The organism is Nocardia sp. NPDC004860, assembly GCF_040609015.1.
Taxonomy (GTDB): Bacteria; Actinomycetota; Actinomycetes; order Mycobacteriales; family Mycobacteriaceae; genus Nocardia.
This window is the reverse complement of record NZ_JBEXJI010000021.1, coordinates 55,170-169,365: the sequence shown is the minus strand read 5'-3', so window position 1 is coordinate 169,365 and position 114,196 is coordinate 55,170. Positions and strand designations below refer to the sequence as shown.

Genomic DNA, 114,196 nt, shown 5'->3' with positions numbered 1-114,196 from the left:
GCCCGCGCACGACCATGGATCTGGGGCCGACCAGCCCCGAAACCCCGAACCCTACGCCGCCGCTTTGTGTACCACCTTTGAGGAACGCAGCACTAGTAATGACCGATGCCCGGCCGTCGGTATTGCGTTCGAGCGGCACACTCAACTCGGCCGCGAAGGTCGGAACACATCATCCGGGAAGCCCGTGTCACCCCGGAACACGCCACTACCGTTACCCATGGAACGTCCTCCTACCGCGATGGGACACCAAGCCCGACAAGCGCACCAGGAGGACGTTCCCCACGTCCAGACACCTGACGCACAGAACGTCTTTCTATGCCGCTGGTTGCGCTGACCAAACCGGCCAGCAGCACACCTCCGAACATCAACCAGCCGTTGCCGATCCCCAGCAGCAGGTGGGTGGGCACAGTGCCGGAGTGAACGATCCGCACCAGGATTTCCGCCGCCCGATCGAGGTTGCCGATCTGGGTGGTTGCCGCTGGTCGCGCTGACCGAACCAGTGGCCGGTGAACTATCTGACCGACCGGTGCAGCAGATTCTGTTTGGCGGCTCCGATGGCCCGTTTGCGTCGGAAGTAATCGTTGATGATCACTCGATACAGGTCCGAATCGGAGCGTGCCCAGTTGCGCATCAGCTCGCAGCCGAGGGCCAGCGAGGTGATCGGCTGGGCACCGGCCTGCACCATGCGAGTGATCGCCGTGTCGTGCGTCACCGCAGACACGCCGCCGACAGCGTCGACGACGGGGTAGATCTCGTAGCCCTCGCGCAGCATGTCGAGGGTCGGAAACGCGAGGCACACTTCGGTCCACAGCCCGGCCATGACGATCTTTCGCCGGCCGGTGGCCTCGACCGCTGCCCGGAAGTCGGCGTCCTCCCAGGCATTGACCCCGGTACGGTCGATCTCCGTGACACCGGGGAGTTCGTCCAGGAGTACCGGGTTGGTCGGCTCGTTGACGCCCATGTCCACCGCGACGGTCGTCACGACCGTCGGGATCGCGTAGGCGTGTGCGAGCTTGGCGAGGGTTACCGCGCCGAGGTCGACCTCCTCGGCGGTGGTTGATCCGACCGTGGCGTACTGGCCCGGTTGGAAGTCGATGAGGACGATCGCGCAGTTCTGGGGTGTGAGCAGGTGATCGGTCTCCGGGTCGCGGACGGGCTCGGGACGTGTTTTCGGCATTGGTCCTCGTCGATGAGTTCGGAAGGTCTGTACCCGCCCCGGGACCCGAGGCGGGACCGCTGCTCAGGATCGAATGAATGCGAGCAGGTCGGCGTTGATGGTCGCGGCCTCGGTGGTCGGCATACCGTGCGGGAAGCCCGGATAGGTTTTCAGCGTGCTGTTGGGCAACAGTTCGGCCGAGCGGATGCCGGTGTTGTCGATGGGGACCACCTGGTCGTCTTCCCCGTGCATGACGAGAGTGGGGATCGTGATCTTCGTGAGCTCTTCGGTGAAGTCGGTCTGAGAGAACGCGACGACGCCGTCGTAGTGGGCCTTGGCGCCGCCCGCCATGCCTTGGCGCCACCAGTTGGCGATCACTCCTTCGGAGGGGTCTGTGCCGGGCCGGTTGTAGCCGTAGAACGGTCCTTCGGCGAACGTGCGGAAGAAGTCCGACCGGCGGGTGGCGACCTGCTCCTGGATGCCATCGAAGACCGACTTGTCCAATCCGCCCGGATTGTCGGCGGTCTTCACCATGATCGGCGGCACCGCACTGATCAGAACGGCTTTGGCCGCCCGATCCTGTCCGTGCCGCGTCAGGTAGCGCACGACCTCCCCGCCACCGGTGGAATGACCGACATGAACCGCATCCGACAGATTGAGATGGGTGACGACGGCGGCCAGGTCATCGGCGTAGTGGTCCATATCGTGCCCTTCGGCAACCTGAGCGGAACGGCCATGGCCACGCCGGTCGTGAGCGACCACCCGGAAACCGTGGGACACGAAGAACATCAGCTGTGCGTCCCAGTCATCCGAGGACAGGGGCCAGCCGTGACTGAAGACGATGGGCTGTCCGCTGCCCCAATCCTTGTAGTAGATGTCGACGCCGTCCGACGTTGTAATGAAAGGCATGTGGGACTCCTTGTGATCGCGTGGTCGATGCGCTGTCCAAGGGCCTCGTTGAGACAACTGGAACTGGCTGGGCGACAACGCTTCGGAATGATCGGTGCCGGATCACTGTGCGTGACTTCGGGAGAGTTGCGCCCCGCTTTGCGCGCCATGAAAACCGCATTTTCGGCCATGGATTCGTGTCGAGTATCACTGGACGCTTGTGAATCACGTTCACTGCGATGAGGACACACGAGAGACTCTTTGACCCCTCTCGATTCAAAGTCGTCCGATCGCGCACGTTCGACCAGGTGCGCATCGGCGAGATCGTCAGCGCTCACTCGCCTATCTCTTGCCAGCCGCTGTCTATGGTGAGGGCGTAGCCGCGCTCGGGATTCTCGGTGTCCACCTTGGCTTCCGACCACAGGTTGAGATCGGCAGCGGCAGCATGCTGCGGAGGGGGGCGCGTCGATCGCGACCGAGACCGCCGACACGGCCCGCGACGATCTGGGTCAGCAGCCCGCCGAAGGAATGCCCGACCACCGCGGGCTTGCGCGCCAGCTTTCCGACTACGGTTTGACCGTCGGTGGCGACGACAGGAACGCCTGGAACAGGCGCTCACGCTCGACGCCGGGTTCATAGAGCAGCTCGTGCAGTCCCCTCTACTCACGCTCGTGCAACGAGCTGCGCGACGATCGGCGTGGCCGCCTGAACCGGCGCACTCGGCCAGACTGGCGAAGTGTGGCCTAAAGGATGTCGCTCCGGCGCAACGCCATAGCAGGTCGGCTCAGGCGTCGGTCGCAGTCGCGGTGTTGAAAGGTATTGGCGCAGTGGAAGCACCAGCCGCAACGTCCGCAGTAGCGGCGGCGACGACTGAATCGACATCGCCGCAGCTCTCACACACATACAGCCACGCCGGAGACCTGAGTCGCTGGCGCTGTATCAGGGCGATAGCTCTAGTTCGAATACCAGATCCCGGCGGAGTAGCTGCACGTCGATGGGTGCGGGTTCTTCATTGCGCGGCGGTACCCATGCCGATTTCGGTGATGCGGGGCCGGACTGCCCGGTCATCGGGTCCGCGCTGGTCGGCGCAGCGGTTGAAGCCGTTTCCGTTGATGAAGATCGGAGGCTCGGTGGTGGATTGCCAGATCGCTCCGTCTCGGCGCAAGGCCGATACATGTTGCGAGCGAGATCATCTCGCGTGCGTCGGCGAGCGCTCGATACCCACGCGGGGCCAGCGTGACACTGATGCGAATCCTTGTTCTCGTCGGGGGGATGATGTTCTCATGACCGCCTTGCTGATCTTGAACTATGACGTGACGGACCCTGAGCGCCTGGACACCTACCGTGCGGCGGCGACTCCCGTGCTGCTGGGGCCCGATGCCGGCGAACTTCTTGCCAGTACGGACCGAACAGTTCACCTGCCCGAAGTTGGTCCTACGCCAGGTGGCAGCCACACGGTCGTACTACGATTCCGCGACGCCGAGCAGGCCTACGCCGTCTACACCTCAGCCCGCTATCAAGAGCTCCTCGAGCAGCGCCTTGCTGCCACAGTTCCCGTCTCCGCGATGATCGTTCCGGAACTCGCCGATGAGTGAGTTCGTGCGAGGAGATCGCAGCGAACGTGCCCACGATGCCCTCTCCAGCGCCATCGGGGCCCGGGAGATCGCTGAGTAACGGGTTGCGTCCAATAGCGTGGTGTAGCAGCAGCGATCGGCTGCTGAGTCTGTCGTAATCCCGGACAGCAGGGTGGCCACCGCGTGATCCTCGAAGGACCTTCCACAGTCTCTCGTAGGAGATTTCACGCGATGACCGCTATTCAGCCTATCGACCCCAGCCAGCTGCTGTCCGACCAATTGGCCTCCACCAGCCCGGACCTGCTGCGCACCATGCTCTCGACATTCATCCAGACCCTGATGAGCGCCGAGGCCGACGCAGCCTGCGGCGCCGGCTACGGCGAACGCAGCGACGACCGCGTCAACCACCGCAACGGCTACCGACACCGCGACTTCGATACCCGCGTCGGCACCATCGACCTCGCGATCCCCAAACTGCGGTCGGGCAGCTATTTTCCCGACTGGCTGCTCGAACGCCGCAAACGCGCCGAACGCGCTCTCACCAGCGTGGTGGCGACCTGTTACCTACTCGGGGTCTCGACCCGCCGGATGGAGAAATTGGTCGAATCACTAGGAATTACAACACTTTCCAAGTCCCAGGTCTCGATAATGGCCCGCGAGCTCGACGCCCAGGTCGAGGCGTTGCGAACCCGCCCACTCGACCAAGGTCCCTACACGTTCGTCGCCGCTGACGCCCTGGTGCTCAAGGTCCGCGAGAACGGGCGCGTGGTCAACGTCCACGCCTTGATTGCCACCGGCGTCAACGCCGACGGCTACCGTGAAATCCTCGGCCTCACAGTCACTTCCGGCGAGGACGGAGCCGGATGGCTCGCGTTCTTCCGTGACCTGGTCGCCCGCGGCCTGACCGGGGTCGCACTCGTCACCAGCGACGCCCACACGGGCTTGGTGGCCGCGATCGGCGCGACCCTGCCCGGCGCGTCCCGGCAGCGCTGCCGCACCCATTACACGGTGAACTTGATGTCGGTCTGCCCGAAATCCTCCTGGCCCTGGGTCCGGACATTGTTGCATTCAGTGTTCGATCAAGCAGACACCGAATCAGTTGCCGCCCAATATGATCGAATGCTCGACGCACTCGCCGAGAAACTGCCGAAGGTCGCCGACCACCTCGACACCGCCCGCGCGGAACTGCTCGCGTTCACCGCGTTCCCCAAGCCGTCGGCATCCGGGGCCCGCTCCGAGGACATGCCTTCGGGTGAGGAGATCGGGCGGATCCGCCGCGATCGCGCGCATCACCGCCGAGGTTGAGGAACTCTCGGCGGTCGACCGGGCCAGCATCACCGACGCGGTCGGGGTTGTCCGTCGCTCCCGCAACGCGGTCACCTGGCTGGGGTTGCCGCGGGTCCGCCAACCCCTGCCCAACCTGCGTCCGGACAGGAGCGCCTGACCATGCCCAGCCCGATGATCCAAGGCCGCCAAGCAGATTCGGCGCGAGGGCGGCAACGGGTGATCAAAGCGGTCAACACTGCCCGCTGCAGCGGGGGGCGAGCTCAGCGTTGCCGCGATCGCCTACGCCGCGGACGTCGACCAGGTTCACGACACCCCCGACGCCGCAGTCGCGACCTCCATGGCCAAAGCCGTCACCTGCGAGGCAGCCGTCCGAATCGCCAGCTAGGAAATGCAGTTGCGCGGCGGCATCGGCTACACCTGGGAGAGCGGCACCCACGTCTACCTCAAACGCGCCACCCTCAACCGCTCACTCTTCGGCTCACCCGCGGCCCACCGCCGTCGAATCTCGGCCGGCTACACAGCCGGCCCTCCGTGTCCACGACATAGTTAGCGTCCGGCCGGATCGACTGATACCCAAGGCAACATACTGCTGCGGCGGTTGCGCTGACCGTCACGGGGATAAGATGGCTGTGGCGGAACCAGTCGATTGCCGCGGAGTCCCGATGCCCATGTTCATATTTCGACGGTGGGCGATCGATCGAGCACGGCGCAAGCAGCAACTGGCGGACGCTACCGAGCTCTACGAATCGGGTCGTTACCAGGAGGCCGCCCTCGCGTTCGAGAAACTCGGGGGCGCGTTCGATGACGATCGTGACAGCGTGGAGTACGCGTACTGGTGCGCGAACTTCGGTGCCGCACTAGCCGAGACGGGAAGTCTGAGGGTTGCCGAGAGCCTGATCCTGGAATCGATCGATGCCTTTCGGTCGCTGGGCATGGACCACGGCGTCGCTGTGAGCTACTTCAATCTGGGAAATGTGTACCGGTACATGAATTCCTACATGCCGATGTCGGATGCGTACGCCGTCGCTGCGCAGTATTTTCGTGAGACCGGTGACCGTCACAGCGAGGCCATGGTCATGGTCACCCGTGCGACCCTGCTGCCCCCGGATTTTCGCGGCGAGGAGCTCTCGCCGTTCGCCGACCTTGCGCACGACGATCCGAAATTGCGCTGGTCGCTGGCCTACCAGCGCGGCGAACTTGCCTTGGCCGACGGAGACGTCGACAGCGCGTTGCAGCTGTTCGGCGAGGCCCTCGAATGTGCGAACAGCATGAAAGACGTCAGCTACCAGCGGGAGACCGAGAACAGGGTCTTGCAGGTGATGGCTGCGGCCGGCATCCGAGTCGGCACCGATGACATCCTTGCGGCGATACGACGATCGGAGGGGCAGGAACCGAAACGCAGGCTCGACGCACTGTATGGTTTCGCATTGCTCTTCCGTGACCGCGGTGATCCGGATCAGGCTGCCGCGCTGTTCGAGTCCTGCCTCGGTCTGATCGACGAAACCAAGAGCCAGCTCAACTACTTCGAGCGATTCCACTACATGGAAGGTGTCGCGGACATAGTTCATACCTACGTCGCCATGCTGATGGTAGGGGGCAAGGTAGACAAGGCATTGGAAGTCTCCGAGCACGGCCAAGGGCGTGCGTTGCTGGATCTCATGTTCCGCCACCAGCCTCGCCGTCAGGGCGGGCGACGGGTGCGTATCGCCCATGGGAGATTGAGCCTGCAGAATCCGAGTGCCGACGAGATCCGCTCCTTCTGTCGTGCGGACGATATTCACATATTGAAGGTTCTCGTTCACGAGACCGGAGTGGCAGCATGGTTTCTCACTCCCGACGGCACTATCGATGGCTGGGACACGACCGCGGCTCTGGAACCTCTCACCGCGCTGATCGCTCTCACCCGCTGGACTGCTGGCGAAAGCGACACCAGCGCTACGGAATCGGATGGCATGGCGAGCGCCGCATCGGTGCCGTTGGAACCTCCCTGTTCGGATGAGCTTCGCCGGGCAGCCTCGGATCTGTACCTGGCGCTGCTACCGGAACATATCCGGCAAAGGCTGGAGAGCGGTTCGGGCAACCTCCTCGTCATCCCCCACGACCGATTCTTCGAGATTCCCTGGGGCCTGCTCGGTTCGGTGGATGTCGCTCTGGGTGAACGCTGGGACATCGGCCTCAGCGCATCCATTTCCGTTGCCCTACAACTCGATCGCCGCCGCGACGTGGATGCCTGGCGTGGGCTGGAAGGATTCGAGACGCCCGCCGTCGCCTTCGGCGGCATCCCTGGGCAAGATCTGGAAATTCCACTGTTTCCCCGCTCGGACGGCAGTGCCACCACTCCGAAAACCACTCTTACCGTCCACTTTCCGGCATTGCCCGCGACCGTCGAAGAGGCGAGTATGGTCGCTTCGATGACCGGCGGGGTGCTGGTGACCGAAAAGGACGCTACCCCCGAGGCACTGCTCGCCGCGCTCCGGTCGGCGGGAATGGTCCATATCGCGAGTCATGGATATGCGCACCCGCTCGGAGAATCGTTCACCCTGCTGGCGCCAAGCGACAATACCGGGAGCTCGATCCTCTATCCGTCAGACCTGGTGTACAAGGAGAGTATCGCCGACTCGGAGCTGGTAGTCCTGGCCGGTTGCGAGACCGGTATCGGCATGACGCACCCCGACAGCTATATCGGTTTGGCCAACGGTTTCCTCGTCGCGGGTGTACGGTGCGTCCTGATCAGCCTGTGGCCCGTGCGCGACCATGTCGCCGCCGCCTGGTTCGAAGCGTTCTACCGCCACCTGATCGACGGCAGGTCACCGGCGAGCGCGCTTCGAGCATCGAACGAGGAGTTCTCCGGAATGCTGGACCCGTGGGACTACGGAGCCTACGCACTGGTCGGCGCTCCCTTCTTCGACATGGGGACCGATCGCCCTGTCGACCTATACGACAGCGGCGCCATCTGTGGCGGCGACGTAGTGCCATTGGGCCGCCACGAATTCCAGTTCTGAACCGAGGTAGCAGACATGGCCGACGCTCTTGTGAAGACTCTCAACCGGGCCGGATTCCAGCCGATCTTCCTGCCGCAGACCGGGCTGCTGCCTCCGGATCTGTACAACCTCACCAGCAGAAACCGCAAACCCAGACTGGTGCGGCGCGGCCCGCTGGCCCGCTACCTCCCTGGCTGCGAATTCACGCCCGTGCGCAGTACCCTGCCCGACATCGCGAACCAGCGGAGCTCCGGCAAGTCCATCTCCGGCTCCGCGAGTTTCCTTGCGCGCTGTTTGGCCTGCCTCGGCATAGAGGCCGCCCCGGCGATCAATCTCAGCTTCGCGGGCAACACGAAGTTCTCGTTCTCCCTAGGCGGGGTGTTCAGTCTCCGCGTGGACCCCTCCGATATCGATCACGCATTGAAACGCCTGCGCCCAGGTGCGATCCCGGACGAATACGTGAACCGCGGCTTCCTGCACATCGCCTACGAGTACGCCTTCGCGACCAGCTTGGTCATGCAAGCCGAGGGCGACCACGAATTCGATCTGCGCACCGACGCCGACCTGCCCCAACTAGCCACGGTGAACGCGGGATTTACCCTAACCCGCGCTAACCGCAATACGATCACCTTCGAAGCCTGCGCCGACTCGGACGTACCGGCCTTCGCATACCGGGCAGGCAGACTAACCCGCGATTCGAAGTGGCGTTTCTATCCCGAGGAGACCTACCGCTCGGAGTCGGAGATCCCACCCCAGCCCTACGTACTCCGTAGGGGAGTCGTACTGGACACGGAGAGTCCTTCCGACACAGAGAATTCCGGTACATACCGGTGATCGAACGGGTCCCGCAATGCAGCGGGATCCGTTGCGCCCAGCCTCGCGAACATCCAACCGAAATTGCGCCAGACTTAGGCGTCGAGACAATTTCGGCCATCTATGACGCGGCGATGGCGGACCGTTTCCGAGATATCCGCCGGGCGCAGGGCGGCGAACTCGGGCCATTCGGTGGCAACGAGGATTACGTCCGCTCCCGCGCATCTGTCGACCAGCGTTGTCACGAAGTCGAGTGCCGGCTGGGTCTTGCGAGCGTTCTGCGCGGACATACTCATCGAACGTCCTCCTCCTGCGATGGGACACCAAGCCCGACAAGCGCATCAGGAGGACCTTCCCCACGTCCAGCACCACAATCCTGGCGGCTGCAGTGCAATCTCGAAGGTCGTAGGCGCGCAGTTTTTCGTACTCCGCTGCATCCCACGCCCCGCTCGGCACATCACGCCGATACGGGCACGAGCTGCATCCAATGTCATCAGACCCACGCGGACAGCGATGTGCGGCGGCGGATGTGCGCCGGCTGGGTCGGTTGCCACGGTGATGGGTTGTTGGGCCTGCGCTTGGCACTGGTGACGGGCCGTATCAGCCCGGCCACGTTCCAAGCCGCGGTTGACTATCGATCACCGGTTGCCCTGTTCCGGTCGGGCGCTGAAGCAGCCGATCACGGACAGGTCGATATCCATCACCCAAGCACGGATGCGGTGCGTGCGATAACCAAAATCAGCATGCGTAGGTCCGACCTCATCTAACCGTATCTGCGCTTGGCATCCTGCTCAGGTCAGTGGTGTCGCTGTGTCGCCTGACGCGGCGCGAGTCAGCGCAGTCCACGTTCACGAAGGACCTGACCCGAACTCTGCTGTGTCACAGCGGGAATGATGGATCGGGCATTATCTCGGCGCGTATCGGTTCGATCCAGCCGCCCTGCGGCGTTGGGGGCGGCCACAAGTACGGATCGCGCATCCGATCACAACCCGATGAATCCCTGGGTGAGCAGAGGCGTGGGGAGGACGATCGAGGTGAGTCTCCTTCCGCTCCTATGGTCAGCAGCTTACGGAACGGCGACTCGCCGGGAGTTCTTTCACGCATCACTCCCGGCTATCAGTCAGCTAACTTCTGGCTCTTGTCCGGCCTACGGACAGCGTCCAGGCTCTATTCCCGTGGGAGCCAGCAGCCCTTAGGGATTCGACGATGACTGCTCATCGCGGCCCTCGCGGTTTCCTCGCACCGAAACCCTAACCAGCCCAACGGATTGATCCAGCGGATGCCGGCAACGATCCAGACTTACGGAGGTAACAGATGGGAGGTCGGATCCCGAAGCCAGTGGGCACGTTCGGTGTTCCGACCAAGCCGAAGAAGCAGAAGAACGGGCGATGGCGCACGACCGTTCGCTTCTACGGCGCGGCAGGGTCTCATCAGATCGAACGTCTCGGCCTCAGTGCCGACGACGCCGCCAATCGGCTCGCCGAGGCGATGCGCGATTACCGCGAGCAGTTAGGATATCAACGAATCACACGCAGTACGAAGCTGATCGAACTCGCGGCCGAGCTCATCACCGAACTCGAGGCCGATGATGCGTACACGGCAGGGAATGTCGAGGATTACCGGCGCGAGATCTACGTGTCGTCCGACAAGCGCGCGGATCCGAAGACGATCAAGATCGAGAACTCGATCGGGAACCTGCAGGTGTGGCAGGCCACGGCCGGTGAGCTGGATCGTCATCTCGAGCGTCTGGTCGCGATGGGCCTGCGCCGTAAGGCCAAGCAGCACAAGATTATTCTGCAGGCGATGATGCAGATCGCGGTCCGGCACGGCGCTGTCGAGACCAACCCTGTCGACGGGGTGAGCTCGTTCACCCGGCGCAGCACCCGCGCTCGGGGCAAGGCCGGAGACCAGGATGCGTTGCCGGGCTTCAGGGCTCAGGTGCGTGCCTGGGCGTCCGGGGAGGCTGTTCCCGGTACGCCGGCCTACACGTCCGGTCCGCCGCGTGATTGGTCGGTGGTGTGGGTGACCGACCTGATCTGCGGCACCCTGCGCCCGCACGAGGTCTTCGCCGTCCTGCTCGAGGAGATCGATCTCGACGCCACGATCCCGTACGTCGACGTCACTGGGACGCTGGTAGAGGTGAAAGGCTCCGGCACCGGCGGGTGGATGCGCCAGCCGTTCCCCAAGTCGGCGAACGGGTGGCGCCGGATACTGCTGCCCGAGCACTCCGCGCAGGCCTGCCGCGAGGCGCTGAAAGATCTCGAGGTCACCGGGCAACCGAACCCCCACGGGGTCCTGTTTCCGGCACGCAACGGTTCCCTTCGCAACCCTAACAACTTCGGGCGCAGCTGGCGCGCCGCCCGTGGTGAGAACTACTCCTGGGTCACTCCGAGGACGTTTCGGCGTGGGGTCGGTACAGCGGTCGTGCAACCCGGGCACTAGATGAACCCGACCCTGCGACGCACTCGACCCCGGTCAAGTGCGTCCCGCTACCCCCGCCACACGCCAAGTACCAGCCGATTTGGATGTTCAGGGGGGTCCTGGGGTAATCTCATCGAGCACGAGCGAGAGCAAATGCAACGGGCTGTGGCGCAGCTTGGTAGCGCACTTGACTGGGGGTCAAGTGGTCGCAGGTTCAAATCCTGTCAGCCCGACCAAGAAAACCCCTTCCGACCAGGGTCGGAAGGGGTTTTCTGTTACTTGACCAATCGGAGTTGGGGACCATCTGGGGACCGATTCGGTGCTCGGAGGTGAATCGACAGGAGGTTGCCGTCATGCTGGAGCGCCTTCTTATCCGGGTGTAGGTACCGCTGGGTGATCCGAGGGTCGGTGTGGCCGGCGATCTGCTGGAGCCGATGCACCGGCACACCCGAGTCGGCGAGCCATGTGAGGCCCGTGTGCCGGAGGCTGTGCCTGCGCAGGTGCTCGTATCCGAGCCTGGCGACCACCTCGTCCCAGTGGGTTGCGCGCCGCAATGCGGTGACCTGAATCCGCCCGCCGCGCGGCCCGACGAACAACCGGGCATCGGGCTTTTTGCCGGCGGCCGCAATCCGCCTTTCCACCAATGGCCGCAGCTGTTCGATAATCGGGATCGAGCGGGCACGTTTTCCCTTCGTCCCTTTGTCCTGCAGCCCGCCGGGTCCCGGCGTTGTTTGGCGCCGGAGCGTCCATAGCCATTCCTCGGTGTCGATGTCACCGACTCGGCAGCCGGAGACCTCGCCGATTCTCGCCGCGGTACACGCGGCAAAGATAACGACGTCGCCCCAGCCTTGATATTCATCAGATGAGGCGGCGACCAGCGCGCCCGCGATGTCGGTCAGCGTCTGCCAGTCCGGCAATGCGAGGGCCCGAGGGTTGTCCAGCTCATCCTCGTAGCGCTCGTACTGCCGCTGCCACCCGGTGACGTCGACGCGGTTGCGATCGATCACCTCGTCGCGAACGGCCTGATCCATGACCCGTCCCAGCGCGGCCAGCGTGTTCTTGACGGTGGACTTGCTGTGCCCGTCGGCAATCCACCGGACGACCGCACGATCGGCGACACCAGTGGTGATCATCGTGACCGGTAAATGCCCGAGGGTGGGCACGATCCGCTGGCGCCAGCCGGCCCGGTACGGGTCCAGCGTCTTGGGTTCGAGACCACGCATGGCCATGTCCCAGTTGGTGTTCCCGTAATCCTTCAGAGTTGCGGTGGCGATCCTTGGGTCGACTCCCCGGGCGGCAGCCTGCTTGATCTTGTCGATCCAGTCCTGCGCGTCCTCCCGAGTCAGGAAGGCTTCGGACTTGGAGCCGCGGCTCTTTGTAGCTGGGTCCGTCCACCGCACACGCGCCCGAAAGGGCTTGGCTCGCTTGCGCTCCTCAATGTCTCCCCGGACCTCGACCCCGAGTGGGATGAGGGTGACCTCGTTACCCATCACGCGACCGCCGGATCCACGCGCTTACGCATCAAGTAGGCGATGACGTCCGCACCTCGGTATCGGGTCACGCGGCCGGAGATTTGGACGAATGCCGGGCCCTGTGGCGGTCTGGCCGTTCGCCATCTCCGCAAACTGGACGGGTCGATCTTCAGCATCGAAGCGACCTCCTCGGTTGTGTACCAGCCGGATTCGAGAATCTCATCCGGAGTCCATCCAGTAGCGGTCATGACGCGGTTTCCTCACCGTTTGCAGGAGTTTGGATCAGTCGCAATCCCGACAGGGTGTCGCGGGTGGTGTCGCTGCTGCCGTAGCGTGCGACGACTCGCGCGACAGTGGAGTGATGGACACCGATTTCGTCTGCGATCTCGCGTGTGGAACGACCCGCGGCATGCAATGCCAGGATGCGCTCGTCGCGCGTGACCGGATCGTCGCTGTCGCGGGCTGTCGCAGGACTGTCGCTTGGTGTCGCGCCCGTCGCGTCTGGCTGTCGCGGCGTCGCATCCTGGTGTCGCGCAGGCAATTCCGGCCCGAGAACACCCCCAGCAAACGCTTCAGGGCTGTCATGGTGGCTTACCGCGTTGACGGATGCGGCGGACGGTTCGCCAACCTCTGCAGCTGGAACTCTGCCGGGCGCGGTGTGCGCGGGGACATCGACCACAACCGCAGGAGTGAGTGCGGTATCCCTGCCGGTGGCGGGGGAACTGGATTCGGAGAGCAGAGCAAAGCCGCAGGCGACCATCAGTCCGTCCAGCACCAGCGGGCCGACGGCGGAGCCGACGGTGCCGTAGTCCCAGCTTTGCAGGACGTCGTGGACGTGGCCATAGGAGATCAGCGCCGAGCCAGCGGCGACGGTACCGACACCACCGTAGCGGGCCAGCGACCACGCCAGGCCAACCCTCCACCGTACGCGCGAGAGCGCTTCGACAGCCAGCAACAGCGTGACAGGCCAGACGGCGGAACCGATTTGCGGCCACACCCCCGGCGACCAGCCGTGCGGTTTCGATGCCGCGGGCAACCACGTGTGCAGCCAGTTCATCACGATCGACAGCACCGACCCGAAGATGAATCCGGCCCATGCGACGACCTTGCCGCCGCGGTCTGTCGCATCGGTGTCGCGGCTGTCGCGGGCGGTGGTCATGATCGCCTCCTCACGGAAGGTCGTGAGCGCCTCGCCTGGCTGAGGGAGGGGCGCGAATGGGTGGTGTCGCGTTCGCGCGGGCTGGTTGCTGGTGGTGCGACAGTGTCGACGCGGGGTGCGCCGTGGGACGCAACGGCATTGGTGCGCCCCACGATCGATCCGGCGTCGTTGCCGGTCACCTGCCACCACTGTTGGTGACGGCGGGGGTGTACTTGGCGGTGTAGAGGCGGGCCTTGTCGTTGTCGGGGTCGGGCCCGGTGTAGGTGACCGACAAGGTCGCGCCGGGATCGAAATCGGTGACGCCGGCAGCGTTCATCGCCTGCCCAATGGCCTGTTCCATGCGGCTGGTCGGGTACAGGTTGCGCGGCCCGTTCGGGGTCTCGATGGTGATGAACAGCTGCATGATCGGGTTGCCGCGCTCGTCGATGTCGACCTCGCCCGGCGCGCCGCCGTACTTGAGCTTGGGCTGCTCGCCGATGTTGGTGATGCGCCCGTAGACGGTGGTGCCGGGGGTGGTGTTTTTGCCGAACGCCGAGGGGATTTTCGCGGCGGCGCGGGTGAATCGCTGTCCGAAGTTGGTGCTGGCCATGACGGCTTTCTCCTTTGTGATCGAAGGTGTGGTTCAGCGGCTGCGGGTGATGTGCCGCTGCTGTTGGGTTCGGGGTTGGCGGTAGTGGCGGTCGAGGTAGGGCACCATTTCCAGGTCGGCGAACTGGTGGCCGGCGTCGAGGTGGTCGGACAGGTCCTTGCCCGCGGCCGCTTGGAGCACGCGGACCTCGCCGACGCGGCCGTGCAGGGTGTCGGCGACCTTGGCGGCGTGCAGGTAGCCGGGACGGTCGCGGTCGGCGACCACGATCACCCGCCCGGCACCGTGCAGCCATCGCGCGTGCTCGGCGGTCCAGGAGCCGGTGCCCATGGCGTTGCAGGTGGCGATCTGTCCTGCCTCGATCGCCCGCGTCACGTCCTTCTCGCCCTCGCACACATAGATCTCGCGGCCGCTTGCGACGCCGTCGAGGACTTCGGGCAGCCGGTACGGGATGGGTGCGAATCCGGTGGGTTCCCAGTCGGTTCCGTTCCAGTGGGCTTGGGTGAAAGACTTCTTGTCCCCGTGCTCGTGCGGGGTGGTCCTGCGGGTGACCGCGCCTTCGACGTGCCCATCGGCGGACCGGTAGACGTAGGTGCACACGGTTTCCGTTGGCCCGATCGCTTCTCCGAGATCGGGTTTGGACGGGATCGGCAACCGCGTGTAGTCGATCGCCTTGTCCACCAACGACACCCGCTGCTGATGCGCCCTTTGAGCACCCGATGGTGGGCGCCGCTGCCCACACTGCTCGCCCTGGCGCTGGGCGCGTTCGGGGAGCCGGTCCCACATGTCCCGCACGCGGAGCCCGATCTTGTCGAGGACGTCTTTGTCGTCGCAGTGGGCGAAGCAGCGGACGATGGTTTTGCCCTGGGTGGGGTCGTAGCGGACGCCGAGGGAGGGGGTGTGGGGTTGTCCGTCGGCCTCGTGGACCGGGCACAGGAACACTGTCCACCGTGCCCGGTCCCGGCCCGGACCCACCGCGGCGGTCAGGGCAGCGGTGATCAGCTGCCACGAACGCCCCGCAGCCGGATCATGATCCATGACCGATCAGCGCTCCCGCTGACCCCGGCCACGCGGGCGCACCCGATGCGGCTCGGTCAACTCGCGGGCCTGGTAGAGGCTGCGCCGCTGCACCTCGTCCAGACCGAAGTCCTCGCCCTTGGCCCGGTTGAACTCGATGTTGTCGATGAACCGGTCCATCGTCTCGGGAGCATCGCGCCAATCGGCGTACGCATCCGACAGATACCGCCACTGATCAGCGTGCGGACCCGAGTTCCACCGGTCATCGATCTGCCTGGTCTTGGCATAGATCTCATCGATCTGGGCATCGGTCACCCCCGGCTGATAGCCGGAGTGCTGCAATGCGGTCCGTTCTCGGAAGTCGCTGCGCATGGCTTCTTCATGCTCGCGTTCCATGGCGGTCACCGGTCCCTTCGGATCGGCAGCCGCTGCGCCGACGCGTCAAGTGCGTCGATGGCGCAGCGCTGTTCGTGGGCGATGGTGCGGGCCTGGTCCAGGCTGCGGCGCTGCACATCGGTCAGGCCGTAGTCGGTGTACACGGTCGGGTTGACGCGCAGGTCCTCGGCGAACTTGGCCATCAGCTGGGGCTGGTCGCGCCAGTCGGTGTAGGCGGCGTGCAGGAAGTCCCACTCCAGTGCGTGCGGGCCGGACTGCCAGCGCTGGTCGTATTCGCTGACCCGGCGCTCGATCTCGTCGGCCTGGGCGTCGGTGACTGCGGGCTGCAACGCTTTCCAGCTCAGGGCGACGCGGTCGTGGAAGTCGAAGCGCATGGCTTCTTCGTGTTCGCTGTGCATGATCACCGGCTCATCTGGGGACGGGGCTTGTCGGCTCCGTTGGAGGGCTTCGGGTCGCGGGCGGCGCGTTCGCTGCGGAGCTTGGTGACGGCCTCGTCGCGTTCACCGCGGTAGCGGTCCCGGTCGGCACGGGCCGCGTCGAGATCCGATCGCAGCTCGCGCATGTCCTGGTTGACGCGCAGCTGGCTGTTCTTCAACGAATCCAGCTCGGCGTGTACCGATTCCAGTTGCTTCTTATGCTGGTCACGGTCGGTGGTGACCGCGTCCAGGCCGCGCTGGAGCATCAGCACCCGGCGCTCCAGGTCCTGCGGATCGGTGGCGGTGTCGGGGTTTTCGCGGGTCCTGCCGTGGTCGGGAGGTTGAGTCTGCTCCGGATGGGTGTCGCGGTGCCAGTCGCTGACGCTGCGGCTGATGTCGGCCCGGTTGCCCTCGGCCACATAGAACGGGTGCCGGCGTCCGGTCTCGCGGGCCCGTACGGCCAGGGTGGTGCCCGGTGTCCAGGAGTGGATCTGCACCGCGTCGTGGGTCCAGGACGCGGCCTCGGTCTCGCTCGGGAAGTAGCCGCGCATCACCTGCTGAGTGCCGTTGGAGGCGTGGGAGGCGATCGTGACCCGGCAACGGGAATTGGTTTCGGCGTTGGCGAACTCCCACCGCACCTGCTCGACGCTCAACCCCGCCGCGGCAGCCTGCTCGGCCGCGACAAGGCGACCGTAGTCGGCGCGCCCGCTGGCGTGTCTGCTGGCCGGATTGGTTTGCAACCATTCCATCTGCGCATGCCGGATCGCCTGGATCGCGTTGTCACGCAGCAGGTCCCGACCGATCGCGGCTTCCCGTTCCGGCCCCGACAGCGACTGCGGCCCGGTCACCGGCCGCGAGGGTTCCGCCACGCTTGGGCGGGGGCTGGCCGGCTGCTCGTGCACGGTCATTCCGGCCAACCCGTGTTCGAGCTCCTGGGTGCGGGCGCTGACCCACTGCTCGGATTCGACCGCGGCCGCTCGGGCATCGCGCCGGTCGCGGTCGTTCATCGGCGCGAACACCGCCTCGAAGCTGGGATTCATCGTGTAGGGGTGACGGGTGGCCTTGTCCAAGGCCATCACGACCTGCCCACGCCGCTCGACACCCAACACCGAGGAGCCGAGGCTTTCCTCGATGCGCAGCCGCATCGCATCGAGGCGTTCGGTGTCGGCGGCGGCGTCGCGTTCGGTGTAGAACGGGTCGGCTTCGCGCCGGTACTGGGCCACCGAGTGTTCGGAGCGGTAATCGGCGACGCGTTTGGTGTACCAGGCGGCGGTGACCCGCTCGGCCTTGACCTGCGCCATGATCTGCTCGGCCAGCTCACGGCGCTGCTTACGGGTCAACTTGCCCGTCTGGCCATCGGCGCTGCGCAGGGTGCGCAGCCACTGGCCGGCGACAGTCAACACGTCGCGGAAGGTGCGGCCGGTATCGCGGGCGATCTCATCGATTTCGGACATGAGAGTGTGAATTCCTTTCGGTAATAGAGGATTTGGTCAGCTCAGTGACCAGTCAGGGTTGTCGGCGCGGCTGAGCACCCGGTTGACCGTGTCCAAGGTGTCGTGGGTGCGGCGGGGGGTGTCGACACCCAGCGAGCGCTGGTAGACCTCGGCAGCGAAGTCGTCGGGCGTCTCATCGACCGCGCCGTCGAGGTGGTCGCGGTCATCGGTGAGCCAGCGCAAATGCTCGGGTAGCTGCTGTTCGACCTGCAGCAGGCGCCGCCCCAGCTCAGCGTCAGAACCTGGCGCCCACCGCACGACGAGCACCAGTGCGACCCACAGGCCACGCAACATGCCGTCGGTGAACTCGATGGTGGCCACCGGGTCGAGCAGACCGAGATCGAAGGCTCGCCGCTCTTTCACCGTCACCTCGGCGAACTCGGCCACGAGTGTGGTGAACTGCGTGACCAGCTGCGCGGCATGGTCGCTATCGGTTGTCATGATGTTCGGATTCCTTTCCACTTCAGAGGTTTTCGTCTATCTGGTGCGTTCGATCGGTGGACGTGGCGCGGCGAGTTGCTGTTCGCGGTGCTCGACTGCGGCGTCGGTGAGGCTGATCCGGCTCGCGGGGCCGTGCGCCCAGCCGATGCCCTTCTCGACGGTTTCCAGGTCGCGGTCCACGGCACGCAACGCGGTGTGGGTGAGCACGACCGCCTCGTGCGGATCGGTCGGTGTGCCGAGCTCATCCGCTCGCAGGGACTTCGGGGACTTCGCCAGTTGCGCGTACTGGCTGCGGATACGGATGACCTCTTCGCGCAGCGCCCGTACCCGGTCACCGAGCTGACCGATCTCGTCGTACAACTCGCTGGGGACGGGCAGGATCGGCTCGTTCCGGGTCTTGAACATCGGGTTCCTCTCTGGGATAGGGGTTTGCGTCAGGACTGCGCGGCGACGGTGGTGTCGCCGTCGGGGCTGGGAGTGCTGGTGGTGACCTCGTCGTAGGCGTGCACGGAGCTGTAGGCGGCCTGCCAGCGCATGCGGTCCAGCAGGGACATGGCCTGTCCGGGGGCGGGGTTGTCGCGGCGGTGGTCGAATTCGCTGCGCAGGGCCTGGAGATGATCGGTCCAGGTGTTCAGCGCGGAGTAGTCACGTCGGCCGGTGGCGGGGTCGGCGGCCCAGGCGCGACGGACTTCGCGGCGGGCGTTGAGGATTTCGCAGATCAGCCTGGACGGCGAGAGTTCCGTCAATTCGCATCGGGTACCCGAGAGCAGGTCCGGGCGGAACTTCGACCGCTTGTAGATCTCGTTTCGTTCGCGCTGTTCGCGCTGCTGTTGGGCCTGTTGGACGATCAGGCGTTTGGTCGCAGCGAGTTCGGTGCGCTCGGCCGCGGTCATCCTCGACCGCGTGATGGCCTCCGACACCCGGGTGTCGAGATCCCAGTCGTCGATGGCGATGATCGTCGCGACGGTCGCGATCCCGGCGACAACGCCAGCGGCAACGCCGAGGCCGATCGCTTGGGAGGTGGTGGTGTGCATGGTGTTTCCCTTCCTTTAGTGGTCGTGGATCGAGGGGGTCAGTGGGTGCTGCGCTGGGCGCGGGCGGCCCGGTGTTCGGTGAAGGTGGCCAGCGCCAGCGTCAGGGAGGGGCGGCGGGCGGCGTTCCAGGTCAGGTAGGCGATCCAACCCAGCCCGTAGACAGCGACAGGGACACCGACCTCGGCGGGCTGTCCCCACGCCGCTACCGCGGACAGACCGACCACAACGAAGGAACCGGCCGCGCTCGCACGCCAGATCTGGCCCCGGGTATGGGGTTTGACCGCCGGTACCGGTGCGGGTTCGCCGGTTTCCACGGGCGCGGCCGCGGTGGCCTGCTCCGGTGTGGTGAGCGGCGGGACCAGTCGCAGGATCGGTTTGGCCGGCGGGCGCTGGTCAGCGGCGCCGGCGGTATCGGACAGGAAGTGGGCGATCTCGTCGGCCAGCAGATCGGCCTGGGCGGCGATCTCGTCGCGACTGAAGCCTTTGCGGGGCTGCTCGTCGTCGTGATCGTCGTGATCGTCGTCGTGATCGCGGAAGATGCGCATAGTGGTTGTGCTCCAATCGGATTCGCGCAGTCGGAAGGGTTTATGCGGTGGCGGGGGTCGGGTCGTCGCCGGTGCGCGGGGCGGGGGCGGGTGAGGTGCCGGGCAGGCGGGTCTGTTCGGCTTTGTTGAGTGGCACGACGCGGCCGAAGCGGGCGTGGCCGCGTTTGAAGAACACGAAGTCGCCGGTGTCGAATTGGCGGACCCGGTCGGGGTCGACCAGCCATTTCTCACCGACGGAAACCTGGCCCTCGTCGCCGTGGCGCTGGCCCTTGATCAGGTGCCGCGAGGGCAGCATGACCGGGATGGATCCGGCGTGTTTGCACAGCTCGCCCGCGTTTTCCATGTAGCCCAACAGGACTCCGCCGGCGCAGGTTTTGAGTAGGCGTCCCAGCGACCAGGCGTCGGGGGCCACCGATTCCGGGGACTGGCCGCAGAAGACCATGGCGATCTTCTGGGAGCGGCCGCGCTCGGCGATGTTCTCGACCCCGATCGATCCCTTCTTCGTGGTCAGGGCCGAGAGTTCGTCGATGAACAGGATCACGTTGCGCCGCAGGTCTTTCGCGGTGCGCCCGGCACGTTCCAGCAGCAGCTGCAAGGTGGTGGCGACCTGGGCGCGGGCGGCCTCCTTGTCGAGAGCGGGGACGGTCATGAAAAGCACGTCGAGGTCGTTGATGTCGTGGCCGCCGTCGAACACCATCCGCCCGCTGGTGTCTTTGAGGTTCTCGAACAGGTTGGTGCACTTGATCAGCGCGTCATCGAGCTGCGGCACCTTTTCGGCCTGCATCGCGTCGATCTGACGCACCACATCGGGGGCGTTGTTCCAGATCTCCTTGAGCTTGGTCTCCTGCAACCGCTCCAACAGTTCGATGTGGTTGCGCGGCTTACCGACCGGCGCATCGACGACCAGGGACGCGATGCGGGTTTGTATGCTCTCGAAATGCTGACCCTCGGCGGTGGTTGCCTCGGCCGACGCCGCCAACAGGGCGCCGATCATGGCCCGCAACTCCCGGGCGGGAGTGTGTTCCCAGATGTCGAGGGTGTCCATTTCTGGGATCACCAGGGCGATGCGTTTCGGGTCGACGCCTTGGGCGAGCATCGATTCGCGCAGGCTCAACCCGAGTTCGCGGTCGTCCTCGCCGCCCTTGCACGAGATCATCACCAGCAGCGGACGCGCATGCTTGCCCGCCATCCCCGGCACCCCGGTCCACTTCTGCCAGGCCCGCCACTCGTAATCGAACAGGGCCGCGGCGTAGCGTTCCATCGCCACGGTCTTGCCGCTGCCGGTCGTGCCGAACATGGCCTGCTGCTTGCGGGCATCGGCATGCGGGATCGAGAGCCAGGGTTCGTGACGCTTGGACAGCGTCCGCCACACCCCCGGGGCTTTGTGGCTGGTGGTGTCGGCGAGGGTGCCGAGCACGATGTCGTGCCCGCGGTGCAGGGGCGCACCGCTTTTCGCCGCGCGGGCAGCGGCCTGCTGCCGGCGGGCCGTCAGTGAGTCCCGGACGCGTGTGGTGCTGCGCAGCGACTTCAACCCGACGGTCTCGGTCTTGATCAGGAAATGCGCCCACCACAGCGACGCTGCGACCATGGTCGCCGGCAGTCCGAGGACCACCATCATCGACAGCCCGCCCAGCTGCCCGTGGGCGAGGTGTTCGGCGCCGCCCCACAACAGGCTCAAAGGGGTCGACCACGACCCTCCTGCCAGCACCGACGTCAACGGCAGCGCCCACGCCGCGGCGGCGAAGTTGCGCAGCCGGTGCGGCTCAACGGGTTTGGTCGCAGCGACGGCCACGATCAGCACGAGCATCGCGGCCAGCCCCGTCCCGCACACCAGGGCGGTCTCCGCGGTCGCGCCGACGTGGGACAGGCCGTGGCCGGACCAGTGGGTGAGTGGGTCGGTCACGTCCCGCACGACGGTCGGGGTTCCGGGCGGGGCGTCGGCGGTGATCGGCGGAATGGTCGTGGCCGGCGCGTCAGCCACGCCCGATGTGGTGGCGAGGGGGTCGCAGTCGGTGGGGGTGATCAGTGGGGTGCAGTCGGTGGGGCTCATGATGCTTCCTTGGAGATTTCGAAGATGGTGTGGCGCTGGCGTTTTGCCTCGCGCGCAGTGCGGCGGGCGGCCAGGAATGCCTTCCACTGCTTGCCGAAGTCCTGGATCTGCAGATCCAGCGGCAGCGACGCGAGTTCAGCCGGAAGCCGCCCAGCGGCGGCCTCGACGTTGTTCAGGACCGCGTCCGTCCGGCACAGATAGAGCAGGCCGACCATGGTGTAGGGGTGGGCGTCACGGGCAGCGCGGATCGCGCCCTGCAACGCGGTGTCCATGTGCGCCTTGTCCTTGACGCTGAGCTCGACCTCCAGCGCCCACCAGCCGTAGTTGCCGCCCACCACACCCAGGAACCGGCCGTCGTGCAGGTGCGGGCGCCCTGGCAGCGGGTCGATGCCGGTGGAGAACTCCAACACCGCTGTGCCGCGCCGCTTCTCAGCAGCGATACGGGCGGCGGTGGTGGCTTCGCGGCGCAGGGCGCGTTCGGAGATGAACGCGGCGGCGTCGTTGCCGACCAGCATGATCCGGGCTTGGGCGACCGCGCGGTAGTGCTCGGCGTACATCAGCGGCGGCGTCCATTCGGCTGGCCGCCACCCCAGGTAGCGGGCCTCGACCCGCGGCGGCGCGAATACCCACGCTCGCCCGCGCTGGACCTTCTCCAGCTCGCACAACAAGCCTTTGGCGATCAGCTCCCGCACGATCGCGTAAGCGCTGGATTCCAGGACGTTCAAATATTGGGCGAGCACGTCGACCTGCATGCCTCGCATGTCCGAGACCGCCCGCAGGACCTCGGACTGGCGTTCGGTGATCGTCGCGCGCCGCGCCGGCGGCAGGACCCGCCCCAGCGATCCCGCGGGCACACCGAGCTCGGCGGCGATCTCCTTGGCCCGGAAACCACTCGCCCGCAACGCTTGCGCTTCGCCGAGGACGGTTTCGACCTGGCGCAGGCTGACCCCGAGCAGGGTGCGGATCTGGGTGTAGGTCAGCCCGGCATCACGCAGACCAGCGATGATCTGGGTCCGGTGGCGGCGCTCCAACCCCGCGTACCGGGTGTTGTTCTCGTTGTGGTTCATCGGGTTCGCTCCAATCCCTGGCCCCGCCCGCGCTGACGGCGCGCCGCGATATCGACGCGGGCCTGCGCGGCGAGCGCGCCCATCGCTTCGACCTCGCTGCGCGAATACGGTTTCCGGGCAATCGATTCGGTCTTGGCCGCGCCTGTGGTGTTGGTGTGTCGTGTGGTGCGGTGGTGGGCTCGGTCTCGTTCGACCAGGCGGGTGTTGATTCCGAGCCGGTCGGCGATCTCGTCGTTGGTCAGCCCTTGGCGGACCAGCTCGTCGACGTGTTCTCGGCGTTCCTCACGCGCGGATGCCGGTGTCCAGCGCGCTTTTTCGGGGCGGCCAGCCGGGTCGTCGAGCGCGGTTTCGTCCCACTCCATCGGCAGCGGCCACCCGCGCCGTTTGCCCAACGCGCGCGCCTGCGCCGACGGGCCAGGCACCAGCTGCAAACGGTCGAACAGGTCCTTGACCGCCCGCTCCCGATCGGCGGCGATGTCGTGGGTGACGCGACCGTCCTTGTCGGCGCGGTTGCCCATCAACGACCGGATGGTGCGGCTCCGCTCCCCGGCACCCAATTCGCGCGCGAGCTGCGCTGCGGGATATCCCGACGCCACCAAGGCTTGGAACCGGCGTCGCGCCCCCAGGATCGGGACCAGCGCGGTGTCCGTGGTGACCTCGGCGGGACGCTCGGGCACTTCGACCGCCAGCACGGCCTGTTCCAGCCATGCAGCGACCTGTTTGTCCGGGCCGGCCGCCATGATCTGACTCAGCCCGGACTGACTGACACCGGCCAGCTTGGCCAGTTGGTTCGGGTTCACTCCGGCGGCGCGCATCGCTTCCACATGCGCCCGCACCGCATCAGCGGGAACTCTGGGATTCCAGCGCCCGTAGGCGATCTCGCGGCTGCGGAACGCGGCATAGTGCGTCGCACACAACCCGCGGCCCTGAGCCTCACCGGTCCCGCAACCGCAACTCACCGCGATCGCCTCCGATCACGCACACCAGCCGAACCGCTGGCCTGACGGCGGGCCGCCAGCTTGGTGCGGGCCGCCTCGATCAGCTCCCGCATATCGGCCGCGTCGATCCCCCCGCGCTCGCATGCGTCTGCTGAGCGCACCCAGCGAGCGATCCGCAGCGACTCCAGCTGCGCCTCGGTGCACTCCCGCTTGGGCACTGCGGTTGCCTCGTCATAGAGGTAGGCACGCACCAGGCCACGCCGGGTGTTGGCTATCACCTGCGCTTGTGCTTCGTCACCGGGGCGCCGATTGTTTTGGGCTAGTTGACGTTCGGTACGCAGGTGGGTCGGTGCCATCCGCCAGGGGTAGGTGGGGATGCCGTAGTGCTCCCCGTCGGGGTCGTGGTAGCGGGTGTTCATCGCGATCGCCGCCGATCCCGCTCGACGGGTTTGCTCGGCTGTCGGCGTGCGGCCAGATCGGCACGGGCCTTGTCGATCAGCGCACGCAGTTCTGTGTCGTGACCGAGGACATGGTCGCGTCTGGCGCGAGCCTCGGCGACGAACTCGCTGCCCCACTTGACTTCGTGGTAGGCATCAGCGGCGGCGGAATATTCTGCGAGCGCGGACTTTCGGACGGCGTTGCCGTGATCGAACTTGGCATCCTCGGCGGCATGGTCGCGGTCGCCCTTCTGCGTTGCGACGTCGAACGCGGCATTGCAGATGTCGTGCAGAACATCGGTCACCGTGCTCAGCCGGTCGCGTTCAGCGCGCAGTGCGGACAGCTCTGCCGGTTCGCGTGGCGGCGTGGTCATCTCGGCTCCGGGAAGTTCTCGGAGGTGAACCCGCCCTTGGGACGCTGCAACTTGGTCACCGCACGCCCGCGCCGCCACAAGTTCCATGCGGTGACGATCAGCCCGATCTGCTCGCGATCGCTGACACGCAGCCGGTTGACGCGGATGGAATCGAGGCGGTCACGCAACGCGAGGATCGGGGAATCGGCCGCCAGGCCGGCGCCGCTGTCCCACAGCCGCACGAACTCCGCCGCCGCGGCCGCATCGATCTCCGACAGCCGCATCGCGACCGCGCACGCCACTGCCGGGCGGGCTTTCAACCGCTTCGCGACGACGGTGAATCGGTCGGCGATGGTGACCAGTTCCGGGTAGGCGGTAGCGAATTCGACCACCCGCGTGGTGGACACACCGGCACCGCGCACGATGTCGCCGAAGAGGTTGCCCTCCATCCACACCATGTAGACGCGCAGCGCGGCGGCGACCATCGAGGTGTTGTGGCTGGTGATCCCGGTGATGGTGAGCTGGTCACTGGGGGTGCGCTTGGCGCCCTGGTCCATGGTGACCTGAGTGTCCCGGGACAGGCCGCGCACGATCAGCATCGGGAACCGCATGCCGGTGGTGCGGGCGATGGCCTGCAGGCGGTGCTGGCCATCCAGCAGTTCCCCGTCGGGACCGAACTTGATCGCTTCACCGTTGAAACGCCAACGGCCCGAGACCATGTCGTCGTAGTACTGCTGCACCCGCGCCTGCCGGATCGGCCGATTGTTCGGGTTACGTTCGAGCCAACGCCGCGCCAGAGCGCTATCGACATCCATGACCTGGCTGGTCACGGGAGTGTTATCGGGGTCGACCAAACGCATGGGTTATCCCTCCTCGGGACGAGCAGATGAATCGGAGAGCCGGTCGATGACCTGGTTCAGGGCATCGCGAGCACGCAGCAGATCAGCCAGGAACCGGTGTGAGAGCTGCCCGGCGTGCCTGTCGAAACGGTCATCACCGGTCAGCCGGACCAGCGTGTTCGCCTTGGTCAGCAGCTCGCCGCGGGCTGTGTCGAACGAATCGGTGATCGGACGCCGCCGACGCTGCGCCACCGCTATCTCGCCGTTTTCGGCGTGGCCCATGTCGGTGTCGCTATCGGTAATCGGTTCGCGTTCAATGGGTTTCGGCTGATAGGTCCGGCCGTCCAAACCGACCACGGGGTCAGGTGATTCATTTGAATCACTCGATGACAGTTCCCGAGACACTGTCGGCTGGCTCAGGCCCGTTGCGGCTGCGATGGCGCGGGTGCTCATACCGATGTCGCGCAGGGAGGCCACGACTTCGGCGCGGTCCTCCCGCGGGATACGCAGCTGGGCGCCGTCGAACTCGGCGGCACAGTAGGTGTCCCAACTGTCGTAGCCGAGCACCGTCCACACACGGCCGGTATAGGCGTGCCGGACCAGCTCCCATACCTGCGCCACCCGGGCACGGATGTTGTCGGTGAGCTCGCGCGCGGCTTCTTCGGTCAGCGGCTGCTGCTCGGTCGTGATCTCGATGCTCATCGTGACCGCCTCCGATCCGGCGCCACGGATACCTGTGCGGCAGTGGAATCCAGCTCGCGCATCCACGGCCGCACGCTCACCTGCGGTGTGACAGCACGGGCCTCACGGTCGACGGATGTGGGGTGCTGGGCGCGGCCCTGGCCGACACGGTCCATCACCGCCGCCGGTGTCAACCGCTCGTGCGGGGCCGACAACGAGTGCAGCTGCTCCCGGTCCAAAGCGTCGTCCAGCGCGGTCGACAGCTCGGCGACGCGGGCATTCCGCTCGGCAAGGGTCCGGCGCAGGCGTTCGTTCTCGGCCTCCAGCACCGCTTTCGGCCCGAACAACGCAGTCCAGTTCATCGCGACACCCCCGACGGGGCGGGCGCGATCGTGGAGGCGTGCACGCAGTCGATGCGCGAAACCTCGTCCGCGCGGCACACATTCGGCGAAACTTCCCGTGTGCTGCCCTCACCGAGCATCACCCCGACCACCACGCCGGCGCCGAACACCACAGCGACCCCGGCGAACACCAGCCGCCACCGCAACGACGCCGCGTACGCATCCGGATCGATCAAGCCAGCGGGGTCATACTCGCGACCCAACAGCGCCGGCATCCCGGACTGGTCGCGGGCGAAATCCAGAGGATTCATCGCCGCCACCCCCGCCGCGACGACCGGACGAACCAGCGCAACCCGAACACGATCACGCCCGCACCGATCAGCAGGCTCGCCACGAATTGCGGCGCACTCAGCAGCGCGACGCCCAGGACGACCAGAGCGAACAGGAAGACGTTGAACCGGGTCATGAGCGTTGCTCCTGCCCGACCACGCGGCCCAGGCATAAATGCCCGAGATCCGCACTCACCTCACCCAGGTCCCGCACAACCATCGACATGTCGTCGCGGGCCTCGACCAGCCACGACGCGATCTCTCCGGTCGCGGCTACGGCGCGGGCGGCGTCAGCCCGGTCGCGGTCATCGGCCAGCGCGGGGTTCTCGATGAGCCGCTGCGCCCAGTAGGACAGCTGCCCCAGCACCTGATCCGCCGACCGCATGCCGGCGGTGAAGTTCGCGACTATCACCGACACGTCGGCCGGATCGGTGAGCGCCTCCGCGATGCTGTAGCGGGTGGCGTGCGCCAGATACCGCCACAACTCGGCCACCGCCATCGACGCGGCGACCACCGACTCCGCGGTGTGCGGGCCCTCCAGCGGGAACAGCGCCTGCACCATGTCGGTGCGATCGATCTTCCGCAACCCGCTCATGACGCCACCGCCTCGCACTCGGGCTCGACTGTCGGAATCTCATGCGCCGCATCGTGTTCGGCAAGCACACCGGGCAGAGCCTCCAACAACCCGCGGGCGTGCTCCAAATGCAGCGCCAGGTAGCCGGACGTGCCCTTCAGCGACACGTACACATAGGCGGGGATCTCCAGGCCGGCGTCCGCGGTGTACGCGGCCTGGTAGCGAACCTCGACGCCTTCCACGGCGTAACCGGGAGACGAAACCGATACGTACGACATCAGGCCACCCCCTGGCCGTTGACCGGCGTAGCGAGTGCCAGCAGTTCCTCGCGGTCGACGCGGATGATCTTCGGGCCGAATCGGTATCCGGTCAGGAGACCGTTGCTGATCCAGTTGCGAACCGTGCGTTCGGTGACGCTAACGGTCTTCGCGGCCTCCTGGATGGTCACCAGCGGCGCGCCCCCAGGCGTCGGCTTGATGGGGACTTTCAGGGAACTTCTCGAACGGGTCATTGCCTCGGCTCCTTCGGTGCCAACGAGCGAAAACTGTTGGTATTCAGGAGAACTCGGAGACGATGTCTTGAATCAGCGCGCAAGGTGAGGCGCTAGGCGCACAGGGGGGCGCACGCGCCCTGCGTCCGTGCGCCCCCTGCGCGCCCCCATTGGATCGGCGATCCGAACAGAGGGGAACACGTATGTTGGTCAGGTGAGGGATCTGCTAACGACCGCAACGTCCGAAGATGTCCGGAACCTTGAAAGGCGCATCGCCGTGCTGCCTATCGGCAGCCTTGAGCAGCACGGCCGATTCCACCCTTTGACCACAGATACGGTCATCGCCTGCGCTATCGCACAACGCATCGCTGATGATTACGGTCTCTTTCTGCTCCCACCGATCACCTTCTCGTGCTCGCATGAGCACGCAGCCTTTGCCGGGACGGTCAGCATCAGTCCTTCGACGCTTATCGCCGTGATCGAGGACGTTTTCAGCTCGCTACGCACATCCGGCATCTGCAAGATCGTGATCGTGAACGGGCACGGCGGGAACTATGTGCTTCAGAACGTCGTCCAGCAGGTCAACGCCGGCGGACCACAGATGACCTTATTCCCCAGCCGGAGCGACTGGGACGGCGCGCGCACCGATGCCGGGATGCAGACGAACGGCCACGAAGATATGCATGCAGGTGAGCTGGAGACTTCGATCCTGCTCCATACGGCACCTCATCTGCTTCGCCCCGGCTACGAGACAGCGGATTGGCGTGCAGATGAGCGACAGTTCCTCCTTGTGGGAGGGATGCAGGAATACACCGACACTGGCGTAATCGGTTTCCCATCTCTAGGCACGGCCGACAAGGGAGAGAAGACCTTGAGTTCGCTTTCAGGGGCGTTCAAGAAGCATCTTCAGCGTTTGGTCGACTGAGCGGATAATAGATCGACTGCGGCAGCCTCGAACTCGCGAAGAGCCTCATTCCGCACAGGCCGTACCCGTTTCGATAGCTCGCGAAGAACTGCGATAGCACGTGCCGATGGGGCGCATCGAATCAAGCTAGCGGCCTTCATGCCAGTCTGGGCCGCCAGCTCAAATTCGTTAGCGTCGATGTACGCCGATGCAAGCCTGGCCGCGCAGAGCCCCTGATCACGACGCTGCGACTTCGGCCATTCGTCAAGCCCCATCGTGTAGGTCTCGATGGCACGGTACGGCTGACCAAGCCTGGCCCAGTTATGCGCGGCTTCCATCTCGATGTAGGAGGGCGTGCAGTACAGAGCTAACGGGCTTGGGTCGTCGATGGCTAGAACCTGCTCCATCGCTCGATCCAGCGCGTTGCGGCACTCGTCCGCCTCCCCGGTCATTGCATAGGCATTCGCCTGTTGACGCAATGCCAGCGCGCGCAGCTCTGGGGTGATTTCGTCCCATCCACGAAGTGCAGCATTGGCCAAGCCCAATCCCTGTGGCGCATAGCCGTTTTCGGTAGCGATGTTGCTTCGCCGCTGAAGGATGTACGACATGAGATGCGGGTCGCCGATTTCCTCGGCGTAGTCCATCGCGTTCATCGTCCAATGTCGCGCGCACTTCAGGTCACCCGAGTCTTGATACAGCCACCCGGCGAATTCACAGAACCGAGCACCCACTTCCAACAGCTCTGACCGCATCTCGCCGCGGGCCTTGCCGCACAAGTCCTGAACCAGCTGGAGCTCGCTCTGAAGCGTTCCAAGTACGTAGCGAGGGCCGGTCAGTGCGTCCATACGGGCACGCGCGTCCAACATCTCCTTGAGATGATCGACATACTCCGAATCAACGGTTTCGAAGGGCAATGCGATTAGCTCCGCCGGCGGTGCCGACGGCTTGACTTCGTCTTCAAGCTTCCCCGACGGCTCGTCGAGATATCCGATATCAGCGGCCGAAAGTGGGCGGCGGGCCTCGATACTGAGCACGCTGAGCATCACGTCCAGACTGCGCTGGCTCGGCCGATGCACACCGTCGATGTAGCGGCCGACATTGGTGTGCTTTGGATGCACAGGACGGCCGCCATCCTGCTCGCTGTACTGCCGCATCCTGTTGGCAAGCCCTTTGGGTCGGAGCCCTACCTCGGCCAACACGGCAGCCAACCGCTCGTTCTTTTGCCCTGCAGCAGATACGCCCCGACCTGCCGCCGAATCTCCTGTCGCCCAGGAGCGAATATCGCTGTCCTGCATAGGATTTCTCCAGGATTCCTGGCGTTTCCACCCGTTTCGGGCATCGTATCGCAGAAGGCCGACACCCGTGCGTAACCGCAATCGCAGACCCCCGAGAAGTCCCGCGCGACGTATTGGAGGTGGAATCCGCTGCAGGACAGTCGGTTCCCTCAACCACCGAGCCCAGGTACCTATGCATTGGTATGACGAACCCACCCAGCGGTCCCCGGAGGCCGTCGCGGACAAGCGGGCGCCTAGGAAGTTCGCCGGGTGGCCAACCTCCTAGGCGGAGCAGGTTCGAATCCTGCCGAGGACACATACTGACATGCACTTTTGCGCACAGTCGTGCTTCAATGCCAGATACGTGCCAGTTTCGCGTGTTCGACGGCCGCCGCCAGCGACACCAAGGCGTGGGAGATCTCGGGGAAGGCCGCGTTGAGGGAGTTGCCGTTGCGGCTTACCATGTGGCACACGCCGTCGGAAATCCATGCCAGGCAGCGGATTCCGTCGTACTTCCATTCGTAGGCGTACCGGGTGTCGTCGTCGGCGGGAGCGGGCCCAGGCGTGGCGAGCATCGGCGCCGGATGGCGCACCATACACCGAACGCTACCCGCGAAAGATACCGAACGGTCGCATCATCGTGAGGCTCCGGAATCCCGCATACCTGGTGGAATACGTCGTACCGTCCGTGCCGGGAACTACCGCTGTGTGCCGATCGAGGCGGCGCGCGCAGAGGTCGGGCTTCCTTCCCGCCAGGTTTCGTCACATTCCTTCCACGCCAACTCCCTGACCGGCCCACCGTGCGCAGGAGCTGGGACGCCCGCCATCCCGAATGGCGACCGGCGCCGCTGGAAACAACCGTGCCCGGCGTCTTCGCGGCGGGCGACGTCCGCAGCGGCTCGGTCAAGCGGGTTGCCTCCGCGGTGGGCGAGGGCGCTATGGCGGTGCGGCAGGTTCATGAATACTTCGAAAGGCGCTGATCTGTATGCGGTGCCGTGCGACAGGAGATGTCGACGGTTCTGCACTGACGAGTGAGCACCCAGCACACTCGATTGCCGCATCGGCCCACGCGCGACACGCCGATCGGTGTACTATTCAGGATGGGCGCGCGCAGCATCGCATCGGCACGCGGGAACCATGATCTCTAAGCAGTTCACGGGCTCGCGGTAGACAGACGCGATCGGTCAGCATTCGAGATTGGGCACCGAAGCCGCCGCGGTTTCGAGGTCGGCGCGCGACCTCGGCCGCCTAACCTCACGGACTCGATCCGCATGAACCAGCAACTGTTGAGTTCACACGTCAATGACCCGCTCGCCCGCGCCCAGTTGTCGTCGATGCACGCCCTGTGCGCCCTGTCGACGATGCTCTTCGCCGAACACCAGGACCTGGACATCCTGCGGATCGCCGCGGAGGCGGTGCCCTCGCTCGGGTGCTGCCGCACGCTGGCGAGTTATCACACCATCGACGGCGAATTTCTGCCCTACCCGCCGCTACCTGCGCGGCCCGACCTCGACACTCAGATCCGCGCGCAGGATGGTGAAGGCAAAGTCGATCTGTCCGACGGCCAGTGGGGCTGGGCGTTCACCCTGTCGAGCGTGACCGGAACATGCGGCTCGCTGCTTGTCGCTGCCGACCACGAACCACCGGCGGACGAGATCTTCCTGCTCACCGTGCTGGCTCAGTTGACCGGTGCGGCGCTCGCGAATGCCGCACTCCGTGAACGGTCGGTCGCCCACGCCATCCAATTAGCCGAGATCAACCAGCACCTATCCGACAGTGTGGTCCGACTGGAGAGCCAGATGCGGGTACACGAAGTGCTCGCCGGCGCTGCGGCGTACGGCGGCGGGGAGCACGGGATCGCGGACGCCCTCGCTCAGGTGTCCGGGCTACCCGTAGCGATCGAAGACCCCTTCGGCAACCTGAGGGCCTGGTCCGGGCCGGGTCTGCCGGATCGTTACCCGAAACCCTCACCGCAGCAACGTGAGCAATTGCTGCACCGGCTCGCCACAGCCAACGCGCCTCTGCGCATACACGACCGGGTAATCATCCTGGTGAAACCGCGCGCCGAAATCCTCGGCACACTCGCGCTGATCGACCCTGACCATCGGGTGACCGACGAGAACCTCTTCGCCCTCAGCTACGGCAGTACCGTTCTCGCGCTCGAACTCTCGCATCAACGCAATGTCGCCGAGATCGAGCTGCGACTGCGCCGCGACCTGGTCGACGATCTGCTGTCCGGTACCGACAACGACAACGACAGCGCCTTCGCCAGGTCCGAGGCATTGGGACACGACCTGCACGGTCAGCACTACCTCGTCCTGGTGCACAGCACTGACAGCGCGGTCACCGAGGCGGTAGGCCGTGCCGCGACCGCTCTGGACCTGGACTACATTCCGGGACGCCACGCCGGGATGGTGGTGCTGATCACCGACCGCCGACCCGATCCGGTGGCCCTGCACCACGCGATCCGCGAACAGCTCGACATGACACCGGTGGCCATCGGTATCAGCGGCCGCTGCGACCAGCCGAGCCATTTCGCCAGTGCCTTCGCCGACGCGCACCGCGCCATCAATATCCGGCTGCGATCCCGAATACCCGACGGCGCGACCGCATTCGACGAACTCGGCTTCTACCGCCTGGTCGACGCCGCCCATACCGACGGCCGAGTCGAAGAATTCATGTGTGAATGGCTCGGCGCGCTCCTCGACTATGACCGAACCCGCAACACCGACCTCGTCCACACCTTGAGCCAATACCTCGAATGTGGCGGCAGCTACGACGATTCCGCCGCCGCACTGCACATCCACCGCAGCACCCTGCGCTATCGCCTCGGGCGCATCCGGGAACTCACCGGCCTCGACCTGCGCGACGTCAACACCCGCTTCAACCTGCATGCCGCGACCCGTGTCTGGCAATTCCTGTCCGCCGTACACCTCCCAGGCGAGACCTGATATCAGCGCTGCAGACTCGGAGTCGGATCCGATGTCGCCCGGTCGGCTCCCGGCCGGGCGGTCATGCCGAGGCGATGATCGAGGCCGAGGTCGGCGACGCGGAGGGCGGCCAATTCGAGCGCGAGTTCGTTGTCGGCAGTGCCGTGGTCGCTCAGGATCTCGTCGAGGACCATTCCGTTCACCGCTTGCTCGCGTGTCACAATGCGATATTCGCCAGCCAGCTGAGTTCCCAGCTGCCGCCATCGAAGTCGGGCACGTAGCGCGCGATTTCCGGAGTGATGTCGCTGGTGGTGAATAGGTCGGTCGTGTCGAGTGCCATGATTCGCTCTCATTCACTCTGTTCGGGATGACCCGGACAGCGGTTCGCTGGATGGCGGTGGCCGTGTCGCTCACGGCCCGAACGCGCTGCGGTCGGGTACCTCCTCACCCTCTCCAGCGTCGAGAAGTTCCAGTCCTACGCACCGGAAGCGTTCCTGCGTCGCGTGTCTCCGACACCGCTGCTGATGATGATCGCGGATCAGGACCGCCAGAGACCCGGCGCCCGATCTCGCCAATCAGATGACCGAAAGTCACGCTGTGGTATAGATGTTCCGTGCCCGGCTGCCACTGTGGTGGCTGCGTCTCGAGTGCATTGATGACCGGGTCCCAGGCGTATGCTTGTTCAAAGGTCAGCGGACCGTCGATGATCTGCAGGCCGGCCTGGTGGGAAAGCAGCCAGCGCACCGGAATTCGGTCCTCGGCGTTGGCGCCGAACTCCGGCCAATACTTGGCCACCGGTCCGTCCAGATCCGGCTCACCACGTTGCACCAGCAGATGGGCGCAGATCGCGGTAGCGCCTTTCGTGGTGGAGGCGACCCGGACGGTGGTGCTCTCGTCCCACGGCCGGTTCGTTCGGCGATCGGCCAGGCCATCCCATAGGTCGACGACTGGACGGCCATCGACGTCTAATCCGGATCGCGTCAGGCCGCGATCGCATAGCGGAACGATTGCAGCGTCCAGGACAGTTTTGTTCGACCGCAGGTTAACTGGAGTCGAAGGTCCTGTGAATCAAGAATTTTCGGTTTCGGGGTCGAGCGCCAGGGGTATCGCCGGCAATCCGGGTGGTGTGGCGTCCTGCAGGACCACCCGGAAGGGGATGCCGCGGGCCGCCCAGATGGTCGCGCAGTCGGCCATGGCCTCGGCGAACCAGTCGCGCTCGTCGGGCTGGCGGTCGAGCAGGAGCGCGGCATTGCGGATCACCACCACGTATCCCTGTGCGGCACCGACGAATTCGTCGAGGTCACGGAGGCATTCGTCGAAGGCGTCCTTGTTCTCCCCGAAGTAGTAGGGGAATTGGAAGGCGGCGGCGAACTCGTCGAAAACCTCGGTGACCGTGCGCATCTTGCGGCCGCGCAGTTCCCGGGCGAGGTAGTCGTCCGGAATCCGGTAACGGACGCCGGAGAATTCGGCCGCGCCGAGCGGCAGCACCCCGAGCACCGGAGCGGGGGCCCGGCGCTCGGCGACATCTTCGGCGGGAGCGGAGAGGAATTGCGACAGCGGCATCGGCTCGTTCATTCAGCGCATCCAGTTGGAGCGATGGTGAGATCCTCGAAGTCGGCCTCGACATAGAGGCCGAGCGTGGCGAATTCCTCGACGGGAGACCAGCTTCCATCCTGGAACAGGCCGACTCCGACGCGCACCGCGTCGGGCTGGTGCCCGGACAGGATCGCCACGCCCGCCCGTCCCTTCAGGCCCGGTTCGGCATGGCTGAGGAACCATCCGGCGTCCAGCGCGGGCGCTAGCGCGCTACGCGTTTTGCTCATCGGTCGCCCGCGTCTCCTGCAGGCAGACGATATCGGCCTCGGTCACGGCCAGCCATTCGAGCAATCCCTTGCCCGCCGCGGCACGCACCCCGTTCACGTTGCACGTACTGACGATTTTCGCCACTTCACGACCGTACAATGCGGCTGCGTCGGGAGGAACGGGCGATGACCGTCATCATCGGGATGGATCCAGACAAACGCTCGGGGACCATCGCAATTGCTGATCCATGGCGGGTCTGACCTACGGCAGGTATCGAGGTCGAACCCGGCACTGCGGCAGCATCGGCCACGCCCACCCCGAAAATTTCGGCCAATTCACTCGGCGCCACACGCACCGATTCACCTCAATGACGGACATCCAGGTGGGGACTAATTCTGTGGACATTGGCCATTGACAGTACACCGACAAATCCGACATTTGCAGCCTGTGCCGAATATGCATCGTTGCTGCATCAAAGCAGCAGATGAAATATCTCGAACACCACGGACCATTCGGCGGTTCCCGGATTCTTGACCTTCGGTGCGATCGCCACGAACGTCTGTGCGAGCGCCACGCTGAGGCCACCGGCGATCAGCGGTAGTCGGCGCTCGGTGTCCGCCGAGAGGGCGAGGTCGAGTGGGGGGCGCGCGGCGAGTTGGTTGAGCAGCGGTTGCAGCTCGATCTCCTCGTCCAGCTTCTCGAACCGATGGATGCTCTGCTGCAGTCCCGCGGTGATAGGAAGATCCCACGATTCGATCACATCTCGCGAGTTCGCCTTCGCCGACGCCTTGGCAACCAGGAACAGGTCATAGATCTTGTCGTCGATGAATTCGGTGTAGCGCTTGAGATCATTGCGGTCCACCTGCAGCCCGGCCGCGGCACGGAAAAAACGCTGAAACTTGACAACTCCCATCACCGGCATTTCGGTCAGCTCCTATCGAAGTATTCGTGGATATGGCGCACCGCCATCGCGCCTTCACCAACGGCGGACGCGACTCGTTTGACCGAGCCGCTACGGACATCGCCCACAGCGAAGACGCCGGGCCTGCTTGTTTCGAGTGGTAGCGGTCGGCGGCCGGAATCGCGCTGCTGCTCGGACGGGTACACCGCGTCCGGGCCGGTACGGACAAAGCCGTGCGCGTCGAGCGCGACGGTGTCCGCCAACCACCCGGTGTACGGGGTGGCGCCGATGAAAACGAACAGGGCGTGCACCGCGAGCTGGTCCCGTTTCCCGGTGCGGATGTTCTCGACCACGATTGCTTCGAGGTCGTTGACGCCGGTGACCTCGCGCACCTCGGTGTTGCGGTGCACCGTCACGCGCGGGTGCTGCTCGATCTGCTCGACCAGATACCGGGACATGCTCTTGCCGAGATCGCCACCTCGGATGAGTACGTGCACGTGTTCGACACGACCGGCGAGAAACACCGTTGCCTGCCCGGCGGAGTTACCGCCGCCGACGATAGCTACAGGGTCCACGCCGCACATCGCAGCCTCTTGATGGGTCGCGGCGTAGTACACGCCGGTGCCCTCGAAATGCTCGATTCCGGTCACGGCGAGTCTGCGATAACGGGCGCCGGTGGCCAGGACGACGGTGCGGCCGAGTAGCGCGCCGCCCTCGGCCAGTCGCAGCAGATGGTGTCCATCTTCGGCTTCCAGCCCGACTACCTCCGCGGACACCAGCAATCGAGCACCGAACTTTCCGGCCTGGATGACCGCGCGCTCGGCCAGCTCGGTGCCGGAGATACCCGCGGGAAAGCCCAGATAGTTCTCGATCCGCGAGGACGTGCCCGCTTGCCCACCCGCCGCGATCGCCTCCAGCACCGAGGTGTCGAGCCCGTCCGATGCGCCGTACACCGAGGCGGCCAGGCCGGCTGGGCCGGCACCCACCACGATCAGGTCACACACCTCACGCAGCGTGGTCGGCACGGGTAGGCCGATGAGGTGCCCCAATTCGGCATTCGTCGGATTGCGCAGCACCCGCTCGCCACGCCAGATGACGACCGGGGTGTCCTCGGGTGCGACACCGAGATCACGCAGGAGTTGTTCGGCCCTCCTGTCGCGCTCGAGGTCGATCCAGGTGTGCGGCAGTCGGTTTCGTACCGCGAACTCGCGTAGTCGCTGGGTGTCGGGCGAGTAGCAGGAACCGATGATTCGGAACCCGGAGACGATACCGAGCAGCCGGCAGCGCCGGATCAGATACGCGCGCAGAATGAGATCGCTGAGCACCGGGTCGTGTTCGACCAGCGCGCGTATCCGCTGGACCGGGACGACCAGCACCTCGCCGTCTTCGGTCATCTCCGCGGTGTAGAACGCGACCTGACCTTTCAGCAGGCCCAGCTCTCCGAGGAATCGGCCGGGCCCGTGGATGCGTAGCACCCGGCGTTGCCCCGCATCGTCGTCGATGATCGCGACGGTGCCGGACAGGATCACGAAGAACTCGTCGCTCGGCGCGCCGGTGCGAACCAACGTCTCACCGGCGCGCACGGCTCGCTGGGTGCCGCCGACGGCGAGCGTCGCCACCTGCGCGTCCGACAATCGCGGATACGCACCGACATCGTCGGGGGTTTCGACGTTCATCAGACGAAGTTCTGGTGGACGTAGCACCAGCGCCAATTCTCGCCGGGTTCCATCGATTCGACGATGGGGTGGCCGGTCCCGGCGGCGTGGGCTCGCGCGTGCCGCATCGGGGACGAGTCGCAGCACCCGACGTTCCCGCAGGTCAGGCACAGCCGCAGATGCAGCCATGGTGTGCCGAGCCGAAGACACTCCTCGCAGCCCTGTGGTGTCCGCGGCGCCACTGGCCGGATCGCAGCGACGTGGGGATCGGTATTGATGGAGGTCATGCGGTCACGCCCTTATCTGCTCGATCGGAGAGGGCCTGGTCCAGCCATCTCCGCAGTTCCGGTATCGGAGCAGCGCCCGCCTGCCGGGCCAGCGCCTCGCCACGGTCGAGCACTAGCAAGGTCGGCACCGCCCGCACGACCAACCGCTCGGCGGTTCGCGGTGCGGCATCGATGTCGACCTTGACCAGCTTCAACCGACCTGCCCGTTCGGTCGCGAGCTGTTCGAGTGCCGGGCTGACCATCAGACAGGGCTGGCACCAGGTCGCCCACAGGTCGACAAGGACTGGCACCGAAGACTTTCCGGTCACCTCGGTGAAGTCGTCGTCGCCGGCCGTGACGACCCACGGCAGTGATTTGTGGCAGTTACCGCAGCGCGGTGTGCCCTCCGCCGCGGCCGCAACCCGATTGAACTTCCCGCAGTTGGGGCATTTGATCTTCGCGGTTTCCATGGTCGTACCTCGTTGTCATGCCGCGATCGCGGGCGTTGTGTACGCGACCGCGAGATCGGCACCGTCCACGGTGACAGTGACGGCGCCGCCCTGACCGATATCGCCGCGCATAAGCGCCCGGCCGATCTTCGTCTCGACTTCGTGCGCGATATAGCGGCGCAACGGCCGCGCACCGTAGACCGGATCGAATCCGTGCTGGGCGATGAGCCTGCGTGCCTGCGGGGTGATGTCGAGCCTGATCTGCCGTTCCGCCAGCCGACGTCGGAGTTCTTCGAGCTGAAGCTCGACGATGTGCTCGATCTGCGGCAGCGTCAGCGGCGTGAACAGCACGATGTCATCGACGCGGTTGAGGAACTCGGGGCGGAAGTGCCCCCGTAGCTCGGCGAGCACCCGATCCCGTGCGTCCGGCTTGATTTCGCCGTGGGCGGTGACACCGTCGAGTAGGTGCTGGGAGCCGATATTCGAGGTCATGATGACCACGGTGTTGCGGAAATCGACCTGTCGGCCTTGCGAATCGGTGATCCGACCGTCGTCGAGCACCTGCAACAGGGTATTGAATACGTCGGCGTGCGCCTTCTCGATCTCGTCGAACAACACCACCGAGTACGGCTTGCGGCGCACCGCCTCGGTGAGCTGCCCGCCCTCGTCATAACCGACGTAGCCGGGAGGCGCACCGATCAATCTGCTAACCGTATGCCGCTCCTGGTACTCGCTCATGTCCAGGCGCACCATATTGTCTTCGCTGTCGAAAAGCGCCGCGGCCAAGGTCTTCGCGAGTTCGGTCTTGCCGACACCGGTGGGTCCGAGGAAGATGAACGATCCGATCGGCCTGCGTGGGTCGCGGATTCCCGACCGGGCCCGGATCACCGCGTCCGCGACGAGTTGCACTGCCTCCTCCTGCCCGACCACCCGCTCGTGCAGGATTTCATCGAGCCGTAGCAACTTCTCCCGCTCGCCCTCCTGTAGCCGGGCCACCGGGATTCCGGTCCATGCGGCGACGATTTCGGCGATCTCGTCCTCGGTGACAACCTCGCGTAGCAGCGGCTGCTTGCCCTGCTTGGCCCGCAATTGTTCCTCGGCCGCTTGCAGATTGCGTTCCAGGTTGGTGATCTCGCCGTAGCGCAACTCGGCCGCGCGGTTGAGGTCGTAATTGCGTTCGGCCTCTTCGGCTTCGTGGCGCAGTCGCTCGAGTTGTCCGCGCAATTCCTGCACCCGCCGGATCGCCTGCCGTTCGGCCTCCCATTGGGCGTGCCTCGAGTCGGCCTCGGCCCGCAGATCGGCAAGTTCCTTTCGAAGCTCCTCGAGGCGAGCCTTGCTGGCCGCGTCGTTCTCCTTGGACAGTGCCGCCTCTTCGATCTCGAGCCGGGTCACCTTTCTGGTGAGTTCGTCGAGTTCAGCTGGCATCGAGTCGATTTCGGTGCGCATCCGAGCACATGCCTCATCGACCAGGTCGATGGCTTTGTCCGGCAGGAAGCGGTCGGTGATGTAGCGATGCGACAGTGTCGCGGCCGCCACCAGCGCGCCGTCCTGGATCTTCACGCCGTGGAAGACCTCGAGCCGTTCGCGCAGGCCGCGCAGGATGGACACCGCGTCCTCCACGCTGGGCTCATCCACCAGCACAGTCTGGAATCGACGTTCCAGTGCCGCATCGGATTCGATGTGCTTGCGGTACTCGTCCAGGGTGGTGGCCCCGATCATGTGCAGCTCGCCGCGGGCGAGCATCGGCTTGAGCATATTGCCCGCGTCGAGGGATCCTTCACCGCCGACCGATCCCGCACCGACCACGGTATGGAGCTCGTCGACGAAGAGCAGTATGCGGCCCTCGGCCGCCTTCACCTCCGACAGCACGGCTTGCAGACGCTCCTCGAACTCGCCTCGATATTTCGCCCCCGCGACCAGCGAACCCATATCCAGGGAGAAGATCGTTTTGTCGCGCAGGCCTTCCGGCACATCGCCACGGACGATGCGCTGTGCCAGGCCCTCCACGATCGCGGTCTTGCCGACGCCAGGATCGCCGATCAATACCGGATTGTTCTTGGTCTTTCTGCTCAAAATCTGCGTCACCCTGCGGATCTCGGCGTCTCGTCCGATGACCGGGTCCAGCTTGCCCGCGCTTGCTTCGGCGACGAGGTCGCGGCCGTATTTCTCCAGTGCCTCGTAAGCGCCCTCCGGGGTCGCCGAGGTCACTCGCTGATTGCCGCGGACCGTGGTGAGCGCCTGCAGGAACGACTCTCTGGTGATGCCCTGACGCGCGAGGATCCGGCCCGCCGCAGTGCCCGATCCCTCTTCGGCCAGCGCCATTACCAGGTGCTCCACCGAAACGTAGGAGTCCTTGAGCCGCTTGGCTTCTCGTTCGGCCGATTCGAGCAGCGCTGCCAATCGCTGGGTGACCATCACCTGCCCCGGTGCCGCGCCCGGACCACTGACCTTGGGCCGTCGGGCCAACTCGCGATCCAGGTCAGCGCGCAACGCGTCGAGATCCGCCCCCGCTTGGTCGAGCAGCCGGGGCACCAGCCCGTCGCGCTGGTCGATCAAGGCGAGCAGCAGATGCTCGCCGTCCACCTCGCTGTGCCCCGATCGCGTGGCCGCGTTCTGCGCTTCGCTCAAGGCTTCCCGAGATTTCTCCGTCAGCTTGCTGGTGTCCATCGCGACGTCCTCCTTCGACGAGGATCGGCTTCGAGTTCTTCGATTCGCTTCAGCAGATCGAGCACCAACCCGATTGCCGCATAGTTCAATCCGAGCCCGGACCGCAAGCGCTGAATTCGGGCGACGACCGCCATCGCGGACGGCTCGAAGCGAAGTTCGTTACCTTCGCGGGCACCGTCGAGCAGTCCGAGCGCGACCAATCTGCGCACCATGTCCGGATGCAGACCGGACCGCCGCGAAAACTCGTCGAGCCGCAACCCCGGTCGCCGCACGAGCAGGTATTGCGGTGTGGGCGCACTCATTGCTCTCTCCTCGGATCGAAGGTCGATTCGGCGGCCAACTGCTCGAACAACTCCCGTTCCCGCGCGGTCGGTTTCGATGGCACCATGACCTTGACCTCGGCGTACAGGTTGCCGTCGGTCCCGCGAGCGTTGGGCATGCCCGCGCCTCGCAATCGCAGCTTGCGCCCGGTCGAGGAGCTCGGCGCCACTTTGACTTTTGCCTCGCCGCTCGGAGTGGGGACTGCGACGGTGGCGCCGAGTACCGCCTCCCACGGGGAGACGGGCAGGTCGACGTAGATGTCGCGGCCGACCAACCGGAAGCGCGGATGTGGCTTGATGTGCACGACCAGGTAGAGATCCCCGGCAGGCGCGTCACCACTGCCTCTGCCGCCCTGCCCGGCCAGCCGGATCCGCTGGCCGTCGATCACCCCGGCCGGGATATCGACGTCGTAGCTGCGCCCGTCTAGCCCGATCTTGCGCTTGCCGCCGCGGTAGGCCTCCTCGACGGTCAGCTCCAGGACCGCCTCCTGATCGGCACCCGGAATCGGTCCGTATCCGCCGCCTCGGCCACCGAAGATATCGCCGAATATGTCGCCGAAGTCGACGTTGCCGTCGAAACCGCGACCGACGTGCACGCGGGTCCCGCCACCGAAACCACTCCTGCCGCCACCGAAACCACCGGCGGCCGCGCCGACCCGTTCGTCGTAGTCCTGTGGCACCCGCCGGAAGTCCTCGCCGAAGCGGTCGTAGCGACTCCTCGTCGCCGGATCGGAGAGAACCTCGTACGCTTCGCTGACCTCCTTGAACCGATCCTCTGCCGCTGGATCGGAATTCACATCCGGGTGATATCGCCGCGCCAACTTGCGATATGCCTGCTGAATCTGGTCCCTGTCGGCGTCGCGGGAAACCCCGAGGACGTCGTAGTAGTCGCGCGCCATCGACGCTCACCCCTCGCGTCTGCTGACGATCACGGCCGCCGGACGCAGCTGCCGTCCGTTCTCGCCGTATCCGGGGCGAACCACCTCGACCACGGTCCCCGGCGGGAAATCGGGCCGGTCGACCACGCTGACCACCTCGTGCATTTCCGGGGAGAACGGCACCCCCACCTCCGAATGCCTTGGGTAGCCGAGCTGTTCGAGTACCTGCACCGCTTGGTCCCGGATCGCGCGGACGCCCGCGACGAGTGGGTCCGCCTCGCCGTTCGCGTGCGCCAGCGCCAGTTCCAAGTTGTCCAGCATCGGTAGCCAGGCGGCCGCCACCTTCGATCGTTCGGCCGCGCGCTCTCGATCGAGATCTCTGGCATAGCGCTTTCGTAGGTTGTCCAGATCGGCGGCCGTGCGGCGCCAGCGATCTTCCAACTCAGCGATCTGGGCGTCGGGTGGTTCCGGCGCTGCACCCGGATCAGGTACATCGGCAGGCGACTGGTCCGCGGAGGTATCCATCGGAAATCCCTCAACTCCGGTCGAACTCGGCGTCTATCACGTCGTCGTCAGCGGGTGAGCCCGCGCCCCCGCCCGTACCGGCGGTGCCCGCGTAGCTCGATTGTCGGTCGCCACCGGATTGCGCGGGCTGCAACCCGTACTGCAATTGCTGCAGTTCCGAGGTGAGCGACTGCACCCGATCCAGTGGCGCTTCTTCTTTGACGGCCTGTCTAGCGTCGGCGATCAGCATCTCGGCGCGTGCTCGCTCGTGCGGCGGCGCGCTGTCACCGAGTTCGGCCAGGCGCCGCTCCACCTGGTACGCGGCCGAATCCAACGCGTTGCGGGCATCGACGGCCTTGCGTAGTTCCTCGTCTTCGCGGCGGTGCTGCTCGGCCTCGGCGAGCATCCGGTCCACCTCGCTCTGGTCGAGATTGGACTGCTCGCTGATAGTGATGCTCTGCTCTTTGCCGGTGTCCTTGTCGCGCGCGGTGACATTGAGGATGCCGTTGGCGTCGATGTCGAAGGTGACCTCGACCTGCGCCTGGCCGCGTGGCGCCGGCCGGATGTCCTCCAGCCGGAACCGGCCGAGTACGCGGTTGTCGGAGGCGCGCTCGCGTTCGCCCTGCAGCACCACCACATCGACAGCGCGCTGGTTGTCCTCCGCAGTGGAGAAGACTTCGCTGCGCCGGGCCGGGATGGTGGTATTGCGCTCGATGATCTTCGTCATCACCCCGCCCTGAGTCTCCACGCCGAGCGACAGCGGCGTGACGTCCAGCAGCAGCACATCGGAGACCTCGCCCTTGAGCACGCCCGCCTGGACCGCCGCGCCGAGCGCGACGACCTCGTCGGGGTTGACGCTCATATTCGGATCCTTGCCGCCGGTCAGCCGCCGCACCAGCGCCTGTACCGCCGGGATGCGGGTGGATCCGCCGACCAGGATCACCTCGTCGATGTCGTTGGCGGTGATTTTGGCGTCCTTCATGGCCTGCTCCACCGGGCCGAGGCAGCGCTGCACCAGATCCGCGGTCAAGTCCTCGAACTTCGAGCGCATGATCGTGGTGGTGAGGTGCTTGGGTCCGTTCGCATCGGCGGTGACGAACGGCAGATTCACCTGTGTCTGTGTCACCGAGGACAGCTCGACCTTGGCCTTCTCCGCTGCCTCGAAAAGTCGTTGCAGCGCTTGCGGATCGGCACGCAGGTCGATGTGCTCCTGGCGCTGGAATTCGTCGGCGAGATAGTCGACGATGCGTCGGTCGAAGTCGTCGCCGCCCAGATGGGAATCACCCGCGGTGGAGCGGACCTCGACCACTCCGTCACCGACGTCGAGCAGGCTGACATCGAAGGTGCCCCCGCCGAGATCGAATACGAGCACCGTCTCGTGGGTCTGCTTGTCCAATCCGTACGCCAAAGCGGCGGCAGTCGGCTCGTTGATGATGCGCAGGACGTCGAGTCCCGCGATCCGGCCCGCGTCCTTGGTGGCATTGCGCTGTGCGTCGTTGAAGTAGGCGGGCACGGTGATCACCGCTTCTTTGACCCGCTCCCCGAGATATTTGCTCGCGTCGTCGGCCAGCTTGCGCAGCACCAGCGCGCTGATCTCCTCGGGCGCATACTTCTTGCCTCGCACATCGAATCGGGCAACGCCGCCCTCGCCCTCGACGACGTCGAAGCTCACCGCCTTGGCTTCCTCCGATATTTCGTCGAAGTGGCGGCCGATGAATCGCTTCGCCGAATAGATCGTGCCCTTCGGATTCAAAATCGACTGTCTGCGGGCAAGCTGACCGACAAGCCGCTCACCACTTTCAGTGAACGCAACCACTGATGGTGTGGTGCGCGCGCCCTCGGCATTGGCGATCACCACCGGCTCGCCGCCCTGCCAGCTCGCGATGACAGAATTCGTCGTCCCCAGATCGATTCCTACAGCAGTGGCCATATCAATTCCTTCGGATCGGCGCGACCGGCCGGCCGCCGGATATTCGACACCATCAATCCTTCCGGCCACACCGAAGGCACGACACGGTCCGACAAGGCGAAAAACGCGAAACCGATTGGTCCTGCCGGAACAGAGGCAATCAACTATGGATCGCGAAGATGTTGTCGCAGCGATCGACCACGCCGTCGAGCAGTGGGATCGGGTCAACCTGCAACCCTCGGTGGCGCTGCTCCTCGGCACCGCGGGCACCATGATCACTGCCCGATTTTTCGATTTGTCCGATACGAGCAGTATTGGGTCAGATCGAATCGAGAGTCCGGGGGCCGGTTGGGGATCCGGCTGCCGACGCTCGACATCGATCTTGGAGATCGTCAGGATAGGTAACCAGCGCGACGATGACCAGGAACAACCCGGTGGTGACGGCCGGTCCGAAACCGAGTCCGCCGTTGTCACGATCCTGCGTCAGCAGGTCGCCCAGGGAGGCGCCGAGCGGCCGGGTGAGCTTCGCCCGCTGAGCCGGAAAGCGAATTACCCGCTTCCGGCTGGTACCGGTTGATGGTAGCTGGCTTCGTATTCATCGGGTGATCGCCAGCCGAGTTTCTTTTGGATACGTTGGGTGTTGTACCAGCAGTCGATATAGCCGAACCGTGCGTTTTCGGCGGCTTCGCGGGTGCGCCACGAGTTGCGATAGACCAGTTCGGCCTTCAGGGTGGAGAAGAAGTTCTCCATCAACGCATCGTCGCAGTCGGCGACCGATCCCATGGATTGAGCAATCCCGTTGTCGGCCAACCGATTAGCGAAGCGGAACGCCATGTAGGTCGAACCCCTGTCGGAGTGATGAACCAGCTCATCCTCACGCACGTCCCGTGACCAGACGCTTTATTCGAGCGCGCCGGCACCACGTCGGTGTCACAGCGATCCGCCGTCTTCCACCCTACGATCCGGTCGGAGAACGCATCACGGACCGCGGCCAGCCAGAACACGCCTTCCCCGGTCGGGATGCGCGTGGCATCGGCCACCCACAGCTTGTTCGGGCCGTCGAAGTCGCGCTCGACCAGATCCGGCGCCGGCGTGGCCCGCAGATCCTGTCGCGTCGAGGGTATACGCCACCTGCCGCCGCAGGAACGCGCCCTGCAGACCAGCGTGGCTCCGTTTGCCGCCGACGGAGATGCCGCGGCGGGCCGGTGTCGCATGCACCCTCAGCGACCCGAAGGTCCCGCCAGAACTGGCTCGACCCGCTCGCGCAGGGCGGGGGCCTCGCCGTAGCGGTCGATGACCTGTTGGAAGGAGGCCAGCGGGGTCGGCGGGCCAGCCCAGCTCGCCAGCGTGTCCTCCGGGAATGTCACTCGCCACCGACTCTCACCGCGCTCGACAGTCAGCTTGCGGCGGGATGCGAGACGAATTTCCAGACGCCGTAGCGGATCAAGAAGATCGCGGCCGCGATGGCGAGCAGGAGCAGCGCCAGCACACCGAGCTCTAGCAGGAGACGGTTCAACTCGCGGTCCGATTGTGGCTTCTCAAACTCCGCGGTCACGATCAGCATCCGCCGGACAGTGGCGATCAACCCGATGTACACGAATGGCTCGGCAGCGATCTCGTGGTGCAAGAAGTCGGTACGCAGGGTGTAGGCGAGTTCTGCGATGATGAGGGTGAGCAGAGTGCGTTCCAGTACGAGCACACCACCCTCGAGCGTGCTCACCTGGCGGGTCACGACTTGGATGACTGCCCCGAATGTGCCGATCACCACGAAGACGGCCGCCGCCGCGAGCAGCAGGAAGGCGATCCCGTAGATCACCTCCTCAAAGCGGCGGACCAACATTCCGACGACAGCGCCGAGTCCGCCGCGTGGGACGCTGTCGTCCCGGTCAGTCATCGCCTGGCACCTGTGAGCAAGGCCGCTCCGTGGGCTGATAGCACCGCCAGGGCCATGTTCCCCAGCGATTCATGCGGTGAACAGGACGCACTGATGAGTGGGAGCGGTCGGGAACCTGCGCAAGGCGGCCACAAGAAGAAGCGTCCACGGCAGTCATGCCGCGCACGCAAGAGATCTGTTTACCCGCCACGTGGCCGCACCGGCGTGGACGCTGCTGGTCTTCCAGGATCACCCCCGAGGCGCCCAGCATCTGCAACTGCTCGACCACGTGGCATGCGATCTCCACGTCGGCGTATCCGTCGTCGATGTCGACTAGCAGACGCCGGTCCGGAAACGCCAGACGCAACCGCTGCACGAACCCGACCATGTCGGGCCAGGCGATGAACCCGATATCGGGGAGCCCGTAGTAGGAAGCAGCGAACCCGAAACCGGACACGAACATTCCTTCGAAATACTGCGCGGCGATCGATGCCGAATACATGTCGAAAATCCCGACCAACGGGGTCACCTCCGAACAGCCGATCTCCTCGCGTAACGCAGTGCCGTACCGCATGATCTTCTGCCTCCCGTCTGCGCAGGGACGCTCGGCCGGTGAGACCGGCCGCCTGTCACGATGGCTGAATCCGATGGAACAGCTCGGCTTCGGCTCGCCCCCGAGTGTGGCGATGCAACAGCACGGACCTGGTGTCGCCAACCTTGCGCTGGAGGGAACCGATACCTACAGACTGCTCCTTCGCCGCTGAGAACGCAGTCGACATGCCGCGGCGCTCGACGCGGCCGTCGAGCGCGGTGTTCGACGCGGCCGAGCTGCTGTGCGCGGTGTGGGCGGCGGTTGGTCGTGTGCCTAGACCGAGCGAGGTCGACGAGGTGCTCGGGCTGCCGATGCTGGGCGACGTTAGTCGGGGGCAGCACCTGTCGAGCAGGTGTCGCCACGGACGTCGTGCTGACGCGGCTGCGCGGCCTCGCCGGCTCAGTGCGTGAGGCTGAGGACGAAGAACGGCCGATTCTTCGACCACCTCACCGACGATGTGGTGGTCAAGTTCCCTTACGGCCCGGCCAGGCGTACCCGCCGCGTTCTCCGGCAAGGACTTGGCCTCGACCGAGGTAGCCGACGAGGAACGTGCCCCCGTCTCGGTGTCCGAGGATGCTCACCCGAGGCAATCGTCCCGCGATCGTCTGCGGCCCGGTTGCCGGATGCGGTGACGGTATGGCGGTAGCGTCGGAGTTGCCGCGTGCGACTACTTCGCCGAATGCCTGTTGATGGTCGTACTCCTGGCGGGGAGGAGTCTGGGCGGCCGGCTGTCACCCGACGCGCAGGTGTGACGCTGCTGGGTAGTCCGGCTGGGAGCTTGCGCGGATTCGATACTTAGGCATCACTTTTCGATGCTGGCCAAACCGATGTCCCTGCTTTCAGCTGGCCTGCCCGACCAAGGTCGCCGGATCGAATACCAGCAGAGGCATGGCGGCAATGGCTGACCGCAGGGAGTCCACCGCGGTCTCAGCCTGGGCGCCGATCGCGGCGACTGCGTCAGCAAGCGGCTCAACAACGGGACTCACAGGTGTCGATTCGGGCGAATCCAGCACTGGGGCGGTGACTTCGATCAGCGGTGGCACGTCGGGTTTCGTCACGTCGACACCGCCGCCGAGCGCGCCGGCGATGGTACCGCCGAGCAGAGCACCGCCTGCGGCACCGACCGCGATGGCGGGCACGGCGGCGACCGCGATGCCGACCATGCACCCCAGTCCAGCGCCGATCCCGGCACCGATGGGCATTCCGACTCCGGCTGCAGCGGTGCCGATCGCGCCGCCCGCGAGGCCACCGACGACAGCCCCGACTCCGCAGCCGATACCCGCGGCGGGCACGGACACGACTTCAGCGCCCACGATCGCTGCGACGGTTCCGCCGGTGATGGTCGACGCCGCACGTCGATCCGATTCTTCGCGCGAGAAGCCGAGCGCGTCGTATCCGGCGGCGATCTGCCATTCCGCGTAGTCCAGGTACGCCTGCACCTTGTCCCGGGTCTTCGCATCGACCCAGTCCGGCAACGCCACCACGGTGTCGCCGAAGCGGACATTGTGTGGAACAGCCTGCGGCTGAGGCAGTTCCGGCTCGGTCTGCTCGGCGTCCGGATCAGTGACGGCGGGCTGCTGGATCACCGACTCGGTGTGGGGGCTGGTCTGTTGGCTGGGTCGAGGGCGGGCCGGTGGTGGGGGCGGGTCGGGAAGGTAGTCGGCCACGCTCGGCGGCGGCGCTGGGGCGGTGCTGAGTCCTGGTTGTCCGTCTCCGGGGGCTGCGAGTCCGGGCTGGCCTGTGGCTGCGGCGACGCCGTGGCCGGCGGTGGCCAGCATTGGTAGTGCGGCGAGTGCCGCGATTGTGCGTGTCATGGTCATCTGCTCGCACCTCGATCCGACCGGATACCGCCGGATCGATCCTCGGGAGCGGAACCGAACTCGCACGGTGATCACGCTGGGGGCGAGCCTACTCGGAACCGATTGGGCGGCAACCGCGCCCGCGAACCTGGCACGGAAGGTCAGAGCGTCGTGCCGCGTCGTCGGTCGCTACTCGGATCGCTGGCGCGACCGTGTCCGGGGCGCTCGTTGAGGAAGTCGACGACGTCTCGGGTGCGGTAGCGCCGGCGCGCGCCGCGGTCCTCGTACTCCGCGGCTTGGTCGATAAGGGCGCGGTATTGGGTGACGGTCGCGCCAGCGACGCCGACCAGACGGGCTATCGCGCCCAATGTCCGGTATTCCTCGGGGTTCTCGGGCATCGCGAGCCGGGCGGGCCGGCCCTCGGCGTGCCAGCGCGTCAGCCAGTCGTCGAGGCGCGCCAGGTCGTATTCGCGGTTGCGTCCGCCGCTACCGGTGCCCGCGGCACGGTCTTGATGCCCCACGGGCTCAGGGAAGCCCTGGAGGTAGACCCATTGGTTACGAACGGTGGTCAACGTCAGCCCGTGCTGTTGTGCCCATTCGGCAAGGGTCACCAACTGTGCCATGGCTTCATTGTCGGCGGCCGCTGCCCGCGGCCGCGCCCCGGCGGCCCGCGGGTGTCCGATCATGGCGGGCTCCTGGGGTTGTCGCGCCGGCGCTACAGTGGCGATGCCTTCCTTTCGTGGGGCACCCGGGCGGCTGGTATGTCCAGCCGTGGCCGCACGACCACGGGTTACCAGCCGCCCTCCCCGCGTTCAGACGCTCCAGCGATCGATGTCCTCACCGGTCACCGCTTCCACCAGCGCCGAGACCAGGATTTCCGCGACCGGCGGTGTGACAGCGTTGCCGTACTGGCGGACCTGCTCACGTTTGGTGCCCAACACGGTGTAGTCGTTGACGAACGCCATCGCCGCACCGATCTCGCCCGGCTGGAACATCCGGAACCGGACATCGGCGATGTCGCAGTCGGTGAGCGCCTCGACCACCGCGTAGCGGTCCCGCGTCGACAGCGCGCCCATCGGCCGGTCGACCGGGTACGCGGCACCGGTGCCGTAGTACGGGATCATCAGTGCCTGCCACACCTGGTGCGGCACATCGGTAGGCGGGGACACCAGGCCGTGGTGGTTGCCGCTGGCGGTCACCGTCGAGAGGGCATCGGTGACGGGGCGGGCGTCGCTGCTGCCGCCGCGCAGCTCGGTCACGAACGGCAAGAACGCCAGCCCGGTCTCGGCGCGGGTGGTCTGGGTGCGCAGCGGAACGCTCACCGGCTGAGGCTCTTTGCCGTCGCGGCCCTCCATCGGCACCACCAACGCCGGCGGCATCGTCGCCGCGTCAGTTGCTCGTAGGCGCTGAAGGAAGCGGGGCGGGATCATCAGCCCGTCGTTCTCGCGGGTCGTGCGCGCCGGGAGCGGGCTCGTGACTGGTGTTGCCTCGTCTCGCCATGTGCCTCCGGCGGGAACCGTCATCGGCAGCTGGGCGGCGTAGCGGCGTAACCCGGTCATGATCCGCGCCATTGTCTTGTCCGCCAGCGGTTTCACACGATCTCCGATGCGCTGCCCGGACAGGGTCCAGTCGATCGCTGCGGCGGCCGGAAGGGCGGGCGGCTCGAGGACATGGTTGCGGCAGCGCACGCGCGGGCAGCGGTAGACGTACTGCTGGCGGTAGCGGCCCATATCGGCGCCCTCGGTCTTGAACACCTGCATCGCCGACACCCACTCCCCGCAGTCGACGCAGAACGCCGACGGGCGCAGCCACTTCGACCAATCCGGGCTCCGCCCCAGCGACGCGTCCCAATACGCCACATACAGGCGGTCGCGGCTCTGCGGCGCGACCGGGGTTCGGATCGACTGGGCGTGCATCGAATTCAGCGCGATCACCCGCGTCTGATGGCCCAGGGCACGGATCTCCCCCAGCCACCGGTTCCACTGATCCCACGCCCGGACCTCGACCACGTTCTCGACCACCCCGGCACGGACCTTGCCGCCACGCTCGATCACCCCGCGCAGATACATCGGCACCTCCTCCATCAGGGCACGGCTACGGTCGGCCTCCTCGTCACGCGGGGTATCGAACAGGTCGCCCTGCATCGTGTGGTCGTAGTCGCGGGCCTTGCCTCGCGCCGACGACCACTGCGGACATTCCGGGCTGGCCCAGAACAAATCCGCCGCAGGCCACTTCTCCACCGGCGCCTCACGGATATCACCCAGGTGGTGATCGGTCTCGGGGAAGTTCGCCGCGTGCGTCTCGATCGCACGCGCCCAGTGATTCGCCGCACGCGAGACCCGCACCCCGGGCACCGCGTGCGCACCCTGGCTCGACCCACCCGCACCACAGAACCAATCCATCAGATCCAACATCGCTGTCTTCCTTCGATTTTCGTGGGAGAGAGGAAGTGGCCGGAGTGTCCAAGCCCCGAACCAATTCCATTTACTAGTTTACTCGTATCTATCGAATATGACTGGCGGCCAGCATGATCCGGAATCCTCGCTACCTCACTGGCAGTGCACCCGCTGTTGATGCATAGGCATCAACGCATTGATGCTCAGCCATCAATCCTCGCCGGACGTGGCGGCGGCGAAGGGCTCACGGCACACGCCGCACAGGATCGGACCGGCGTCGATGGTCTTCTGCGCGGCCCGCACCCGCCGCGCCGGCGTACAGGTACAGACCAGGGCGCGCCCGTTACGCGGGGCCTTACCGGACGTGTCACCGTCCTCGCCATCCTCTCCGCCCTCGCCTTCGGCGGGCTCGTGCTCGTCGCGGCGGTAGGCGATGATGGCGGCGTCGAGTGTGCGGATCTGCCGCTGGTAAGTGTCGGCGGTGGCATCGGGCACGATCGTGACCGTCCAGCCCCGATCGCGGTCACGTTCGACGGTGAGCCCGAATTCACGGGCGATGTCGCGGAACTTTCCATTGTGGTAAGCACCGGCGCGGCTGGTGTCGTCGATCCCACGGATACGCGCGGCACCGTGCACGGCCTCGTGCAGCAGCGTCCCGAGCACATCACGCGCACCCATCGCCAAACCCTCACCACCGACGAACAATTCAGGCATCACCTGCTGGCCGACCTTCCACCGGTCGGGACCGAAATGCCCCAGCTTCAGCACTCCGCGCCGGCCCATCGATCCCGACGCCATCGTCACCACCACATCGGGGATATCGGGATGACGGGCACGCAGATCCGCCCACACCGATTCGATCGCTACGACAAGAGGACTCGAAATGGTATTCATGCCACACCTCCGAGAATTGATTACTATGCACCAATTCTACCGAAATTGACCGCCCCACACCATATTTGACCTGCGGAAATCATGTTCCGATTGATGCGCAGCCATCACGAGATTGAACGCTATGCATCAAATATGTTGTTGCACAGCCATCAAATTCCAGTGCGGGCTGAATCTCCTTGTTGTGGTCGATCTTCGGCGCCGAGCCTCTGCCGACGTGATATCCGTGCTCGCGCCCCACTTGTGGTCTCGTCACTCGACGCACCTCGCTCCCAACGCACCGTGCCATGCCAACTCAGCCCCTTGTGGTCCCCGTCTTTGTGGTCCCCCTTGTGGTCTCTCTTCTTTGTGGTCTCCCCTCTTCTCGTTCTTCCCTTCTCCTCCCAACTGTTTGGTGGTGGTTTGTCTCCCGCCTGATCCCCACTATCTTCAGCGAAGCGGGAGATAGTGGGGATCAGGCGGGAGGCGGACCACCACCAAACCCGCAGGTCACAGCGATTTCGTATCGCACTTTCATCGCAACGCCTGTGTGCATTCATTGCGCATCCAGTGTGCATTCGTTCCGCATTCGTTCCGAATCGAAATCGATTGCCCTTCATAGGAAAAGACCCGCCCAGCAGAGTGGCTGAGCAGGCCAAGAAACCGAATCCATATCCCTGGCAATATAGAGAAGATCACGTCCGTGGCAGCGATCGTCGACTTGCCCAGCGGCAGAGCTAGTGCGGCCAGAGGGTGTTGAGGGAGAGGATGCTGAGGGTGAGTGCCCCAGCGAAGGTCGCCCCGCCGGTGTAGATGGTGGTGGCCCAGGTGCTGCCGTTGTGGCGGGTCAGCGCACCGCCAACGAAACCGGCGAGCAAGCTGGCCAGCATTGCGATGATGTACAGCAGGAACAGGACAAACAACGGGCTGGGGTGAGTCACGAGAGGGCCTCCGGAGGTCGGCGGGTTGATAGACCTCCACAACAACCCACATGGTTGCTCTCCGGCGAGGCACCAAGTTGACTAGAGTTCGGGAATGCGCATGTCAGGGGCGGGATTCCGACAGCTAAATAATCGTCGACTCGCGTCGACTCGTGCGGCTCGTGCTCAGATCGAGGTGTCGCGGTGAAGGACCACGATGCCCGTAATCGCTTTTTCGCTGATCTTGACCAACTGCGGCGTGAGGCGGGATCGCCGGAGGTCCAGATCATCGCCCGGGGCAGCGGGATTCGGGAGACAACTATCCGCGGCTGGTTCCCGACTGAACCGACCGAGCGTCGGGTCGTACCTCGTAGCGCCGAACAGCTGATCACGCTTGTGACGTATCTGCTTCGGCGATCGAACAAGCTCGCGGCCCGCGCCTCGATGGACCGACGCACCCAGGAGAGCTGGCTACACCGTCGACGCGCAGCCGCATCCGAAAACACAACACCTCGTGATCCACTCGAGACGACTGGTGGCCTTAGCAATAACGGCGACATGGGTGATCACGACAGTGGAGTTGCTCCAGGCTGGGGTGGCATCGCGGCGGTGCTTGACACCGACACCGACCTTCCGCTCATGTCGGAACTGGATGCTTACCGGTTGGGGTCCACCCCGACCCGCTTCGGGTATGCCTGGCACAGCGGCGATTTAGACCCCTACGTACCGCGCACCGCCGACGGCATCGACACCCGGATCGCCAATGCCTTGAGCGGGTCGGCAATGGTGCTGGTAACCGGTTGGTCAATGGTCGGAAAGACCCGCACCTTGTTCGAAGCCGTCCGACGCGAACTATCCGATGCGAAGGTGCTGGTACCTGCCCGTACTGCACTGCAGACGATCCCGACGCATCTGGCGTACACGCAAAGCAGCGACACGATAGTGGTTTGGCTCGACGACCTCGACGAATACCTTCAATCCGAGCAGAAGCTCACCCCTACCTGGCTAACCCATATGCAAACCGCACATCCCGGCCGCACAGTCGTGGTGGCCACGATGCGGCGGGAAGCCTTCGAGCGCCTGGAAACTGATTCTGGTGAACCAACCAGAGAAATCCGCGCCCTACTGGACCAAGCAACTCAGATCCGACTTGAGTCAACCAGCGACAACAGCACAGAACACTCCGCAGCGGAAACCGACTACCCGGACCTGGGTTTGGAACAATATCGCGCACTTGGCTACGGCTTGGGAGAAGTCCTCGCCGGCGCGCCAGCGCTGCTCGCCCGCTATGACCGCGCGGATCCACCGCTAAGGGCCGCAATCGAAGTTGCGGTCGACTGGCGTCGGATCGGCCGACCCGATCCTATTCCTGAGCCGACCCTCGTCAAACTCGCAGCCCTCCGTGCCCGAATGTTGCGTCCCAGTATGGGCTTGGACACCGCAAATATTGAGAAAGCCATCCTGACAGCGCGAGAGCCTGTGGAGGCGACGGCGCGCATCGCAGCGCTACACACCCTCTGGTCCAACGAAACTGACTGCGGATACCGAGCATTCGACTACCTCGTTGCTGCCGACGACGGGCAGCACGGAAGTCGAAAACGCCCTATTCCGGAAGCATTCTGGGACGCGGCCACCAGTGATGCCGGCCCCGACATCCTTGTCATGGTGAGTTTCACCGCGCACACCCGTGGCCACCACGAGCATGTGCTGCGTATTGCTCGCCGCGCGGCGAGTACCGGTGCCACTGAAGGCGTACTCGTTCTTGGCTTTCTCCTCCACGAGCGTGGCGAATTCGCCGAAGCCGAAACCTGGTACCGCCGCGCCACCGACAACGGCAACACCGATGCCATGGGTCCTCTCGGACTCCTACTCGACAAACGGGGTGAGCACGCCGAAGCCGAAACCTGGTTACGTCGCGCCGCCGACACCGGCGACACCCGGGCCATAATCAACATTGGCGTTCATTTCGACAAGCAGGGCGACCTCACCGAAGCCGAAACCTGGTACCGCCGCGCCGCCGACACCGGCAACACCAGCGCCATGATCAAACTCGGCACCCTTTTCTCTAGACGCGGCGACCTAGTCGAATCCGAAACCTGGTACCGCCGGGCGGTTGAAGCTGGCGACACCGATGCCATCGGCACCTTCGGATTCCTACTCAGCACACGCGGCGACTTAGCCGAGGCCGAAACCTGGTACCGCCGCGCCGCCGACAGCGGCGATGCCGCGCTCATGGTCACGGTCGGAAGCCTTAGCGAAAAACGTGGCGATCTCACTGAAGCCGAAACCTGGTACCGCCGCGCCGCCGACGCCGGCAAGACCAGCGCGATGGTTCTGCTTGCCCAACTCCTCGTAGCCCGCGGTAATGGCAGCGAAGCTGCAACCTGGCTCGAACGCAGCGCCGCTAACTGCGATGCCGACGAAATGTTCAGCCTCGGAAATCTCTTCGAGGAACGTGGCGACTTCACCGAAGCCGAAACCTGGTACCGCCGCGCCACCGACAACGGCAACACCAGGGCCATGATCGCCCTCGCAAGGCTCCATGAGAATCACGACGATCCTGCTGAAGCCGAAACCTGGTACCGCCGTGCCGCCGACGCCGGGGACGTGAGCGCCCTTTTTTACCTTGGGATGGTGCTCGTAAAGCGCGGCGGTAATAGCACCGAAGCAGAAGCCATTCTTCATCGCGCCGTCGATGGCGGCGACATCAATGCCATGGTCGTCCTCGGAAAGCTCCATGAGATTCACGGCGACCTTGGCCAAGCCGAAACCTGGTACCGCCGTGCAGCCGACATGGGCATCGTCGCAGCGATGGCCGCGCTCGACCACCTGCTTCACAACCGCGGCACCGACACCGAAGCCGAATCTGACACCAACGACACGGATTGATTAGGAAGCGCAAAGGGAATTCCGGTGGCATTCATGATCCATCTCGTTCTTCGCGGGGTCGGCGGGTGCCGTGGGTGCGCTGGCGGCGCGCTCGTTGGGATCAGCGGATGAGGTGCAGTACTTGTCCGCCACCGTCATCGTCGGGAGTGCCGGGGTCGTCGCTACAGATCTTGAATCCTCTGCGGCGCAACCGAAGTGGTGTGATGATTGGCCGGTGAGTAGTCCTACGCCAAGGCGACGGCTCAGCCGGGTCACCGGATTGAGGCGCCCGGTACCGTCAGAGCCGGAACCGGAACCGACGCAAGGGCCGGAAACCCCATCGGAACCACAGCCCGGGGCCGATTCAGAACCTGACGGCGAACCGCGGCGAAGTCGCCTTAGCCGCATAGGAAGCGGAGTCGGCTCAGCTGTAACGTGGGATGGCTGGCTAAAACTCGGCGCCGTCGTCACCGCCGCCGGTGTCTTAGTTGGCTTCTACTTCACTAGCAATAGTTTTCAGGCGACGAGCAAGCAAAACGAAATCGCTCGACAGTCACAAGTTACCGACCGCTTCACGAAGGCTGTAGCTGCCCTCGACTTGCCGGGGCAAAGTTCCCGGATTGGTGGAATCTATTCACTGGAACAGCTCGCGAAAGACTCGCCGGACCTTCGCGTTCCGATATTCGAGGTTCTATCTGAGTTCGTTCGATTCAAAGCGCATGTAGATCGTCCGAGCGATTGCAGGACCGACACTCCGCTCTCCGACGATCTACAGGCCGCACTCACAGTTATTGGCCGAAGGACGTATCCGACGGCGGAGATAATCAGTTTGAATTCCACATGCCTTCCGGGTGCAACGCTCGATGATGCCAACCTTTCCGCTGTCACGTTTACAGACTCCAATCTGACGAATGTGAGCATGCACAATGCAACGTTCTATTCGCCATACGACGGCTATGGAGCGCGTTGGGCGTTCATCAGGAGCAACCTGACAGGCACCGACTTGTTCGGAGACGACCTGCATGACTTCCATTTTGGGACCGCTAAGCTCGATCGCGCATTCGTAGTCGGCACTACACTAACCGACGCGACTTTCGAGCTTTCAAGCCTGACCGGAACCGACTTCGCATTAAGCGACCTATCCAACGCTTGCTTCGGGAACAGCGATTTGAGCAATGCAACATTTACCGATGGATCACCTGTTCCCGTACTAGGAAATCCCAACGACGCCAAGGGTCTTTCGACGGCGAAATTCATTGCTGATAGGCACACAGAAACCGTCTGGCCCGAAGGGTTCGCGCCCCCAAGTGACATAGACATCCAACAAGATCCTTTAGCCCCCGGTGCAATGCATTGTGAGTAACGAGCAATCGCCCACAGTTCCTCGTCCTTATAGTTCCGGGCGCGACGCGCATAAACGCGATCGTGGGATAGCTGGGGGTCAAGTGGTTCAAGGGCAGGCCCTCACCTCCACCGTCGGCACCCCGCCAAGATCATCGAGTAGGTACGCAGTCGGTACGCAGCGATGCGAGCACAACCTATCCGATGCTCAACAGTGCCAACCCAGAACTCGCATGTCAGCCGACGGCGGCAACGAAGGACGCGAATTCAGGTGAAGATTTGAGCCCATGCCTGGCTCCGACGCCGTGGGCACTGGCACTTTCCTGTGGGCGCTGATGTCCGTCGGATCCCTGGCAAGGGTGACAGCTGCACACGGCCACGTCCGCACCGACCGGTCCCAAGGTGTTACCCAGCTTGTTCGGGGGCTTCTCGATCACCTTGAGATTCTGCCTGATCGTTGCTGAACTCCTTGGTCAACGCCAGAGCCGAGATCTGCAAGCGCAGTGCGATCTGCAGAGCATCCCTAACCAATTTTGGATCAACCTCGGTATACACGGAGGTGAGTTCAGATTCGGCATCTTCAGAACGGATGTTTCTAGAGCCCGCAAACACCCGCGATGCGGAAGAATGGCATATACCACTCACATACATCCATATGGCATAGCAAAATCGACCGTCCAGACCCTGCTCGTTGACGGACTCACGGATTATTTCCCCATACCCCGGGCACCCATTCTCGAACTCAGTCTGTTCAATTCCGAATGCATCCGCGAGATCTTGCATACGCTTCCATCTCCGCTTCTTCTTCGGCGCAGCTTCACGTCGGATTCTCTCATTGCGCGACCTACCGCCGGGCCCGTCGGTCGGCACTTCTTCGGTTAACGCCGCGACGTAACGCCAGTTGTAGTCCATCTCGGACTTCTCCAGCTGCAATATTCGCAAGAATCGCGTTCGCTGCTCCTCGGCGCCGACCACCCATAGGGCTTGTGAGCTCGCCTCCATAGCGGCACGCATTATCGGGTAGGACGCCACCCGAGGCATTAACAGGGTTCGGTGGACCGGACGCATTATCAAATGCAAGGTCCGCAAATGCTCAGAGGCAGCCATCAGGAAGTGGTTGACCATCCAAGGAAGATCTATCAATGTCGTAGCTGACCTATCCAGAGCCATTCGACTACCCTCCACGATCTCAAAATCAGGTAAGTCGATCAGCCCTGGAATCATGTCTAGAAGCTCCACGATTTCCAGCCGGACGGGATCAGTCGGTTTACTGCGGGTATCGGGCATAGGAAATAATAGTCACGCATCCACCGCCTCGATCAACTGAATTATCTTCCAGTTTGCCAATGTATTGCCCTGTGACTGGACTACGGGGCGAACGAGTGCTGGCACACCCCGCACAGGATCGGCCCGGTGGCAATGAGCTTGTTGTGCGCACGGATCCGGCGCGGGGGCTCGCATCGACAGGCGAGCGGGCTGCCATTGCGATCAGCCGACTTCGGGCGTGACACTGTACCGTCACTGCAGTCGGAGGCGTCGACGTTCGGGGCATCAGGCGAGGCAGGCGATGCGATTAGAACTGTTGCAGCACAACAATATTCGCCGCATTAGTAGTATCGGGAGACAAGGTCGTCTCCCCCAACGTCTCCGGGATGCAAGCCCTGCGTCCCCAGAGGCTGACTCCTGTCCAGGAGGGAGACAGCCCATTGGGAATAAGGCCAGGGGCGCGGGGCCGCCCCACAAATACTCAGGACAGCATGCGTTAGTCCAATGCACTAACGTGATCGACGTGCCGAAGCTGAGCCCGAACATGAGTGAGGTCGAACGCAACGCCCGCGAACACCTCGGACAGCTCGTCAAGGCACGCATCCAAGACCTCGGCCTGAAGGGCAAAGATGTCGCCGTAATCTTCGACGCACCGAGGACTTCCATCTCCGACATCATGAACGACCGGAGCTACTATTTCGGCGTCCCCCAGCTCCTCACCTGGGCCGGCATTCTCGGCATCGACTCGCCTTCACCCCAACCTACCGAGAAGTGAACACTGCGACCCTTCTGTCCCAAACCACCTAGCGAACTCTCCGTGCCGCTGACAGGCGCTACGACAGCACCCGCCGATCGTCGAGCGGCGTGCCATGTTCCACCGGGTGCGCAGGGTGACAACTATGTGGCGGAGGTGATCCTTAAGCTGCCGTTCCCGTATGGGAAGGTCGACTACCTGCACCCGTGGATGATCAGGAAGGCGTCGAACGCTGACTGCTGGCACGTCCCGAACTGACGTCATACGATCGGGCCAGCCGTGTGGGGACCAACTGGGGACCACACGGCTTGCGTCGCAACGAACTTCGCCTCTTCGCGGGTGGTCTCAGATTGCACGCGCATCGTGTGCGACGTGCACAGATGCCATGGCAGCATCCCTGGGGGTCAAGTGGTCGCAGGTTCAAATCCTGTCAGCCCGACCAAGAAATCCCCTCCGACCTGGGTCGGAGGGGATTTTTTATGTCACCGAACTCGATCGAATCCGGCCGTTTCTCACAGAAATCTCACGTTTTCGGCCGCTCTCCCCGCGCCCATCGCTCGAGAACCTCGCGGTTGTCGGGTGCTGTTTCGGGGATGTCGATGTAGTGAGCCTTGGCCACCGCTTTGGTGTTGCCGAGTTGTCGCGCGGCCCGCTCAGGATCACCGTAGGCGTTGTCGACCGCACCGCGTGGTCCCTCGCCCTGGATGGCCTCGGTGTCGGGCGGGCTTACCGGCCAGAGGGTTATCCGAGGTTTCGGTGCGGGGCGCGATCCCTTGCCGGCGAGGTGATTGGAAGCCTTCGCGAGCGATGTCGTTTCCATGTGCCGGAGGGGTGCGGCGTGGGTGCTCGACGTGTCGGCCGGGACCTGCGTGCCAGCGGCGGGAGTCATGGGACGGCAATAGTTTCGACATATGTTCGAAATCGTTTGTGCGACAGGGTAATAAAGTGCAAAAGGGTGCGGTTTTCAGTGCCGCTCGCAGGGCCTGGGTGGGGTGGGTTGCCTCGGCTGTGCTGCCGGTGGTTTCGGGGGCAGTTGGACGATTGACAAGTCAAGATTGTTAGAACTACTGTTCAGTACGATGACCCCCGCCGCTCGAAAACCCCTGGTACACATGCCTCATTGGGTTGGCATGGCCACGTAGCGTGGCAGTCTTCAGCATCCGTTGCTGATCAATTGTTGTACTGAGCCTGGCGGCACAGCTGGGTCAGTTGACCTGGTCTGAAACATCTCCTCGGCCAGGGTCCCTGCGGAAGCACCCCATATCATGCGGGCTCTTCCCTAGGTCGCAGTCGCATCGAAATCCGTTGTGTCGAAAGAGGAATCATCTGTGTCGTCGGCATGCTGTCGACTGGATCCGGACGCTGAGCGCTCGGTGCGATGGTGTTTGGCCGTGGGTTGGCCAGGGTAGAAGAACGGAACTTGTTGGCCGCGGTCGTCTTCGACTGTCCGGCGGTGGATGAGGGCGCGAAGTGGGTGCGTGCCATGAGGAAGGATTTTCAGAGGTGACCGGATCGGCGTTTGCCGTCGCTATCGTGGGTATGTCTTGCAGGATGCCGGGGGCGGCCGATCTCGACAGTTTTTGGCAGTTGCTCACGGAGGGGCGCGCCGCGATCGGCGCGGCTCCCGAGAGCCGGGGGAGTATTACCGAGCGGGCCGGATTCGTCGGCACCGCAGGGGAGTTCGACGCGGATTTCTTCGGGGTTTCGCCGAATGAGGCGCGGGCACTCGATCCGCAGCAGCTGCTGGCGCTGGAGCTGAGCTGGGAGGCGCTCGAGGACGCGGGCCTGGCCGCCACGGCGCGCGAGGCCCGGCGCTGCGGTGTGTTCCTCGGCTGCACCGGAAGCGATTTCGCCGAGATTCTGGCCTCGCGGGGCGGCCCGGGGGTCAGCCGCCACTCGCTGTGGGGTGTCGGGCGCGGCATTATCGCTAACCGCATCTCGAACTATTTCGGTTTCAGCGGCCCGAGCATCGTGGTCGACAGCGCCCAGGCATCGTCGCTGGTCGCGGTGCATCTGGCCTGTGAGAGCCTGCGCAGCGGCGAGAGCGATGTGGCCCTGGCCGGCGGCCTGAACCTGATTCTGTCGCCGACGAGCGGTGAGCGGATTGAGCAGTTCGGCGCGCAGTCGGCGCTCGGCGCCTGCTACACCTTCGATGCCCGGGCCGACGGGTTCGTGCGCGGCGAGGGTGGCGGCATGGTGCTGCTGAAGCCCCTCGCGCAGGCAATCGCCGACGGCGACCGGATTCACGGCGTCATCCGCGGCAGCGCGATCAACACCGGCAATGAACGCCGAGTGCTGAGCGCCCCGAGCCGGGATGCGCAGGCCGCGGCGATTCGCGATGCCCTGACCGCGGCGGGCGTCGAGGCGCCGTCGGTGCAGTACGTCGAATTGCACGGCACCGGCACACCCGCCGGTGATCCGGTGGAGTCCGCCGCGCTCGGCGAGACCTACGGTGCGGGCCGGGCGCAGGACGCCCCGCTGGCCGTCGGATCGGTCAAGACGAATATCGGGCATCTGGAAGGTGCTTCCGGTATCGCGGGCCTGATCAAGACGGTGCTCTGCCTGAGCCATCAGGAACTGGTGGCCAGCCTGAACTTCGAGACGCCGAATCCGCGAATTCCGCTCGCGGAACTGGGTTTACGCGTGGTGACGGGCACCGAGGACTGGCCCGTGACCGATGTGCGCAGGGCGGCCGTGTCGTCGTTCGGCATGGGTGGATCGAATGCCCACGTGATCGTGGAGGAGGCGCCCGCCGTCGCGTCCGCCGCAGCCGCCGGTGAGGCCGGTGCGGTGCCGTGGGTGGTGTCGTCCCGCAGCGAGGCCGGTGTGCGTGCGCAGGCGGCCCGGCTGCGAGAGTGGCTGCTCCGCCATCCCGATTCGACCGCGGTCGATGTGGCGTACTCACTGCTGGCCACGCGCGCCCAGATGGAGTGGCGCGGAGCCGTTGTCGGGCGGGATCGCTCCGAGCTGATGGCCGGACTGGCGGCCCTGGCCGACCCGACCGCGCCCGCCGTGGCGATCGAGCCCGCCACCGGGCGGGCCGAGCAGCGCCGCATCGCGTTCGTCTTCCCCGGGCAGGGCAGCCAGTGGGAGGGGATGGCGCTGGGCCTGCTGGACGCGGGCGGCGCGTTCGCGGAGTCGATCGCGGAATGTGAAGCGGCGCTTGCGCCGTATGTGGACTGGTCGCTGACCGCGGTGCTGCGTCGCGAGGCCGGCGCGCCCCCGCTGGATCGCGTGGACGTGGTGCAGCCGGTGCTGTTCGCGGTGATGGTCTCCCTGGCCCGGATGTGGCGAGCGGCCGGCGTGGAGCCGGACGTGGTGATCGGCCACTCCCAGGGCGAGATCGCCGCCGCGTATATCGCCGGCGGACTCTCGCTGCCCGACGCGGCGCGCGTGGTCGCGCTTCGCTCGCGCGCGGTCGCCGAGGAACTGGCCGGTCAGGGCGGTATGGCCTCGATCGGACTCGGCGCCGATGCGGTCCGGGAACGATTGTCGGCGTACGGGGATCGGCTCTCGCTCGCGGCCGTGAACGGTCCGGCGCAGACCGTGATCGCCGGCGATGTCGCCGCGATGGCGGACTTCCTCGCCGCCTGCGCCCGCGACGGCGTGTGGGCCCGCCCGATTCCGGTGGATTACGCCTCGCATTCGAAGGCGGTCGAGCGGCTGCGTGATCGCCTGCTCGCGGAACTGGCGCCCATCCGCCCGCAATCCGGGTCGGTGTCGTTCTTCTCCACGGTCTCCGCCGACCGGCTGGATACCGTGGAACTGGACGCCGGATACTGGTATCGATCCCTGCGGGAACCGGTCCGATTCGCCGATGCCGTCACGGCGCTGATCGCCGACGGTGTCAACGGATTCATCGAGTCGAGTCCGCATCCGGTGCTCACGATGGGCATCGGCGTGACCGCCGAGGCCGCCGGTGCGGCCGAGACCGTCGCCGTTGTCGGCTCGTTGCGGCGTGGTGAGGGCGGCCCGGACCGCTTCCTGGCATCGCTGGCACAGGCGCACTGCGCCGGCGTGCAGGTGGATACGCGTGCGCTGGTCTCCGGCGGAACGCGAATCGACTTGCCGCCGTACGCATTCCAGCGCCGCAACTTCTGGGCCGGTGCACCGGCCATGTCCGGCAGCACGACCGACATCATCGAGGTACCCGAGGACCGCACGCCCGAGGCCAGTGAGCAGGCGTGGGATGACAGCCCGCTGGCACGCACTTTGCAGGCGACCCCCGAATATCAGCGCGGCACAGTCGTTCTCGACCTGGTCCGTGAGCAGGCCGCCGCCATCCTCGGCCACGAGTCGGCCCGATCCATTCACCCCGATCTGCCCTTCACCGAGTTCGGCTTCGATTCCGTCAGCGGTGTGGAGTTGCAGAACCGCTTGACGCGCGCCACCGGTGTGCCCCTGCCGTCGTCGCTCATCTTCGACCACCCGACCGCGAATGCGGTGGCGGCGCTGCTGCGGGCCCGGGTCACCGGGACCGATCGGGGGGAGCGGCGGGTCTCGCGGCGCGCGAATACGGACGAACCGATCGCGATCGTCGGCATGGCCGCCCGATTCCCCGGCGGTGTGCGTTCCGCCGAGGACCTGTGGGACCTGCTCGCGGCGGGCCGGGACGCGATCGGTGAATTCCCCGCCGATCGCGGCTGGGACCTGGACCGGCTGTTCGACCCCGACCCCGACAAGCCGGGCAAGGTCTACACCCGCCACGGTGGATTCCTCAGCAGTGCAGGCGATTTCGATCCCGGATTCTTCGGTATCAGCCCGCGCGAAGCCTTGGCGATGGACCCGCAGCAGCGGCTGTTGCTCGAAACCTCCTGGGAAGCACTCGAAGACGCGGGCATCGACCCGGTGTCGTTGCGGGGCAGCGACACCGGTGTCTTCGCCGGCGCCTGCTCGTCCGGATACGCCGGCCGGGTGACCGGCGACCTGGAGGGCTTCCGCCTGACCGGCACCTCGCACAGCGTCATCTCCGGCCGCGTCGCGTACGCGTTCGGCCTGGAGGGCCCGGCGGTGACGGTGGATACGGCGTGCTCGTCCTCGCTGGTGGCCTTGCATCTGGCCTGCCAGGCACTGCGCCAGGGCGACAGCTCGCTGGTGCTCGCCGGTGGCGTGACCGTCGCGGCCAGCCCGTACCTGTACGTGGACTTCGCCCGCCAGCGCGGCCTGTCGCCGGACGGCCGGTGCAAGGCGTTCTCGGCGGCCGCCGATGGTGTGGCGTGGTCGGAGGGCTCGGGTGTGCTCGTCCTCGAGCGACTCTCGGACGCACAGCGGCTCGGCCACCACGTCCTGGCCGTGGTTCGCGGTAGCGCCGTGAACCAGGACGGCGCGAGCAATGGCCTGACCGCGCCGAATGGTCCGTCGCAGCAGCGGGTGATCGCCCAGGCCCTCGCCAACGCGGGCATCACCGCGGTCGACGTGGACGCCGTGGAGGCGCACGGAACCGGCACGGCCCTGGGCGATCCGATCGAGGCCCAGGCGTTGATCGCGGCCTACGGCCAGGATCGCGACGAGCGGGAACCGCTGCGGATCGGCTCCTTGAAATCCAACATCGGCCACGCCGTGGCCGCCGCCGGTGTGGCCGGCGTGATCAAGATGGTGCAGGCGCTGCGGCACGAGCGCCTGCCCCGGACACTGCACGCCGAAACGCCGTCGCCGCACGTGGATTGGGCCGCGGGCACGGTGCGCCTGCTGACCGACGCCGAACCGTGGACCGCGGGCGATCGGGTGCGCCGGGCGGGTGTGTCGTCGTTCGGGATCAGCGGCACCAACGCGCACGTGATCCTCGAGGAAGCGCCTGCCGCGCCGATTGCCGCGGGCGACAGTCCGAAGGCGCGGCCAGGCAGCGCCGCATCGGTGGCGCCCGCCGAGAGTGCCAGTGCGGAGACGCGGCCGGACAGCGCGGCACCGCTCATCCCGGTGCTGGTGTCGGGTAAGGGCGAGGCGGGTTTGCGCGCGCAGGCCGCCCGACTGGCTGCCTGGCTGTCCGAGCACCCAGAGATCGACATCGCGGATGCGGCCGAGGCGCTGGCGAATTCGCGGGCGCAGCTGGACTCGCGCGGCGTGGTCCTCGGTCGCGATCGCGCGGAGTTGCTCGAGCAGTTGGCGAATCTTGCCGAATCGGGGACCGGCGCCGGTGTCGTCACGGGCGCCATCGGCACGGGGACGACGGCCTTCCTGTTCACCGGGCAGGGCGCACAGCGGATCGGCATGGGAGCCGGGCTGTACAAGGCATTCCCGGTGTTCGCCGACGCGCTGGACTCGGTGTGCGCCCAGTTCGATCCGATGCTGGAGTGCTCGCTCCGGGACGTCATGTTCAACGGCTCCGCCGATGGCGCTACGGCCGTCCTGGATCGCACGGAGTTCACCCAGCCCGCCCTGTTCGCCTTCGAGGTGGCGCTGTACCGCCTGCTGGAGTCGTTCGGCGTCACCCCGGATGTGGTGATCGGTCATTCGATCGGCGAGATCGCGGCCGCGTACGTCGCGGGTCTGTGGTCGCTCGAGGACGCCTGCCGATTGGTGGCGGCGCGCGGCCGTCTCATGGGCGCGCTGCCCGAGGGCGGTGCGATGCTGGCCATCGGAGCGCCCGAATCCGAGGTGAACGAGGTCGTCGCCGGCTATCCGGGCCGCGTCTCGGTCGCCGCGGTGAATGCGCCGCAGGCCCTGGTGGTCTCGGGTGACGAGGACGCCGTCGCCGAGATCGAGGCCCGTTTCGCCGAGCGAGGCGCGAAGACGTCCCGGCTGCGGGTCAGCCACGCCTTCCACTCGCATCGAATGGAGCCGATGCTGGCCGAATTCGAGTCTGTCGCACAGGATTTGACCTACAACCCGCTCCGGCTCCCCGTGGTGTCGAACGTCTCCGGTCAGCTGGCCGGGGACGAGATCATGGAGCCCGCCTACTGGGTTCGCCAGGTGCGGGGCGCGGTCCGATTCGCGCCGGGTATCCAGACGCTGATCGCCTCGGGGGTGCGCCGATTCCTGGAGGTGGGCCCCGACGCGGTGCTGGCGGCGCTGACCCGGCAGACCCTTCCCGGGGACGTCGAGTCCGCTTCGGTGGTGGCCGCGGCCGCGCGCCGGGATCACGATGAGTCCCAACAGTTCTCGACGATGCTGGCACAAGCTCACACCGCCGGTGTGCGGGTGGACTGGACACCCCTGCTCGGTCGCCGGTCGACCCGGCGAATTCCCCTGCCCACCTATGCCTTCCAGCATCAGCGATTCTGGCTGCCGCCGCGTCGCGAAGCCACCGGCGACCCCCAGGCCCACCCCTTGCTCACCGGTGTGTTCCCGGTGGCCGGTAAGGACGAGTTCGTCTTCACCGGCCGGTTCTCGCTGCCCACCGACCCGTGGGTCGCCGACCACATGACCTACGGCACCGTGGTGCTGCCCAGCGCGACCCTGATCGAATTCCTGCTCGTCGCGGGCAGCCGAATCGATTGCGGCGTCGTCGAGGAGCTGACCCTGGAGGCTCCGATCCTCCCGTCGGAAACCGACGAGGTCGAACTCCAGGTATCGGTGCAGGAGCCGGACCCGACGGGCCGGCGCCAGTTCAGCTTCTACTTCCGCAAGGCCGGCCGCGCGGGCGAATGGGTGCGCAACGCCAGCGGTGTCCTCGCCCCCGCCTGGGACAGCGATGACGCCCTGCTGGACCAGCTGCGCGACGAGGCATGGCCGCCCGCCGACGCCGAAACACTCGACACCGCATGGATTCCCGAGCGAATCGCGAAGGGATCCGGACTCGGGTACGGCCCGGCATTCCTCGGCGTCGACGCCGCCTGGCAGCGGGACGGGGCCGTCTTCTCCGAGATCACCCTGAACACCGCCGCCGCGCCCGAACCGGAGCGATTCGATCTGCATCCGGCCCTGCTCGACCTGGTGATGCATGCCGGGCTGGCCGGGCTCATCTGGCGCGATCAGGACAGCGACCCCGACACCGGCCGATTGCTGTTCCGCTGGGGCGGCGCGCGACTACATCAGCCGCTGGTCAAGGCGACGACGCTGCGGGTCATCGCCGTCGAGAGCGGCCCGGAGACCATCTCCGTTGCGACCGTGGACGATTCGGGGCGGCCCGTGGTCTCCGTCGATGCCGTCGTCATGCGGCCCTATGACGTGAAACAGATGCGCGGCACTCTCGCCGCGGATGACGCCGACCTCTACGACATCCAGTGGACACCGACGGCGGCAACGACACCGGATCCCGCCGCGGGCCGGATGGCCGTGCTCGGTTCCGCGCCGGTCGCCGGAATCGACACCCACGCGCCGACCCCCTCGGAACTCGCTGCAGCACAACCGATTCCAGATATCGTGACCTGGCTTCCGCAAGACTTCACCGCGGTCGGCGATCCCGCGGCCGTCGGTGGCTACCTGGAATCGGTACTGGCGACGGTACAGTCCTGGCTCGCGGAACCACGTCTGGCCGACACCCGACTGGTCGTGGTGACCTCGAACGGTGCCGCGCTGGCCGGTGAGACACTGGATCTCGCCGCGGCAGCGGTCTGGGGCCTGATGCGCAGCGCCCAAACCGAATACCCGGGCCGATTCGTTCTCCTCGATACCGACCCGTCGGCCGACGCGCCCGCTGTCGACCGAGCGATGGTCGCCGCAGTGATCGCGACCGGCGAACCGCAGGTCGCGGTGCGCGCCGGAGCCTTGCTCGTGCCCCGGCTGGCGAAGACGCGAGCCGGCCACGACGCCGAGCCCGGATCCTCGTTCGGCACCGGCACCGTCCTGATCACCGGCGGCACCGGTGGCCTCGGCGCGCTGCTGGCTCGGCATCTGGTCACCACGCACGGCGTCCGCCATCTGATGCTGGTGTCCAGGCGCGGCGAAACAGCCTACGGCGCAACGGAATTGGTGCGCGAGCTGTCGGAAGCCGGTGCTGCCGTCCGGGTGGCGGCCTGCGATGTGGGCGATCGGCAGGCCATCGGCTCGCTGCTGGATTCCCTCGACGTCGATCATCCGCTGACCGCCGTGATCCACGCGGCGGGCGTCCTCGACGACGGCACCCTCGCGGGCCTGACCGCCGAGCAATTGCGGCGCGTGTTCACCGCGAAGGCCGCCGCCGCCTGGCACCTGCACGATCTCACCCGTGACCGGAACCTGTCCGCCTTCGTGCTGTTCTCGTCGGTCGCCGCAACGATCGGTTCGGCGGGACAGGGCAACTACGCGGCGGGCAACGCCTTCCTCGACGCCCTGGCGCACCGCCGCCGCGCCGAAGGGCTGTCGGCGATTTCCCTGGCCTGGGGGCCCTGGAACTCCGCCGGTGGCATGACCGGTGGCTTGGACCGCAGTGCCCTCGCCCGCTGGGAGAGGCTCGGCCTGCACCCGCTCGCGCACGACGAAGGCCTGCGGCTGTTCGATGCGGCCACCGGCCGCGCCGCCGCCCACCTGGCGGCGATCCGGTTCGACCCGGCCGAACTGCGCCGCGAAGCGGGCACCGGTGCCGTGCCGTCGGTACTCCGCGGTTTCCTGCCCCGCCCCACGACACAGGCTGCGGCCCCGTCGAGTTCGCTGGGCGCGCGCCTGAGCCGGGTGCCCGAGGCCGACCGTGCCGAGGTGGTGCTCGACCTGGTCCGCGAGCACGCGGCAGCCGTGCTCGGACACGGTTCCGCCGAAGACATCAGTCCCACCGAACGATTCGACGCCCTGGGATTCGACTCGCTCGGCGGCGTCGAATTCCGCAACCGGCTGGCGAAGGCCACCGGTGTCCAACTGCCGTCCACCCTGGTCTTCGACCACCCCACCGCCGCGGCGGTCGCCACCCTGCTGCACAGCAAGATCGAGGGAACCGAATCCGGTTCCAAACCGGCCCGCGTCTCGCGCCGCGCACGCATGGACGAGCCCATCGCGATCGTCGGCATGAGCTGCCGATTCCCCGGCGGCGTCCGCACTCCCGAGCAGTTGTGGGATCTGGTCCGGTCCGGGACCGATGCCACCACGGAATTCCCGGACGATCGCGGCTGGGATCTCGAGCGCCTGATCGACCAGGACCCGGACAAGCCCGGGACGGTCTACAGCCGCGGCGGCGGATTCCTCGACGACGCAGGCGATTTCGACGCCGGCTTCTTCGGTATCAGCCCGCGCGAGGCCCTGGCGATGGACCCGCAGCAGCGGCTGCTGCTGGAAGCCTCCTGGGAGGCACTGGAGGAATCCGGCATCGACCCGATCACGTTGCGCGGCAGCGATACCGGCGTGTTCGCGGGCGCGTGTGCCTCGGGCTATGTCGACAATGTCACCGGCGACCTGGAGGGATTCCGGCTGACCGGCACCACCCACTCCGTCGTCTCCGGCCGCGTGGCCTACGTCTTCGGTCTGGAGGGACCGGCGGTCACCATCGATACCGCCTGCTCGTCCTCACTGGTCGCGCTGCACCTGGCGTGTCAGGCATTGCGTCAGGGCGAGACCTCGCTGGCATTGGCGGGTGGCGTCACGGTGGCCGCAACCCCTTATCTCTCCGTGGATTTCGCGCGGCAGCGCGGGTTGTCGCCGGACGGCCGCTGCAAGGCGTTCTCCGCCGCGGCCGACGGCGTGGCCTTCGCCGAGGGCGTGGGCGTCCTGGTCCTGGAGCGGCTGTCGGACGCGCGGCGACTGGGCCATGACATCCTGGCCGTCATTCGCGGCAGCGCGGTCAATCAGGACGGTGCCAGCAATGGCCTGACCGCTCCGAACGGCCCGTCGCAGGAGCGAGTGATCGCGCAGGCCCTCACCAATGCGGGGCTCACACCCGCCGACGTGGATGCGGTGGAAGCGCACGGAACCGGCACCCCGCTGGGTGATCCGATCGAAGCCAACGCATTGATCGCCGCCTACGGTCAGGATCGCGGCGACCGCGAGCCGCTGCGCCTGGGATCGATCAAATCGAATATCGGTCACACCGTCGCGGCCGCCGGTGTCGGTGGCGTGATCAAGATGGTGCAGGCGCTACGACACGAGACCCTGCCCCCGACCCTGCACGCGGAAACTCCGTCCCCGCACGTGGATTGGTCGGCCGGGGCGGTGCGCTTGCTGACCCGCCCGGAACCCTGGCCCGCCGGGGGAACGGCCCGCCGGGCCGGTGTGTCGTCGTTCGGAGTCAGCGGCACCAATGCCCACCTGATTCTGGAGGAAGCGCCCACCGCACCGGTCGTCTCGTCACCCGCCGCCGACGGGCCGCGCACGGTGCTGCCGTGGCTGGTGTCGGCCAAGAGCGAGAATGCCCTGCGCGCGCAGGCGGCGAAACTGCACCGGTGGCTGACCGATCATCCCGATGCCGACGCGGCGGACGTGGCCTACTCGCTCGTCACCACACGTGCCCGGCACGAGTGGCGGGCAGCGGTTCTCGGCGGTGATCGCGACGAACTGGTGGCGCGGCTGGCGAGGCTGGCCGCCGGATCCGCCTCTGCCGGAGTGGTTTCCGGCACGGTGGGCTCCGGGAAGACCGCCTTCCTCTTCACCGGTCAGGGCGCGCAGCGGGTCGGCATGGGCGCGGGTCTCTCCGGCGCTTTCCCGGTGTTCGCCGCGGCCTTGGACGAGGTATGTGCCCGGTTCGATCCCTTGCTCGGATGTTCCCTGAAGCAAGTGATGTTCACCGGACACCTGATCGACGATCACGGAGTCGCTGCCGAGACCGGCACCTTGGATCGGACCCGGCTGACCCAGCCCGCGCTGTTCGCGTTCGAAGTGGCGATGTGCCGGCTCCTGGAGTCGTTCGGCTTCGCCCCGGACCTGGTGGTCGGGCACTCGATCGGCGAGCTGGCGGCAGCGTACGTCGCCGGTGTGTGGTCCCTGGACGACGCCTGCGAGCTGGTCGCGGCCCGCGGACGACTGATGGAGGCGCTGCCCGCGGGCGGTGCGATGCTCGCCGTCGCCGCGACCGAGACCGAAGTCGCTGCCGTGATCGCCGGATTCGGTGACCGGGTATCGGTGGCCGCGGTGAATGCGCCTGCGGCCGTGGTGGTCTCGGGTGACGAGGGCGCAGTCGACGAGATCGACCGTCGGTTCACCGCGCAGGGACGCAAGACGAACCGCTTGCGGGTGTCGCACGCGTTCCATTCGCCTCGGATGGAGCCGATGCTGGCCGAGTTCGAGACCCTCGCCGCGCGCGTGAGGTTCAATGCTCCGCGAATTCCGTTGGTGTCGAACGTCTCCGGCCGGATCGCGGGCGACGAGGTCTTGGCTCCCGGGTACTGGGTGTCCCAGGTGCGCGCCGCGGTGCGTTACGCCGACGGTGTCGAGACGCTGACGGCGTCGGGCGTACGCCGGTTCCTCGAGATCGGCCCCGACGCGGTGCTGGCGGCGATGACCCGGCAGACGCTTCCCGCGGAGGCCGAGGCCCGGTCGGTGGTCGCCGCGGCCGCCCGCCGGGACCACGACGAGGTCGAACAGTTCCTGACGATGCTCGCCCAGGCGCACAACGCCGGGGTGGCGGTCGACTGGAACCAGCTGTTCACCGCCCGTCCGATGGCGCGAATCGCCCTGCCCACCTATGCCTTCGACCACCGGCGGTACTGGCTCGAACCCGGTCGCGAGGAGCGCCGCGGCGCGGCCTCGGAACACCCGCTGCTCACCGAGGTGGTGCGGGTGGCCGACCGGGACGAGTGGCTGTTCACGGGACGGCTGTCGCTGCTTGCCCAGCCCTGGATCGCCGACCACACCACCTACGGCGTGGTGCTCGTCCCGAGCGCCGCGCTCATGGAGATGCTGCTGGTCGCCGGTCGGCGGATCGGCTGCGACGCCGTGGAGGAGCTCACCCTCGAGGCGCCGATCCTGCCGCCGGCGGAGGGCGAGGTCCAACTCCAGGTCCTGGTGCGGGAACCGGACGCCGAGGGCCGCCGATCGTTCACCTTCCACTACCGCCTGACCGGCGATGCCGCCGACGGCGAATGGACCCGCAATGCCAGCGGCGTGCTCAGCGCCCGGCAGTTGATCGACATCGGGCTGGTGGACATGGTGCGCGCCGCTTCCTGGCCGCCCGCCGATGCCGAACCGGTGGACCCCGAATGGATTCCGGCCCAGGTGGCGCGTGCCGCCGGACTGGAATGGGGACCCGCGTTCTTCGGCATCGAGGCCGCCTGGCGCAGCGGCGACACGGTCTTCTCCGAGGTCGCCCTGACCGAGGACACCCCGGCCGACCGGTTCCAGCTGCACCCGGCGCTGTTCGACATGGTGATGCATGCCGGACTCGCCTGCCTGATCTGGCCCGACCACCAGGGCGACGCGTCCGAGGGCAAGCTGCTGTTCCGCTGGGGCGGAACGCAATTCCACACCGCGTCCACGGTGACGAGGCTGCGGGTGATGGCCATCCAGCGCAGCAGTGAGGCGATCTCCGTCGTGGCCGTCGACCAGGACGGCAACCCGGTCGTCAGCATCGACGAAGTACTCATGCGCTCCTACGACGTCCAGCAGTTCCGGGCCGCGCTGCCCGGCGGCCGCGCGGCACGGTACGGGTTGCGCTGGGCGCCGGCGGAGGTGCTCGCCGACGCCCCGGCCGGGAGCACGGCCGTGCTCGGGGCCGGGCACGTGGCCGGAATTGATGAGCAGTACCCGGATCTGGCGGCACTCGCCTCGGCTCCGATCGTTCCGGGCGTCGTGGTGTGGTCCGAAGCCGCAGCGCTGCACGATGATTCGCAGCCATCCGTACAAGATCGGGTCGATACCGCCCGGCGTACGGTGCGGGACTGGTTGGCCGACGAGCGATTCGCGCGGTCGCGGCTGGTCGTGGTGACCGGCCGGGCGGCTGCGCTGCCCGAAGAGATACCGGACACCGGTTCGGCCGCGGTGTGGGGGCTGATACGAAGCGCCCAGACCGAGTATCCGGGGCGGATCGTCCTGCTCGACGCCGAGGAATCCGCTGGTGTGCAGCACCTTTCGGCCGACTCGATCCGAGCCGTGATCGCGACCGGAGAACCGCAGGCCGCGGTACGGGGCAATGGTGTCCTGGTGCCGCGACTACAGGCGCTGGCAGCCTCGGCGGCCGAGCGGGTGTCGTTCGGTCCCGGGACGGTGCTGATCACCGGCGGTACCGGGGGATTGGGTGCGCTGCTGGCCCGCCACCTGGTCGCCGAACACGGGGTGCGGCACCTGCTTCTGGTCTCACGCCGCGGCGAGAGTGCGGACGGCGCAACGGAACTCGCGGCGGAACTGGCGCGATCCGGTGCCGAAGTGCGGATCGCCGCCTGCGACGTCACCGACCGCGACGCGCTTCGGGACCTGCTGGCCGCCGTGCCCGCGGAGCATCCGCTGACCGGTGTCGTCCACACCGCGGGCGTGCTCGACGACAGCGCCTTCCACACGCTCACCGGCGACCGGATCGACCGGGTGTTCGCCCCCAAGGCCGATGCGGCGTGGACTCTGCACGAGCTCACCCGCGACATGAAGCTGTCGGCGTTCGTGATGTTCTCGTCGATCGCGGGCATGATCGGCTCGGCCGGGCAGGCGAATTACGCTGCCGCGAACAGCTTCCTGGACGCCCTCGCGGTGCAGCGCCGCGCCGCGGGACTGCCGGCGCTCGCGCTCGCCTGGGGGCCGTGGCAGCAGGACATCGGTATGACCGGCGTTCTGGATCGTGCCGCCATGAACCGGTTGGAGCGACTGGGCCTGGCCCCGCTGGATCGTGCCGAGGGCCTGCGCCTGTTCGACGAATCGCTGACCACGGCGGAAGCGGTGTCGGTGCCGGCGCGGCTGGACACCGACAAACTGCGTATGGAATCGCATTCCGGCCCGGTGCCCGCGGTGCTGCGCGGATTCGTTCGTACTCGCACCCGGTCGGTCACGGCGCCGAGCAGTGCGCAGTCGCTCGGCGACCGTCTGCACGGTGTGGCGGAGGCGAAGCGCCGCGGGTTCGTCCTGGACCTGGTGCGCGAACATGTGGCGGCGGTGCTGGGCTATGGCTCGGCCGACGACATCGGACCCGATCGGGGCTTCAACGAACTCGGTTTCGATTCCCTCGGCGGCGTGGAATTCCGAAACCGGCTGGCGAAGGTGACGGGGCTGTCGCTGCCCTCGACCCTGGTATTCGACTACCCGACGGCGGGTGATGTCGCCGACTACCTGCTGGCGCAGACCGTGGTGACCGCGCCGGCGCAACCGCCGTCGGCGACGGCCGACGACCTGGCGCGGCTCGAGGCACTGCTCGAGCGAATCATCGCCAACAGCAGCGACAACGACGAGATCGTCACCGGATTGCGGGGCGTCAACGAGCGCCTCGTCGCCCACCTGGGCGGCACGTGGTCGCGCAGCGGCTACGACGATCTCGAATTCGATTCCGACACTGCGCTATCCGACAGTGAGCTCTTGGATCTGATCGACGAGGAGTTTGGCCCAGCATGAGCAACCCCGGCACCAGCAACGAGGAACGGCTCAGCCGGTATCTGCGCAAGCTCACCGGAGACCTCCGCGCCGCCAAGAAGCACATCCAGGACCTGGAGGACCGGGCCGGCGAACCGATCGCGATCGTCGGCATGAGCTGCCGCTATCCGGGCGGGGTCGAAACTCCGGCGCAGCTGTGGGATCTGGTCGCCTCGGGCACCGATGCCATCGGGCCCTTCCCGGCCGACCGCGGCTGGGACCTCGAGCGGCTGTTCGACACCGATCCCGATACGCCGGGCACCATCTATACCCGCGAAGGCGGATTCCTGGATGCGGCAGGCGATTTCGACGCCGGATTCTTCGGGATCGGCCCGCGCGCGGCCCTGGCGATGGATCCGCAGCAGCGCCTGTTCCTGGAAGCGGCCTGGGAGGCCCTGGAGGATGCGGGCATCGATCCGGTGTCGTTGCGCGGCAGCGACACCGGTGTGTTCGCCGGTGTGATCCATCAGGACTATGGCCCCCGCGTGGGTTCGCCGGGCCTGACCGCCGAGGCGGAAGGCCATGCCTACCTGGGTGTTTCCTCCAGCATCCTCTCCGGCCGGGTCGCCTTCACCTTCGGTTTCAAGGGTCCGGCGCTCTCGGTGGACACCGCGTGCTCGTCGTCGCTGGTCGCCCTGCACCTCGCGTGCCAGGCGCTGCGGCAGGGCGATACCTCGCTCGCCCTGGTCGGCGGCGTCACCGTGATGTCCCATCCGGCCCTGCTGATCGCCTTCGGCCGCCAGCGCGCGCTGTCCCCGGACGCGCGGTGCAAGGCCTTCGCGGCGGCGGCGAACGGGACCGGGTTCTCCGAGGGCCTCGGCATGCTCGCGATCGAGCGACTCTCGGATGCCCGCCGTCTCGGCCACCCCGTCCTCGCGGTCATCCGCGGCAGCGCGATCAACCAGGACGGCGCCAGCAACCGTCTGACCGCACCGAACGGTCCGTCGCAGGAAAAGGTGATCGCGCAGGCTCTCGCCAATGCCGGTCTCACGCCCGCCGACGTCGATGTGGTCGAAGCGCACGGCACCGGCACCACTCTCGGCGACCCGATCGAGGCGCAGGCCCTGATCGCGGCCTACGGTCGCGGACGCGTCGGAGCTCCGCTGCGCCTCGGCTCGCTCAAGTCGAACATCGGGCACACTTCGGCCGCGGCCGGTGTCGGCGGCGTGATCAAGATGGTGCAGGCGCTGCGGCACGAAACGCTGCCCGCCACACTGCATGTCGACGCTCCGACCCCGCACGTGGACTGGTCGGCGGGCTCGGTGCGGCTGCTCACCGCGGCCGAACCGTGGCCGGCGGGGGAGCGGGTGCGTCGCGCCGGTGTGTCCTCCTTCGGCGCCAGCGGCACGAACGCGCACCTGATCCTGGAAGAGGCCCCCGCTCTGGAGGAGGCCCCCGCCGAACCCGCGGACGAGGCCCCCGATCAGGGTGCGCCGCTCGTGGCGTCCGATGTCTCTGCCTGGCTGGTCTCGGCGAAGACCGAGGACGGCCTGCGTGCGCAGGCGGGCAAACTGCGGCAGTGGGTGACCGAACACCCCGACCTGACCGCCGACGAGATCGCCTATTCGCTGTCGACGACCCGCGCCCGGCTGGACTGGCGGGGCACGGTGGTCGCCGGCGACCGGGATGCCATGCTCGCCGGACTGGCAGCGCTCGCGGAACACGGATCGGCGAGCACTGCCGCGGGCGTGACGGCGGCGCAGGCGGTCACGCGCAAGGCAGCGTTCCTGTTCACCGGGCAGGGCGCACAGCGGGCCGGGATGGGACGTGAACTGGCCGAGGCGTTCCCGGCATTCGCCGCCGCGTTGGACGAGGTGTGCGCGCAGTTCGACCCACTCTTGGGCGGTTCGCTGAAGCAGGTGATGTTCACCGGCCGACAGGCCGGCGCTGCCGATACCGCCGTGCTGGATCGGACGGAGTTCACCCAGCCCGCACTGTTCGCCTACGAGGTCGCACTGTGCCGGCTCCTGGAATCCTTCGGCGTGACACCGGATTTCCTGATCGGCCATTCGATCGGTGAGCTGGCCGCCGCGTACATCGCCGGTGTGTGGTCGCTCCCGGACGCGTGCCGGCTGGTCGCGGCCCGCGGCCGCCTCATGGGCCGGCTGCCCGAGGGCGGCGCGATGCTGGCCGTCGCGGCCACCGAGCGCGAGGTGTCCGAGGCGCTCGCCGACCATGCGGACCGCGCGTCCATCGCCGCCGTGAATTCGCCTGCGGCCGTGGTGGTCTCCGGTGACGAGGACGCGGTGACGGCGCTCGAGCAGTGGTTCACCGACCGTGGCCGCAAGACCTCGCGGCTACGGGTGTCGCACGCGTTCCATTCCCACCGCATGGACCCGATGCTGGCCGAGTTCGCCACCGTCGCACGGGACGTGACCTATCGACGCCCGCAGATTCCCCTGGTCTCGAATATCTCCGGCCGGATCGCCGGTGATGAGGTACTCGAGCCCGCCTACTGGGTCCAGCAGGTGCGGGCGGGTGTGCAGTTCACCCGGGGCGTCGAGACCCTCGCGGCCTCGGGTGTACGCCGATTCCTGGAGATCGGTCCCGATGCGGTCCTGACGGCCATGACCCGGCAATGCCTGCCGGAGGACCTCGAATCCCAGTCGTCGGTGATCGCCGGAGCCCGCCGGGGCCGGGCCGAGGTCGAGCAGTTCGTCACCTGCCTGGCCCACGCGCACACGGTCGGCCTCGAGGTGGACTGGACCGCGTTCTTCGCCGGTCGGCCGGTCTCGCGAGTGTCGTTGCCCACCTACGCTTTCCAGCGCCGCCGCTACTGGCTCGAGCCTGCACACGGCGCCGCCGGTGTCGAGTCCGCAGGTTTGGGTGCGGTGCAGCATCCGCTGCTGGGCGCGGTGGTCTCGGAACCCGAATCCGGTGGCGTGTTGTTGACCGGCCGGCTGTCGGTGGCCACCCATCCCTGGCTGGCCGACCATGCGGTGGCCGGGTCGGTCCTGCTGCCCGGGACCGGATTCGTGGAGCTGGCGCTGCGCGCCGGCGCCGAAGCCGGGTGCCCGGCGATCGAGGAACTGACGCTGCGCGCGCCCCTGGTCCTGCCCGCGGCCGGCGGTGTGCAGATCCAGGTCGTCGTCGGCGGGCCGGAACACGAACTCACGCAACGGCCGGTATCGATCTACGCTCGCGCCGAACACGATCGCGACGGAGAGTGGGTACTCAACGCGCGGGGTCTGCTGACCACCCGCGACGACGCCACCGAACCCGGATCGCAGGCCTGGCCGCCTGCCGAGGCGACCGATCTCGACGTCTCGGCCGCGTACACGGCCCTGCTGACACGCGGTTACGACTACGGCCCGGCGTTCCAGGGCGTGCGGGCGCTGTGGCGGCGCGGCGACGAGGTGTTCGCCGAGGTCGCCATCGATACCGATACCGGGATGCGAGCCGAGGGTTTCGGCATCCATCCGGCACTGCTGGACGCGGCCTTGCAGGCGGGACTGCTGGCCGGAGTGTCCGAAGAGTCTGCGGGACAGCCGGATTCACCGTTCACGGTGGCGGCCGGCCAGGTGGTGCTGCCGTTCTCCTGGGAGTCGGTGTCGCTGTACGCGGCCGAAGCGTCGGTCCTGCGCGTGCGCCTGACCACGACCGGATCGTCGGTATCGGTGTGGGCGGGCGACGAGCAGGGGCAACCCGTGCTGTCGGGTTCGGTGACGCCCCGCCCGATGCCATTGGCGCAGCTGGCCGCCGCCGGTGCGAGCGGCGCGGCCGATCCACTGCTGGAACTGGTGTGGTCGCCGACCGCGTCCGAGCCCGTGGTGGCGGATGTCGTTGTGAGCCGGTGGGATCGGCTGGATCCGCAGTCACCGGTACCCCCGGTGGTGATCGTCGAGGCCGGGTCCGGCTGGAACGAACACACCGGCACCGACGTGGTGACCACCACCCACACCGAGGTCGCACGAATCCTCGAGGTGGTGCAGGTCTGGCTGGATCAGGACCGGTTCGCCTCGAGCACCCTGCTGGTCGCCACGCGCGGCGCGGCCGCCCTGCCCGGTGAGGACCTCACCGACCTCGCGGGCGCCGCCGTGTGGGGCCTGGTCCGTACCGCGCAGACGGAGGACCCGGGCCGAATTGTCCTGGTGGACGCGGACACCGGCCTCGACGAGCGACTCGCGGCCACCGTCCTGGCCGTGGACGAACCCCAGGTGGTCGTGCGCGCCGGCGTCACCCACACCGCTCGACTGACCCGGCCTGCACCCGTGTCATCCACGCGTGGCGAGGAATCCGCCTTCGGCGCGGGAATGGTGCTGATCACCGGCGGCACAGGCGGTTTGGGCGCCGTGGTGGCCCGGCACGTCGTCGTCGAGCACGGCGTCCGGTCGCTGCTGCTGGTCAGCCGCAGCGGTCCGCAGGCCGAGGGCGTGACAGCCCTCTGCGACGAGTTGACGGACCTGGGCGCACAGGTGCGAGTCGCGGCCTGTGACGTCACCGCCCCCGACGCGGTGGCCCGCCTCCTGGCCGACGCACCCGAGCCGCCGACCGCCGTGATCCACGCCGCGGGTGTGCTCGACGACGGGATCATCGCGTCCCTGACACCGCAGCGGCTGGACGCGGTCCTGGCGCCGAAGGCAGACGCCGCCTGGCACCTGCACGAGGCGACCGCGGATCTGAATCTGGCTGCGTTCGTGGTGTTCTCCTCGGTGTCCGGCACCATCGGCGGACCCGGGCAGGCCAACTACGCCGCCGCGAACACCTTCCTCGACGCCCTGGTGACGCACCGGCGTGCACGAGGACTGGCCGGGCAATCGCTGGCCTGGGGTCCGTGGGCACGCTCGAGCAGCATGACCGGACACCTGGGTGAGACCGATGTGGCCCGGATGAGCCGCGGCGGCTTCACCGCGATGCCGGACGAGCAGGCACTGGCCGGATGGGATGCGGCGCTTGCTCAGGACACGGCGCTGGCGGTGATCGCGGCCGTGGACACCGCCGCGATTCGCGCTCGCGCCGAGTCGGGACTCCTGCCGCCGCTGCTGCGGGAACTGGCGCCGGCCGTGGCCCGGCGTCCGGCGGCGACGACCTCGGCGGCGGCATCCGGTCTCCGGCAACGACTCACCGGTCTGGATGCCGATCAGCAGCGGCAGGCGGTACTCGCGACCGTGCGCACCCACATCGCGGCCGTGCTCGGTCACGACGGTGCCTCCGCGATCGAACCTGATTCCGCCTTCCAGGACCTGGGATTCGATTCCCTGAGCGCGGTCGAGTTGCGCAACCGGCTCAAGACCGCCACCGGCCTGTCACTGTCGGCCGCAGTCGTTTTCGACTACCCGACACCACGGACTCTGGCCGCCTATCTGGCCGGCGAGCTCACCGGCACCGGGCGCGACATCGCCGTTACGGCCACCAAGGCCGCCGACGACGAACCGATTGCGATCGTCGGCATGGCGTGCCGGTACCCGGGCGGCGTCAGTTCTCCCGAGCAGCTGTGGAGTCTGGTCGCGAACGGGACCGACGCGACGTCGGAGTTCCCGGTGAACCGAGGCTGGGATACCGACCGTCTGTACGACCCCACCGGCGAGACGCCGCACACCACCTACACGCGCGAGGGTGGATTCCTGCACTCCGCAGGTGAATTCGATCCCGCGTTCTTCGGCATCAGCCCCAATGAAGCCGCGGTGATGGATCCGCAGCAGTTCCTGCTGCTGGAAACCTCCTGGGAGGCGTTGGAGCGGGCCGGAGTCGATCCGGCGGAACTGCGCGGCAGTTCGACCGGGGTGTTCACCGGCATGATGTATCACGACTATCCGGTCAACGCGAACGCGGGATCCATTGCCTCCGGCCGGGTTTCGTATGTGTTCGGGCTGGAGGGCCCGGCGGTCACCGTGGATACGGCGTGCTCGTCCTCGCTGGTGGCGATGCACCTGGCGTCGCAGTCGCTGCGGTCGGGGGAGTGTGATCTGGCATTGGCCGGTGGTGTCGCGGTGATGGCGACGCCGGAAACGTTCGTGGAGTTCAGCCGCCAGCGCGGGCTGGCCCCGGACGGGCGGAGCAAGTCGTTCTCCGACACCGCCGACGGTGTGGCGTGGTCCGAAGGCGCCGGTGTGCTGGTGTTGGAGCGGCTGTCCGACGCCCGCCGCAATGGTCATGACGTGCTCGCGGTGGTTTCCGGTTCGGCGGTGAATCAGGATGGCGCGTCGAATGGCCTGACCGCGCCGAACGGTCCGTCGCAGCGGCGGGTGATCCGCCAAGCGCTGGCGAATGCCGGGGTGTCCTCGGCCGACGTCGATGCGGTGGAGGCCCACGGCACCGGCACGACACTGGGTGATCCGATCGAGGCCGAAGCGCTGCTGGCCACGTACGGGCAGGACCGTGCGGCGGATCGTCCGCTCTGGCTGGGGTCGTTGAAGTCCAATATCGGTCATGCCCAGGCCGCCGCGGGCGTGGGTGGCGTGATCAAGATGGTGATGGCCATGCGCCACGGCGTGCTGCCCAAGACGCTGCACGTCGATGCGCCCAGCACCAAAGTCGATTGGACCCAGGGCCATGTCCGGTTGCTGACCGAGGCGGTGGCGTGGCCGGAGGTGGATCGTCCGCGTCGTGCCGGTGTGTCCTCGTTCGGTATCAGCGGCACGAATGCGCACGTCATCCTCGAGCAGGCTCCGGCGGCGGACCCGGCTTCGGCCGTGGTCGAGACCGTCCCGGCCGGTGGAGTGCTGCCGTGGGTGGTCTCGGCGCGCGGTAGCGCCGCCCTCGCCGCTCAGGCCGAGCGTCTGACATCGCTTGCGGGTGACCAGGATCCGGCGGATATCGGTTTCTCGCTGGCGTCGACGCGCAGTGTTTTCGAGCACCGTGCGGTGGTCGTGGCCGCGGGCCGCGATGGTCTGCTGGCAGGTGTGCGCGCGTTGGCCGCGGGTGCATCGGCTACCGGTGTGATGTCCGGTCGTGTGGTGTCGGGTTCGACCGGTGTGGTGTTCTCGGGTCAGGGTGCGCAGTGGGCCGGTATGGCTGCCGAGTTGCGTGTGGCGTATCCGGTGTTCGCCGAGGTGTTCGATGCGATTGTCGCCGGGCTGGATCCGCTGCTGGGGCAGCAGGTTTCGCTGACTGAAGCCTTGGCCGTTGCCGACCTGGTGGACCAGACGGTGTTTGCGCAGGCGGGTTTGTTCGCGTTCGAGGTGGCGTTGTTCCGTTTGCTCGAATCGTGGGGCGTGCGTGCGGATGTGGTGGCGGGTCATTCGATTGGTGAGGTGGCTGCCGCGCATGTGGCGGGTGTGTTGTCTCTGGCGGATGCGTGTGTGCTGGTGGCCGCGCGTGGCCGGTTGATGCAGGCGCTGCCCGCCGGTGGGGCGATGGTCGCTGTTGGTGCGTCCGAGGCCGATGTGTTGCCGTTGCTGGCCGGTGAGGTGTCGATCGCGGCGGTGAACGGCCCTGCGTCGGTGGTGCTTTCCGGCGTCGAGGCCGATGTCGTCGCTGTCGTCGAGCGCTGTGCCGAGCAGGGCTGGCGGACACATCGACTACGTGTCTCGCATGCTTTCCATTCGACCCTGATGGAGCCGATGCTGTCCGAATTCGCCACGGCCATAGCGGGTTTGACCTTCGGCAGCCCGCGAATTCCGTTGGTGTCGACCGTGACCGGGGCCGAGGTCGGCGACGAGATGTCGGCCCCGTCGTATTGGGTCGGTCAGGTCCGGGACACGGTGCGTTTCGCCGACGCGGTCACCGCAATGGCCCGCCTGGGCGTAAGCAGGTTCGCCGAGGTCGGTCCCGATGCGGTACTGACCCCGATGGTCGCCCAAACTCTGGATACCGCAACCACAATCGCGCTGACCAGGCGTGACAACGCGAACGCCACGACCGTCGTCAGTGCGGTGGCCGGGCTGTTCGTCTCCGGCGCGCAGGTGGACTGGGCCGGCTTCTACACCGGTACCGGGGCTCGGCGAATCGACCTGCCCACCTACGCCTTCCAGCACGAGCGCTTCTGGCTCGATGCCCGGCAGATGCTGGCCCAGTCGTGGCTCGGCGCCGAACTGGGCGGAGTCACCTCGGTCGGTCTCGACGCGGTGGACCATCCCCTGCTCGGTGCGGTTGTGCCGCACCCGGATTCGGGTGCGGTGAGCTTCACCGGCCGCTGGTCGCTGGACTCGGTCGAATGGCTGGCCGACCACAGCGTGCTCGGCACCGTGCTGCTGCCGGGCACCGGTTTCGTCGAGCTGGCCGGCCACGTCGGCGGTCTGCTGGGTTGCGCGGTGGTGGAGGAGCTCGTGCTGCACACCCCGCTGACGCTGCCGGCCGACGGCAGTGTCGCGGTGCAGGTGGTGGCGGCCGCGGCCGACGACGCCGGTCGTCGCCGGCTGACCGTCCATTCACAGCAGACGGCACAGGGTCCGTGGGCGCTCCACGCCGAAGGTGTTCTCGCGCCGGGCGAGGTGGTGGCCGACTTCGACCTCACCGCCTGGCCTCCGGCCGGTGCGCGGCCGTTGCCCGTCGATGGCGTGTACGACGAGCTGCTCGACATCGGCTATGGCTACGGCCCGTTCTTCCAAGGATTGCGGTCGGCCTGGCAGCGCGACAATGAGTTGTTCGCCGAGGTCGCGCTGCCGGACCCGAAGGACGCCAAGGGTTTCGGGATCCATCCGGCACTGTTCGACTCGGCCCTGCATGTCGGCATCGTGCATGGCCGTGACGGTGATGCCGCCGTGCTGCCGTTCACCTGGAACCGGGTCGTGTTGCACTCGGCAGCTGCTCCCGCGCTGCGGGTGCGCATCGTGCGTGAAGAGGGCCGGTTCGCTGTGCAGCTCGCCGATGCGCAGGGCCGGCCGGTGATGTCGGTGGGGGCCTTGGTCTCTCGGCCGGTGTCGGCTGAACGCCTGGGCGCGGACCGGGTGTCGGAAGCCCTCTTCGGGGTGGATTGGGTCGCTGTCGCGCCGTCGCCGGCGACCGTCGATCATCGTGATCTCGCGGGATTGATCGCCGATCTGGATGCCGATCCCGATTCGGTTGTTCCCGAGATCGTCTTGTTCGAGTGCCCGCACTTCGACGATGTGCCGCCTCGAGCCGCACGGCAGGTCGCGACCAGCGTCCTCGACGCCGTCAAGGGTTGGTTGTCCGACACTCGTTTCGCCGGTTCCCGTTTGGTGGTGCTCACCAAACACGCAGTGTCCGTGGATGATTCCGAGTCCGTGGATCTGGCGCAGGCGCCGGTCTGGGGCTTGCTGCGTGCCGCACAGGCGGAAAACCCCGGTCGTTTCCAGCTTCTCGATCTGGATGAATACGGTGATCCGTCCGCGGTGGCGGCCGTGGCCGCCGCTGTCGCGTCGGAGCCCGAGGTGGCGCTCCGGGGCGCGAGCGTGTTCGTGCCGCGTCTGACCGCTCACGCACCCGGCACGATCGATCGATCGACCACACCGGGCACTGTCCTGATCACCGGTGGCACGGGTGGTCTGGGCGCGGTGATCGCCCGGCACCTCGTGACCGAACACGGTGTGCGCCATCTGCTTCTGACCTCTCGGCGTGGCCTGGATGCTCCCGGCGCTGCCGAGCTTCGCCGGGAGCTGGCCGAGCTCGGTGCCGAGGTCACCATCGCCGCGTGCGACGTCTCCGATCGAAACGCGCTCGCGGCACTGCTCGACAGCATGTCGGATCAGCATCCGCTGACGGGTGTGGTGCACGCGGCGGGAACCGCCGACAACGGCGTGATCGAGTCGATCACCGCGGATCGCATCGACGGCGTCTTCCGGCCCAAGGTCGACGCGGCCTGGCATCTGCACGAGCTCACTCGCGACCTCTCGCTGTCGTTGTTCGTGCTGGTGTCGTCCGCGGGCGGCCTGGTGCTGGCCGCCGGCCAAGCGAACTACGCCGCGGCGAATGTCTTCCTGGATGCGCTGGCGGCTCATCGCCGCGGCCTGGGATTGCCTGCCACATCCCTGGATTACGGAATGTGGGCGCGCTCGAGCGGACTCGGGACCGAACTGTCCGAGGACGACTTCGACCGGATGCGCCGGCAGGGTTTCCCGCCGCTGTCCGAGGCCGAGGGTCTGGCGCTGTTCGATGCGGCGATATCGACCGATACCGCCCAGCTGGTGGCGCTGCGGGTCGACAAGGCCGTGCTACGGACGCGGGGCGAGCAGATTCCCGCTCTGGTCCGTGCGCTCGTACCGGCCCCGGTCCGGCGCCGGACGCCGGCGGCGGGCCAGGCCTTCCTGCGCACGCTGGCCGGACTGTCGGACGCCGATCGCAAGACCGCTCAGCTCGACCTGGTCCGTTCGGTGGCCGCCGAGATCCTCGGGCACGCCTCCATGGCAGCTGTCGAACCCCAGCAGGCTTTCCAGCAGCTCGGTTTCGATTCGTTGAGCGCCATCGAGTTCCGCAACAAGCTCAATGCCGCGACCGGTCTGCAACTGCCCGCGACGCTCGTCTTCGACTACCCCAACGCGCAGATCGTCGCCGAGTTCATCGACTCCCAGCTCACCGGCAGCGCTGCCGCCGAGGAGGTCGTGGTCAGCCGGGTCCGAACCGGCGATGACCCGATCGCGGTGGTGGCGATGAGCTGCCGCTACCCCGGTGGCGTCGCCTCGCCCGAAGACCTGTGGGGTCTGGTCACCTCGGGTATCGACACCACCGGCGACATGCCGATGGACCGCGGCTGGGACATCGACGGCATCTTCGATCCCGAACCCGGCAAGGCGGGCAAGACCTATACCCGCCAAGGTGGATTCCTGTACTCCGCAGCGGAATTCGATGCGGACTTCTTCGGGATCAGTCCCAATGAGGCCACGGTGATGGACCCCCAGCAGCGATTGCTGCTGGAGGTCTCGTGGGAGGCATTGGAGCGCGCCGGTGTGGATCCGGCAGTGCTGCGCGGCAGCTCGACCGGTGTCTTCACCGGTGTGATGTACCACGACTACGCCCAGGCGACCGGTACCGGCAGCGGCGCCGCGGGCAGTTTGGTCTCGGGCCGGGTGTCCTACGTGTTCGGCCTGGAAGGCCCTGCGGTCACCGTGGATACAGCGTGTTCGTCGTCGCTGGTGGCGCTGCATCTGGCGTCGCAGTCGCTGCGGTCGGGGGAGTGTGATCTGGCATTGGCCGGCGGTGTCGCTGTGATGGCCACCCCGGACATGTTCCTCGAGTTCGGTCGTCAGCGGGGTCTGTCCCCGGATGGACGGTGCAAGTCCTTCGCTGACGCGGCCGATGGCGTGGGCTGGTCCGAGGGCGCTGGCGTTCTGGTGCTGGAGCGGTTGTCCGACGCGCAGCGCAACGGGCATCAGGTGCTCGCGGTGATCGCTGGTTCGGCGGTGAATCAGGATGGCGCGTCGAATGGTCTGACCGCGCCGAACGGTCCGTCGCAGCGCCGAGTGATTCGCCAAGCTTTGGCCAATGCCGGTGTCTCGCCGGTCGAGGTCGATGTCGTGGAGGCCCACGGCACCGGTACGACGCTGGGCGACCCGATCGAGGCTCAAGCGCTTTTGGCGACTTACGGCCAGGATCGTGACGCGGACCGTCCGTTGTGGTTGGGTTCGCTGAAGTCCAACATCGGTCACGCCCAGGCCGCGGCCGGTGTGGGCGGTGTGATCAAGATGATCATGGCGATGCAGCACGGGGTGCTGCCCCGAACCCTGCATGTGGATCAGCCCTCCACGAAGGTCGACTGGTCCGAGGGCCATGTGCGGTTGCTGACCGAGGCGGTGGCGTGGCCGGAGGCGGATCGTCCGCGTCGTGCGGGTGTGTCCTCGTTCGGGATCAGTGGCACCAACGCACACGTCATCGTCGAGCAGGCCCCGGCGACCGCCACGGTGGAACAGGCTCCCGTGGCGGACTCGGTGCCGACCGTAGTGCCGTGGATGCTCTCGGCACGCAGCGACGAGGCGCTCGCCGATCAGGCCGCCCGCCTGACATCGGCTGTGGCCGAACACGATCCGATCGATATCGGCTTCTCGCTGGCATCGACGCGCGTCGTGTTCGAGCATCGCGCGGTGGTCGTGGCCGAGGACCGTGATGGTCTCCTCGCGGGAGCGCGGGCACTGGCTGCGGGTGTGCAGGCACCCGGTGTGGTGACCGGTCGTGTGGTGTCGGGTTCGACGGGTGTGGTGTTCTCGGGTCAAGGTGCGCAGTGGGCCGGTATGGCTGCCGAGCTACATGCCGCGTATCCGGTGTTCGCCGAGGCGTTCGATGCGATTGTCGCCGGGCTGGATCCGATGCTGGGGCAGTCGGTTTCGTTGAGCGAGGCGTTGGCGAGCGCTGATCTGGTTGATCGGACGGTGTTCGCGCAGGCGGGTTTGTTCGCGTTCGAGGTGGCGTTGTTCCGTCTGCTCGAATCCTGGGGCGTGCGTGCGGATGTGGTGGCGGGTCATTCGATCGGTGAGGTGGCTGCCGCGCATGTGGCCGGGGTGCTGTCTCTGACGGATGCGTGCGTATTGGTGGCCGCGCGTGGCCGTTTGATGCAGGCGCTGCCGGCCGGTGGGGCCATGGTCGCCGTCGCCGCCTCCGAGATCGATGTGCTGCCACTGCTGGTGGCCGGTGAAGTGTCGATCGCGGCGGTGAATGGTCCGTCGTCGGTCGTGCTCTCCGGCGTCGAGAATGATGTCCTTGTTGTCGCTGAGCGGTGTGCCGAGCAGGGTTGGCGGACGCACCGGTTGCGCGTCTCGCATGCCTTCCATTCGGTCTCGATGGAGCCGATGCTGGCCGAATTCGCTACGGCGATCGAGGGTTTGACCTTCGCCCGCCCGAGTATCCCGTTGGTGTCGACCGTGACCGGTGCCCGGATCGGTGACGAGATGTCGGATCCGTCGTACTGGGTGGATCAGGTTCGAGAGACCGTGCGTTTCGCCGATGCGGTGACCGCGATGGCGGGTATGGGTGTGTCCAGATTCGCCGAGGTCGGACCCGACGCGGTACTGACCCCGATGATCGCCCAGACCCTCGATGACGGGGATGGCTCGGCCGCAACGGTGGTGGCGCTGGCACGTCGAGACTATGCCGATGCGTCGGCCGTGTGGAACGCGGTCGCCGGGCTGTTCGTGGCCGGCGCTCCCGTCGACTGGTCCGGTGTGTACGCCGGGACGGGAGCCCAGCGAATCGACCTGCCCACCTATGCTTTCCAGCGCCGCCGCTACTGGATGCGCGAGGGGTCCGCGGGTGCTGGTGACGCCCGGTCCATGGGTCTGGCGGCTACCGGACACCCTCTGATTTCGGCGATGGTGTCACAACCGGACTCCGGCGCGGTGATCCTGACCGGTCGCCTCTCGGTGGAGACCCATCCGTGGCTGGCCGATCACCGGGTCCTGGGCACCGTGTTGTTCCCCGGCACCGGTTTGGTCGAACTCGCCCTGCATGCCGGGGAGCGAGTGGGCCACACCAGCCTGGAGGATCTGGTGCTCCAGGCTCCGCTGGTGCTGCCGGAGTCCGGCGGCGTCGCGGTGCGCATCGTGGTGGCGGCCGAGGACGAAACCGGCCGTCGCGCGGTGCGGATCTACTCCTGCCCCGATGGCGACGTCGATTCCGCCACGCCGTGGACGCTGAATGCCGAAGGCGCACTTGCGCCGGACGAGGTGGAGGCCCCTGTCGCCCTCACCTCATGGCCTCCGGTCGGTGCGCAGCCCCTGCCCATCGACGGTGTCTACGACGAGCTGCTCGATGCCGGGTACGGCTACGGTCCCTTCTTCCAGGGATTGCAGGCGGTATGGCAGCGCGGCGATGACGTGTTCGCCGAGGTCGCGCTTCCGGATCCACAGGCAGCCCAGGGTTTCGGTCTGCATCCCGCGCTGCTCGATGCCGCGCTGCACGCCCTGCGCCTGGCGGGCTACCTGTCCGCGGAGGGAACCGGACCGGCATTGCCATTCGAGTGGTCCGGTGTCACCCTGCACGCGGCGGAACCGGGCGCGTTGCGCGTCCGGCTGACCCGCGTCGGCGAGCATGCGGTGGCCATGGATCTGGCGGATCCGACCGGTGCTCCGGTGGCGACGGTGCGGCATCTGGCCTCCCGGCCAATCGATCCCGCACAGCTGACCACCGGCGCATCCACCGTCGGCAACGCGCTGTTCCAGGTCGATTGGACACCGCTCTCGATATCCGAGGCCGAGGTCAGCGTCGTGTCCTGGGCGGATCTCGGTGACGAGGTCCCGGCCGCGGTAGTGCTGGATTGCCCGGCTGGTAATGATCCCGTCGGCGTTCGTTCCGCGACTCACACTGTGCTGCAAGCACTTCAGTCCTGGATTGCCGATCACCGGTTCACCGAGTCGGTGCTGGTGGTTCGGACCAGCGGCGCGGTCTCGGTTGCTGGAGAGGACATTACGAACCTGGCCGGTGCCGCCGTCGGTGGTCTGGTGCGATCCGCGCAGGCGGAGAACCCGGGACGGATCGTGTTGGTGGACGCCGATTCCGACCTGCACGGGCTGCTCGGCGGAATCCTGGCCTCCGGGGAGCCCCAGGCCGCCGTCCGTGGCGGTCAGGTGCATGTCGCGCGACTCGCCCGAGCCGCCGCGTCGACCGCCTCGGCGCCGAGTTCCGCTCTCGGTCCGGACGAAACCGTTCTGATCACCGGCGCCAGCGGCTTCCTCGGCGGACTGTTCGCCCGGCATCTGGTCGACACCCAGGGTGTCCGTCACCTGCTGATGCTCAGCCGCCGCGGTGAATCCGCTCCGGGCGCAGCCGAGTTGCGCGCGGAACTGGAGCATCTCGGTGCCGAGGTCGAGTTCGTCGCCTGCGATGTCACCGACCGTGACGCGCTCGCGCAGGTATTGGCCGCCATCCCGGCGAACCGCCCGCTCACGGGTGTGTTCCATACGGCCGGTGTGCTCGACGACGGCGCCATCGGTTCACTCACCGCGGATCGCATGGACACGGTCCTGCGGCCCAAGGTCGACGCCGCCCTGCACCTGCACGAGCTGACCGCCGATCTGCCCTTGAAGGTGTTCGTGCTGTTCAGTTCGGCGGCCGGTGCGTTCGGCAACCCTGGTCAGGGCAACTATGCCGCGGCCAACGCCTGCCTGGACGCCTTGGCATTGCACCGCAGGGCATCCGGGCGTAGCGGACAGTCGCTGGCGTGGGGTCTGTGGGGCACCGACGGCGGTATGGCCACGGAGCTCAGCGAGGTCGACCGGCAGCGCATGTCCCGTTCCGGCATGCTGCCGCTGTCGGAGGAACAGGGCCTGGCATTGTTCGCCGCGGCCACCGGAATCGATACGGCGGCTCCGATCCTCGCCCGCCTCGATCTGGAGAGCCTCCGCAGTGCGGGGTTCGCCGCGGCCCTGCTGTCCGGCCTGGTCCCCGCGCGCCGCAAAGCCGCCTCGGACGCGCCGGCGGCACTGCGGACTCGTTTGGCGAATACTCCCGGGAGCGAACGCCTCGGTGTACTCGCCGAAATCGTTCGCGGTCAGGTCGCGGCGGTACTCGGTCATCAGAACGCGAATGCGATCGCGGGCGACCGGGCCTTCAGCGAGCTGGGCTTCGATTCGATCACCGCCGTCGAGTTCCGCAACGCCCTCAAAGCCGTGACGGGCCTGCGGTTGCCGGCCACGCTGGTATTCGACTATCCGACGCCGCAGGCGCTGGCCGAATACCTGGCCGACGAGTTCACCGACGAGCACCGGACCGGCCCATCGACAGATCTGTCGGAGAACGATATTCGCCGGGCTCTCCAGACGATTCCGCTCACCCGCCTGCGCGACGCGGGCCTGTTGGATGCCCTCATGAAACTCGCCGGCGGGCAGGAAAGCCCCGGCGAGATCGAGCAGAGCATCACCGAGGAATCGATCGACGAGCTCGATATCGACGACCTGATCGACCTGGCTTACAACAACTCCTCAGAAGACTGACGGCGCAATTCGCCGACGCGTCACGCTGACCTTAGGAAGAGCTAGCACACTAATGACGAAGCCCGAAGACAATACTCAGAAGCTCGCTCAGGCATTGCGCGTCTCGCTCAAGGAGACGGAGCGGTTGCGTGCCCGCAATCGCAAGCTCGATGCGGCTCTTCGCGAACCGATCGCGATTGTGGGTATGGCCTGCCGGTATCCGGGTGGGGTCAGTTCGCCTGAGGAGCTGTGGAATCTAGTCGCGGAGGGGACGGACGCGACCTCGGAGTTCCCCGGCAATCGTGGCTGGGATATCGATCGCCTCTACGACGCGACCGGGGAGACACCGAACAGCACCTATACCCGTGCGGGCGGATTCCTGCATTCCGCAGGTGAATTCGACCCCGCGTTCTTCAACATCAGTCCCAATGAAGCCGCGCTCATGGATCCTCAGCAGTTCCTGCTGCTGGAGACCTCATGGGAGGCGTTCGAACGGGCCGGTGTCGATCCCGGCTCACTGAAGGGCAGCCGGACCGGCGTGTGGGTCGGCATGATGTACCACGACTATCCGGCCAATGCGAATTCGGGATCCATTGCCTCCGGCCGGGTCTCGTATGTGTTCGGCCTGGAAGGGCCGTCGGTCACCGTGGACACGGCCTGCTCGTCCTCATTGGTGGCAATGCATTCCGCGGCGGCCTCGCTGCGGTCGGGGGAGTGCGATCTGGCGCTGGCCGGTGGTGTGGCGGTGATGGCCACCCCGGAGACCTTCGTGGAGTTCAGCCGGCAGCGGGGTTTGTCCCCGGATGGTCGGTGTAAGTCCTTCTCCGACACCGCCGATGGGGTCGGGTGGTCCGAGGGCGTCGGTGTGCTGGTGTTGGAGCGACTCTCCGACGCCCAGCGCAACGGGCATCAGATTCTCGCGGTGATCGCCGGTTCGGCGGTGAACCAGGATGGCGCGTCCAATGGATTGACCGCACCCAACGGTCCCTCGCAGCGGCGGGTCATCCGCCAAGCTCTGACCAATGCGGGGGTGTCCCCGGCGGAGGTGGATGTCGTCGAAGCCCACGGCACCGGTACGACGCTGGGTGATCCGATCGAAGCCCAGGCGCTGATGGCGACCTACGGCCAGGAGCGTGACGCGGACCGGCCATTGTGGTTGGGCTCGCTGAAGTCCAATATCGGTCACGCCCAGGCCGCGGCGGGTGTCGGTGGTGTGATCAAGATGGTCATGGCGATGCGCCATGGCGTGCTGCCCAAGACTCTGCATGTGGATCAGCCCTCCACGAAGGTGGATTGGTCCGAGGGCCATGTGCGGTTGTTGACCGAGGCGGTGGCGTGGCCGGAGGCGGATCGTCCGCGTCGTGCCGGTGTGTCCTCGTTCGGTATCAGCGGCACCAACGCACACGTCATCGTGGAGCAGGCCCCGGTGACCGAGCCTGTGGTGGATCAGGTGCCGGCGGTGCAGACCGTCCCGGCCGGTGGTCTGCTTCCGTGGGTGGTCTCGGCACGCACCGGCGAGGCTCTCGCCGGTCAGGCTGTTCGCCTGACATCGCATGCGGCCGAACATGATCCGATCGATCTCGGTTTCTCGCTGGCGTCCACACGTGCTGTTTTCGAGCATCGCGCAGTTGTGATGGCCGAGGACCGCGATGGTCTCCTGGCGGGAGTCGGGGCGCTGGGCCGCACCGAAACCACTCCCGGCGTCGTGACCGGTCGCGTGGTGGTGGGCTCGACCGGTGTGGTGTTCTCCGGTCAGGGTGCGCAGTGGGCCGGTATGGCTACCGAACTGCGCGCCGCGTATCCCGTGTTCGCCGAGGCGTTCGACGCGATCGTCACTGAGCTGGATCCGCTGCTGGGGCAGTCGGTTTCGTTGAGCGAGGCGTTGGCGGACGCTGATCTGGTTGATCGGACGGTGTTCGCGCAGGCGGGTTTGTTCGCGTTCGAGGTGGCGTTGTTCCGTCTGCTCGAATCGTGGGGCGTGCGTGCGGATGTGGTGGCGGGTCATTCGATCGGTGAGGTGGCTGCCGCGCATGTGGCGGGTGTGTTGTCTCTGGCGGATGCGTGTGTGCTGGTCGCGGCGCGTGGCCGGTTGATGCAGGCTTTGCCCACCGGTGGGGCGATGGTCGCTGTCGGTGCGTCCGAGGCCGATGTGCTGCCACTGCTGGCCGGTGAGGTGTCGATCGCCGCGGTGAATGGTCCTGCGTCGGTGGTGCTCTCCGGTGTCGAAGACGCCGTCGCCGCCGTTGTCGAGGCGTGTGCCGAGCGTGGTTGGCGTACACACAAGCTGCGGGTGTCGCATGCATTCCACTCGGCCCTGATGGAACCGATGCTGGCCGAGTTCGCCACGGCGATAGCGGGTTTGGCGTTCGCTCGTCCCACCGTCCCGTTGGTGTCCACGGTCACCGGCGCCGGGATCACCGACGAAATGATCGATCCGTCGTATTGGGTCGGTCAGGTCCGCGACACCGTGCGGTTCGCCGATGCGGTTGCCGCGATGGCGAATTCGGGCGTGTCCCGGTTCGCCGAGGTCGGACCCGACGCCGTGCTCACCCCCATGATCGCCCAGACGCTCGACGACGCCGCCACGGTGGTGGCCTTGGCGCGCCGGGATCGGGCAGATTCGTTCTCCGTGCTGTCCGGCGTGGCCGGGCTGTTCGTGACCGGAGCCGACGTCGACTGGGCCGGCTTCTATGCCGACTCCGGAGCTCAGCGAATCGACCTGCCCACCTACGCATTCCAGCATCGGCGCTTCTGGATCGCCGCAGGCGCCGTCGGTGGCGATGCCCGGGCGATGGGTCTGGCGGCCACCGGACATCCCCTGCTCCCGGTGGTGGTGTCGCAACCGGACTCCGACGCGGTCACCCTCACCGGCCGACTGTCGGCCCAGACGCATCCATGGCTGGCCGATCACCGGGTGATGGACACCGTGCTGTTCCCCGGCACCGGTTTGGTCGAACTCGCCCTGCAGGCCGGGGAGCAGGCCGGCTGCTCGACCCTCGAGGAGTTGGTCCTGCGGGTGCCGCTGGTGCTGCCGGAGTCGGCAGGCGTCGCGGTGCGCGTGGTGGTCGGTGCCCAGGACGCCGCAGGCCGACGCGGAGTGCGGGTCTACTCCTGCCCCGATGACGGTGTCGATGCGGTGCCGTTGTGGACATTGAACGCCGAAGGCGTGCTCACATCGGGATTCGACAGCGCGCCAGCGGATTTGGCGCAGTGGCTGCCCGCCGGCGCCACCGCCGTCGAAATCGACGGTGTCTACGACTCCCTCGATGCGCAGGGCTATCACTACGGTCCGGTGTTCCAGGCACTGACCTCGGTGTGGCGCGGCACCGACGGCGTGCTCTACGCCGAGGTCGAGCTGCCGGAGCAGGCCCGTCCGGACGCCGAGCGGTTCGGCGTGCATCCGGCGCTGCTCGATGCCGCCCTGCACGCCCTGCGCTTCGCCGATGGCATGCCCGCGGAGGGCGCCGGGCTGGCCTTGCCGTTCGAGTGGTCCGGCGTCGCCGTGCACGCGACGGGAGCGGGCGCGCTGCGCGTCCGGCTCACCCGCGTCGGCGAGCACGCGGTCACCCTCGATCTGGCGGACCCGACCGGTACCCCGGTGGCGACGGTGCGGCAGCTGGCTTCCCGGCCCATCGATCCCGCGCAGCTCACGGGCGGCGCATCCGCGGTCGGCACTGCGCTGTTCCAGATCGGCTGGGCGCCGATCTCGATCGGCGCGGCCGAAGTCGGCGCGGTGTCCTGGGCGGATCTCGCTGACGAGGTTCCGGCCGCGGTCGTGTTCGATTGCCCGGAGGGCAACGACCCCGCGGTCATCCACGCCGCGACCCATGCAGCTCTCGCGGTGGTTCAGTCCTGGATCGCCGATTCTCGGTTCGCCGAGTCGACGCTGGTGGTTCGGACCAGTGGAGCGGTATCGGTTGCCGGGGAGGGCATTACGAACCTGGCCGGTGCTGCCGTCGGCGGCCTGGTTCGCTCCGCGCAGGCGGAGAACCCCGGCCGGATCGTATTGGTGGACACCGACTCCGTGCTCGACGGGCTGCTGGGCGGGATTCTCACCGCGCAGGAACCACAGGTGGCCGTGCGTGCCGGGCAGATACACGGTGCGCGACTGAGCCGGGCCACCGCGGCGACCGCCTCGGCGACCGACCCCTTCGATCCGGACGACACCGTTCTCATCACCGGTGCGAGTGGTCTGCTCGGCGGACTGTTCGCCCGGCACCTGGTCGACACCCATGGCGTGCGTCGCCTGTTGCTGCTGAGCCGACGCGGCGAGGCCGCTCCCGGCGCCGCGGAGTTGCGCGCGGAGCTACAGCGGCTCGGCGCGGAGGTCGAGTTCGTCGCGTGTGATGTCGCCGATCGCGACGCGCTCGCGCAGGCGATCGCGACTGTGCCTGCCGCACACCCGCTCACCGGCGTGTTCCATATGGCCGGCGTCCTCGACGACGGCGCTGTCGCCTCGTTGACCCCGGCCCGGATGGATGCGGTGCTGGGCCCCAAGGTCGATGCCGCCCTGCACCTGCACGAACTCACCGCCGATCTGCCGCTGAAAGCGTTCGTGCTGTTCAGCTCGGTCGCCGGTGCGTTCGGCAATGCCGGACAGGGCAACTATGCCGCGGCCAATGCGTGCCTGGATGCGCTCGCGGCACTGCGCAGGACCTCGGGCAGCCACGGGCAGTCCCTGGCCTGGGGTCTGTGGGACGGGGGCATGGCCGGGCAGCTCAGCGACGCTGACCTGCACCGCATTTCGCGTTCGGGCCTGCTGCCGCTGTCGCAGGACCAGGGCCTGGCGCTGTTCGACGCCGCCACCGCGAGCGACGTGACCGCCCCGGTCCTCGCCCGCCTGGACCTGGATAGCCTGCGGGGCGCCGAATTCGCCGTGCCCGCACTGTTTTCCGGCTTGATCCCGGCTCGCCGCAGAGCGGCCTCGGGCGCGGCGACGCCATTGCGTGCTCGTCTGGCCGGCACTCCCGACAGCGAGCGTTTCGGTCTGCTCGTGGAAATCGTGCGCGGTCAGGTCGCGGCGATTCTCGGTCATCAGAACACGAACGCGATCGCGGCGGACAAGGCCTTCGGCGAGCTGGGCTTCGACTCGATCACCGCTGTCGAGTTCCGCAACGCCCTCAAAGCCGTCACCGGCCTATCGCTGCCCGCGACACTGGTATTCGACTACCCGACACCGCAGGCGCTGGCGAGATATCTGGCCGACGAATTCACCGGCACCGGCCGGGAGGCCGAGGTGACCGCCAGCGCGGCCGTCGACGACGAGCCGATTGCGGTGGTAGCGATGAGCTGCCGCTATCCGGGCGGCGTCGCCTCGCCGGAAGACCTGTGGAATCTGGTCACCTCCGGCATCGATGCCACCGGCGAGATGCCGACGGATCGCGGCTGGGATATCGAGGGCATCTACGATCCCGAACCCGGTCACGCGGGCAAGACATACACCCGTCAGGGCGGATTCCTGTACTCCGCAGCGGAATTCGACGCGGAATTCTTCGGTATCAGCCCCAACGAAGCCGCGATGATGGATCCGCAGCAGCGGTTGCTGCTGGAGGTCTCGTGGGAGGCATTGGAGCGCGCCGGTGTGGATCCGGTGGTGCTGCGCGGCAGCTCGACCGGTGTCTTCACCGGCATGATGTACCACGACTACGCGCAAGGTACCGGGAACAACGCAACCGGGAGCTTGGTCTCGGGCCGGGTCTCGTACGTGTTCGGCCTCGAAGGCCCCGCGGTCACCGTGGACACGGCGTGTTCATCCTCGCTCGTGGCCATGCATCTGGCGGCGCAGTCGCTGCGGTCGGGTGAATGCGACCTGGCGCTGGCCGGTGGTGTGGCGGTGATGGCCACCCCGGAGACCTTCGTGGAGTTCAGCCGTCAGCGCGGCTTGTCCCCGGATGGTCGGTGTAAGTCCTTCTCCGACACCGCCGATGGTGTCGGGTGGTCCGAAGGTGCCGGTGTACTGGTGCTGGAGCGACTGTCCGACGCCCGGCGCAACGGCCATCAGGTGCTCGCGGTGATCGCTGGTTCGGCGGTGAATCAGGATGGCGCCTCGAACGGTCTGACCGCTCCCAACGGTCCGTCGCAGCGCCGAGTGATCCGCCAAGCTTTGGCCAACGCCGGGATCTCGCCGGTCGAGGTCGATGTCGTGGAAGCCCACGGCACCGGTACGACGCTGGGTGATCCGATCGAAGCCCAAGCGCTGCTTGCGACCTACGGCCAGGATCGTGAGGCGGACCGGCCATTGTGGCTGGGGTCGCTGAAGTCCAATATCGGTCACGCCCAGGCCGCGGCGGGTGTCGGTGGTGTGATCAAGATGGTGATGGCGATGCAGCACGGGGTTCTACCCCGGACGCTGCATGCTGATCAGCCCAGCACCAAGGTCGACTGGTCCGAGGGCCATGTGCGGTTGCTGACCGAGGCGGTGGCGTGGCCGGAGGCGGATCGTCCGCGTCGTGCGGGTGTGTCGTCCTTCGGGATCAGCGGCACCAACGCGCACCTCATCGTCGAGCAGGCCCCGGTAGCTCCGGTGGCGGAGTCGGTGCCGGTGGTCGAGACCGTTCCGGCGGCGCTGCCGTGGGTGGTTTCGGCGCGCGGTAGTGACGCTCTCGCCGGCCAGGCTGCCCGTTTGGCATCGTCTGTGGCCGAACACGATCCGATCGATATCGGTTTCTCGCTGGCGTCCACGCGCACTGTGCTCGAGCATCGTGCTGTCGTGGTGGCCGAGAGCCGGGAAGGTCTCCTCGCGGGACTCCGGTCGCTGGCTGACGGTGTGCAGGCACCCGGTGTGGTGACCGGTCGCGTGGTGTCGGGTTCGACGGGTGTGGTGTTCTCGGGTCAGGGTGCGCAGTGGGCCGGTATGGCTGCCGAGTTGCGTGCGGCGTATCCGGTGTTCGCCGAGGTGTTCGACGCGATCGTCGCCGAGCTGGATCCGCTGCTGGGGCAGCAGGTTTCGCTGACTGAAGCCTTGGCCGTTGCTGATCTGGTCGACCAGACGGTGTTCGCGCAGGCGGGTTTGTTCGCGTTCGAGGTGGCGTTGTTCCGTCTGCTCGAATCGTGGGGCGTGCGTGCCGATGTGGTGGCCGGTCACTCGATCGGTGAGGTGGCTGCCGCGCATGTGGCCGGGGTGTTGTCTCTGGCGGATGCGTGTGTGCTGGTGGCCGCGCGTGGCCGGTTGATGCAGGCATTGCCCGCCGGTGGGGCGATGGTCGCTGTTGGTGCGTCCGAGTCCTATGTGTTGCCGTTGCTGGCCGGTGAGGTGTCGATCGCGGCGGTGAATGGCCCTGCGTCGGTGGTGCTTTCCGGCGTCGAGGACGACGTCGTGGCTGTTGCCGATCGTTGCGCCGAGCAGGGTTGGCGCACTCGCCGACTACGTGTCTCGCATGCTTTCCATTCGACCCTGATGGAGCCCATGCTGGCCGAGTTCGCCTCGGCGATCGAGGGTTTGGCTTTCTCCAGCCCGAGCATCCCGCTGGTGTCGACCGTGACCGGCGCTCGGATCGTCGACGAGATGCGTGCTCCCTCGTACTGGGTGGCTCAGGTCCGAGAATCGGTGCGCTTCGCGGATGCCGTTGTGGCGATGGCTGATTCGGGCGTGTCCAGGTTCGCCGAGGTCGGTCCCGACGCGGTACTGACCCCCATGATCGCCCAGACCCTCGATGACGGCGCCGCCGCCGCGGTCGCGTTGGCCCGTCGCGATCGGGCCGATGCGCCGACACTGCCGGCCGGAGTGGCCGCGTTGTTCGTGACCGGCGCCCAGGTCGATTGGGCCGCTCTGTACACCGGTTCCGGTGCTCGGCGAATCGACCTGCCCACCTACGCTTTCCAGCGTCGGCGCTATTGGATGGCCCCGACGTCCACCGGTAGCGGCGACGCCCGGTCGATGGGTTTCGTGGCCAGCGGGCATCCGCTGGTTTCGGCCGTGGTCGCGCAGCCGGATTCCGAGGTGGTCACGCTCAGCGGCCGTTTGTCGGCCCAGACCCAGCCATGGCTGGCCGATCACAAGGTCATGGACACTGTCCTGCTGCCCGGCACCGGACTGGTCGAACTCGCCCTGCAGGCCGGAGAACACGTCGGCTGCCCGACCCTGGACGAGCTGGTCCTGCAAGCGCCGCTGGTGCTTCCGGAGTCGGCCGGGGTCGCGGTGCGCGTGGTGGTCGCTGCCCCGGACGGTGCGGGTCGGCGCGGCGTGCGGATCTTCTCCTGCCCCGACAGCGGCGTGGATTCCGCGTCGTCGTGGACCTTGAACGCCGAAGGTGTGCTCGCGCCGGACGAGGCGGCGGCGGATTTCGATCTCGCCGCATGGCCGCCGATCGGCGCGCAGCCGATGGATATCGACGGCGTCTACGACGAGCTGTTCGATCTCGGATACGGCTACGGCCCCCTGTTCCAGGGTTTGCAGGCCGCATGGCAGCGCGAGGGAGAATTGTTCGCCGAGGTCGCGCTACCGGATCCCCAGGAAGCCAACGGTTTCGGCATCCATCCCGCATTGTTCGACGCCGCTCTCCATGCCGGAATCGTGCACGGCCGTCGCAACGGCGGCGGTGATTCGCCGGTGCTGCCCTTCACCTGGAACCGGGTCGCGCTGCACGCAGTCGGCGCTGCCGCAGTGCGGGTGCGTATCGCGCTGCAGGACAATAGGTTTGCCGTCCAGCTTGCCGACGAGCAAGGGCAACCGGTGTTGTCGGTGGATGCCCTGGTCTCCCGGCCGGTGTCGGCCGAGCGGCTCGGCGGCCGCCCCGCGTCGGAAGCCCTGTTCGGTGTGGACTGGGTCGCCGCCGGGTTGTCGGACGAGGTGACGGTCGAACCGGATCGGATGGCGTTCCTCGGTTCTGATCGGGGCGCTGACGAGGTGCCCGGCCACCGTGATCTCGCGGCGTTGATCGCCGATCTGGATGCGAATCCCGATGCGGTTGTCCCTGAGATCGTCTTGCTGGACTGCCCCCGCGGTGACGGCCCCGAGCCGGAGGCCGCACGGGAGGTTGTCACCGGTGTCCTGGATACCGTTCAGCGCTGGCTGGCCGAATCTCGTTTCGCCGGTTCCCGTTTGGTGGTGCTCACCAGGCAGGCGGTGACCGTCGCGGATGTGGATCAGGTGCGGCTGGATCAGGCCCCGGTGTGGGGGTTGGTGCGGGCGGCGCAGGCGGAGCACCCGGGTCGTTTCCAGCTTCTCGATCTGGATGACAACGGTGAACTGCGCGCTGCCGCGACCGCGGTCGCCGCTGTCGCGTCGGAACCCGAGGTCGCACTGCGCGGCACGAGCGTGCTCGTGCCGCGTTTGAGTCGCCACGCTTCGGGCACGATTGTTCGATCGGCAGCGTCGGGCACGGTGCTGATCACCGGCGGCACCGGTGGTCTCGGTGCGGTGATCGCCCGCCATCTGGTGACCGAACACGGTGTGCGCCAACTGCTTCTGACCGGTCGCCGTGGCCCGGATGCGCCGGGAGCCACCGAGCTTCGGGACGAACTCGTCGAGCTCGGCGCCGAGGTCACCATCGCCGCGTGTGACGTGTCCGATCGAGACGCGCTGGCCGCCCTGCTCGAGACCATCTCCGGCCAGCACCCCCTGGCCGGAGTGATCCACGCGGCCGGAACCGCCGACAACGGCCTGATCGAATCGATCACGCCCGACCGCATCGAGCAGGTGTTCCGGCCCAAGGTCGACGCCGCGTGGCATCTGCACGAACTCACCCGCGACCGGTCGCTGGAGTTGTTCGTGCTGGTGTCGTCGGCGGGTGGCCTGGTGCTGGCCGCCGGCCAAGCGAACTACGCCGCCGCGAATGTCTTCCTGGACGCCCTCGCGGCCCACCGTCGCGGCCTGGGACTGCCTGCGACATCCATCGATTATGGGTTGTGGGCGCGGTCCACCGCGCTCGGCGCCGAGCTGTCCGAGAGCGACTTCGACCGGATGCGGCGGCAGGGCTACCCGCCACTGACCGAGGCCGAGGGCCTGGCACTGTTCGACTCGGCGATCGCCACCGACCAGGCCCAACTGGTCGCGCTGCGAGTCGATCCGGCCATCCTGCGAACCCAGGGCGAGCGGATCCCGGCGCTCCTGCGCGCGGTCGTCCCGACGCCCGTGCGCCGCCACACTCGCAGCGCGGCAGGCCAGGCCTTCCTGCGGAAGCTGGCCGGTCTCTCCGACAGCGAGCGCGACAGCGCGCTGCTCGAACTCGTCCGGTCCACTGCCGCCGACATTCTCGGGCACGCCTCCATGGCAGCTGTCGAACCCCAGCAGGCTTTCCAGCAGCTCGGTTTCGACTCGCTCAGCGCGGTCGAGTTCCGCAACAAACTCAATACCGCGACCGGTCTGCAACTACCGGCCACCCTCGTTTTCGACTACCCCAATCCGCAGGTCGTCGCCGAGTTCATCGGTTCGCAGCTCACCGGCGCCGGAGCCGTCGAAGAACTCGCGACCAGTCGAGTCCGGGCCGACGACGAGCCGATTGCCGTGGTGGCGATGGGATGTCGCTATCCGGGTGGCGTCATGTCGCCGGAGGATCTGTGGAGCCTCGTCGTCTCGGGTGCCGACACCACCGGTGAGTTGCCGGTGGATCGTGGCTGGGACATCGACGGCATCTACGATCCCGAGCCCGGCAAGATAGGCAGGACCTACACGCGCCGGGGCGGATTCCTCTACTCCGCAGCGGAATTCGATGCCGAATTCTTCGGGATCAGCCCCAACGAAGCCACGATGATGGACCCCCAGCAGCGATTGCTGCTGGAGGTCTCGTGGGAGGCGCTGGAGCGCGCCGGTGTGGATCCGGCAGTGCTGCGCGGCAGCTCGACCGGTGTGTTCACCGGTGTGATGTACCACGACTACGCCCAGGGAACCGGGACCGGAGCCAGCACCGGCGGCAGTCTGGTCTCGGGCCGGATCGCTTACACGCTGGGATTGGAGGGCCCGGCCGTCTCGGTGGACACGGCGTGTTCGTCGTCGCTGGTGGCGCTGCATCTAGCGTCGCAGTCGCTGCGGTCGGGGGAGTGCGATCTGGCACTGGCCGGCGGTGTCGCTGTGATGGCCACCCCGGACATGTTCCTCGAGTTCAGTCGTCAGCGCGGGCTCGCACCGGATGGACGATGCAAGTCCTTCGCCGACGCCGCCGACGGTGTCGCCTGGTCCGAAGGCGCCGGAATGCTAGTGCTGGAACGACTCTCCGACGCCCGGCGCAACGGTCACCAGATTCTCGCGGTGATCGCCGGTTCGGCGGTGAACCAGGATGGCGCGTCGAATGGTCTGACCGCACCCAACGGTCCCTCGCAGCGGCGGGTCATCCGCCAAGCGCTGGCCAATGCCCGGGTGACTTCGGCCGACGTGGATGTGGTCGAAGCTCATGGCACGGGAACGACTTTGGGCGATCCGATCGAAGCCCAGGCGCTACTCGCGACCTACGGACAGGACCGCGAGGCGGATCGTCCGCTGTGGTTGGGTTCATTGAAGTCCAATATCGGTCACGCTCAGGCTGCGGCCGGTGTGGGTGGTGTCATCAAGATGGTCATGGCGATGCGCCATGGCCTGCTGCCGCGAACGCTGCACGTGGATCAGCCCAGTACCAAAGTCGATTGGAGCGAAGGTCATATCCGGTTGCTGACCGAGGCCGTCGCGTGGCCGGACGTTGATCGTCCGCGTCGCGCCGGAGTGTCCTCCTTCGGTATCAGCGGCACCAACGCCCACCTCATCGTCGAACAAGCTCCGGCAGCGGCCCCGGCTCCGGCGGCCAAGACCGTCCCGGCCGGTGCAGTGCTGCCGTGGGTGCTCTCGGCACGTACCGCCGAGGCTCTCGCCGACCAGGCTGCCCGCCTGACGTCCCATACGGACGAGCACGATCACGACCCGATCGACATCGGCTTCTCGCTCGTGACTTCGAGGGTGCTGTTCGACCATCGCGCCGTGGTGTTGTCCCCCGAGCACGACAGCCTGCGGGCCGGCACTCGAGCGGTGGGGCGCGGCGAAACGGCTCCGGGTGTGGTATCCGGTCGTGTGGTGTCGGGTTCGACCGGTGTGGTGTTCTCGGGTCAGGGTGCGCAGTGGGCCGGTATGGCTGCCGAACTGCGTGCGGCGTACCCGGTGTTCGCCGAGGTGTTCGACGCGATCGTCGCCGAGCTGGATCCGCTGCTGGGGCAGCAGGTTTCGCTGACTGAAGCCTTGGCCGTTGCTGATCTGGTCGACCAGACGGTGTTTGCGCAGGCGGGTTTGTTCGCGTTCGAGGTGGCGTTGTTCCGTCTGCTCGAATCGTGGGGCGTGCGTGCGGATGTGGTGGCGGGTCATTCGATTGGTGAGGTGGCTGCCGCGCATGTGGCGGGTGTGTTGTCTCTGGCGGATGCGTGTGTGCTGGTGGCCGCGCGTGGCCGGTTGATGCAGGCGCTGCCGGCCGGTGGGGCGATGGTCGCTGTCGGTGCCTCCGAGACCGACGTTCGGGCGCTGCTGGCGGCCGGTGACGTGCCCGCCGGTGACGTCTCGATCGCGGCGGTCAACGGCCCGTCGTCGGTGGTGCTCTCCGGCGTGGAAGCTGCCGTCGTGGCTGTTGCCGAGCAGTGTGCCCAGCAGGGTTGGCGGACGCACCGGTTGCGGGTCTCGCATGCCTTCCATTCGGCGTTGATGGAGCCGATGCTGGCCGAGTTCGCTTCGGCGATCGAGGGTTTGGCGTTCGCTAGCCCGAGCATTCCGTTGGTGTCGACGGTGACCGGCGCCCGGATCGGTGACGAGATGTCGGATCCGTCGTACTGGGCCGGTCAGGTCCGGGACACCGTGCGTTTCGCCGATGCGGTCACCGCGATGGCGGGTATGGGTGTGTCCAGATTCGCCGAGGTCGGGCCCGATGCGGTACTGACCCCGATGGTCGCCCAGACCCTCGATGACGGTGCTGCCGCGGTGGTGGCGCTGGCGCGGCGTGGTCAGGCGGACGCGTCGGCCGTGCTGGCTGGAGTGGCCGGGCTGTTCGTGACCGGCGCTCACGTCGACTGGGCCGGCCTCTATGCCGGTACCGGAGCCGAGCGAATCGACCTGCCCACCTATGCTTTCCAGCGCAGCCGCTACTGGATGCTCGACGGCTCCGCCGCCGGCGGTGACGCCCGGGCCATGGGTCTCGCCGCCACCGGACACCCCCTGGCCTCGGTGGTGGTGTCCCAACCGGATTCCGACGCGGTGACCCTGACCGGCCGGCTGTCGGTGCAGGCGCACCCCTGGCTCGCCGACCACACCGTCATGGACACCGTGCTCTTCCCCGGCACCGGTCTGGTCGAACTCGCCCTGCACGCCGGCGAACAGGTCGGCTGCTCGACCCTCGAGGAACTGGCCCTCCAGGTCCCGCTGGCACTCCCGGAGTCCTCGGGACTCGCGGTGCGCGTGGGGGCCGGTGCTCCGGACGAGACCGGCCGTCGCGCGGTGCGGATCTTCTCCCGCCCCGAGGACGGTGTCGATGCGGCGCCGGCGTGGACCTTGCACGCCGAAGGTGTGCTCGCCCCCGGAATCGGCAGTGCGCCTGTCGATCTGGTGCAATGGCCGCCGGTCGGTGCGGTCGCCGTGGACATCGACGGTGCCTACGACGCGCTCGATGCGCAGGGCTACCACTACGGACCGGTGTTCCAGGCGCTGAAGTCGGTGTGGCGCGCCGCGGACGGGCTGCTCTACGCCCAGGTCGAACTGCCCGAGGCGGCCCGCGCCGAGGCGGAGCGGTTCGGTCTGCATCCGGCGCTGCTGGATGCGGCGTTGCACGCGTTGCGTTTTGCCGAGGACACATCGGCGGAGGGCGCCGGGCTGGCGCTGCCGTTCGAATGGTCCGGTGTCACCGTCCACGCGGCCGGCGCCGACGCCCTGCGTGTCCGGCTCACCCGTGCCGGTGAGCACGGCGTTGCCATCGATCTGGCGGACTCGACCGGTGCTGCGGTGGCCACCGTGCGGCACTTGGCCTCCCGGCCGATCGATCCCGCGCAACTGACCACGGGCGCTTCCGTCGCCGGCAATGGGCTGTTCCAGATCGACTGGGCGCCGATCGCGGTGCGTCCTGCCGAGGTCACCGCGGTGGCGTGGCCGGATCTCGGTGAGCAGGTCCCGCCGGTGGTCGTGCTGGAGTGCCCCGCGGGCAACGATCCGGCCGCCATCCATGCGGCGACGCACGACGTTCTGGAGATCCTCCAGTCCTGGATCGCAGACCGGCGATTCACCGAATCGGTGCTGGTGGTTCGGACCAGCGGCGCGGTTTCGGTTGCCGGGGAAGACATTACGAACCTGGCCGGCGCCGCGGTGGGCGGTCTGGTCCGCTCCGCGCAGGCGGAGAACCCCGGCCGGATCGTCTTGATCGACAGCGACTCCGCACTCGACGGGCTGCTCGGCGGGATCGTGGCCGCGGCCGAACCGCAGGTGGCCGTGCGTGACGGGCAGGTGCACATCGCGCGGTTGGGCCGCGCGGCCGCCACCACGGCGACCGTCGCTCCCGCCTTCGATCCGGACGACACCGTTCTGATCACCGGCGCGGGCGGGTTGCTCGCCGGGATGTTCGCCCGGCATCTGGTCGCGGCCCGCGGTGTTCGTCGCTTGCTGCTGTTGAGCAGGCGCGGCGAATCCGCGCCTGGCGCCGCGGAACTCGGGGCGGAGCTGCGGCAGCTGGGCGCCGAGGTCGAGTTCGCCGCCTGTGATGTCGCCGATCGTGACGCCCTCGCCGAGGTGCTGGGGGGCGTGCCCGCCGATCGTCCGCTCACGGGCGTGTTCCACATGGCCGGTGTCCTCGATGACGGTGCGATCGCGTCGCTGACCCCGGCACGCATGGATACGGTGCTGGGGCCCAAGGTCGATGCCGCGCTGCACCTGCACGAACTCACCGCCGGACTCCCATTGCACGCGTTCGTGTTGTTCAGCTCGGTCGCCGGTGCCTTCGGCAACCCCGGTCAGGGCAACTACGCCGCGGCCAACGCATGCCTGGATGCGCTGGCGGCACACCGCAGGGCTTCGGGTGGAACCGGTAGTTCGATGGCCTGGGGCCTGTGGGACGGTGGCATGGCCGGACAACTCAGTGACGTTGACCGTCAACGCCTTTCGCGTTCTGGCATGCTGCCGCTGTCGGAGGACCAGGGCCTCGCACTGTTCGATGCCGTTCTCGAGATCGACGTGGCGGCCCCGGTCCTCGCCCGTCTCGATTTCGAGAGCATCCGCAGCGCGGGCACTGCCGCGCCGGCGCTCTTCGCGGGCCTCATCCCGGCGCGCCGCAAGGCGGCTTCGGGCGCCTTCACGGCGCTGCGGGCTCGGCTGGCGAACACTCCCGAGAGCGAACGTTTCGATGTGCTCGTGGAGATCGTGCGTGCGCAGGTCGCCACGATTCTGGGGCATCAGAACGTGAACGCGGTCGCGGCGGACAAAGCCTTCGGCGAGTTGGGCTTCGATTCGATCACCGCTATCGAGTTCCGCAACGCTCTCAAAGCTGTCACGGGATTGCAGTTGCCCGCGACCTTGGTGTTCGACTACCCGACACCTCAGGCCCTGGCGACATATCTGGCCGACGAGTTCGCCGGCACCAGCCGCGACGTCGAGGTGACCGCCGGCAGAGCCGTCGACACGGACCCGATCGCCGTCGTCGGCATGGCCTGCCGCTACCCCGGAGGCGTCACGTCCCCCGAGGAACTGTGGGAACTGGTCCGGGTGGGCGGGGACGCGGTGTCGACCCTCCCGACCGATCGAGGCTGGGACATCACCGGCCTCTACGATCCGGAACCGGGCCGCGCGGGCAAGTCCTACACCCGGGAAGGCGGATTCCTGCACACCGCAGCGGAATTCGACGCGGACTTCTTCGGCATCGGCCCGAACGAAGCCACGATGATGGATCCGCAACAGCGCCAACTCCTGGAAACGACCTGGGAGGCGCTGGAACGCGCCGGTGTGGATCCGGCGGTGTTGCGCGGCAGCTCGACCGGGGTGTTCACCGGCGTCATGTACCACGACTATGCCCAGGGCAGCGGGAACAGCGCGACCGGCAGTCTCGTCTCCGGTCGCATCGCCTACACCCTGGGATTGGAGGGCCCGGCCGTCTCGGTCGACACGGCCTGCTCGTCGTCCCTGGTGGCCATGCATCTGGCGGCGCAGTCGCTGCGGTCGGGTGAATGCGACCTGGCGCTGGCCGGTGGTGTGGCGGTGATGGCCACCCCGGAGACCTTCGTGGAGTTCAGCCGGCAGCGAGGCTTGTCCCCGGATGGTCGGTGTAAGTCCTTCTCCGACACCGCCGATGGTGTCGGGTGGTCCGAGGGCGCCGGAATGCTGGTGCTGGAGCGACTCTCCGACGCCCGGCGCAACGGCCATCAGGTGCTCGCAGTGATCGCTGGTTCGGCGGTGAATCAGGACGGCGCGTCGAATGGTCTGACCGCTCCCAACGGTCCGTCGCAGCGCCGAGTGATCCGCCAAGCACTGGCCAACGCCGGGATCGCGCCGGTCGAGGTCGATGTCGTGGAAGCCCACGGTACGGGTACGACGTTGGGCGATCCCATTGAAGCCCAGGCGCTTCTGGCCACCTACGGCCAAGACCGTGCGGCGGATCGTCCGCTGTGGCTGGGGTCGTTGAAGTCCAACATCGGTCACTCTCAGGCTGCGGCCGGTGTGGGTGGTGTGATCAAGATGGTGATGGCGATGCGCCACGGCGTGCTGCCCAAGACGCTGCACGTCGATGCGCCCAGCACCAAAGTCGATTGGAGCGAAGGCCATGTCCGGTTGCTGACCGAGGCGGTGGCGTGGCCGGAGGTGGATCGTCCGCGTCGTGCGGGTGTGTCCTCGTTCGGTATCAGTGGCACGAATGCCCACGTCATCGTCGAGCAGGCACCGGTGGTGGATCAGGCGCCGGTGAAGACGGACCGTGCTGATGGGCTGCTGCCCTGGGTGGTTTCGGCACGAAGCGGTGAAGCGCTCGGCGGTCAGGCTGCTCGCCTGGCGTCCCACGTGGCTGATCGCGACCTGAATCCGGTGGATGTCGGCTTCTCCCTGGCGTCCACGCGCGCCGTTTTCGAGTATCGCGCGGTTGTGGTGGCCGAGAGTCGCGATGGTCTGCTCGCGGGCGTCCGTTCCCTGGCTGCCGGTGAGCAGGTCCCCGGTGTGGTGACCGGACGCGTGACGTCGGGTTCGACGGGTGTGGTGTTCTCGGGTCAGGGTGCGCAGTGGGCCGGTATGGCTGCCGAGCTGCGTGCGGGGTACCCGGTGTTCGCCGAGGTGTTCGATGCGATTGTCGCCGAGCTGGATCCGCTGCTGGGGCAGCAGGTTTCGTTGAATGCGGCGTTGGCCGGTGCCGACCTGGTCGACCAGACGGTGTTCGCGCAGGCGGGTTTGTTCGCGTTCGAGGTGGCGCTGTTCCGTCTGCTCGAATCGTGGGGCGTGCGTGCGGATGTGGTGGCGGGTCATTCGATTGGTGAGGTGGCTGCCGCGCATGTGGCGGGTGTGTTGTCTCTGGCGGATGCGTGTGTGCTGGTCGCGGCGCGTGGCCGGTTGATGCAGGCGCTGCCCGCCGGTGGCGCGATGGTCGCGGTCGGTGCGTCCGAGGCCGACTTGCTGCCGTTGCTGGCCGGTGAGGTGTCGATCGCGGCGGTGAACGGCCCTGCGTCGGTGGTGCTTTCCGGCGTCGAGGACGATGTCGTCGCTGTCGCTGAGCGGTGTGCGCACAAGGGTTGGCGGACGCATCGGTTGCGTGTTTCGCATGCCTTCCATTCGGCGTCCATGGAACCGATGCTGGCCGAATTCGCCACAGCGATACGAGGTTTGGCGTTCGCCCGCCCCCGGGTCCCGCTGGTGTCGACGGTGACCGGTCTGCGGGTGGCCGACGAGATGTCGGATCCGTCGTACTGGGTGCGTCAGGTTCGGGAGACCGTCCGGTTCGCCGACGCGGTCGCCACGGCCGCCGAGCTCGGCGCGTCCAGGTTCGCCGAGGTCGGTCCCGACGCGGTGCTGACCCCGATGATCGCCCAAACCCTCGATACCGCAACCACAATCGCTCTCGCCAGACGAGACAACGCGACCCCCGTGACCCTGCTGATGGGCCTCGCCCGTCTGCACGTCACCGGTGCGACGGTGGATTGGACCAGCTACTACGCCGGAGTCGGTGGCACGAAGACCGACCTCCCGACCTACAGCTTCCAGCACCGCCGCTTCTGGGCCACGGGCCCACTGCACACCGGCGAGGCGCACGCGCTCGGCCTGCGGTCCACCGAGCACCCCATGCTCGGCGCGATGGTGGCACAGCCGGAGAGCGGCGGAGTCAGGTTCACCGGCCGCCTGTCCACGGCCACCCATCCCTGGCTGGCCGATCACGACGTGCTCGGCACGGTGCTGCTCCCCGGCACCGGATTCGTCGAGCTCGCCGTGCACGCCGGAGACCAGGTCGACTGCCCGGAACTCGAGGAACTCACACTGCTGGCCCCGCTGGTGTTGCACGGGCATGGCGGAGTGCAGATCCAGGTGATCGTCGGTGACAGCGATGAGACCGGTCGCCGAGGGCTCGACATCTACTCGCGCAAGGACGAGGACGATCCGTCGCTCTCGTGGACCCACCACGCGCATGGCACGGTGAGCCCGGGGCAGGAGGCCGGCGACGGCTGGACCGGCTTCGCGCAGTGGCCACCGGCCGGTGCCACCGCCGTCCCGTTGGACGGGGCCTATGACGAACTCGCGGAGAACGGGTACCACTACGGGCCCGCCTTCCAAGGGCTGTCGGCCCTGTGGCGTCGCGGGGCGGATCTCTTCGCCGAAGTCGCTCTCCCCGAGCAGACCTCGACCCAGGGCTACGGCGTGCATCCCGCGCTGCTCGACTCGGCCATGCACGCACTGTCCTTCGGCCTTCCCGAGGGCGTGGACGAGCACGCCGAGCGGCCGACCCTGGTGCCGTTCGCGTGGTCTTCGGTGCGCGTGCACGCGGACGGCGCCCGGCGGGTGCGGGTCCGGTTGACCTGGCTGAATCAGGGAGAAGTCACCCTGGCGATGGCCGATTCCGGTGGCGCGCCATTGCTTTCGGTGCGTTCGCTCGCCTTGCGGCCGCTGTCGGTCGAACTGCTCTCGGGGGCGGCCCGATCCTCGCAGGACGCACTGTACGAGCTCACCTGGCGGCCCGGTCCGGAACTGCGTTCGGCGGCGGGAGTCTCGTGGGCCGAATGGGGCGCGGCGGAGCCGGCGTCGGTCCTGTTCTTCCGGCCCCCGCTCGACGGCGACGACGTGCCGGCCCGGCTGCGTACCGCGCTGCACCGCACGCTGGGCGTCATCCAGCAGTTCCTGAGCGAAGAGCGGTACGCCGCAACAACTTTGGCGGTGATCACCGACTCCGACACCGACCCGGCCGCGGCCGCGGTGTGGGGTCTGGTGCGCGCGGCGCAGGCGGAGAACCCCGGGCGAATCGTGCTCATCGAGGCGCGTGCGGAGACAGCGGCGGATCACCTTGTCGCCGCGGCGATCTCGGGTGAGCCGGAACTGGCTGTCGACGCCGACGGGGCGCGGGTGCCGCGCCTGGTTCGCGCCGCATCGCCCGAACCGGAGCCGCGGGCACCGTGGGATCCCGAACGGACGGTGCTGATTACCGGTGGCACCGGCGGGATCGGTCGCCACCTCGCCGAGCATCTGGTGACCGGACACGGTGTGCGGCACCTGCTGCTGGCCGGTCGTCGTGGACCGGACGCCGTCGCGGATCTGATCGACGAGCTCGGCGCTCACGGCGCCCGGGTCCGCGTGGCCGCCTGCGATGTCACCGACCGAAATGCGTTGCGGGACCTGCTCGCTTCGATACCCGCGGAGCATCCGCTGGGTGCGGTCGTCCACGTGGCGGGCGTCGCCCACAACGGTCTGGTCCACACCTTGACGCCGGAGCAGATCGACTACTGCCTCGGCGCCAAGGCCGACGCGGCGTGGTATCTGCACGAGCTCACTCACGACGCCGGACTGTCCGCGTTCGTGATGATCTCCTCGGTGGCAGGTTCGATCCTGCCTGCCGGGCAGGGTGGTTACGCGGCGGCCAACGTCTTCCTCGATGCCCTCGCCACCTCCCGGCATGCCGAGGGCCTACCGGCCACCTCGCTCGCCTACGGTCTGTGGGACATCGAAACCGGACTGTCGCAATGGCTCAGCCAGGCCGACCGGCTGCGCATGCGTCGACAGGGCATGCCGCCGCTGGCAGCGGACAAGGCGCTCGAATTGTTCGACGCGGCAGTGTCCACGACGCGTCCGGTGCACGTGCCGGTCGAGATCGACCTGGCCGCGCTGCGCGCCCGGGATGCGGTGCCCGCACTGCTCGGCGACCTGGCCAAGCGGGCCGGGCGTCGGCACAGCAGCGGAACACAGGATGTGGGAGCGCTGCGCAGGCAGCTGGCACAGCTCTCGGAGTCCGAGCAGGAACAGTGGCTCCGGACCCACATCCTCGAGAACGCCGCCAGGCTGCTCGGGCACGAGAGCGCCGATGCTCTCGACCCCGAGCGCGACTTCCTCGAGGCCGGGTTCGACTCACTGGCCGCCATGGAGTTGCGGACCGCGCTGAACGCCTCCACCGGCCTGACCCTGCCGACAGCCGCGATCTTCGATCACAAAACGCCTGCGGCACTGGCCCGATACCTGCGGAAGGAGCTCACCACAGCCACCCGAAGCGACAGCGAGCGGGTGAGCGAAGACGACTCGCTGTACGGAATGTTCCGCGGCGCAGTGGAATCCGGGCGGGTCGGCACCGGCTTCGCACTGTTGAATCTGGCGGCGGAGCTGCGCGAGCAGTTCGCGTCGGCGTCCGAACTGGACCAGCTATCGGTGCCGGCGCGAGTCGCCGCGGGTTCGGCTCTGCCGCGGATCATCTGCCTCACACCGCCACTGGCCACCGGCGGCGCGCATCAGTACGCCAGGATCGCCTCGCACCTGCGCACCGCCCGTGAGGTCGTGGCGCTGTCGCCGATCGGCTGCCGGACGGGAGAACCCCTGCCGGCGACGCCGACGGCGGCCTTGGAGGCCCTGGCGCGCAATGTTCTCGAAGCGGCACAAGGAGATCCGTTCGTGCTGCTCGGGTACTCCTCGGGCGGCCTGCTGGCCTACCTCCTCACCGAGCACCTGGAGGCGGTGGGCGGACCCGCGCCCGCGGGCGTGGTCATGCTCGATACCTACCGGGTGGACGATGGCGGCGGCGAATGGCTGCTGCGGGCGATGGCCGAGCACATGGTGTCCAACGAGGCGACCTTCGGCCGCTTCGACCAGGCCCGCTTGTCCGGTATGGGCTGGTATGTCCGGCTGCTCCAGGAGATGGCGCCCGGTCCCGTTGTCACACCGACCTTGTTCGTCCAGTGCGCCCGGTCGTTCCTGGGAAGTTCGGAAGAGCGTGCGGACTGGCAGGCCCAGCCCTGGGACGCAACGCATTCCGTCATGCCGGTCCAGGCTGATCACTTCACGATCCTCGAGGACGGCTCGGCGGATGCCGCGGACGTGATCGAGGGCTGGCTCGCGGGTTAGAGGCGACGACCGGGTGAGCCCAGGCTCACCCGGTCGTTCTCGCCTGGCGCCTTGTCCGAGAAAGTTGCCGATCCGGCGACGCGTCGGCGGATCGGCCATGAACTCGACGTGACCGATATTGAGCGCTAAGCTAACCGACTAAACAGTCAGTATGCTCGCTTCGGCGGGGAATAAGCAGTGCTTGGGAGCTTCATGTCCGAATCAGAGCCTTTCGCCGGTCGTACTGCGGTGGTCACCGGCGCCGCAAGTGGAATCGGCGCGGCGCTTGTCGCGGAACTTGCCTCACGCGGCATGGCGGTCGTCGTTGCCGACATCGATGAGGCCGGCGCGCAACGCGTGGCCGAGGAGCTCCGTTCGCACGGGGCGCGCGCCATCGGGGTCGGCGTCGACGTGTCCGATCCGGAGTCGGTCGCCGCGCTCGCGGTCGCCAGCTACGCGGAGTTCGGGTCGGTGGAGCTGCTGTGCAACAACGCCGGGGTCCTACTGTTCGGCGCAGTCGCGGACTCCTCGATCGGTGATTGGCGGTGGCTGTCGTCGGTGAACGTGGAAGGCACGCTGAACTGCCTGCACGCATTCCTTCCCGCGATGCGCCGCGCGAGCGGGTGGAGACATGTGATGAACACGTCGTCCGCCCACGCCTTCCTGCCGGACACGAGCCACACCGCCCTGTACAGCGCAACGAAGCACGCCATTCTCGGCCTCTCCTTCGGACTGCGAGCCGAGTTGACCCCCGACGGTATCGGCGTCACGACGCTGTGCCCGGGGCAAGTGGCCACCCGGATCCTCGACTCCCAGCGAAGCCGGCCAGAAGTCTTCGGCCAGCATGCAGCGGAGCCGTTCGGGACCGGGGTGATCCCACTGGCGATCGAACCGGACGAGGTCGCTCGCGCCGCCGTCGACGGCATCGCACGCCAGGACGAACTTGTCTTCGCGCTGCCCGACTTCGGCCTGGATCAATTCCGCTCCCAGGTCGAGCAAATGGGGCAGATGGCCGATGATGCGCTGGCCGTACACGCTGCCAGGCTCCCGCAGGGAGAAGAGTCGGCGGGCAGCGTGAATTGATCTGTGCGTCACTGAATGCCGTCGCATGAGTTCGATGAAGTTCCCGCGGCACCGGACCGCGTCACACCGGCTGCCGCGCAGGCGCAGTCAACGCATCAGTGTCGCGATCGTCAACGTGACGGCCGTATCCAGCCTCCGAATCTCGTTCCGGCGCAACCCGAATGCGTCTGCGGCTTCAGCAGCGCAACCGCCTGGAAGCGTCGGCATAGTCAGACAATTCATCTCGAACATGAAGGAGAACCAGTTGATGGTTCCGAAGATCGGCCGCATCGTGATCGCCACGTTGGCAATTGCGACAGCTCTTGGGGTTTCCGCCTGCAGCAGTGGCAACAAGGACGAAGCCAAGCCGGACAAGGCGACCACGTCGAAAGTGGCTGCAGCCCAGAGCAGCTATCCGGCCGTGCCAGGTGCGACGGATCTCAATGCCGAGTTGCAGAAGCTCATGGATCCCAATATCGCCAACGAGCAGAAGCTGGACCTGATTCAGGGCATCAAGGCCGATCCGATGCTGCCGCAACGGTTGACCGATGCCTTCAAACAGATGAACGTCACCATCACGGTCACCAAGGTGACCGATTTGGGCAACGGCGCACTCACCGCCGACGCCCAGGTGTCCATCAACGGCGGAGCGCCGAACCAGGTGTTGGTACCGGTCGTGGCAGAAGATGGGAAATGGAAGGTCCAGAAGGATTGGACTTGCACCACGCTGTCGCTGGTCCAGCAGACTTCCCCGGCCTGCAGTTGATCGAACCGCAATGCGCCGTCAGTCGGTCCGAAGCGGACTCTCCGACCCGGGATGCAACACGGTGGTGCACCCTGAAACGGAACTACGCCCGGGCCGTGGCGGGCTGACTAGCCGGGGCCGTCGGTTGCTCGCTGGGGGATCCAGCCTGCCGGGTCGTGGATCAGTTCCTCCAAGGCCAGATACGCGGCACCGGTGGCGCCGGGCGCCGTATCCGGTCGGGCGACCTCGACTCGCGGGGCAATCCACCGTGCTGCCACCACCCGGCTGTGGAGGTGTGAGATGAGCGGGGGCAGTAGGAAATCGGCCAGCGCTGCCAAATGCCCTCCGAGCACGATGACCGGTATGCCGAGAATATTGATCGCCGCCGCCAGCGCGATACCGAGCGCCCACGCGGCACGCTCGAGGGAGTGCAGAACTGCGGCGTTCCCCGCGACCGCGTGGGCGGCGAGCTCGGCTGTGCCGGTGCCGGCGGGCAATCCGGCGGCGGCAACGAGTGCTTGCCTGCCGGCGTACAACTCGAGACAGCCCGTGGAACCACACGCGCAGGCACCGCCGCCCGGGTCGACGGTGACATGCCCGATTTCGCCGCTGCCCCCGTATGGTCCGGCCATCACCTTGCCGTCGATCACCGCGGCCCCGCCGATACCGGTATCGCCGGACACGTAGAAGAAGTTCCGGACCGCGCCCGGGCGGCCGGGTGCGTATTCGGCCGCTGCTCGGGCGGCCAGATCCGCCTCGTTGCCGACGCGCACCGACAGCCCGGCGCGTGCCCCGGCAGCGATGAACTCCTCGGGACGCAGTTCCGGCCAGCCCAGATTCGGTGCGGTCATGAGCGTGGCGGTGTCGGCGCGCACGATCCCGGGCAGCGCCAAGCCGACCCCGACGACTCGCACGTCGTCGGCCAGCGCTGTAATCAATTCTGTGCCGAGCTCGCCGAGTCGGGCCAAGCAGGCGGCGGGTCGGCTGTTCCGCCAGTCGCCGATCTCGCTGCGT

71 protein-coding genes, 1 tRNA gene and 4 pseudogenes (1 of these 76 running past the window's edge) are annotated in these 114,196 nt (G+C 66.9%); 19 read left to right on the top strand and 57 right to left on the bottom strand.

From position 1 onward, the window contains the following. Nucleotides 1-511: 511 nt before the first annotated feature. The gene (locus ABZV44_RS31140; protein WP_354844002.1) at nt 512-1,177 is read right to left on the bottom strand and encodes an isochorismatase family protein; all 666 of its coding nucleotides are present in this window, start codon (nt 1,175-1,177) and stop codon (nt 512-514) included. A gap of 63 nt (nt 1,178-1,240) precedes the next feature. Next, the gene (locus ABZV44_RS31135) at nt 1,241-2,065 is read right to left on the bottom strand and encodes an alpha/beta hydrolase (protein WP_354844000.1); all 825 of its coding nucleotides are present in this window, start codon (nt 2,063-2,065) and stop codon (nt 1,241-1,243) included. A 1,262-nt stretch (nt 2,066-3,327) separates the two neighbouring features. On the opposite strand from ABZV44_RS31135, the gene ABZV44_RS31130 reads away from it, so the two are divergent. The 5 genes and pseudogenes from ABZV44_RS31130 to ABZV44_RS31110 all read left to right on the top strand — a co-directional run bounded on the left by ABZV44_RS31130 (nt 3,328) and on the right by ABZV44_RS31110 (nt 8,720). Beyond that, the gene (locus tag ABZV44_RS31130) at nt 3,328-3,639 is read left to right on the top strand and encodes a DUF1330 domain-containing protein (protein ID WP_354843997.1); all 312 of its coding nucleotides are present in this window, start codon (nt 3,328-3,330) and stop codon (nt 3,637-3,639) included. 210 nt (nt 3,640-3,849) lie between these two features. After that, nucleotides 3,850-4,830: pseudogene (locus tag ABZV44_RS31125) on the top strand (IS256 family transposase); the annotation flags it as partial. A 391-nt stretch (nt 4,831-5,221) separates the two neighbouring features. Further along, nucleotides 5,222-5,455 (top strand): annotated as a pseudogene (locus tag ABZV44_RS31120) (acyl-CoA dehydrogenase family protein); the annotation flags it as partial. Between the two features lie 112 nt (nt 5,456-5,567). Then, nucleotides 5,568-7,907 (top strand): CHAT domain-containing protein, encoded by a 2,340-nt coding sequence (locus ABZV44_RS31115; protein ID WP_354843995.1) that lies wholly within the window; start codon nt 5,568-5,570, stop codon nt 7,905-7,907. 15 nt (nt 7,908-7,922) lie between these two features. Beyond that, nucleotides 7,923-8,720, top strand: a complete 798-nt coding sequence (locus ABZV44_RS31110; protein ID WP_354843993.1) for a hypothetical protein — start codon at nt 7,923-7,925, stop codon at nt 8,718-8,720. Between the two features lie 74 nt (nt 8,721-8,794). Here the strand turns inward: ABZV44_RS31110 and ABZV44_RS31105 are convergent, their stop codons facing one another. Further along, complete coding sequence (locus tag ABZV44_RS31105; protein WP_354843991.1) at nt 8,795-8,995, bottom strand: UDP binding domain-containing protein; 201 nt, start codon at nt 8,993-8,995, stop codon at nt 8,795-8,797. 219 nt (nt 8,996-9,214) lie between these two features. On the opposite strand from ABZV44_RS31105, the gene ABZV44_RS31100 reads away from it, so the two are divergent. From ABZV44_RS31100 to ABZV44_RS31090, 3 genes are all read left to right on the top strand, one after another. Continuing rightward, entirely contained in the window at nt 9,215-9,466 is a 252-nt protein-coding gene (locus tag ABZV44_RS31100) for a DUF6283 family protein (RefSeq protein ID WP_354843989.1), read from the top strand. 547 nt (nt 9,467-10,013) lie between these two features. Then, nucleotides 10,014-11,141 (top strand): hypothetical protein, encoded by a 1,128-nt coding sequence (locus tag ABZV44_RS31095; protein WP_354843987.1) that lies wholly within the window; start codon nt 10,014-10,016, stop codon nt 11,139-11,141. A gap of 138 nt (nt 11,142-11,279) precedes the next feature. Further along, nucleotides 11,280-11,356: transfer RNA gene (locus ABZV44_RS31090), tRNA-Pro, on the top strand. A 39-nt stretch (nt 11,357-11,395) separates the two neighbouring features. On the opposite strand, the gene ABZV44_RS31085 is transcribed toward ABZV44_RS31090, so the two are convergent. From ABZV44_RS31085 to ABZV44_RS30965, 25 genes are all read right to left on the bottom strand, one after another. Further along, nucleotides 11,396-12,610 carry a site-specific integrase gene (locus ABZV44_RS31085; RefSeq protein ID WP_354843984.1) on the bottom strand — a complete coding sequence of 405 codons (1,215 nt, stop codon included), beginning with the start codon at nt 12,608-12,610 and terminating at the stop codon, nt 11,396-11,398. Next, nucleotides 12,610-12,840: a helix-turn-helix domain-containing protein gene (locus tag ABZV44_RS31080; RefSeq protein ID WP_354843981.1), complete on the bottom strand. Its 231-nt coding sequence runs from the start codon at nt 12,838-12,840 to the stop codon at nt 12,610-12,612. The genes ABZV44_RS31085 and ABZV44_RS31080 overlap by 1 nt, the downstream gene beginning before the upstream one ends. Beyond that, the gene (locus tag ABZV44_RS31075; RefSeq protein WP_354843978.1) at nt 12,837-13,751 is read right to left on the bottom strand and encodes a helix-turn-helix domain-containing protein; all 915 of its coding nucleotides are present in this window, start codon (nt 13,749-13,751) and stop codon (nt 12,837-12,839) included. The genes ABZV44_RS31080 and ABZV44_RS31075 overlap by 4 nt, the downstream gene beginning before the upstream one ends. A 175-nt stretch (nt 13,752-13,926) precedes the next feature. Continuing rightward, complete coding sequence (locus ABZV44_RS31070) at nt 13,927-14,340, bottom strand: hypothetical protein (RefSeq protein ID WP_354843975.1); 414 nt, start codon at nt 14,338-14,340, stop codon at nt 13,927-13,929. A 33-nt stretch (nt 14,341-14,373) separates the two neighbouring features. After that, complete coding sequence (locus tag ABZV44_RS31065; RefSeq protein WP_354843972.1) at nt 14,374-15,375, bottom strand: toprim domain-containing protein; 1,002 nt, start codon at nt 15,373-15,375, stop codon at nt 14,374-14,376. Nucleotides 15,376-15,381: 6 nt separating this feature from the next. Then, the gene (locus ABZV44_RS31060; RefSeq protein ID WP_354843969.1) at nt 15,382-15,750 is read right to left on the bottom strand and encodes a hypothetical protein; all 369 of its coding nucleotides are present in this window, start codon (nt 15,748-15,750) and stop codon (nt 15,382-15,384) included. 5 nt (nt 15,751-15,755) lie between these two features. Continuing rightward, the gene (locus tag ABZV44_RS31055; protein WP_354843966.1) at nt 15,756-16,148 is read right to left on the bottom strand and encodes a hypothetical protein; all 393 of its coding nucleotides are present in this window, start codon (nt 16,146-16,148) and stop codon (nt 15,756-15,758) included. Between the two features lie 2 nt (nt 16,149-16,150). Further along, the gene (locus tag ABZV44_RS31050; protein WP_354843963.1) at nt 16,151-17,620 is read right to left on the bottom strand and encodes a hypothetical protein; all 1,470 of its coding nucleotides are present in this window, start codon (nt 17,618-17,620) and stop codon (nt 16,151-16,153) included. Between the two features lie 36 nt (nt 17,621-17,656). Continuing rightward, entirely contained in the window at nt 17,657-18,100 is a 444-nt protein-coding gene (locus tag ABZV44_RS31045) for a hypothetical protein (protein WP_354843960.1), read from the bottom strand. Nucleotides 18,101-18,136: 36 nt separating this feature from the next. Continuing rightward, on the bottom strand, nt 18,137-18,505 hold the full coding sequence (locus tag ABZV44_RS31040; protein ID WP_354843957.1) for a hypothetical protein: 369 nt from the start codon (nt 18,503-18,505) through the stop codon (nt 18,137-18,139). A gap of 29 nt (nt 18,506-18,534) precedes the next feature. Next, a complete protein-coding gene (locus tag ABZV44_RS31035) occupies nt 18,535-19,134 on the bottom strand; it encodes a hypothetical protein (RefSeq protein WP_354843954.1) in 600 nt (199 codons plus the stop codon). Between the two features lie 38 nt (nt 19,135-19,172). Next, nucleotides 19,173-19,679, bottom strand: coding sequence for a hypothetical protein (locus tag ABZV44_RS31030; RefSeq protein ID WP_354843952.1), 507 nt, complete (start codon nt 19,677-19,679; stop codon nt 19,173-19,175). 40 nt (nt 19,680-19,719) lie between these two features. After that, entirely contained in the window at nt 19,720-21,729 is a 2,010-nt protein-coding gene (locus ABZV44_RS31025; RefSeq protein WP_354843950.1) for a hypothetical protein, read from the bottom strand. Further along, nucleotides 21,726-22,796 carry a hypothetical protein gene (locus ABZV44_RS31020; RefSeq protein ID WP_354843947.1) on the bottom strand — a complete coding sequence of 357 codons (1,071 nt, stop codon included), beginning with the start codon at nt 22,794-22,796 and terminating at the stop codon, nt 21,726-21,728. Before ABZV44_RS31020 ends, ABZV44_RS31025 begins: the two co-directional genes overlap by 4 nt. Further along, nucleotides 22,793-23,713: a hypothetical protein gene (locus tag ABZV44_RS31015; protein ID WP_354843944.1), complete on the bottom strand. Its 921-nt coding sequence runs from the start codon at nt 23,711-23,713 to the stop codon at nt 22,793-22,795. The genes ABZV44_RS31020 and ABZV44_RS31015 overlap by 4 nt, the downstream gene beginning before the upstream one ends. A 38-nt stretch (nt 23,714-23,751) precedes the next feature. Continuing rightward, nucleotides 23,752-24,153: a hypothetical protein gene (locus ABZV44_RS31010; RefSeq protein WP_354843942.1), complete on the bottom strand. Its 402-nt coding sequence runs from the start codon at nt 24,151-24,153 to the stop codon at nt 23,752-23,754. After that, nucleotides 24,150-24,545: a hypothetical protein gene (locus ABZV44_RS31005; RefSeq protein WP_354843939.1), complete on the bottom strand. Its 396-nt coding sequence runs from the start codon at nt 24,543-24,545 to the stop codon at nt 24,150-24,152. The genes ABZV44_RS31010 and ABZV44_RS31005 overlap by 4 nt, the downstream gene beginning before the upstream one ends. Further along, on the bottom strand, nt 24,542-25,384 hold the full coding sequence (locus tag ABZV44_RS31000) for a hypothetical protein (protein ID WP_354843936.1): 843 nt from the start codon (nt 25,382-25,384) through the stop codon (nt 24,542-24,544). Before ABZV44_RS31000 ends, ABZV44_RS31005 begins: the two co-directional genes overlap by 4 nt. Nucleotides 25,385-25,387: 3 nt before the next feature. Next, nucleotides 25,388-26,065, bottom strand: coding sequence for a helix-turn-helix domain-containing protein (locus ABZV44_RS30995; protein ID WP_354843933.1), 678 nt, complete (start codon nt 26,063-26,065; stop codon nt 25,388-25,390). Continuing rightward, entirely contained in the window at nt 26,062-26,406 is a 345-nt protein-coding gene (locus ABZV44_RS30990) for a hypothetical protein (protein WP_354843931.1), read from the bottom strand. The genes ABZV44_RS30995 and ABZV44_RS30990 overlap by 4 nt, the downstream gene beginning before the upstream one ends. Then, nucleotides 26,403-26,696 carry a hypothetical protein gene (locus tag ABZV44_RS30985; protein WP_354843929.1) on the bottom strand — a complete coding sequence of 98 codons (294 nt, stop codon included), beginning with the start codon at nt 26,694-26,696 and terminating at the stop codon, nt 26,403-26,405. Before ABZV44_RS30985 ends, ABZV44_RS30990 begins: the two co-directional genes overlap by 4 nt. After that, a complete protein-coding gene (locus ABZV44_RS30980) occupies nt 26,693-26,851 on the bottom strand; it encodes a hypothetical protein (protein WP_354843926.1) in 159 nt (52 codons plus the stop codon). The genes ABZV44_RS30985 and ABZV44_RS30980 overlap by 4 nt, the downstream gene beginning before the upstream one ends. Beyond that, nucleotides 26,848-27,309 carry a hypothetical protein gene (locus ABZV44_RS30975; RefSeq protein WP_354843923.1) on the bottom strand — a complete coding sequence of 154 codons (462 nt, stop codon included), beginning with the start codon at nt 27,307-27,309 and terminating at the stop codon, nt 26,848-26,850. The genes ABZV44_RS30980 and ABZV44_RS30975 overlap by 4 nt, the downstream gene beginning before the upstream one ends. Continuing rightward, nucleotides 27,306-27,566 (bottom strand): hypothetical protein, encoded by a 261-nt coding sequence (locus ABZV44_RS30970; protein ID WP_354843921.1) that lies wholly within the window; start codon nt 27,564-27,566, stop codon nt 27,306-27,308. The genes ABZV44_RS30975 and ABZV44_RS30970 overlap by 4 nt, the downstream gene beginning before the upstream one ends. Beyond that, nucleotides 27,566-27,799, bottom strand: coding sequence for a helix-turn-helix domain-containing protein (locus tag ABZV44_RS30965; protein WP_354843918.1), 234 nt, complete (start codon nt 27,797-27,799; stop codon nt 27,566-27,568). The genes ABZV44_RS30970 and ABZV44_RS30965 overlap by 1 nt, the downstream gene beginning before the upstream one ends. Before the next feature lie 193 nt (nt 27,800-27,992). Here ABZV44_RS30965 and ABZV44_RS30960 point away from each other — a divergent pair, with 193 nt between their 5' ends. Further along, nucleotides 27,993-28,703: a creatininase family protein gene (locus ABZV44_RS30960; protein ID WP_354843915.1), complete on the top strand. Its 711-nt coding sequence runs from the start codon at nt 27,993-27,995 to the stop codon at nt 28,701-28,703. Here the strand turns inward: ABZV44_RS30960 and ABZV44_RS30955 are convergent. Further along, nucleotides 28,685-29,977 (bottom strand): hypothetical protein, encoded by a 1,293-nt coding sequence (locus tag ABZV44_RS30955; RefSeq protein WP_354843913.1) that lies wholly within the window; start codon nt 29,975-29,977, stop codon nt 28,685-28,687. The two genes, ABZV44_RS30960 and ABZV44_RS30955, sit on opposite strands and share 19 nt — an antisense overlap. Before the next feature lie 329 nt (nt 29,978-30,306). After that, nucleotides 30,307-30,552, bottom strand: a complete 246-nt coding sequence (locus ABZV44_RS30950) for a hypothetical protein (protein WP_354843910.1) — start codon at nt 30,550-30,552, stop codon at nt 30,307-30,309. 252 nt (nt 30,553-30,804) lie between these two features. On the opposite strand from ABZV44_RS30950, the pseudogene ABZV44_RS30945 reads away from it, so the two are divergent. Together ABZV44_RS30945 and ABZV44_RS30940 are read left to right on the top strand one after the other, a co-directional pair. Continuing rightward, nucleotides 30,805-30,936 (top strand): annotated as a pseudogene (locus ABZV44_RS30945) (thioredoxin reductase); the annotation flags it as partial. A gap of 291 nt (nt 30,937-31,227) precedes the next feature. After that, on the top strand, nt 31,228-32,907 hold the full coding sequence (locus ABZV44_RS30940) for a helix-turn-helix domain-containing protein (protein WP_354843907.1): 1,680 nt from the start codon (nt 31,228-31,230) through the stop codon (nt 32,905-32,907). Between the two features lie 2 nt (nt 32,908-32,909). Here the strand turns inward: ABZV44_RS30940 and ABZV44_RS30935 are convergent, their stop codons facing one another. The 24 genes and pseudogenes from ABZV44_RS30935 to ABZV44_RS30820 form a co-directional block, all read right to left on the bottom strand. Beyond that, nucleotides 32,910-33,107, bottom strand: coding sequence for a hypothetical protein (locus ABZV44_RS30935; protein WP_354843905.1), 198 nt, complete (start codon nt 33,105-33,107; stop codon nt 32,910-32,912). Beyond that, nucleotides 33,104-33,226, bottom strand: a complete 123-nt coding sequence (locus ABZV44_RS30930) for a hypothetical protein (protein ID WP_354843902.1) — start codon at nt 33,224-33,226, stop codon at nt 33,104-33,106. The genes ABZV44_RS30935 and ABZV44_RS30930 overlap by 4 nt, the downstream gene beginning before the upstream one ends. Nucleotides 33,227-33,330: 104 nt before the next feature. Beyond that, nucleotides 33,331-33,870 (bottom strand): serine hydrolase domain-containing protein, encoded by a 540-nt coding sequence (locus ABZV44_RS30925; RefSeq protein ID WP_354844017.1) that lies wholly within the window; start codon nt 33,868-33,870, stop codon nt 33,331-33,333. Between the two features lie 84 nt (nt 33,871-33,954). After that, nucleotides 33,955-34,461 carry a barstar family protein gene (locus tag ABZV44_RS30920; protein ID WP_354843900.1) on the bottom strand — a complete coding sequence of 169 codons (507 nt, stop codon included), beginning with the start codon at nt 34,459-34,461 and terminating at the stop codon, nt 33,955-33,957. Between the two features lie 17 nt (nt 34,462-34,478). Then, nucleotides 34,479-34,833: pseudogene (locus ABZV44_RS30915) on the bottom strand (endonuclease/exonuclease/phosphatase family protein); the annotation flags it as partial. 328 nt (nt 34,834-35,161) lie between these two features. After that, nucleotides 35,162-35,602, bottom strand: a complete 441-nt coding sequence (locus ABZV44_RS30910) for a DUF1931 family protein (protein ID WP_354843897.1) — start codon at nt 35,600-35,602, stop codon at nt 35,162-35,164. Between the two features lie 14 nt (nt 35,603-35,616). Next, the gene (locus ABZV44_RS30905) at nt 35,617-37,266 is read right to left on the bottom strand and encodes an FAD-dependent oxidoreductase (protein WP_354843895.1); all 1,650 of its coding nucleotides are present in this window, start codon (nt 37,264-37,266) and stop codon (nt 35,617-35,619) included. Then, a complete protein-coding gene (locus tag ABZV44_RS30900; protein WP_354843893.1) occupies nt 37,266-37,532 on the bottom strand; it encodes a UBP-type zinc finger domain-containing protein in 267 nt (88 codons plus the stop codon). Before ABZV44_RS30900 ends, ABZV44_RS30905 begins: the two co-directional genes overlap by 1 nt. Continuing rightward, nucleotides 37,529-37,981 carry a thioredoxin domain-containing protein gene (locus ABZV44_RS30895; protein WP_354843891.1) on the bottom strand — a complete coding sequence of 151 codons (453 nt, stop codon included), beginning with the start codon at nt 37,979-37,981 and terminating at the stop codon, nt 37,529-37,531. Before ABZV44_RS30895 ends, ABZV44_RS30900 begins: the two co-directional genes overlap by 4 nt. A 15-nt stretch (nt 37,982-37,996) precedes the next feature. Next, the gene (gene clpB / locus ABZV44_RS30890; protein ID WP_354843888.1) at nt 37,997-40,627 is read right to left on the bottom strand and encodes an ATP-dependent chaperone ClpB; all 2,631 of its coding nucleotides are present in this window, start codon (nt 40,625-40,627) and stop codon (nt 37,997-37,999) included. After that, a complete protein-coding gene (locus tag ABZV44_RS30885) occupies nt 40,609-40,929 on the bottom strand; it encodes a chaperone modulator CbpM (RefSeq protein WP_354843885.1) in 321 nt (106 codons plus the stop codon). The genes clpB and ABZV44_RS30885 overlap by 19 nt, the downstream gene beginning before the upstream one ends. Beyond that, entirely contained in the window at nt 40,926-41,846 is a 921-nt protein-coding gene (locus tag ABZV44_RS30880) for a J domain-containing protein (RefSeq protein ID WP_354843882.1), read from the bottom strand. Before ABZV44_RS30880 ends, ABZV44_RS30885 begins: the two co-directional genes overlap by 4 nt. A 6-nt stretch (nt 41,847-41,852) precedes the next feature. Then, nucleotides 41,853-42,350, bottom strand: coding sequence for a nucleotide exchange factor GrpE (locus tag ABZV44_RS30875; RefSeq protein ID WP_354843879.1), 498 nt, complete (start codon nt 42,348-42,350; stop codon nt 41,853-41,855). Nucleotides 42,351-42,360: 10 nt separating this feature from the next. Further along, on the bottom strand, nt 42,361-44,259 hold the full coding sequence (dnaK, locus tag ABZV44_RS30870; RefSeq protein WP_354843876.1) for a molecular chaperone DnaK: 1,899 nt from the start codon (nt 44,257-44,259) through the stop codon (nt 42,361-42,363). A 298-nt stretch (nt 44,260-44,557) separates the two neighbouring features. Next, nucleotides 44,558-44,725, bottom strand: coding sequence for a hypothetical protein (locus ABZV44_RS30865; protein ID WP_354844015.1), 168 nt, complete (start codon nt 44,723-44,725; stop codon nt 44,558-44,560). A gap of 62 nt (nt 44,726-44,787) precedes the next feature. Further along, complete coding sequence (locus ABZV44_RS30860; protein ID WP_354843874.1) at nt 44,788-45,120, bottom strand: IS3 family transposase; 333 nt, start codon at nt 45,118-45,120, stop codon at nt 44,788-44,790. 338 nt (nt 45,121-45,458) lie between these two features. Further along, a complete protein-coding gene (locus ABZV44_RS30855) occupies nt 45,459-45,605 on the bottom strand; it encodes a hypothetical protein (RefSeq protein ID WP_354843871.1) in 147 nt (48 codons plus the stop codon). A gap of 29 nt (nt 45,606-45,634) precedes the next feature. Further along, complete coding sequence (locus tag ABZV44_RS30850; protein WP_354843868.1) at nt 45,635-46,078, bottom strand: phosphate-starvation-inducible PsiE family protein; 444 nt, start codon at nt 46,076-46,078, stop codon at nt 45,635-45,637. 46 nt (nt 46,079-46,124) lie between these two features. Further along, nucleotides 46,125-46,685: an isocitrate lyase/phosphoenolpyruvate mutase family protein gene (locus ABZV44_RS30845; RefSeq protein WP_354843865.1), complete on the bottom strand. Its 561-nt coding sequence runs from the start codon at nt 46,683-46,685 to the stop codon at nt 46,125-46,127. A gap of 857 nt (nt 46,686-47,542) precedes the next feature. After that, a complete protein-coding gene (locus ABZV44_RS30840) occupies nt 47,543-48,517 on the bottom strand; it encodes a hypothetical protein (RefSeq protein ID WP_354843862.1) in 975 nt (324 codons plus the stop codon). A 146-nt stretch (nt 48,518-48,663) separates the two neighbouring features. Continuing rightward, nucleotides 48,664-49,125, bottom strand: coding sequence for a hypothetical protein (locus ABZV44_RS30835; RefSeq protein ID WP_354843859.1), 462 nt, complete (start codon nt 49,123-49,125; stop codon nt 48,664-48,666). Between the two features lie 189 nt (nt 49,126-49,314). Then, entirely contained in the window at nt 49,315-50,916 is a 1,602-nt protein-coding gene (locus tag ABZV44_RS30830) for a DNA cytosine methyltransferase (protein WP_354843856.1), read from the bottom strand. 192 nt (nt 50,917-51,108) lie between these two features. Further along, nucleotides 51,109-51,792 (bottom strand): hypothetical protein, encoded by a 684-nt coding sequence (locus tag ABZV44_RS30825; RefSeq protein ID WP_354843853.1) that lies wholly within the window; start codon nt 51,790-51,792, stop codon nt 51,109-51,111. 713 nt (nt 51,793-52,505) lie between these two features. Next, the gene (locus tag ABZV44_RS30820; protein ID WP_354843849.1) at nt 52,506-52,709 is read right to left on the bottom strand and encodes a hypothetical protein; all 204 of its coding nucleotides are present in this window, start codon (nt 52,707-52,709) and stop codon (nt 52,506-52,508) included. A gap of 183 nt (nt 52,710-52,892) precedes the next feature. On the opposite strand from ABZV44_RS30820, the gene ABZV44_RS30815 reads away from it, so the two are divergent. Both ABZV44_RS30815 and ABZV44_RS30810 read left to right on the top strand, forming a co-directional pair. After that, on the top strand, nt 52,893-55,577 hold the full coding sequence (locus tag ABZV44_RS30815) for a tetratricopeptide repeat protein (RefSeq protein ID WP_354843846.1): 2,685 nt from the start codon (nt 52,893-52,895) through the stop codon (nt 55,575-55,577). 121 nt (nt 55,578-55,698) lie between these two features. Further along, nucleotides 55,699-56,919 (top strand): pentapeptide repeat-containing protein, encoded by a 1,221-nt coding sequence (locus ABZV44_RS30810; RefSeq protein ID WP_354843843.1) that lies wholly within the window; start codon nt 55,699-55,701, stop codon nt 56,917-56,919. Nucleotides 56,920-57,302: 383 nt separating this feature from the next. Here ABZV44_RS30810 and ABZV44_RS30805 read toward each other — a convergent pair whose 3' ends face one another. Beyond that, nucleotides 57,303-58,184, bottom strand: coding sequence for a hypothetical protein (locus ABZV44_RS30805; protein ID WP_354843841.1), 882 nt, complete (start codon nt 58,182-58,184; stop codon nt 57,303-57,305). A 493-nt stretch (nt 58,185-58,677) separates the two neighbouring features. On the opposite strand from ABZV44_RS30805, the gene ABZV44_RS30800 reads away from it, so the two are divergent. Beyond that, complete coding sequence (locus ABZV44_RS30800) at nt 58,678-58,938, top strand: hypothetical protein (RefSeq protein WP_354843838.1); 261 nt, start codon at nt 58,678-58,680, stop codon at nt 58,936-58,938. Between the two features lie 502 nt (nt 58,939-59,440). Here ABZV44_RS30800 and ABZV44_RS30795 read toward each other — a convergent pair. Continuing rightward, nucleotides 59,441-59,806, bottom strand: a complete 366-nt coding sequence (locus ABZV44_RS30795) for a hypothetical protein (RefSeq protein ID WP_354843835.1) — start codon at nt 59,804-59,806, stop codon at nt 59,441-59,443. A gap of 581 nt (nt 59,807-60,387) precedes the next feature. Here ABZV44_RS30795 and ABZV44_RS30790 point away from each other — a divergent pair. The 5 genes from ABZV44_RS30790 to ABZV44_RS30770 all read left to right on the top strand — a co-directional run bounded on the left by ABZV44_RS30790 (nt 60,388) and on the right by ABZV44_RS30770 (nt 113,203). Next, nucleotides 60,388-74,220: a type I polyketide synthase gene (locus ABZV44_RS30790; RefSeq protein ID WP_354843832.1), complete on the top strand. Its 13,833-nt coding sequence runs from the start codon at nt 60,388-60,390 to the stop codon at nt 74,218-74,220. Next, nucleotides 74,217-89,993: a type I polyketide synthase gene (locus ABZV44_RS30785; RefSeq protein ID WP_354843829.1), complete on the top strand. Its 15,777-nt coding sequence runs from the start codon at nt 74,217-74,219 to the stop codon at nt 89,991-89,993. The genes ABZV44_RS30790 and ABZV44_RS30785 overlap by 4 nt, the downstream gene beginning before the upstream one ends. Nucleotides 89,994-90,045: 52 nt before the next feature. Then, nucleotides 90,046-111,396 carry an SDR family NAD(P)-dependent oxidoreductase gene (locus ABZV44_RS30780; RefSeq protein WP_354843827.1) on the top strand — a complete coding sequence of 7,117 codons (21,351 nt, stop codon included), beginning with the start codon at nt 90,046-90,048 and terminating at the stop codon, nt 111,394-111,396. Nucleotides 111,397-111,624: 228 nt separating this feature from the next. Beyond that, the gene (locus ABZV44_RS30775) at nt 111,625-112,458 is read left to right on the top strand and encodes an SDR family oxidoreductase (RefSeq protein ID WP_354843824.1); all 834 of its coding nucleotides are present in this window, start codon (nt 111,625-111,627) and stop codon (nt 112,456-112,458) included. Between the two features lie 25 nt (nt 112,459-112,483). Continuing rightward, nucleotides 112,484-113,203: a hypothetical protein gene (locus ABZV44_RS30770; protein ID WP_354843821.1), complete on the top strand. Its 720-nt coding sequence runs from the start codon at nt 112,484-112,486 to the stop codon at nt 113,201-113,203. 107 nt (nt 113,204-113,310) lie between these two features. Here the strand turns inward: ABZV44_RS30770 and ABZV44_RS30765 are convergent, their stop codons facing one another. Then, on the bottom strand, nt 113,311-114,196 hold the 3' portion of the coding sequence (locus tag ABZV44_RS30765; RefSeq protein WP_354843818.1) for an ROK family transcriptional regulator. It continues 356 nt past the right edge of the window; only the last 886 of its 1,242 coding nucleotides appear in the window; the start codon falls outside the window, past its right edge — the gene reads right to left on this strand; it ends in the stop codon at nt 113,311-113,313.

Coding starts and splice junctions, on each gene's coding strand:
- ABZV44_RS31140 (WP_354844002.1), bottom strand. CDS start 1,177: ATGCCGAAAACACGTCCCGAGCCCGTCCGCGACCCGGAGACCGATCAC.
- ABZV44_RS31135 (WP_354844000.1), bottom strand. CDS start 2,065: ATGCCTTTCATTACAACGTCGGACGGCGTCGACATCTACTACAAGGAT.
- ABZV44_RS31130 (WP_354843997.1), top strand. CDS start 3,328: ATGACCGCCTTGCTGATCTTGAACTATGACGTGACGGACCCTGAGCGC.
- ABZV44_RS31115 (WP_354843995.1), top strand. CDS start 5,568: ATGCCCATGTTCATATTTCGACGGTGGGCGATCGATCGAGCACGGCGC.
- ABZV44_RS31110 (WP_354843993.1), top strand. CDS start 7,923: ATGGCCGACGCTCTTGTGAAGACTCTCAACCGGGCCGGATTCCAGCCG.
- ABZV44_RS31105 (WP_354843991.1), bottom strand. CDS start 8,995: ATGAGTATGTCCGCGCAGAACGCTCGCAAGACCCAGCCGGCACTCGAC.
- ABZV44_RS31095 (WP_354843987.1), top strand. CDS start 10,014: ATGGGAGGTCGGATCCCGAAGCCAGTGGGCACGTTCGGTGTTCCGACC.
- ABZV44_RS31085 (WP_354843984.1), bottom strand. CDS start 12,610: ATGGGTAACGAGGTCACCCTCATCCCACTCGGGGTCGAGGTCCGGGGA.
- ABZV44_RS31080 (WP_354843981.1), bottom strand. CDS start 12,840: ATGACCGCTACTGGATGGACTCCGGATGAGATTCTCGAATCCGGCTGG.
- ABZV44_RS31075 (WP_354843978.1), bottom strand. CDS start 13,751: ATGACCACCGCCCGCGACAGCCGCGACACCGATGCGACAGACCGCGGC.
- ABZV44_RS31070 (WP_354843975.1), bottom strand. CDS start 14,340: ATGGCCAGCACCAACTTCGGACAGCGATTCACCCGCGCCGCCGCGAAA.
- ABZV44_RS31065 (WP_354843972.1), bottom strand. CDS start 15,375: ATGGATCATGATCCGGCTGCGGGGCGTTCGTGGCAGCTGATCACCGCT.
- ABZV44_RS31060 (WP_354843969.1), bottom strand. CDS start 15,750: ATGGAACGCGAGCATGAAGAAGCCATGCGCAGCGACTTCCGAGAACGG.
- ABZV44_RS31055 (WP_354843966.1), bottom strand. CDS start 16,148: ATGCACAGCGAACACGAAGAAGCCATGCGCTTCGACTTCCACGACCGC.
- ABZV44_RS31050 (WP_354843963.1), bottom strand. CDS start 17,620: ATGTCCGAAATCGATGAGATCGCCCGCGATACCGGCCGCACCTTCCGC.
- ABZV44_RS31045 (WP_354843960.1), bottom strand. CDS start 18,100: ATGACAACCGATAGCGACCATGCCGCGCAGCTGGTCACGCAGTTCACC.
- ABZV44_RS31040 (WP_354843957.1), bottom strand. CDS start 18,505: ATGTTCAAGACCCGGAACGAGCCGATCCTGCCCGTCCCCAGCGAGTTG.
- ABZV44_RS31035 (WP_354843954.1), bottom strand. CDS start 19,134: ATGCACACCACCACCTCCCAAGCGATCGGCCTCGGCGTTGCCGCTGGC.
- ABZV44_RS31030 (WP_354843952.1), bottom strand. CDS start 19,679: ATGCGCATCTTCCGCGATCACGACGACGATCACGACGATCACGACGAC.
- ABZV44_RS31025 (WP_354843950.1), bottom strand. CDS start 21,729: ATGAGCCCCACCGACTGCACCCCACTGATCACCCCCACCGACTGCGAC.
- ABZV44_RS31020 (WP_354843947.1), bottom strand. CDS start 22,796: ATGAACCACAACGAGAACAACACCCGGTACGCGGGGTTGGAGCGCCGC.
- ABZV44_RS31010 (WP_354843942.1), bottom strand. CDS start 24,153: ATGAACACCCGCTACCACGACCCCGACGGGGAGCACTACGGCATCCCC.
- ABZV44_RS31005 (WP_354843939.1), bottom strand. CDS start 24,545: ATGACCACGCCGCCACGCGAACCGGCAGAGCTGTCCGCACTGCGCGCT.
- ABZV44_RS31000 (WP_354843936.1), bottom strand. CDS start 25,384: ATGCGTTTGGTCGACCCCGATAACACTCCCGTGACCAGCCAGGTCATG.
- ABZV44_RS30995 (WP_354843933.1), bottom strand. CDS start 26,065: ATGAGCATCGAGATCACGACCGAGCAGCAGCCGCTGACCGAAGAAGCC.
- ABZV44_RS30990 (WP_354843931.1), bottom strand. CDS start 26,406: ATGAACTGGACTGCGTTGTTCGGGCCGAAAGCGGTGCTGGAGGCCGAG.
- ABZV44_RS30985 (WP_354843929.1), bottom strand. CDS start 26,696: ATGAATCCTCTGGATTTCGCCCGCGACCAGTCCGGGATGCCGGCGCTG.
- ABZV44_RS30980 (WP_354843926.1), bottom strand. CDS start 26,851: ATGACCCGGTTCAACGTCTTCCTGTTCGCTCTGGTCGTCCTGGGCGTC.
- ABZV44_RS30975 (WP_354843923.1), bottom strand. CDS start 27,309: ATGAGCGGGTTGCGGAAGATCGATCGCACCGACATGGTGCAGGCGCTG.
- ABZV44_RS30970 (WP_354843921.1), bottom strand. CDS start 27,566: ATGTCGTACGTATCGGTTTCGTCTCCCGGTTACGCCGTGGAAGGCGTC.
- ABZV44_RS30965 (WP_354843918.1), bottom strand. CDS start 27,799: ATGACCCGTTCGAGAAGTTCCCTGAAAGTCCCCATCAAGCCGACGCCT.
- ABZV44_RS30955 (WP_354843913.1), bottom strand. CDS start 29,977: ATGCAGGACAGCGATATTCGCTCCTGGGCGACAGGAGATTCGGCGGCA.
- ABZV44_RS30950 (WP_354843910.1), bottom strand. CDS start 30,552: ATGGTGCGCCATCCGGCGCCGATGCTCGCCACGCCTGGGCCCGCTCCC.
- ABZV44_RS30940 (WP_354843907.1), top strand. CDS start 31,228: ATGAACCAGCAACTGTTGAGTTCACACGTCAATGACCCGCTCGCCCGC.
- ABZV44_RS30930 (WP_354843902.1), bottom strand. CDS start 33,226: ATGGCACTCGACACGACCGACCTATTCACCACCAGCGACATCACTCCG.
- ABZV44_RS30920 (WP_354843900.1), bottom strand. CDS start 34,461: ATGAACGAGCCGATGCCGCTGTCGCAATTCCTCTCCGCTCCCGCCGAA.
- ABZV44_RS30910 (WP_354843897.1), bottom strand. CDS start 35,602: ATGGGAGTTGTCAAGTTTCAGCGTTTTTTCCGTGCCGCGGCCGGGCTG.
- ABZV44_RS30905 (WP_354843895.1), bottom strand. CDS start 37,266: ATGAACGTCGAAACCCCCGACGATGTCGGTGCGTATCCGCGATTGTCG.
- ABZV44_RS30900 (WP_354843893.1), bottom strand. CDS start 37,532: ATGACCTCCATCAATACCGATCCCCACGTCGCTGCGATCCGGCCAGTG.
- ABZV44_RS30895 (WP_354843891.1), bottom strand. CDS start 37,981: ATGGAAACCGCGAAGATCAAATGCCCCAACTGCGGGAAGTTCAATCGG.
- clpB (WP_354843888.1), bottom strand. CDS start 40,627: ATGGACACCAGCAAGCTGACGGAGAAATCTCGGGAAGCCTTGAGCGAA.
- ABZV44_RS30885 (WP_354843885.1), bottom strand. CDS start 40,929: ATGAGTGCGCCCACACCGCAATACCTGCTCGTGCGGCGACCGGGGTTG.
- ABZV44_RS30880 (WP_354843882.1), bottom strand. CDS start 41,846: ATGGCGCGCGACTACTACGACGTCCTCGGGGTTTCCCGCGACGCCGAC.
- ABZV44_RS30875 (WP_354843879.1), bottom strand. CDS start 42,350: ATGGATACCTCCGCGGACCAGTCGCCTGCCGATGTACCTGATCCGGGT.
- dnaK (WP_354843876.1), bottom strand. CDS start 44,259: ATGGCCACTGCTGTAGGAATCGATCTGGGGACGACGAATTCTGTCATC.
- ABZV44_RS30850 (WP_354843868.1), bottom strand. CDS start 46,078: ATGTTGGTCCGCCGCTTTGAGGAGGTGATCTACGGGATCGCCTTCCTG.
- ABZV44_RS30845 (WP_354843865.1), bottom strand. CDS start 46,685: ATGCGGTACGGCACTGCGTTACGCGAGGAGATCGGCTGTTCGGAGGTG.
- ABZV44_RS30840 (WP_354843862.1), bottom strand. CDS start 48,517: ATGACACGCACAATCGCGGCACTCGCCGCACTACCAATGCTGGCCACC.
- ABZV44_RS30835 (WP_354843859.1), bottom strand. CDS start 49,125: ATGGCACAGTTGGTGACCCTTGCCGAATGGGCACAACAGCACGGGCTG.
- ABZV44_RS30830 (WP_354843856.1), bottom strand. CDS start 50,916: ATGTTGGATCTGATGGATTGGTTCTGTGGTGCGGGTGGGTCGAGCCAG.
- ABZV44_RS30825 (WP_354843853.1), bottom strand. CDS start 51,792: ATGAATACCATTTCGAGTCCTCTTGTCGTAGCGATCGAATCGGTGTGG.
- ABZV44_RS30805 (WP_354843841.1), bottom strand. CDS start 58,184: ATGCCCGATACCCGCAGTAAACCGACTGATCCCGTCCGGCTGGAAATC.
- ABZV44_RS30795 (WP_354843835.1), bottom strand. CDS start 59,806: ATGACTCCCGCCGCTGGCACGCAGGTCCCGGCCGACACGTCGAGCACC.
- ABZV44_RS30785 (WP_354843829.1), top strand. CDS start 74,217: ATGAGCAACCCCGGCACCAGCAACGAGGAACGGCTCAGCCGGTATCTG.
- ABZV44_RS30780 (WP_354843827.1), top strand. CDS start 90,046: ATGACGAAGCCCGAAGACAATACTCAGAAGCTCGCTCAGGCATTGCGC.
- ABZV44_RS30770 (WP_354843821.1), top strand. CDS start 112,484: ATGAGTTCGATGAAGTTCCCGCGGCACCGGACCGCGTCACACCGGCTG.